Consider the following 83,031-nt stretch of genomic DNA (forward strand, 5'->3'; position numbering starts at 1 on the left):
GGCGCCGTCGGTCTCCTGGCAGCAGTCCACGGTCCGCAGCGGCGTGCAGACGTACGGCCTGGCGAGGTAGTCGCCGAGCGGCAGCGGCTCCCGGCGCAGGGCGCGGGGGTTGCCGGCGGCGTTCTCCCTGGACTGGGCGACGACGGCGTGCAGGTGCTCCTCGGTGAGCCCGGTGTCGTGCAGGTAGCGCTGGGCGGCGAGGGCGAACATCGGGATGGGGCCCGCCATGCCGTACGGGATGGTGAACCGCTCCTGCGGGCCGGTGGAGACGGTGTTCATCCGCGTCCCCGAACGCCCGTTGAGCGCCCGATAGACCAGGATATTTCGCGCTATACCGCTAGAAATCAGCATTGCGGCGTCACCCAGGATGGACGCCGCCTGGGTCCCGCCCCCGCTGGTGTCGTTGTGCCAGCCGATCCGCTCGATGCGCAGGGCGCGGGCGACCTGCACGACCGGCACGGAGTCGTTCATGTGGTAACTCAGCACCGCGTCGAGGTCCGAAGCGGCGACGCCCGCGTCGGCGAGCGCCGCGCGCGAGGCCTCCACCGCGAGTTCGAGCACGGTACGGCCGGACCGCCTGGTCAGGGCCGTCATCCCGACCCCCGCGACCGCCGCCCGACCCGCGAACCCCTGCATCGGCACCCCTCGCCGTGCCCTCTTCGTGCCTTCGCCCGTCACGCTAACGCCCCGACCTTGGCAAGGCAATCGCTTGCTCGGTTCTCCGCCAGATCCTGCTCCACCGGGCCCGCCCCCCCACACCCGTACACGGAGCGCCCGCGTGTGACCGACCCGCGACACGCAAGACGAAAAATCGTCACATGATCAAGATTGTGGTGATTTTCGTTTATATTCGGCCAGAGAGCGGTAGTCAGAGGGCGTCACGACTCCGGACGGCGAGGCGGGGGCACGGATGAGCGACCAGGAGCAGGCTCCACCCGGGATCGATCCCAGGACACCCAGCGTGGCCCGCATGTACGACTACTACCTCGGCGGCAAGCCAACTATTGCTCAAAATAGGCGTATAACGGGCGCTTCCCTTACCCAGCCATCGCCACCCCCACACACCCCCCGCCCCCCTGCCCACCACCCGTAAACGATCACTCACCCCGCAGCCCCCGCCTACGGCCCGCCCACCCACCCCAGGGTCCGTCGTGGCGCACGACCGCTCACTCCGCCCAGCAACCGGCACCCCGAAACGGTGCCTCCGGCACTGTCTTCCAAGGCGACCCTCACCCCGCCCACCACGCGCCAACGCGCAAGCAACCCACCGCCGGTTGCCGAAACAACCCGCAGAACCAGCCCACGCCCTCACGCCCCACGAGTCATGCGAGGCGTTGCCGAAAGAATCCGCCGCCCCACACGACACCCGCGCCCCCCAAGCTTTGCCGAAAGAATCGGCCGCCCCTCTCACGACCCCACCCCCCGAGGCGTTGCCGAAAGAGCGAATCGTGCTCTGACTCATCAGTTGCCGAACAACCGGCAGCCCTAGACGATCACACGCACACGCATGCATTGCCGAATTGTTCTTATAAGGGTCAAGGCGGCGCGCAAGCGCGCCGCGCGGCCTTGTGCCCTCCGGCCGGGCATGCGGCCTTCGGCCGGTCCCGGCCGGAGCACCGGCCGCCAACCTCACAGCACACCCAGACCCCCAAGATCACTCAGCGATCAACCGCGGAACTGTCCAAGATCGACCATCCCCCGCAGTGGCGCCGGCCGAACTCCCTCACGGTCGCCCTACGGGTGGCCTACGGCCATTCCGCCGGCCCCACCGCTCCCGTACCCATCACCAGAGCGCATCGTCCCGTCCACTGCCGAAACAACCCCCGCCCAAGTTCGTCTCTGCCAGACAAACCGCAAGTGCCCGACACTCCACCCAACGCCACCAAGCCGACATGGCCGGGAACACGGAAAGGCCCCCGACCGGAACGAATCCAGTGAGGGCCTTCCACGGGTGCCTTACTCCACTCAGTAGAACAGCGCGGTCCTGGTCAGATCTCCTGCTGAGCACCACCGAGAGACACAGATTCAGCCACCCAGTTCAAGCGATCGATGCCCGCCACCATCCCCGCGACAGCGAGATTTCTCCGGTGGGGGCGATCGATACCCGCGACCCGAGCACCGGCAGTTCACCGTTTCGCACCCAGTGATGCCGAATCTCATCAAGGATGTCCCACAGCCTTCGAGGTCCGCCCTGATGAACGGTCGGAAGCTCGTCCCACGCCGCACTCGCCCGCGACCACGATCCATCAGCATGGGCCATCCACGCAGTCTGACCGCCATCGTCTCCGGACTCTGTATAACGGTGCTCGATCCCCGGAGCGACCACTTCCAGCATCGAGCACAACTCCCAAGCGGCCGAGACATTCACCATCGGATAGCGGCCCTTGGTGACCTCCTCACCCTCCTGCTCGAAGGCGGCGTCCCACAACTCGACCGGTCCCGGTGGATAGTCCGCGCCGCTTCGGGTCTGCATGAACATCGCCCGATCCCGCTCCACCTGTCCGCTAGCGCCACCATCCACCGTCTTGTTCGCTGTGATGATCAGCGAGGTATCGCGGATCACGGTGACCAGCCGTCCGCCCGGTTTCAGCGCAGCGAGCCAGCTTGCGGGGATCGGCCTGACCGACACCATCGACACGATCCGGTCGTACTCCCCAGGAAGCGGCCCCGTCGCATCGCAGGTGACCACCTTGGGATGCAAGCCCATTCCATCCAGGCGTTCGGCCGCAACCTCGGTCAGATACGGATCAACATCGATGCTGGTGACTTGCCTCTCCCCGAGCAGACGGGACAGAAGCGCCGCGCTGTACCCGCTACCAGTCGCCACATCCAGAACAGACGCGTCCGGGAAAACCTCTAGATGCCGCAGCATCCGCACCACCAAGCCGGGCAGGGTTGAGGACGAGGTGGGCCATCCCGAGCACCGCTCACCGAGCCGGGCATGATCGGCGTGGCGTCCGCCAACCTGGGTGACCAACGTCCGATCGCTGTAGGCCGCCTCCATCCACGCCTTCGGGTCAGAGGGACCGTCGTACAGCGCCCCCCACCCGTCTCCCTCGCCGTCTGTCTCCCACCATCGAGGAACCAGCAGATGCCGGGCAGTGGCCGCTACCGGCCCGCACCACCGCGACCCCGGATGAGTCACAGCCGCAGCGAGACCTTCCGCATGCCGTTCCCAGCTCATCCCTGAACCCCTACTTTCTCTTGGTATCCGGATTGCAGAAGCGAGGGTTGCACGCGGGCTGTTCCGCAGGCGCACAATCCGACCCGTCTCTCTGAGACGGCTTACACGTCGGGTTGCACCCCGTCGTGTCCGGCTTGCATTTGTTCTCCGGATTGCACTTGTTATCCGGACTGCACTTCATCTCCGGTCCTCGCGCCGGGATCGTCGCGACGAGGTCACGCCACCGCTGGCCGGTCAAGATCTCTCCGAGACCCTGGACTCGCACGTTCCCAGAGGCAGGCAACCACCGCGACAGGACACACGGCCACACATCACCGCTGGGAGAGATTGCCGCTTGTTCACGCCCACACCCCCCGCATAACTGCGACACATCCGATTCCGTACGCGCGCCACGGCCGACACCACGAAGCCGATCGGTGCCGATGCGGGTCACTCCCAGCGCCTCCAGCTCCGTACGGGCCTGCTCAACGCGCTGTCCGTCAAGCACATCGATGATCCCCACCCGGACCGGGATCCCGCGCCTGACCGCCTCAGCGATATTCGCCCGTGTACGTGCATGGCTACCCCTGCGGCCCGTCACCGCCGCGTGCTCGGACGACCGATCGGAGTAATAGCTGGTGGCCAGCGATACCTTCGGGGAGACGAACAGCTCCCACCACTCGTCCCGCACATGCACCAGGTTACTGAACACCTCCACCGACAGCCCGCAGTCGATCGCGTGCCGGAGAAGGCGCACGAACTGCGGGTGCACGGTCGGCTCACCGCCGATCAACTGAACCTGCGACACCCCCAGCGACGCCGCGTCCGCGATGACCGTGCTCCAGTCATTTGCCGTCATGGTGCCATGGTCACCGGTCGGCCCCGATTCGGCGTAACAATGGACGCATTCGAGCTGGCAACGCCCGGTCAGCTCCAATTCCAGGTGCCAGCCGAGCAGGGCAGGGCCGTTGGTCGCGTGCGTGAGCACCGTCATCGTGACTTCCTTTCGAGTTGCTTACTAGCCCCCGAGATGGATGGGCGACGGCGCAGGCCGGAGAACACAAGTCACCGCGCCGCCACCTGGAATTCGACTACCTCAAGAACCGGCCTTGTGCTCTCCCAGCCACAATGCCCAGCCGAACGTGAGAGCGACGACCCCGGTTAGGGTGACATCGAGCGTGGTCAGGCCAGCGAACAGCGGGACCATGCCACCATAAGTGAGCAGAAAGGCCACAGCGCAGATCACGCCAGTAGCGAATGATGGAAAGATCTTCCGCACCGTCATTTCCTCCTTTCTTTTGATTGGCCCGGTTTTCGCCGGTGCCTTGTCCCCGAGATGGATGAGGCGACGGCGCGGGTTAGGGGAAGTCACCGCGCCGCCGTCCCCGACTGAGGGGCGGTATACGGTCCGCCAGCCGTGAGCCTTAACAGGCGGGGGGCGAATGACCCGATCGGTTCTGTTCATCAGAGCGTCACCTTGAACCAGACCACCCGGCCCCTGGCGTCGTCGGACCAACCCCACGCCGAGGACAGTTCACGGACCATCCACAGCCCACGGCCACTCTCGCTAAGCGGGTCCACCTGCCACGGGATCTGTGGAATGGTCCGCGCCGAGCCCGCATCCCTCACCGACACGCGCACGCTCTCGCCGTCGTCGGAAACCTCAAGACTCACGACTCCACCGCGCCTACGCCCAGAGTCCGAGTGCTTCACGGAATTCGCGACGACCTCACCGACCAACAGCTCAATGTCACCCACATCCACCAGGCCCACCGAGGCCAGCAACCTGCGCACGTAGGCCCGCGCCAGCGCGACGGAACCAGGCTGGGCCAGGAGATCGATGCGGCCGAGAAGCCCCGCCGTCCTCATTGCGCCGCCTCCCAGATCCGGTCTACCGAATCCGCCTTCGACGCCAGCGCCCGCTGACTCGCACCCCGGCCCCAGGTGAAGAACCATGTCCCCTTATGCGACAGCGCCATGACGCGCACAGGCTCAGTCGCCCGAGGAATGACCAACAGCGGCTCGTGCTTCGGCGGCAGCTCAAGCAACGTCCGGACACCCCGCTTGTCCAGGTCCCACGCCAGCCGAACCAGGTGAAGGAACTTCTCTTCCCTTACCGCCCGAGTAACCCGCCGACCGTTCGTGGGCGTGCCAGCCTTGAGACGAGATGAGGAACGTTCAACGTTTTGGCCTGTCATGCGCTCTGCCCTTCATGAGCACGGCAGTTGACCTTGCGGAAGCGTGTCCATCCGCTTACCGACACGCAGTCACTCGCGGTACACTTCCGGAAGCTACCGGAGAACTGCTTCCTCCGGAAGCTACCTTTGGAAGTTTCCACAGGGAGAGATCATGCCGCCAGAGACGAGTCCGACCGTGCGCCGCCGTCGCCTAGCTTCTGAGCTGCGAAGACTCAGAGTTGAGCGCGGGATGAGTATGCAAGAAGTAGCGGAACGGATAGAGATAACCGCCGCCTCACTCAGTCGCCTCGAAACGGGACGTCGAGGGATCCGACCTCGCGACCTGCGTTTCTTCCTCGATCTATACGAAGTCGGCGAACCCGAGCGAGAAGACCTGTTGACCCTCGCTCGGGAAGCACAGCAACGCGGCTGGTGGCAGAACTACAGCAACCTGCTGCCCAGCGAGTACGCCACACTGATCGGATTGGAAGCGGAAGCGGCCACCATCAGGAACTACACACAGACGTTGGTCCCTGGACTGTTGCAGACCGAGGCGTACGCGCGGGCGATCATCGAAGCGTTCCGCCCGAACGACTCGCCGGACGAGATCAGCCGTCTTGTAACCGTCAGGATGGAGCGACAGAAGCGGCTCACAGGTGATCGACCGCTTGAGCTGTCAGTGGTGCTCGGCGAGGGCGTCATTAGACAGCACGTCGGTACGCCAGAGATCACCGCCGAACAGTTGCGGCGACTGGCAGACCGACGGCCGAACGTCATGGTTCAAGTCCTGCCCTACCGTGCAGGAGCGCACCCAGCGCTGACGGGATCGTTCAGCATCGTAGGGTTCCCCGCGTCGAGTGACCTTGACGTGGTCTACCTTGAGAACATGTCGAGTGCGCTCTACCTCGAAGAAGCCGATGACGTGCGCAAGTACGGCATGGTGTCCGACTACCTCAGAGCAGCAGCGCTCAGCCCCAACGACTCAGCCGATATGCTGTTGGAAGCAGCAGATAGACTCACATAGGTGATCCATAGAGAGGAGGCGCGGGATGCCTGACATGGACTTGTCCCGCGTCAGATGGCGTAAGAGTTCCTACAGCGGCGGCAACGGGGACTGCGTTGAGATAGGGGATCTGCCTCACGGCAGCGTCGCCGTCCGCGACAGCAAGAACCCGACCGGTCCGGCGCTGATCTTCACTCCCGGCGAGTGGTCAGCCTTCCTGAGTGGAGTCAGGGGCGGCGAGTTCGACGCCTGACAACCCCGCCCCTCCCTCTTCGCGTTCCCTAGGAGCCCTCGTCACGACGGGGGCTCTCTTGCGTTCCGGACAAGACGCCTCCGGCGGGGGAATCCGGCCCCGGAGCGGCCCGCGTTGCCGAAAGACCGTAGCGGGTTGCTGCGGAAGCCCGTCCGCTCCTCCCGCCGTCATCCCAGGACAAGCCGAGCAGGGTAGGACCTGGGGCGCAAGATCGTTCGTCCGGTAGGGCGCTGCATCTTGCGCCCCAGCCCCTACCCCGCACCCCTCCGGATGGGATGACGGCGTACGGACCGGCCAGGCAGGCGGGTTGGTGCAGTGCAACCAGGCGAACCCGACCCCCGCTCTGACCTGCAACGATCATAACGGTTATAAGCACACTTTCAGGACTAGCTAGCAAGGACAATTTCGCCTCCGACCGCGAGGCCGCCGAGAAGATCATGAAGGTGCTGCCGGGCGTCAGGCAGGTCGCCCGCGAGAACCGGGCCTTCCTCGGCAGGGCCGTGCGCTTCCTGGCCGAGCGGGGAATCCACCAGTTCATCGACATCGGCACCGGCCTGCCCACGCGGGAGAACGTCCACCAGGTCGCCCTCGGCGCGACCCGCGACGCGCGGGTGGTCTACGTCGACAACGATCCGATCGTGCTCGTCCACGCCCGCGCCCTGCTCGCCGACAACCCACGGACGAGCGTCATCAACGGCGACCTGCGCGATCCCAAGTCGATCATCGAGCACCCCGAGACCCAGGCCCAGATCGACTTCGGCCGGCCCTTCGCCGTCATCCTCTGCGCGATCGTGCACTTCGTCGACGACGACACCGAGGCCGCGAGCATCGTCGCCCACCTGCGCGACACCCTCCCGGCCGGCGGCGCCCTGGTCCTCTCGCACGGCTTCAAGGGCGAGCTCAACGACGAGACGCTGGCCGAGGCGGAGGGGATCTACGCGCGGACCAAGGGAGCGCTCAAGGTGCGCGACCGGAGCACGATCCGCGACTACTTCTCCGGGCTCGAACTGGTGGAGCCAGGACTGGTCCACGCCGGGTCCTGGCGGCCGGACCACGACCTCGAAGAGGACCAGTCGGCCCCCGGCGTCCTCGGGGGCGTCGGGCTGGTTCCCGGGCGGGCCGGCCGGTAGTTCCACGCGTTGGATAGTAAAAATATCCAACCGGGAGATACGATCTCCCCATGCGGATTTCCCAGCTCAGCGCCGCGTCGGGAGTGCCCATCCCCACGATCAAGTACTACCTGCGCGAGGGTCTGCTCCCCCAGGGCGAGCAGACCTCCGCCACCCGGGCGGAGTACGGCGAGGCCCATCTGCGCAGGCTGAGGCTGATCCGCGCGCTCCTGGAGGTCGGCCGCCTACCCGTCGCCTCCATCGGCAAGATCGTGGCGGTGGTGGAGGACGAGGAGATGCCGGTCCACGAGATGCTGGGCACGGCCCACTACGCGCTCGCCTCACCGGGCGAGTCGCGACCGGACGACGAGGAGCACCACGCGGCGCGCGAGCGTGTGGACACGCTGATCGACGAGCTCGAATGGCACGTCCACCCCGAGGCGCCCACCCGCGAGGAACTGGCGCAGATCCTCGTCAGGATCGACCAGCTCGGCATGCCGGCGAGCGACGAGAGCATGCGCCACTACGCCGGCCTGATGATGCGCCTGGTCTCCGAGCACGAGATGGGCAAGATCCCCTTCGACGGTCCCCGCGAGACGGCCGTCGAGTCGCTGGTGATCGGCACGGTCCTGTACGGCAAGGCGTTCGACGTGCTCAGGAGGCTGGCCCAGGAGTCGGAGTCCGCCCGCATCCTCGGCCGCTGAGCCGGAGTCCCGCACGCCCCGCGCCAGGCCGCCTTCCGGACCCTCCCACCGCGCCCCACGCCCGCCGGCGTGGGGCGCGAGGCATTCCCGTGACCCTCGCGGCCTTCTTCCCGGCTGGTCGAATCTTGCGAAACCTCGCAACGACTCATGACAGTCGGCGCAAGAATTCAAGCGAGCATCGCAGCTATAGAGCAAGATTACGAAACTATTTCGCAGGACCCTTGTGGAGCGAGGCACGAGCGTCTTAATGTCACCTCACCCTCTGGCGTCCCCTCCCGAGCGTCTTCAGGTGTTCACCCCCCGAGAGAAACGGACATTCGATGTCACGCAGCATCACAGGAGCTGTATCGAGGTGGTCAGGCAGGACACCGCGAAAGGCCGCGGGGACGGTCGCGGCGGTGACCGCGGCCACCGTCGGTCTCAGCCTCGCGCTCGGCGGCACGGCCCTGGCCGGCAAGGGCGCGGCCGCCGCCGGGACCCCTGTCGTGACGCGCGCCGCCCTCGACTCCTCGCTCGTCGCGGGCAGGGGCGCCAGCGTGGACTTCGCCGAGCAGGAGGCGGAGAACGCCGCGACGAACGGCACGCTCATCGGCCCCGACCGCACGGCGTACACGCTGCCCGCCGAGGCGTCCGGCCGTAAGGCGGTCAAGCTGACGCCGGGACAGTACGTCGAGTTCACGCTGCCGAGCGCGGCGAACGCGATCAACGTGCGCTACAGCATCCCGGACGCGCCGGGCGGCGGCGGCATCACCGCGCCGCTCAACGTCACGGTGAACGGCGGGGCCAAGAAGTCCATGACGCTCACCTCGCAGTACGCGTGGCTGTACAACCAGTATCCGTTCTCGAACGACCCGGGCGCCGGCCTGCTGCACCCCGACTGGTGGATCACCGAGTGCGGCTGCGTGCCCAGCGCCACGACGCCCGCCCCGGTCATCACCAAGCCCTTCCGCCCGAACCACTTCTACGACGAGCAGCGCCTCCTGCTCGGCAAGACCTACCGCGCGGGTGACAAGGTGCGGCTCACGGTCCCGGCCGGGAGCAACGCCGCGTGGACGGTCATCGACCTGCTCGACTCGCAGGTCGTCGGCGCGCCGCAGGTCAGGCTCGTCGCGGCGAACGTGCTGGCGTTCGGCGCCGACCCGCTCGGCCGGCGCGACTCGGCCGACGCGATCGACAAGGCGATCGCGTTCGCGAAGCGCGGCCACCTGAAGGTCTACATCCCGCCGGGCGTCTACCAGGTGAACCGCCACATCATCGTCGACGACGTGACGATCGAGGGCGCGGGCAGCTGGTACACGATCATCAAGGGCCGCGAGGTCGCCCTCAGCACTCCGGCCCCCGACGGCTCGGTGCACACCGGCGTCGGCTTCTACGGCAAGGACGCGGCGGCCGGCGGCAGCAGGAACGTCCACCTGTCCGGCTTCACGATCGAGGGCGACGTCCGCGAGCGCATCGACACCGACCAGGTGAACGGCGTCGGCGGGGCGATGAGCGACTCGACCATCGACGGCCTCTACATCCGCCACACCAAGGTGGGCCTGTGGTTCGACGGCCCGATGACGAGGCTGCGGGTCACGAACAACGTCATCGTCGACCAGATCGCCGACGGTCTCAACTTCCACACCGGCGTCACGAACTCGGTCGTGTCCAACAACTTCGTCCGCAACTCGGGTGACGACGGTCTCGCCATGTGGTCGGAGAAGACCGCGGACGCCGGCAACACCTTCGACCACAACACCGTGCAGACGCCGGTCCTCGCCAACGGCATCGCCATCTACGGCGGAACCGACAACACGGTCTCCAACAACCTCGTCGCCGACCCGATCCGCGAGGGCAGCGCCATCCACGTCGGGTCCCGCTTCGGCGCCGAGGCGTTCGCCGGGCACCTGTGGATCACGGACAACACCACGGTACGGGCCGGCACGTACGAGCTGAACTGGAACATCGGCCTCGGGGCCATCTGGTTCTTCGCGCTGGAGAAGAACATCGACGCCGACATCCAGGTGGTCGGCGACAACTTCCTCGACAACACCTACAACGCGATGATGCTGGTCAGCGACTGGCCGGTGAAGGACCTGTACTCGATCACGAACGTCCACTTCAAGGACATCAAGGTCGACGGCACGGGCACCTCGGTCGTCAGCGCCCGCGTGAAGGGGTCCGCGTCCTTCCAGAACGTGGACGCCCGCAACGTCGGCGCGGTCGGCGTCAACAACTGCGGGTCGTTCAACTTCCCGCCCACGGGCTCGGAGTTCTCGCTGACCGACCTCGGCGGCAACGACGGGGGCGGCACCACCGGCCCCTGGCTCGCCCCGTGGGAGCTGCCGAACACCATCACCTGCGACGACCGCCCGCCGGTCGTCGCGCCCCCGGCGCCGTCCCAGTGGTGACACACGCAAAGGACGCGTTCTAGCACCCGCCGGCCCGGCCGGTCGGCCGCCCTGGACCCACGGGCGGGCGACCGGCCGGTCCGTCGTCCCAGGCCGTCAGGCGCGCTCCAGCAGCCAGCGGGCTGCACGCTGGAGCAACGTGCGGTGCGCGGGGCTCTCGTACGACCGCGCGTCGTGGCCGAGCGCGTCGTACACCAGCCGTCCCCGCCCCGCCGTGCGCGCCCACAGCAGCGGCTGCCCGAGCGAGGACGCCAGGGGCCGCACGCCGGCGCGCACGTCGAGGTCGCTGTAGACCTCGTCGACCAGCTCGAAGTCGTCCAGGCCGTCCACGATCGGATGGCCGCCGTGGACCTTGACCCGCGCCGGGCCGAGCGGTGGATGGTGGGAGACGCCCCAGGTCCACGACGCTCCCAGCATTCGCCGCCACGCGGGCCAGTCGTCGAAGCAGATCGCCGCCGCGTGCAACGCCAGAACCCCGCCTCCCCTGTCGAGGTGGCGGAGCAGCGCCGCCCGCGCCTCGGGCGGCAGCTCGAAGGACGACCCGCCCTCCTCCACCGACCATCCTCCGTCGCCGCAGCAGCGCAGCGCGTTGACGGTGATGAGCGAGAAGTCGCGGCCGCCGCCCAGCGCTCCCGCGATGTCCTCGGTGATCTCGGACTCGACGCCCACCTCGGAGAGCACGCCCGCGAGGGCCCCGGAGGTCACGGGGAAGTCGTGCGCCACGCCCCCGGAGAGGATCAGGTTCGTCGCCACGGGGACAGCTCATCACGAAGGCGCCACGCCCGCCAACCTGATACGCTCACCAAGCGAGCGCTTGGTTCACGCACGGGCACGACGACAGGGCATGTGGAGACGACCGCCAGGGGTACCGCCGATGAAGTTCTCGACCTTCCACCTCTTCCACCGGTTCGACGGCCAGAGCTTCAAGGACGTCTACGACTACCACCTGAGGCTGGTGGAGCTCGCCGAGGAGCTGGGCTTCCACGGGGTGCGACTGGCCGAGCACCACTTCCGCGACTACGGGGTGGTGCCGAACCTGTTCACGATGCTCGCGCACCTCGCCGCGCGCACCACCCGCCTGCGCCTCGGCACCGGCATCGTGGTGCTTCCCCTGCACAACCCCGTCCACGTCGCGGAGGAGGCGGCGCAGGTGGACGTCCTGTCCGGCGGCAGGCTCGACCTCGGCATCGGGCGCGGCTACCAGAGCTTCGAGTTCGAGGGGTTCGGGGTCGACCTGGCCGAGGCCCGCGACCGGTTCAACGAGTCGCTGGAGATGATCCTCGGCCTGTGGGGCAACGAGACCTACCAGCACGTGGGCAAGTTCTACAGGACCGGCGCCGAGGTGTCGCTGGTGCCGCGGCCGGCGCAGCTGCCGCACCCGCCCGTCCACGTGGCGGCCGTGTCGCCCGAGACGGTGACCATGTACGCCGAGCGCGGCCTTCCGATCCTCGCCGACCCCGCGGCGCCGTTCCACAAGATCGCCAAGGCGGCGGAGACGTGGCGGGCGACCGCGCGGGGGGCCGGGCACGACGTCGAGGCGGCCGAGCTGGTCGTGGCGCGCAGCGTGTACGTCGCGCCGACCGCCGAGCGGGCCCGCGAGGACCAGGCGAGGTTCGAGAAGATGTTCGACCGCGCCCGCATCTTCAACGAGAAGAGCGCGCCCATCGACGCCCGCACCGGCAAGGCGGCCCAGGGGTTCGAGTACTACCAGGACCGCTACCTCAAGGGCGGCTCGGTCAGCAACGAGTTCCGGTGGGAGCAGTTGGAGGTGATCGGCGACCCCGAGCGGGTGATCGGCCAGATCCGGATGCTTCAGGACTTCGGCTTCAGCGACCTCATGTGCGACTTCGGCAGCACGAGGCCGATTCCCATCGACGAGATGGAGAGCGTGATGCGGTTCTTCGCCGCCGAGGTCATGCCCGCGTTCCAGGATTGACCCCCGCCCAGGAGGCGCGATGAGCACCGTCCCCCACCCGGTCCCTCTCCCTGTCCCCCATCCCGTCCCTCTCCCCGGCCCCCGCCCCGTCCCCCACCCCGTCCCCGCGGACGTCCACCGGCTGACCCTGGCCGACGTCCTCGCCGAGCACGCCCGCAGCCGCCCTCACGTGACCGCGGTGGTCGACGGCGACGTGCGCCTTCGGTACCCGCGGCTCGCCGAGCGCGTGGAACGGCTGGCCGGCGCGCTCGCCGCCGAGGGTGTGGGCGCGGGAGACCGGGTGCTCTGGCTCGGCCGGAACTCCTGCCGCGTCCTCGAACTCCTGCTCGCGGCGGGCCGGCTCGGAGCGGTCTTCTGCCCGGCCAACTGGCGGCAGTCGCCCGACGAGCTGGCCTTCGTGCTCGCCGACCTCACCCCGAAGGTCGTCGTCTGGGAGCGGTCCGAGGCGATCGAGTCCGTACGATCCGGGGCGGCCGAGTCCGTACGGTCCGGGGCGGCGAGGTGGCTGCTCTCGGGGGAGGAGTACGAGCGCTTCCTGGCGGGCGGCGACCCCGGCGCCACGGGGGAAGGCCCGTCCGGCGACGCGGCCCCGGTCCTCGCGCTCTACACCGCCGCGTTCGACGGCCGGCCGAACGCGGCCCTGCTCAGCCATGCCGCGCTCGTCGCGCACGCGGCGTCCCTGCTGCACGTGCGCCAGATGGAGCCCGGCTTCACCTTCCTCAACAGCGGGCCGCTGTTCCACGTGGGCACGATGATGTTCTGCCTGGCCACCCTGCTGGCCGGCGGCACGAACGTCTTCACCCCCGCCTTCGACGCCGAGGAGGTGTGCCGGCTCGTCGACGCCGAGGCGTGTACGCAGGCGTTCCTGTTCGGCCAGATGATCGACGCCGTGGTGGCGGCCAACGCCGGGGGCAAGTACGACCTCCGGTCCCTCTCCTTCGTCTCGCACTCGCCGGAGTGGGACGCCATGATCACGGTGTCAGACACCCCGTGGTGCCGGTCCAAGATGGGCGGGTACGGCCAGACCGAGGTCGGCGGGATGCTGACGTTCCTCGGCCTCGCCCCGGGAGCGGCCGGGTTCGCCGGCCGTCCCTCACCGCTGGTCCAGGTGCGCCTGCTCGGCGAGTCCGGCGAGGAGGTGCCGCCCGGCGAGGTCGGGGAGATCTGCGCGCGCGGCAAGTCAATCTTCTCCGGGTACTTCAACCGGCCCGAGCTGAACGAGAGGAAGTTCAGGGGAGGCTGGCACCACACCGGCGACCTCGGCCGCAGGGAGCCCGACGGCACGCTGACCTTCGTCGGGCCGAAGCTCCGCATGATCAAGTCGGGCAACGAGAACATCTACCCCGCCGAGGTCGAGCGCGCCCTCAAGTCGCACCCCGCGGTCGCCGACGCCGCCGTCATCGGCGTCCCCGACGACCGGTGGAGGCAGGCGGTGAAGGCCGTCGTCGTGCTCAGGCCGGACGCCCGGGCGGACGCCGAGGCCCTCACCGAGCACGTTCGCGGCCTGCTCGCCTCGTACAAGAAGCCGAGCCGCGTCGAGTTCGCCGAGTCCATTCCGAAGAAGGGCTTCACCCCCGACTACGACGCCCTGGACGCGCGCTACGGCGGCGGCGCCTACCCCGGCGCCTGACCCGGCGACCGGCCCCGCGACCCGAGTGGACCCGCCTCAGAGGACCGCCAGCGGGTTGATCGGGCTCCCCGTACCTCCCTCGATCTTCAGCGGGGCCGCGATGAACACGAAGTGCCGCCTCGTAGCGGTGGACCCGGCATCCGCGAGGGCGTCCGCCAGGTCTTCGAGCCAGAGCATCTCGGCCAGGTGGATGCCGTGCCGCCACAGGAAGATCATGTGCAGGTCGTCGTCCAGCCCCTCGTCGGCGAGCTGGCGGGCGTTGAGGCCGCCGATCGCGGCGTTGTCCGAGGCCACCAGCGCGACGTCGCGGGACGCGAGCCACCGCCCGCCGTCCCCCGCCAGGCCCGGCTGCCCCGACCAGTACTCCTCGCGCGACCTCTCCCACACCAGCGGCCATCCGGTGCGCAGGACGGCGACGTCGCCGGGCCGTACATCGGGGGCCATCTCCTCCAGCAGGTCGCCCGTCACGCGGAAGCCGACGGGCAGGTGGTCGAGGCCAAGGTGGCGGGGCACGTCGAAGAGCACCCCGCGCGCGACCACGCCCCCCACGGTCTCGATGCCGCAGCGCGCGGCGCCGTACGACCTGACGCGCGCGGCGGGATGCCCGTTGTACAGCGCCTCCCCCGACCACATGTGGCACAGGGCGTCCATGTGCGTCGTGGTGCCGTGGTGGGTGACGATCAGCGCGTCGTCGGCCATCCGCAGCCCGGCGCCGATCGCCCTGGCCCCGGCCGCGTAGTCGCCGCCGTCGACCGACATGAAATGCTGTGGCAGCGGCCGTCCCCTGAGATGGGGCACGGTCGCCGGCGCGGGCGAGGAGGTGGCGCCCCTGATGGGCATCGACAGGCTGATCACCTGGCCGGTGGACGCGGTGGCGAGCGCTTCGAGCACGGCGGCGGGGGTCAGAAAGTTGAGGGTGCCCCGCTGATCGTCTGGGCCGAAACGCCCCCAGTTGTTAGGCTCGGTAGCCAAGCAAGCGCTTCCTTTCTGATGGAGGTCCGGAATGACCGCTCACGGCGACTGCGACCCCCGCTTCGCCCGGGTGCGCGAGGTCTTCGAAGGCCACTTCGCCAAGGGCGAGGAGCTGGGCGCGGCCTTCGCCGTCCACCTCGACGGCGAGCCCGTCGTGGACCTGTGGGACGGCGTGGCCGACCGGCACACGGGACGGCCGTGGGAGCGTGACACCCCCGCGCTGGCCTGGTCGTGTACCAAGGCGGTCACCGCCACCGCGCTCCACGTCCTCGCCGAGCGCGGGCTGGTCGACGTACGAGGACCGGTCGCCGAGGTGTGGCCCGAGTTCGCCGCGAACGGCAAGGAGAAGGTCACCGTCGAGCACCTTCTCACCCACCAGTCGGGACTCCCGGTGATCGAGCGGGAGGTCCCGGTCGAGGAGTTCGAGGACCAGCCCGCGATCGCCGACCGGCTCGCGGGCCAGGCCCCGATCTGGGAGCCGGGCACCGCGCATGGTTACCACGCCCTGACCTACGGATTCCTGGTCGGCGAGGTGATCCGCCGCGTCTCCGGCAAGAGCGTGGGCCGGTTCGTCGCCGACGAGATCGCCGGGCCGCGCGGGCTCGACCTCTGGGTGGGGGCCCCCGACGACGTCGCCGCCCGCGCCGCCCGCCTGTCCGGCACGCGAACCGGCGGCGAGGCGGCCGAGGGCGCGACGGGCACGCGCACCCCGGCCGAACTGCCAGGAACGGGCCCCGGCGACCCGCTGTACGAGATCGCGAAGGCCTCGCTCGACAAGGACAGCCTGATGAACCGGGCCATGGGCAACCCGAGCCCCGGCAAGCTGAAGGGCGGCGCCAACCACCCGGTGATCCTGCGGGCGGGCTGGCCGGCGATGGGCGTCGTCACGACGGCGCGCGGGCTCGCCGGGTTCTACCGCGACCTGGTGGCGGGCGACATCATCAAGCCCGAGACCCTCGACGACGCCGTACGGCAGAGGGTGGGCGGGCCCGACCGGGTGATGTTCGTCGACAGCGCCTTCGGCCTCGGCTACATGCGTCCCTCGCTGACCTTCCTCACCCCGCCCAAGGGCGCCGAGACGGCCTTCGGCCACAACGGGCTCGGCGGGTTCCTCGGGCTCGGGGACGTGCGTCACGGGCTCGCGATGGGCTACACCATGAACAAGATGGCGAACAGCGTCAGCGGCAACCTCCGCGCCTACCGCCTGGCCGAGGCCGTCTACGACGCCCTCCCCTGACAGGAAGTCCGGCGGCGGCGGGGCGGCGGCGTTCACTGCATCGTGATTCCGCCGCTGACCGACAGGGTCTGGCCGGTGATGTAGGCCGCCCGCTCGGTGCACAGATACGCGACCAGCCCGGCGACGTCGGCGGGGGCTCCTAGGCGCCGCAGCGGTATGCCCCTGGCGATCTTGTCGACCAGGCCCGGCCTCTCGGCGTCCACCCTGCGGAGCATCGGGGTGTCGGTGGGCCCCGGGCAGACGACGTTGCTCGTCACCGCGCCGCGCGCCGCCTCCCTGGCCAGGGTCTTCGCCAGCCCGAACAGCCCCGCCTTGGTGGCGGCGTAGGCCCCCTCGCCGCCCGACCCGGCCCGCGCCCCGTCGGAGGAGATGAAGATCAGCCTGCCCCACGAGCGGGAGAGCATCCCCGGGAGCAGCAGCCGCGTGAGCAGCATGGGCGCCCGCAGGTTGACCGCCCACATCAGCTCCCACCCGGCCGGATCGCTGATCACGAACGGCTCCACGATGGACACCCCGGCGTTGTGCACGACGATGTCCACCGGCCCGACGCCCTCGCAGAACTCGCCGATGTCCTCGGGGTCGGACAGGTCGACCCTCATGGCGACCGCGAGGGCCGGCAGTCCTCGGGCGACCTCACGGGCGGCGGCCTCGTCCAGGTCGGCCACCACCACCCGGGCTCCGAGCGAGGCCAGGTCGGCGCAGATGGCCGATCCGATGGCGCCCGCTCCCCCCGTCACCACGGCGGTACGCCCGTCCAGGCACATGCCCTCCATCACCCGGCGAATCCTATCTACCTAGCACTTGCTTGGCCAGCAGATGGCGGCCCGGCCCAGACCGATGCGAGATCGATCGGCACGATATTTCCCCTTTGACCGAGCATTTGCTTGGTTTGGCGAAATACAGGCTAATACCTTGACATATGCTGAATCGGCATACCTTCCGTAATCGAATCGTCACACTGATGATCTACCAATGCCGTGACAATCGGCGTATCGGGTGAGACCTTCGTCTGGGGATACGGGAGCATCATCACCTCCGAGGGGAAAACGATGAACGCCTGGTCCGTTCCGGGATACCGGGAAGAACGTGTGCTCGGCTCCGGAGGGAGCGGCCGGGTCGTCCTCGCGACCTACAGCGGCACCGGCGCCCACGTGGCGATCAAGTACCTCAGCGACGAGCTCAGGGCCGACCCCCACTTCCTCGCCGCGTTCCGCGAAGAGGCCCGCACGATGGTCGAGATCGGCGACCCGAACGTCGTTCGCTTCTACGAGTACGTCGAGAGCCCCCTCGGCGCGGCCATCGTCATGGAGCTCGTCGACGGGGTCTCGCTCCGCAAGATCCTCCACGAGAACGGCTCCACCAGCCCCGAGGCCGCGCTGGTCGTGCTGAAGGGCTCGCTCCTCGGCCTGTCGGCCGCGCACACGAATGGCATCGTCCACCGCGACTACAAGCCCGAGAACGTCCTGGTCCAGGCCGATGGGTTCAGCAAGCTCGCGGACTTCGGCATCGCGACCCCCGCCGGCCGGCCGGGCGTGCCCTCGGGCACGCCGCCCTACATGGCGCCCGAGCAGTGGAACGGCGCCCCCGCGAGCCCCGAGACCGACGTTTACGCCGCCACCTGCGTCTTCTTCGAGTGCCTGACCGGGCACAGGCCGTACCGCGCCGACCACGTGGCGGCCCTCAGGCACCAGCACCAGACCGCGCCGATCCCCGTGGAGGACGTGCCCGGCTCGGTGCGCTCCCTGGTGGCCCGCGGCCTCGCGAAGAACCCCGCCGACCGTCCCGCGACGGCGAGGGCCTTCATCGGCGAGCTGGAGATCGCGGCGATCGCGGCCTACGGGCCCGAGTGGGAGGAGCGAGGCCGTCGCCACCTGGCCGAGCTGGCGGCCCTGCTCGCGCTGTTCTTCCCCCTGGCGGAGCCGGCGCCGCAGGCGAGCACCAGCCTGGCTCAGACCGTGCTGCGCAGGCCGCTGCGCCAGACCTCCCGCGTGCTGATCGGGAGCGGCATCGTGGTGGCCGGCGTGGTGATCGCCGTGCTCGCCGCCAACCGCCACTCCACCGTGCGCGACGTCGCCCTGACGACCTCCCCCAAGCCGACGGTGCAGGCGGGACTCGGTGACCCCACCGGCGACCCGGCGAAGCCGCTGACGAAGAGGCCGGCGACGGCGAGCCCCGGTCCGTCGGTCTCCGTGACGCCGAAGTCGTCCCAGGTCGTCCCCGTGACGCCGGCGACCCCGCAGGGCAGCCCCCCGGCGAGCTCCGGGCCCGGCTCCGATCCCACGACCACGCCGACGCCCACGCCGACCCCCTCCCCCACGCCGACGCCCACTCCCACGCCCACCGCGCTCTCGGTGAGCGATCTGACGGTCGTCGCGTTCGACGGGAAGACGGCCACGGTGCGGGTACGGACCTCGGCCCCGCGCGACGTCACCCTCACCGCGCGGTTCGCCCAGGGGGCCTCCCCCTCCAAGCTCATCGCGGGCGCCCCGAAGACCCTGGTCCTCACGGGCTCCACCTCCTACACCCGGCCGATCGACGCGGGGTTCGCACCGCCCGCCTGCGGCCAGACCGTCTACCGGCAGGTCACCGTGTCGACCACGCCCGCGGCGGCGGACGGGTCCGGCGAGAGCAAGGTCGTCACGGTGAAGGGCGACCCGTGCCCGCCGCCCTCGGTCGGCGAGGTGTCCGTCGACTGGAACGGCCGCACCGCCGAGGTCGGCGTACGGGCCGGCGGGCCGGGGCCGGTGCGCGTGACCGCGGAGTTCACCCGCAGGGACGGCGAGGGCTCCGCCAAGGTGGTGGACCGCGCGAGCCGCACCCTCACGGGCGACACCTCCTACAAGCTCTCGCTGCGCGGCGCCCTCGGCGAGGTCCCGTGCGGCACGACCGCCTCCTTCGGGGCGAGGGTGACCACGGAGCCCGCCGCGGCCAACGGGACCCAGTTCAAGGAGGTCCGGGTCTCCGGGCCCAGGTGCGCGCCGCCGACGGTCTCGATCACCTCCTGGGACGGCGGCACGCTCACGGTCCGGGTCAAGAACGCGACGGCCGACCCGGTGAAGCTCTCGGCCTCCTTCGAGCAGGCCCTGACCGTGGGCGAGCGCACCGTGACCCGCACGGCCTCCCGGCAGGCCACGCTGTCGGGGGACACGGCCTACGACCGGGTCTACACGGTGCGGTTCGCGACTCCCGCGTGCGGTTACAGCGACGTCAGGCGGGTCACGGTGAACGTCGGTTCCGCGCTCGGCACGGCGAGCGACAGCGCGAGGTCGGCCCACAAGGGCGACCCCTGCGCCGAGCCGACCAGGGAGCCGACCAGGGAACCGACCAAGGAGCCCACCCAGGAGCCGACCAGGGAACCCACGAGGGAGCCCACCCAGGAGCCGTCGCCGGACCCGTCCGGCGACCAGGGCGACGGCCCCATCCTCACCTGACCGGCGGTCACGCGCCTCCCTGGCCTCGCCCGGCCGGGAGGCGCCCCGCCCCTGGACCACCACTGGACCACCGCCGGCGTCGGCCCCTTGTCAGTCAACCAAGCGTGCGCTAGCTTGGCTTGCGATGACCGGTGACGCCTCGCCCTACTGGGACGCCTGCCGCCGCCACGAGCTGGTGGTCCAGGCCTGCGCGGCCTGTGGCGGGCGCGTGCATCCGCCCGCCGCCGAGTGCCCTCACTGCGGGTCGGCCGGCCTCTCCTTCGCGCCCGTCTCCGGTGAGGCCGTCGTGCACACGTTCACGGTCGTGCACCGCAGCTTCGTCCCGGCGTTCCAGGGGCGCGAGCCGTACGTGCTGGCCTGGGTCGACCTCCCCGAGGGCGCGCGCGTGTTCGGGCGGATCGTGGACTGCGCACCCGAGCGGGTGCGCGTCGGCATGCCCGTCCGGCTTACTTTCGATCAAGACGATCTACCCCAGTGGAGGCCAGCGTGAGCACGCACGCCCAGAAGCTCGGCAACGTTCTGATCCCCGTAAGCGACCTGGACAAGGCCGTCACCTTCTACACAGAGGCCCTCGGCCTGACGCTGAAGTTCCGGGACGGCGACCGCTTCGCCGCACTGGACGCGGGAGGCGTCACGATCGCGCTCGCCGCCCCGGCCGAGCAGGTCGCGGGATCCGCCACCGCGCCGTCGTACAAGGTCGGCGACGTCGCCGAGGCCGTGCGCGACCTCACGGCGTCGGGGGCCGAGCTGGTCAGCGGCCCCGAGACCGGCCCACACGAGATCAGGGCCGTGCTGCGCGACCCCTCCGGCAACGTCCTGGTCCTCTATTCGTCTCTCTGACCCGTATTCATCTCTGGATCCGAGCCGCCCACCTCCGAGCACGAGCGTTATCACTTTGTGGAGGCCGTCCCATGGCGCGACCGCATGGCACCCCCTACGGCAACTACGGATACGCCCTGCTCACCGCGAACGCGCAGCGCACCCCGGACAGGGTCGCGCTGACCTACTGCGGTGAACAGAACTTTCACCTACGACCAGCTGAACCGGGTGGTCAACCAGCGCGCCCACGCGCTCCGCGCGTCCGGGATCGGGGCGGGCCTGCGGGTCGCCGTGCTGCTCAACGAGACGCTGAAGGTCGCCGAGGTGTATCTCGCGCAGGCCAAGCTGGGCGCGCTGACCTCGGCGCTCAACCCGTACTGGCCCGTGGAGACGCTGCGGGACGTGGTCGCGCACTCCGAGTGCACGGCGTTCGTGTACGACGCGACGGTGGAGCAGGTGGTCGCGCGGATCCGGCCGGAGCTACCGGGCGTGACCACCTGGATCAAGGTGGGCGGCCCCTCCGGCCATCCCGGCGTGGCCGACCTCGACGCGCTCACCGCAGGCGCCTCCGAGGACGAGCCCGAGCTGGGCGGGTTCTGGGACGACCCGCTCGCGCTCTACTACACCTCCGGGACGACCGGCCTGCCGAAGGCCGTCGTCCACACGCACGCCTCCTCGCTGGCCACGGCGCAGATCTGGCTGGACGTGCCGCGCGACCCCGGGTCGGTCTTCGGCACCGGCGCGATCATCTGGGGCATCGGCTTCCCCGCGATCGTCGGGCCCGCCCTCTACACCGGCATGCGCCTGGTGCTTGAGCAGGACTGGGGCCCGGCCAACTTCCTGCGGGTGGTCCCGAGGGAGCGGGTCACGCACGTCTCGCAGATCCCCTCCTTCTACGCCGCGCTGCTCGGCGCCGACGACCACGCGGGCGCCGACCTGTCGACGCTCCGGGTGATCATGCTGGGTGGCGAGCCGCTGACCCCCGCGCTGCTGGCCCGCATGAAGGAGCGGCTGCCGGACGCGAGCGTCTACAGCTACTACGGCCAGACCGAGGCGCCGTACACCTGCTTCGGCCGGGTGGACGACGGCGGCGCCCCGCTCGGCTCGTCCGGCCGCGCGAGGACGGGCTGCGCCGTACGGGTCACGGGACCGGACGGCGCGCGCGTCGTGGGCCGGGCCGGCGAGATCAACCTCGCGGGCCCGCACCGCATGACCGGCTACGACAAGCTCCCGGAGAGGACCGCCGAGGTGCTGCGCGACGGCTGGTACGTCGGCGGCGACCTCGGGATCATCTCCGAGGACGGCGTCCTGACCGTGCTCGGCCGCCGGGAGGACGCCATCCTCAAGGGCGGTCAGTGGAGCCAGCCCGCCACCGTGGAGGAGGCGGCCGTCGCCGTGGACGAGGTGGCCGAGGCGGGCGCGGTGGGCGTGCCCGCCCACGCCGAGGGCCGGGACGCGGCGCCGCAGAGGATCCTCCTGGCGGTGGTGGCCAGGGCCGGGCACTCCCTGGACGCGGAGAAGCTCGCCGCCACCCTGGCCGAGAGGCTTCCCGAGCACCAGCGGCCCGACCACATCGTGGTCGCGGGCGAGCTGCCGCACTTCCAGGACGCCTCGGGCGGGCCCGGCAAGCTGCTGCGCCGGGAGATCCGCGAACGCTACCAGCACCTCGTGGACCAGGCGTGATCCCTGAGCACGAGGTCAAGGCCCTGCTGCGCGGCGTCGGCGTGGCCGTCCCCCGTGGGGTGACGGCCACCGGTCCGCGGGAGATCGCCGAGGCCGCGCGGGGGCTCGCTCCCCCGCTGGTCCTGAAGGCCCACGGCCCCGGCCTGACGCACAAGTCGGACGCGGGAGCCGTGCGGCTGGGGCTGGGGTCGGCGGCGGAGGCGGCGGGCGCGGCCGGCGAGATGCGCGAGCACCTGGCCGCGCACGGGATCACGCCGGACGGGTTCCTCGTGGAGGAGCAGGCGGCCCCCGGCGTGGAACTGATCGTCGGGCTGGTCCGCGATCCCGGCTTCGGGCCCGTGGTACTCGCCGGGCTCGGCGGGGTGTGGACCGAGGTGCTGCGGGACACCGCCCTGCGGCTCTGCCCGATCGACGAGGCGGGCGCGCGCGAGATGCTGGCGTCGCTGCGGGGCCGTCCCCTGCTCTCCGGCCACCGGGGCGCCCCGGCCGTGGCCATGGACTCCCTTGCCGCACTCCTGGTACGGCTGGGCGGCGCCGGCGGGCTCTGGGAGGATCTCGACCTCGGCGAGTTCGAGCTGAACCCGGTGATCGCCTCCGCGGGCGGGGTGGTGGCCGTGGACGCGCGGTACATCCCTGACGGCCACGGCGGACCGGACGCGCGGCCGGAGGGTCCGGGCGCGCCCGCCGACTTCACCGCGCTCTTCGAGCCGGGGAAGGTCGCGGTGGTCGGCGCGTCCACCACGCGGCCGGGCTTCGGCAACATGTTCCTGGAGTTCTACAAGCTCACGGGCGTCCCCGTCGTCGCGGTTCACCCGCAGGCGGACGAGATCGCCGGCGTGCCCGCCGTGCGGACGGTGGCGGACACGGGCGCCGACTACGCCCTGGTCGCCGTGCCCGCCGCGCGCTGCGCCGAGGTCGTACGGCAGGCGAAGGGCATCCCCTTCGTCCAGGTGATGAGCAGCGGGTTCGGCGAGCTGGGCCGTCCTGACCTGGAGGAGGAGCTCACCGGCGCCGCCCGCGAGGCGGGGACGCGCCTGCTCGGCCCCAACTGCATGGGCGTGTACAGCCCGCGCGGCGGGCAGACGTTCGTCGGCGGGCCGCAGGGACCGCCGGGGAGCGTGGCCGTCATCTCCCAGAGCGGCGGCCTGGCCGGAGAGGTCATCAAGGTCGGCGAGCGTCGCGGGCTGGCGTTCAGCCGGGTCGTGACCGTGGGCAACTCCGCCGACGTCACCCCCGCCGAACTGCTGCGCTGGCTCGCGACCGACCCCGAGACCTCGGCCGCCGGGCTGTACCCGGAGGATCCGCGCGGCGGCCGGGCGCTGTTCGAGGCGCTGATGGCGGTGCGCGGGCGGATGCCGGTGGCGATGCTCGTCGGGGGCCGCAGCGCGCAGGGCCGGCGCGCCGCCGCCTCCCACACCGGGGGCCTCGCCGGGGACGGCCGCGTGTGGCGGGCCGTCGCCGACCAGACCGGGGCGACGCTGGTGAACTGCCAGGACGACCTGATCGGCACGCTGGCCTTCTTCCAGGCCCACGCGGCGCGCGCCGTGCCGGGCGACCCGGAGGTGCTGGTCATCGGGGCGAGCGGCGGGGCGAACGTGCTGGCGGCGGACGTCCTCGACGGGGCGGGGCTCGCGCTCGGCCCGCTCCCTGATCAGGCGCGGGAGGCTCTCACCGCTCTCGGCGCCGGGGTGGGAAGCTCCCTGGCGAACCCCCTGGAGATCCCCGTCGGGCCCCGGGCCCCGGCCGGGCTGGTCAAGGAGGCGATCGGCGCGATCGTGGCGCGGCGGCCGTACCCGGATGTGGTGGCGCACGTGAACGTGCAGAGCTTCTTCACCTACGGCGACGCCGCCGAGCCGCTCTACGCCTACGCGCGGCACCTCGCCGAGGCCCAGGCCCTGCTGCCCGGCACCCGGGTGACGCTCGTGGCCCGCAACGGGGAGTGCGCCCCGCCGGGCGTCGAGGACGAGGTACGGGCCATCGTCTCGGCCGCCGGCGTCCCCGTGTACCGCTCCGTGGAGGCGGCGGCCGTCGCCGTGGCGGCGGGCAAGCGGTTCGCGCGCGCCCGTACCGGCGGCCCGTCCCCGGCCGGCGGCGGGGCGGCCATCGAGACCTGAACCGCCTGCGTCCGGACCGCCGGCGCCGGGCTCCGCACTTCGAACTCCGGAGGAACTTCATGGGGATACTCGACGGGAAGGTCGCCCTCATCACGGGCGGGGCACGGGGCATGGGAACCTCCCACGTCCGCCTGTTCCTCGCGGAGGGGGCCCAGGTGGTCTTCGGCGACGTGCTCGAAGAGGAGGGCAAGGCGCTGGCCGAGGAGACGGGCGCCATCTACGTGCGGCACGACGTGACCCGGCCCGAGGAGTGGGCCCACGCCGTGTCGGTCGCCACCGGCGCCTACGGCAAGCTCGACGTGCTGGTGAACAACGCCGGGATCCTGCGGTTCCGGCGGATCGCCGACATGACCGTGGAGGAGTACGAGCGCGTCCTCGACGTGAATCTGAAGGGCACCTGGCTCGGCGTGAAGTCGGTGATCGAGCCCATGAAGGCCGCCGGGCGGGGGTCGATCGTCAACATCTCGTCGGTCGAGGGGTTCATCGGGGCCGAGGGGATGTCCGCCTACGCGGCCTCGAAGTTCGGTGTGCGCGGGGTGACCAAGTCGGCGGCCCGCGAGCTGGCCAAGTCGAAGATCCGCGTCAACTCCGTACACCCCGGGGCCATCGACACGCCGATGGTCGCGAGCCCGGAGCTGGCCGAGGTGGACGGCGAGGCCTTCGTCAAGGCCATGGTGATCAAACGCTTCGCCAAGCCGGTCGAGGTCTCGCACGTGGTGGCGTTCCTCGCCTCCGACCGGTCCAGCTACTGCACGGGCAGCGAGTTCACGGTCGACGGCGGCCTGCTCACCGGGGCGGGCTACTGACCCTATGGCGGCGGCCTGGCGTTGCCGGACAGTTCGGGCGGCGCTGACGGCGCTGACCGCTCAGACGGCACGGACGGCCCGGATGGCGCACAGGGCTCGAAAGGCTCGGCCGGCCGCAGGACGCACGTGAACCAGATGGTCTTGCCGCCTCCCGCGGGGACGTGCTGGACGCCCCATAAGTCGGTGAGGGCGGTGACGATCCGCAGGCCGCGCCCGTGCTCCAGCTCGGTCCCGGCGGCGCGGACGCGGGGCCATCCTTCGCCCCCGTCGGTGACGGCACCGGTCAGCATGCCCGGACCGGCGCGGAGAGCGAGGTGGATGGGGGGAGCGCCGTGGATGATGGCGTTCCCCAGTAACTCGGTGACGACGACCACCACATCGTCGACGAGGTCGTGAAGATTCCACTCGGTGAGCGCCTCCCGGACCATCGCGCGGCACTTCGCCGTGACGCTCGGGTCGGCGGGCAGCTCCCAGCGGGCCTCACAGGGGCAGGATGGGATGCCGGTCATCACGAATCTCCCTGGCCTTTCGCTCGGGGACGCATCGGCCTCGTGACGGCCCCCCGCAGTGGATCGGCGGGATCTGCGTAACGGGGCGGACCTTTACCTTCAGGCGGGCGGCGTCCGCCTCAACAGGCGCTCGGAAGGGGTGCGTCTGTAGGGCCGGGCGAGGGAGCGTGCGCCCGGACGCCCTGTGGGGACAGAAACCGGCGCTCTGGCCGCCGATTCCTGACAACCCTCCGTAGCCGATTGATTGTTCTGGCTACTCTCGGTGTCGGCAATACGCATCCACGGGGGTCGGAGGGTACGCGATGCCACGTAAGCCACGCAGCCTCAAAGAGGAGATGGACCGCCTTACCGCCGAGCTTCGCGAAAGGGGGTCGACCTGGGCCGAGATCGCCCGGGAGTACCAGCGGCGCTACCGCCTCAACTCGCGGCAGGCCTTCCGGGAGGCCCATCGCTTCACGCAGGACCGCGTCGTGGACGAGTGGAAGGCGCTGTGGCCGTCCGAGCCGTTCAGCGTCCGCAAGCTCGGCTCGTGGGAGGCGTGGCCCGGCCTCACCGGCAACGAGCCTCCGGTCGCCGGGCTCAACCGGCTGGCCCGCATCTACGGATGCCGGGCGTGCGACCTCGTCGACGGCGAGGACCACACAGAGAGCGACCAGAACGCGAATGTCCCCCGCAGGCGGGATGTCCCGCCCGCACCAACCACCGTTAGCCTCACATTTAGCGACATTAAGGGCATTTTGCCCACTCAGCCGCTCCGTGAGCCGATGTCTCCAGGAGAACTGCGTGATCGGGAGTTCCAACAACTCGTCCACGCCTTCACGGATTGGGCAACGCAGATGAATCGACGTGACGTTCTCGCACTGATCGGAGCGGCCGCCACCTCCGCCTACGCCTCGCCGGTCCTCGACCGGCTCGACAGTGACGAGTCGCAGCGCGTGACGATGGCGGCGGCCAGCCCGAACCGGGTCGACGACGCGACGATCGGGCATATCGACGCGGTGCTGCGGCACTGCATGCGCCAGGAGGACGCGCTCGGGCCCCAGGTGACCGTGGCGACCGTGCTCGCCCAGGAGCACCTCGTCGTCTCGCTGCTCTCCGCGGGGGCGCCGGAGCAGATGCGGTCGAAGTTACTCTCGCTGCTCGCCGACATCCGCCGCTGCAACGCGTGGATGCTGTTCAACCTCAACGACTTCAAGGGCGCCGACTACTACTACTCGCAGGCGAGGAACGCGGCGCACCAGGCCGACGACGACGCCATGTGCAGCATGGTCCTCGCCAACTGGAGCCAGCTCGCCACCTGGCGGGGCGATCCACGCCTCGGGGTCGAGCACGCGCTGGGCGCCCTGGCCTGGGGCCAGCGGGCGGGCAGCAAGCTCCTGACCGCCTACGCCTGCGACGTCGGCGCCCGCGCCTACGCCGCCGTGGTGAGGCGCTCGGCCAAGGGCGAGCGCCGCAAGGACCACACGCGCTGCTTCCGGTCGGTGGACCAGGCCCAGCGGGAGCTCCACGGAGCCGACGCCGGCGATCCGGGCGCCCGGCTCGTCCCCTTCTACGGGGAGGGCCAGTACCTCTCGACCAAGACCGGCTGCCTGCTCGACACGGGCGACCCGGCCCAGGCGCTCCAGGTGGCGGCTACCGCGGCGGCCGGCATCGACCCCGCCTTCGTGCGCAACGTCGCCTACATCCGCCTCAAGACGGCACAGGCCCACCTCCACCTGCGCGACATCGAGAAGGCGTGCGAGGAGCTCGGCGAGGCGGCACGCCTGGCCGGGCACAACACCTCCCCGCGCCTGGTCCGCTCGGTCGTGGAGACCCGCGAGAAGCTCGGCCCGTGGCACCGCACCCGCAGCGTGGCGGCCCTGGACGAGCGCCTGCACGCCGCCCGCCTCATCGCCTGAGCGTCCGCGAGCGGAAGGCGCCCGCCAGGCTCAGCACGATCACGCAGAGGATGATGAGGTCCGCGGCCAGCGGGGCGACCCACGGCCGGTAGGTCTCGGAGATCCACTGGGACATCGCGCTGGGCCGCAGGACGCCGGAGGCCCCGGGCAGGTAGATGAGGCCGGTCACCACCCCTCGGGCGACCAGCAGCCCGTCGAGTCGGCAGGCCGGCATGAGGGCCAGCAGGGGGAACAGCAGCGCGTCGTACCAGGGATGCTGCACGGGTGAGGTGAGCAGCCAGCAAAGGCACCACGCCAGCGCGGGGCGTACGGAGGGCAGGTCAGGCGGCCCGGGGGGAAGCCGCCAGCACAGCAGGAGCCCGATGAGGAAGGCGGCGCCGAGGGCGAGCCTTCCCTCCAGGGCCGACGGCTCCATCCCGAGGCCGAGCGCGTCGGTGATCACGCGCCACGGGTCCGCGAGCGAGTGAGAGCCGATCTTGCCGGCCACGTTGCCGAATGCCTCCGGGCCCTGCGTCGCGTACGCCCCGACCAGCGCCGCGAGCACGCCCATGCCCATGCCGGCGAACGTGGTCGCCGACCGGCGGGCCGCCCACGCCAGGCCCGCCCCGGCGAGGATGAACGGCGCCTTGACGGCGGCCGCCGCGCCGAGCAGGGCCCCGGCCACAAGGCCCGCGACCGCTCCGCCCCGCCGCAGCGCCAGGAAGGCCGCGAGCAGCGGGAACACTCCGAGGCCGTCGACGTGGCCGCCCAGCACGACGTGCCACAGCATCAGCGGGTTGAGACTCCACAGCAGGTGGACGCGGACGCGCCTCTCGCGGCCGGGCCCCGCCAGCCGGTCGAGGACGATGGCGGACAGCAGGAAGGCGAGGGCGGTCATCAGCTTGAGCGCCAGCACGGTGCCCGCCATCGAACCGCCGCCGAGCCGCGAGGCCGCCAACTGCGCCCATGTGGCCAGCGGCCCGTACACCGATGGGGCGTGGCGCCACGCGAGAGGGGCCAGCTCGCCGACCGGGTCCCCGATCTCGTGCAGCCACGCCGGGGTGGTCACGTACGGGTCCTGCCCGAGGGCGGCGATGCGACCGTAGACCGCGTAGTTGAGCACGTCCGTCGACCCGGCGGGGGGTACGAGCGCGAGGGCGACGACGGAGGTCACCGTGCCGGCGAGCAGGAGCCCGCGCGCGGGACGCCACCCGCGGCGCAGCCCGTACAGCGCGACGCCGACGCCGAGCCCGCCGGCGATGACGACCGTCCAGCAGAGCTGGATCACCAGCGCGTCCTCGGGGGCGGCCCGGAACGACCAGGGCGGATCGCCGCCGCCGAGCTCGGGCACCGCCGCGGACGGGCCGAGGAGGGCCACGGCCAGCATGACGGCGATCGCGAGGGCGATCAGGACGAGTCCCGCGTGCCCGGCGAGGCGCGCGCGCCGGGGCGGGAGGTGGACTTCCGGCCGCCTCGTCATCGGCGGCAGGGAGACGGGTCGAACCGACGTCGGCACCGGCCAATCCTCCAGGGGGGAGCTACCACGATGGTCACGCCGTCGCGGCGACAAGGCCGCGAGACGGCACACGCGCCGGGCCTGCCGCATGATCGGCTCCTACTGGGATCGCGACCGGATCGCCGACCTCACGGTAAAAGCAGCCGGGTCAACGGCAGCTTGGCGCAGCATTAACGTGTTGCTTACCTTAAGCGAAGATCGCCCGAGATGATGCCTCATTGAGTTGATAGTCCTAGCTCCTGGGAGAAGCGGTAGCATCGTGATCGGCACAGTTCAGTGGGGGGCGGGACGACGCCTTTCCCCGGCGTTTCGCGCGGGCGCGCATATCAGCGTCCGGTTAACTTAGATCAGCGCACGGTTAACGCGGAGGGCCGCCCTTTCCATCGGATAACCGGAATGCTCGTCACTATCATTCACGTCCGGCAGATGACGCCGATGCGCGTTCAGATCGTTATCGTCGCAGAAATGCGGCTTTATGATGCTCGATGCCTGACACACCGTGTTTCCCGTGCGTTTCACGTCGCATGCGAACTGTAACCACTCAGCAAGCCCGCTATAAACGAATTTTTCCCCGATTTTTACGGCGAAACCGGTAGCGGACCGCCGGATGGGGTGGGACCGGGCGGGAGCGACCCGGAGCGGTGCTTGCGCCCGAAGGGCAGCTTGGGCATGCCGACGGTGAGGAACGCCTCGGCCTGGAGCGCCGAGATGCCGATGCGCGGCAGGTCGCGGGCCGTGGGGTACACCAGGAACCTCGGCTCCCAGTAGGGCCGGAACTTGGCGTTGAACTTGTACAGCGACTCGATCTGGAACCAGCGCGACAGGAACACCAGCAGGCCCCGCCAGGCCCGCAGCACCGGGCCCGCGCCGAGCCGTTCGCCCCGTGCGAGCGCCGAGCGGAACATGGCGAAGTTGAGGGAGACCCTGGTCACGCCCATGGTGGGCGCGGCCTGCAGGGCCTTGACGATCAGCAGCTCGTTGAGCCCGGGGTCGGCGTCGCGGTCGCGGCGCATCAGGTCGAGGGAGATGCCGTTGGCGCCCCAGGGGACGAAGTGGAGGATCGCCCGGATGTCGCCTCCTGGCAGGCTCCTGCCGTCCTCGCTCGCCTTGTGCGCCGTGACGACCACGCAGTCGCCGTCGGCGGGGTCCCCGAAGCGGCCGAGGGCCATCGAGAACCCGCGCTCGGTCTCGGTGCCGCGCCAGGCGTCGGCGGCCGTGCGGATCTGCTCCTTCTCCTCCTCGCTGAGGTCGCGGACGCGCCTGACCAGGCACTTGTAGCCCGCCCGCTCGGTGCGGTTGACCATCTGGCGGACGTTGCGCATGGTGCGGCCTTCGAGGGTGAAGTCGGCGACCTCGACGATCGCCTCGTCGCCGATCTCCAGCGCGGACAGCCCCGCCTCGCGGGTCCAGACCTCGCCCCCGGCCTCGCTGCACCCGATGACCGCGGGGACCCAGGCGTGCCGCCCGACCTCCTCCATGAAGCGTTTGATCGCCCCCGGCCACGCCTCGATGTCGCCCACGGGGTCGCCGCTGGCGAGCATCACGCCCGCGACGACGCGGTAGGCGATCAGGGCCTTGCCCGAGGGGGAGAAGATCACGCTCTTGTCGCGCCGCAGCGCGAAATAGCCCAGCGAGTCGAGCTCTCCGTGGCGGGCGAGCAGGCCGCGCACCCGCTTCTCGTCGTCGGCGCTGAGCGCCGCCACGGGCCTCTCAGGACGGAGCGCGAGGTAGAGCGTGGTGATCGCGGTGAGCGCGCCGAGCCCAGCCAGCGAGTAATACACCAGGTCAGCGGTACGGTCGAGAGAGTATTGGACCGGCCCTTCCATGCCGAAGAGACCGAGGAGAACATGCTGGAACCGCTCGCCGTTGGTCGGCTCGCCCACGATGATCGCCGGGTGCACGCCGACGATGACCCAGCCGATGACGATGTCGAGCAGGCCGAGCGCGAGGAAGTTCCACAGGGCCCGCCAGCGTGACCGGGGATCCGACAGGGCATGGAACTCACGCCGATTGATCAGGAGAACGATGAAAAGCACCAGGCTGATGGCGGCGGTGGCGGAGTGCCGCCAGCGCAGGGCCTCCACCAGTGCTCCAAGGGGCAGGAGCACCACCACGGCCCGCCAGGCCCGCACCTTACGGCGGCGCAGGGCGTGGGCGAGCATGACGAGCAGCACTCCCACCAGGATCGAGGCCGCCGCGGCGAGCGTGGTGACCGTGCCCGGGAGGATGCCCGCGATGGCGCTGACGCGGCTCCGGCGGAAATGCGGAACCACACCTCTGACGATGTCGAGTATCCCGATGGCGAGCGCGGCGTATCCGGCTGCCGCCGGCACCCACGAGCGCGACGCCAGCATTCGCGAAAGGCGTGTCCGATCCCTCACGTCAAGACACACTAGAGGGTGAGGTCCGTGCGTTGTGCATCCGGGAAGTGATACATCCTTACCCTGGCCTTATATCGATTGAGTAACTTTTGCTGGGCACTACCCTAAAAGATGCTGGGTGTGGGACCAAGACCGGGGGAGAGTTAGATTGGGACTCACAGCAACAAAGCTGGAGCTTCTGGTGGGCCTGCTCTCAGTAGCAGCGCTCGTCGCGTCAGTCTGGTGGATTTGGCCGAGGCTGAGCGCACGCACCTGGCCGGCCGTTATCGGGCGTGTGGGAGTTCTTCTGGGAAACCAGGTTCTCACCCTTTTCGCGCTCGCGCTCGTCATGAACAACTATTTCGGCTTCTACAGTAGCTGGAGCGACCTTTTCGGCACCGACGGCGGTTCCGCCGCGCCCATCGTGACCGACGCCGAGACCGGGCACGGGGATCCCGGCACGTCGCCGTCCAAGGGCGTCCAGATCATCAGCAGCGCGCACGTACCGTTGATCACCACCAAGAAGGGCCACTCCGGGGGCAGGCTGGAGCAGGTCGTCATCTCGGGGGCCACCTCGAAGCTGAGCTCCCCCGCGTACGTGTACCTGCCCCCGCAGTACTTCGAGAAGAGGTTCGCCCACACGCGCTTCCCGGCGATCCTGGCGCTGACCGGCTACCCGGGCGACGCCCGCAACCTGGTCACCCGCATGAACATCCCGACCGTGGCCGCCAAGGCGATCGACCGCAACGAGATGGTGCCGACGATCATGGTGCTGATGCGCCCGACCGTGGCGCCGCCCCGCGACACCGAGTGCATGGACGTGCCCGGCGGCCCCCAGGTCGAGACGTACTTCACCAAGGACCTGCGGGACTCGATGGCCGGCGCCTTCCGCGTGGGGACCGACGCCGCCAACTGGGGCGTTCTCGGCGGGTCCACGGGCGGATACTGCGCGCTGAAGATGAGCATGCGCCATCCGGAGGCCTTCTCCAGCGCGGTGTCCCTCTCGGGCTACTTCAAGGCGCCCATCGACGCCACGACCGGTGACCTGTTCGGCGGCAGCCGGAGGCTCCAGGACGAGAACGACCTGATGTGGCGCCTGGCGAACCTCCCCCACCCGCCAATCTCCGTGCTGGTGACCAGCAGCAGGAAGGGCGAGTCGAACTACAAGACGACGCTGGCGTTCCTGGACGCGGTGAAGCCCCCGATGCAGGCGTCCTCGCTGATCCTGCCGAGCGGCGGGCACAACTTCAACACGTGGAACCGCGAGGTCCCGCAGGCCCTGCCGTGGCTGGCGCAGCAGCTCCACGTGCCCGTCGGCGAGGCGCCCGCCACACCCGGCGTCACGCCCTCTCCGGCGTCCTGATCGCGTGAGGGGCTCACCCGCCGCTCACGCGCGTCAGGCGTTGACGGCCCCTTCGACGGGCTCGTCGCCGTTCACCCACTGGGTGGGCGTGATGAACAGGCCCGTGGCCTCGACCAGGGTCGTCCCGTCCTGTGAGGCGATCGTGCCCTCGGCCCAGGTCTTGCGCCCCTCGGCGCGCGAGACGCCCGCGGAGGCCACCAGCGGCTCGCCGTAGGGGGCGGGCCGCCGGTACCTGATGCTCAGCGTGCCCGTCACCCCCGCCCTGCCGGACGTGGCGACCGCGTCTCCCAGCAGGTGGTCGAGGATCATGGCGGTCACGCCGCCGTGCACCGAGGCGGGCGGCCCCACGTGGGCCGGCCGGAAGACCACCTCGGCCCTGGATCCGCCTTCGGCGGGCCTGTCGATGACGAGCGGGAGCGCGTGGGGGTTGCACTCGCCGGTGACGGCGTTGCCCATGTGCCGGAAGCGGCCGTCCGGGCCGAACTCGTGCGGGAGCGGGGCCGCGCGCCGGGTGGCGTTCAGCCGCTCGGTCAGCGCCACGAGGCCGGCGGTCACCGACGTCAGCTCGTCCTCGGGCACGTCCGTCACCACGACCGCGTCGACGAGGTCCCGCACCTGCTGGGCGAGCACGGCGAGGGCCGCGAGACGGGCCTCGCCATCGGACTCCTGGGGCGTCACGAGATCGGGCATCATGACGCCGATTCTAGGGCGCGTCACCGAACGACATTCGAATCTGACCGCTTTAGTCATGTTTGGGTAAAAGAATCCCATTCGAGGAATGTCGCACCGACGGGCCGTATCGGGACGGAAACCCCTACGGGCACGGGCTTCCGGGCGAGCGGCCCCCGTGGGGACGCCAAGCGAGGGTCAAGTTGGCACCCTTTTGACCTGGGCTTTTCCTGACTAACGTCCTCCACCACAGCACGGAACACCCGACGTGCCCCAGCGTCGGTCGTACAAGCGGAAGGTCCCTCACTTCCTATGTCGCCTGAAGTCCAGAAGATCCTTGATTTGCTCAAGACCCAGCTCGGCTACAGCGAGCAGGGTGGCGGTTACACCAAGTTCGGAGACTGGTACGGCAACACGGTCGAGTTCGACTCCGACTACTCCGCCCAGCCCTGGTGTGACATGTTCCTGTCGTGGGCGGCCCACAAGCTCGGCTACGACAAGTGGTTCGGCCAGTTCGCCTACACCGTCGACCACGCGAAGTGGTTCATCGACCACGACGCCTGGGGCTCCACCCCCGAGCCGGGCGCCGTGGTGTTCTTCGACTGGGGAGGCTCGGACGTCGTCGACTACATCGACCACGTGGGCATGGTCCTCTCCGTCGACGGTGACACCATCCACACGATCGAGGGGAACGTCGACGGCCAGTTCGTCCGGGAGAAGGTCAGGGACCAGAGCTACGTCGTCGGCTACGGCTACCCCGGCAAGGTCCAGGCCAAGATGGCCGCCCAGCCCGTCCTGGCGAAGGCCTCCTTCACCGGCGCCTCGCTCGCGGGCCCCTCGCAGAAGGACGCCGCGTCCGCGATGAGGCTGACGGCGGCGGAGTTCCGGATGCCGTCGGTCCCCACCGGCCCCGCGCCCCGGCAGGCCGACCCCGGCATGGGCGCGCTGGTGGTCCCCCTGCTGATCGCCGCCCTCGTGCTGGTCGCCTACTTCAAGATCACGCGCGCCTCCGTACGGCTGGCGCTCGCCGCCGCCCGGCGAGGGCCGGGCGCTCAGTCCACGGCCCGGTCGCCGAGGCCGTACCGGGCGGCGAACTCCGCCAGCCTCGCCACCGCCTCGCGGCCCCGCGTCCAGGGCCGGACGATCATGCGGTCCACGCCGAGCGCCTCCCAGCCGCCGACTTCGCCTGGCCCCGACAGCGAGTAGGCGTGCACGGTGACGGAGAAGGGATCCGCCGAGCCGTGGGCGCGCCGCAGGGCGGTGAGCCGGTCGAGCCGGGGACGGATCGACTCCAGCGTGTGCGGCATGCTGATCCAGCCGTCGCACAGGGTGGCCGCCCGGCGCAGCGCCGCGACCGACTCGCCCCCCGCGAGGATGGGCAGCCGCTCCTGGACCGGCTTGGGCTCGAAGGCGACCTCCGGGAAGGCGAAGAACCTCCCGCTGTGCGCCACGACCCGCTCCGACCAGAGCCGCCTGGTCACCTCGATGGCCTCGTCCAGCCGTGGCCCGCGCGTCGCGAAGTCCACGCCCGCCGCCAGCCACTCCCCCGGATACCACCCGGCGCCCACCCCGCAGATCGCCCGGCCTCCCGAGACCACGTCCAGGGTGGCGAAGGCGCGGGCCGAGACGAACGGGTGCCGCAGGGCGTACAGGTGCACCGCCGTGCCGAGCCGCACCCGTGAGGTGAGGGCGGCCAGCCAGCACAGGTAGGCGGGCGCGTCGAAGAGCGGGGTCGCCGGTGAGATGCCCGGCCTTTCGGTTCCGGGATAGACGGCCTGCGACAGGTCCGTGGCGAAGACGAGATGCTCGGGCAGCCATACCGATTCGAACCCCAGCTCGTCGGCGGCCACGGCCGCGTCCTTCCAGGCCGCCGGGTGCAGCAGGCCGAGCGGGACGCCGAACCTCACGGTCCCGCCCCCGCGGTCACGGCCATCTCCGCAGCTCGGGGGTGCCGAGGATCGCCGACCTGAGGCGCGAGCGGTGCAGGCCCGTGTTCCCGTAGGCCGACGCGAGCGACCAGACGCGGGCGAGCCACAGCCGCAGGTCGAGCTCGTCGGTGTAGCCGATGGCCCCGTGGACCTGGAGCGCGACCCGGGCGGCGCGGTCGGCCGCCTCGCCCGCCGCCGCCTTGGCCGCGCTCACGTCCCGGTCGGCCGAGGGCAGGTCGCGGTCGGCGGCGAGCGCCGCCGCGTAGACGAGCGGCGCGGCGAAGTCGATCGCGATGGCGACGTCGGCGAGCTGGTGCTTCACCGCCTGGAACGTCCCGACGGCCGCGCCGAACTGCCTTCGCGTCCTCGCGTAGCCCACCGTCGTCTCCAGCAGGTGCCGGGCCAGCCCGATGAGCTGCGCCGCGACCGCGACCGTCACCCCCCGCAGGGCGCCGGGTCCCGCGTGCGCCAGGCGGGCTCCGGGCGAGGGGTCGAAGGCGACGCCGAACAGCCTGCGGACCGGATCCACGCCCGGCTGGGGAGTGAGCCGCGCGCCGCCCGCCGGCACGGCGTACAGCTCGCCGTCCTCCTCCAGGATCAACAGGTCCGCGAGGTCGGCGTCCGGGGCGTACACCTGGTCGCCGAGGCGCACGCTCACGATCGTCGTGCCGGCCGCCACCCCCGGCAGGACCGACGAGGCCGCGGCCGGGTCGGCGGCGAGGAGTACGGGCGCGGCGGCGACGGTCTCGGCGACGGGGCCGGGCAGGGCGGCCCTTCCTGTCTCCTCGAAGGCCAGCACCGCGTCGGTCATCCCGAGCCCCATGCCGTCGTGGTGTTCGGGGACGAGCATCCCGAACAGCCCGGCCTTCGCCAGGTGCGACCAGGCCGGCGTGCGGTCGCCGCCCAGCCCCGCCTCCCGTACGGCCCGCGCGGGGCAGTGGGCCCGGAGCACGTCCCTGACGGTGACCGCGAGGGCGAGTTGGTCGTCGCTGAACGCGAAGTTCATCGCGGCAGTCCGAGGACGCGCTCGGCGATGATGTTCCGCTGGATCTCGTTGGTGCCCGCGTAGATCGGGCCGGCGAGGGAGAACAGGAAGCCGTCGAGCCACCGCCCGCCGTCCGCGGAGTCGGGCGCGCCGCCGGAGAGCAGCCCGCGCTGGCCGAGGAGCTGGAGGGCGAGGGTGTGCATGCGCACGTCGAGCTCGGACCAGAAGACCTTCCCCATGCTGGACGCCGAGCCGATCTCCTCTCCCGCGGCGAGCCTGCGGGCGGTGCCGAAGGTGTGCAGCCGGTACGCCTCGGCGTCGAGCCAGGCCCGCGCCACCTGGTCGGCGAGCACGGGATCGGGGTTCAGCGTGCGCGCCAGCCGTACGAGGCGGTCGGCGGTGGCCAGGAAGCGGCCGGGGCTCCGCAGCGTGAGGCCGCGTTCGGAGGAGGTCGTGGCCATGGCGATGCGCCAGCCCTCCCCCGGCGAGCCGAGCACCTGGTCGTCGGGGACGAAGACGCCGTCGAAGAACAGCTCGGCGAACCCGTGCTCGCCGTCGAGCTGAGCGATCGGGCGGACCGTGACGTCGCGGAGCGGGAACATGAAGTAGGTGAGGCCGCGATGACGGGAGGACCCGGGATCCGAACGGAACAGGCCGAAGGCCCAGTCCGCGTAGCCGGCCCGGGAGCTCCAGGTCTTCTGCCCGTACAGGCGCCAGCCGCCGTCCACCCGCTCGGCGCGCGAGCGCAGCGAGGCGAGGTCGCTGCCGGCCTCGGGCTCCGACCAGGCCTGGGCCCAGACGTCGTCGGCCCGTGCCATCCTGCCGAGGAACCTGTCGCGCTGGGCGGGGGTCCCCGTGGTGAACAGGGTGGGCGCGAGCAGGAAGATGCCGTTCTGTCCGACCCTGCCGGGCGCGCCCGCCGCCCAGTACTCCTCCTCGAAGATCAGCCACTCGACCAGGGACGCGTCCCGCCCGCCGTACTCGCGTGGCCAGCTGACGACGGAGTAGCGTTCGGCGGCGAGCAGGCGCTCCCACTCCCGGTGCGCCTCGAAGCCCTCGGCGGTGTCCATGGAGGGGAGCGGAGGATCCGGCACGTGCGCCGCCAGCCAGCCGCGCACCTCGGCCCGGAAGTCCTGCTCCGCCCGTGTGAAGTCCAGATCCACATGTCCTCCGTAGATCGGCGGCCCAAACTAGCGCACGTTTGGTTGCACGCAGAGTAGGTTCGGGCTGTGAGCGTGTCAATGGACCCCGGGCGAGGCCGTCCCATGCCAAGCAATTGCTTGCTTTGATCACACCGCCTCGCTAGCGTTCGGACCAGAGCCATGAAGACGCGTGGACACAGGTGGGACGGAGCCCGGCGGATGTTGATGCGCGCAGCCGTACTGACCGAGTTCGGGTCCGAGATGGAGATCCGGGACATCGAGATCGCCGCCCCCGGCCCCGGCGAGGCGCGGGTCAAGATCGCGGCCTCTGGCGTGTGCGGATCCGACATCAAGGCCCTGGACGGCAAGAGCCCCGTCGTGCGCGAGCTTCCCTTCGTCCTCGGCCACGAGAGCGCGGGCGTGGTCGAGAGCGTCGGCGAGGGCGTGACCTCCCTCCGGCCGGGCGACCACGTCATCGTCGCGATGAACGGTCCCTGCGGGCGCTGCCGCAACTGCGGCGCGGGCCGCTTCCACCTGTGCGGGGATCCGGCGCGGATGGCCGCCATCATGGGCACGATGGGCGACGGCACCACCCGCCTGAGCGTCGACGGCACGCCCGCCAAGACGATGATCGGCATCGGCTCGTTCGCCGAGTACGTCGTCGTCGGCGAGCGCATGTGTGTCAAGATCGCCAAGGACGCGCCCATGGACCTGATGTGCCTGCTCGCCTGCGCGGTGGTCACCGGGGTAGGCGCGGTGCTCAACGTGGCCGAGGTACGGCCCGGGTCCAGCGTCCTTGTGGCCGGCTGCGGCGGCGTCGGGCTCAACGTCGTCCAGGGAGCCGTCCTGGCCGGGGCCACGACGATCATCGCGGCGGACGTCGCCGAGCCCAAGCTGGCGCTCGCGGGGAAGTTCGGCGCGACCCACACGATCCTGGTGGACGACCTGCCCGCGCAGGTGGGCGGCATCGTGCGGGGCGGCGTCGACTACGCCTTCGACGTCACGGGCGTGGCGGGCGTGCTCGCCACGGCGTTCGCGGCCACCCGGCCCGGGGGCACCACGGTCATGGTGGGCAGCCCGCCCGCCGGAACCTCCGTCGGCGTCGAGGCCTCCCTGCTGTTCGCCTCCCGCCGCCTGATGGGCACCCAGGGCGGCGACGCGGCCCCCATACGCGACCTGCCGATGCTGGCCGAGCAGTACCTGCGCGGCCGTCTCGACCTGGACGGCCTGGTCAGCGAGCGCGTCCCCCTCGACCAGATCAACCGGGCGGTCGAGCACGTGCGAGGGGGCGCCGTCGCCCGCAGCGTCATCGTGTTCGACTGAGTCATCATCTTCGGCCGGGGGCCCCGGCGCGGTACTGTCGGCATCGGTTCGGCGGGCGGCGGAGAGCAAGGGACATGGCGACGGAGTTCGAGCTCGGCGACTACATCCTGGTGCAGGACGGCAGGACCCTTGAGGTCTTCCACCGCACCCTGTCCGAGAGCAGGCGCTACCACGTGGCGTTCCTCGGGGTGGACGTGAAACCGCGCGGCGATGGGTTCCGGGTCAGCCTCGGCGCCAGGAACGGAGACGACGTCGTCAACGGGGTGAGGCTCCAGATGGACTCCGAGCAGTTCACCCGTTTCCGGGAGTTCATCGCCCTGGCCATCGCGGCCCGCGACCGCACGGACGTCCCGTAGCCCAGCGGACGTCCTTGTGCCCAGACGTGTGCCCGCCGGGCACGGGGTCAGGTCCGGCCGGTGGTCACGAGCTCCTTGCCGGGGCCCTGTGTCACAGGTCGCTCGTCGTCGTCCTCGGCGTGGTCGGCGATGGACAGGTTGGGCAGGATCCGGTCGAGCCAGGGCGGGCACCACCAGTTGAGCCGGCCCAGGAGCACCATCGTGGCCGGGACGAGCAGCCCGCGGATGATCGTCGCGTCCACGGCGATCGCGACGGCGAGCCCCACGCCGAACACCTTGACCAGCGGGTCCGGGTAGGCGATGAACGCGACGAACACCACCACCATGATCAGAGCCGCGGACGTGATGACCCGGCCCGTCGCCCCGAGCCCCTCGGCGACCGCCCGCCGGTTGTCCCCCGAGCGCAGGTACGCCTGGCGGACCGAGGTCAGCAGGAAGACCTCGTAGTCCATGGACAGCCCGAACAGCACGGCGAACAGCATGAGCGGCACGTACGAGTCGATGGGCACCGTGAAGAAGAGCGTCGTCAGGAACGACCCGTCCATCGACACTGGCGGGTCCATGCCGACCAGGCCGCTGCCGAGCCCGTACGAGAAGACGATGGCCAGCGCGCCGAACGCCGCGCCGAGCGAGATGAGGTTCATCAGCGCCGCCTTGGCCGCGACCAGAGGCGCGCGGAAGGCGAACAGCAGGAGCAGCGCGCTGAGCAGCACGACCACGCCGATCACGGCTGGGGTGCGCTCGGCGATGCGGTCGCTCGCGTCGGCCATGCCCGCGACCTCGCCGCCGACGTGCAGCCGCACACCGGGCACGTGCAGGCCGCGGACCGCGCGGACCACGTCCCCCGCGCGGGGGTCGCTCGGGGCGTACTCCGGCACCACCTGGAACAGCACGGACGTCCCCGAAGTGTTGATCTTCGCGGGCGCCACGTGCGCGACGCCGGGCACGTACGTCAGGCGGTTCTTCAGGTCATTCACCACCGGGGCCGGCGGGTCGCCCGCCGCGACCTTGGAATCCAGCTCGCCGACGACGATCAGCGGGCCGTTGCTCCCCGGGCCGAACCCGGCCTGCGTCAGCTCGTACGCCCGCCGCGCGGGCTGCCCGCGGTCGGCGTAGCCGTCGTCCACCGGGCCGAGCTTCAGCGCCAGGGCCGGGGCGGCGAGCGCGCCGAGCACGACCGCGGAGACCGCGAGCACCCGCCACGGGCGCCGTGCGACCCAGGCGCCGAGCCCGGCCCAGCCGTTCACCGGGGCGTGCGCGCTGCGGCGCCGGGGGCCGACGAACGGCAGGCGCAGCGCGTTGATGCGGTGGCCGAGGAGGCCGAGCAGCGCGGGCACCAGGGTGAGCGAGGTGAGCACCGCGCACACCACCGATATACCGGTGATCCAGCCGAGCGTGCGCAGCATCGGGAAGCCCGCGAGCATCAGCGCGGTGAGCGCGATCACGACGGTGCCCCCGGCGAACAGCACCGCGCCGCCCGCGCCCGCTGTCGTACGGCGGACGGACTCCTGCACGGGCACGCCGTCGGCGAGCAGCTTCCGGTGCCGTGACAGCAGGAACAGGGCGTAGTCGATGCCCACGCCGAGCCCGATCATGGATGCCATGACCGACGCCTGCTTGGGCACGTCCACGATGTGACCGAGCACGCCGATGACGCCGAGACCGACGCCGAGGCTGATGATCGCGGTGAAGACGGGCACCAGCGCGGCGACGAGCGTGCCGAACGCGAGGAGCAACACCAGCAGGGCGCAGGCCACGCCGATGATCTCGCTGGACCCGGTCTTGATCTCCTTGTCGGCTGGGGTCCCGCTGTCGGCCGGGACCGCCTCGATGCCGATCTCCCGCACGGGCTGCGCCGCCTCGGAGATCTGCTTCGAGGTCTCCGCGAGCTTGCTCGAATCGTTGCCGGACAGCCGGACGGTGATGAGCCCGATCACCAGGTTGGAGGAGATCCCGCCCGTGCGGTACGGCCCGTCCACCTGGACCACGTGGGGGACCTCGCGGACCTCGGCCATGGCCTTCTCGACCGCGCGCTTGCGCTCCGCGGTCAGCAGCGAGCCGTCCTTGGAGTACAGGACGAGCTGAACGGTGCCGCCGGGGTCGTACCCGGGGCCGAAGCCGTCGCGCATGAGATCGTGGGCGCGCTGGGCGTCCGTCCCCGGGATGGAGACGTTGCTGTTGACGGGACGGCCGAACACCACGGTGCTCAGCGTGAGCGTCCCCGCGAGGATGATCCACGCCGCGAGCACGATGCGGCCGTGGCGCGCGCACCAACCACCCAATCGACCAAGCAAGCTAGCCATCGGTGACCGTCCCAGACACTATTGATTAATTCCGAAACACACGTGAAACGTCCGGTTCTGTACGGCCGTGCAGGACGTCCGTTTAAGAGCTTAGGCGCGATTATCCTGAAATGCTCCACCGCGCTGAGAAGTGAGACCATGACCACATTCGACCGTGGCGGCGACACCCGTAGCCGGATCCTCGCCGCCGCGCGCCAGCTGTTCGCCGAGCGTGGCTACGCCGCCACCTCTCTCGCCGACATCGCCGCCCGCGTCGGGCTGACCAAGACGGCCGTGGCCTACCACTTCCACCCCAAGGACACGCTGGCCGCGGAACTGATCGCACCGGCGGCCGACGACCTGCTCGCGCTGCTCGGAGGTGATTTCGGCGCCGACCCGCGCCATTTCATCGAGCCGCTGACGGATTTCGTCGTGCGCCATAGGGCCGTGATAAGGCTGCTCATGGAGGATATCGGCGGAGCCGACGACGCTCCTCCCGGGTCCCCGGGAGAGACCATCCGGGCCTTCCGCGACGAGATCTACGCCCGGCTCGCCGGGCCGTCACCCGGCAGCGCCGCCCGGATCCGGGCCTGGGCGGTCATGGGCTCCCTTCAGTCCGCCGTGGTGAAGACCACCGACCTTCCGCAGGAGACGGTACGAGGACCGCTGCTCGCCGCCGCCCTCGCCGTCCACGACGCGGCCCTGGCCGGCGACCAGGGCCGGTGACGCGTGGACGAACCCCCCACCTCCGCGTACGCCCCCACCCCCACCCCCGCACCTGACCCTGCCGATCGGCCGGCCATCCTGCGCCGGTTCGAGGCCGCGCTGCTCCATCCGCCCGTGACGCTGCTGATCCACGGCGAGGCGGGCATCGGGAAGACCCACCTGCTGGCCGAGACCGAGGCGCTCGCCAGGTCCATGGGCTACCGCGTGCTCCACGGCCAGGCGCGCGACTTCGGAAGCGGCCTCGCCTACGCCTCGCTCGCCGACGCCCTCGGCCCCCTCCACGCCGACCCGGCCGCGCGCGAGCCGCTCAAGGAGTTGCTGGACGCCATCGACCAGGCGGCGCTCGGCATCACCGGCGCCGCCCCCGTCGTGCGCACCGCCAACCTGCTGGAGGGGCTGCCGGGCCGTACGTTCCTCGCCGTCGACGACCTGCACCTGGCCGACGCCGACACCCTCGGCGTGCTCTCCTACCTCCCCCGCCGGGTACGGGGCCTGGCCGTCGCCGGTACGGCGAGACGCCTGCCCGCGATGGACGCCGACCTGGCCGTCCGGCTCAGCCCGCTGTCACTCGACGAGGTCACCGCGCTGGTGACCAGCCTGCTCGGCCGTACCCCTAGCGAGTCGATCCTGCGCCACGTCCACGACGAGAGCCGGGGCAACCCGTGGTTCGTCCGCGAGGCGGTGCTGACGCTCGTACACGGCGGCGCGGTCCAGTCGGCCTACCCGGGACCGCGCAGGGGCGCGATACTCGGCCGCCTGTTCCAGCGCGACCAGGGCGGCCGGAACCTCGCCAAGGTGCTCGCCGCTCTGCGCCGCACCCGTCCGGCCGGCATGGCCGACCTGGACGCGCTGGCCGAGGTCGCCGGCCTCGACGCCGCCGAGGCGGAGCGCGCGTTCGACGGGCTGGTGAGGGACGGCCTGGTCGTGGGTGCCGGCGAGGGCACGTACGAGTTCGCCCACCCGCTGGTCGCCGAGGCCCTCTACGCCGACCTCGGCCCGGCCGAACGGCGCCGGGTCCACACCCGCATCGCCGAGCTGCTCCACCGGCAGGGTCTCAGCGGGACGCGCCGGGTCCTGGAGTGGGCCACCCACCTCGCCGAGGGCGGCACGAGCGCCCAGGCGCTGCCCGCCATGCTCCGCGCCGCCGAGCTGACCCGCTGGACCGCTCCGCTCTCCGCCGGCCACTGGTACGGCAGGGCCGCCGAGCTGGCGCCGCCCGGCGAGCGCGGCGTTCTGCTGGCCAGGCAGGCGCTGTCGTACTGGAAGGGCTCCCGCCCCGTGGACGCGCTGCGCGCCGGGCGGGCGGCCCTCGCGGTTCTGCCCCCAGGACGCCGTCACACGCGCATGGCGCAGACGACGTTCAACGCCGCCCGTGCCATGGGCCAGTACGACGTGGCCCTGTCGATCGCCGCCGAGCGGCTCCCCTTCGCCGACAACCCGGCCGCCCTGCTCGCCCAGCAGGCCGTGGTGAGCACCCAGCTCGGCCTGGACTCGGCCGGCCTCGTGGAACGGGCATGGGAGGCCGTGCCGCGGTGTCCTCCGGAGGACCTGGTGATCACCCTCAGCGCCCTCGCCGGCGACGCGATCATCAAGGGCCGGTGGGAGGAGACCGAACGCGCGCTGGACACCCTCCTGTCGGCCTCGGCCGCGCTTCCGCCCGCGGGCCGGCTGGCCGCCCTGGAGTCGGCGGCCCACATCCTCGCCAGCGGCGGCGCGCGCACCCGTACGCTGGACCTGCTCGCCCAGGCCGGGCAGATCTACAGAGGGCTCGGCTGGCACGACATCGCGGGCCAGCACGCCCGCACGATGGCCGTGGTAAGGCGGCTCGGCGGCGAGTGGGAGCACGCCCTGCGTGACATCCGGTCCGACGCGGTCACCCTCACCGACGCCGGACTCTGGGAGAACGTGGCGCTGCTGCGCAACATCGAGCTCGACATCCTGCTCGACCAAGGCAGGTACGACGAGGCCGAGCCGCTCCTCGCCGACCCCCCGCCGAAATGCCCGCAGCACCTGTCGCTGCGGGCCGTGTTCAAGGCCAGGCGGGTGCTGGGCCTCGGAGACCGTACGACGGCCGCCCGGCTCCTCAATGAGGCGGTCGCGAGCGGACCGCCGGACGTCCTGCACCGCGCGCTCGGCGTCCGCGTGCTCATGCACAGCACGGCGCGAGAGCTGGACGCGGCCCGCGAGGCGGCCATCGCCCTGGCGGACGTCGTCAGGACCGGCACGCCCCGGGCGCGTATGATCTCCGAGCTGGCGTCGGCGGCGGTCTTCAAGGATGTCGAGATGGCCGAGGCCGTTCTGGAGGCGGCCAGGGCGGACGGCCTGAGGTTCGAGGAGGCCCGCGCACGCCTCGTCCTCGGAGCCCTCGGCGACGGCGCCCAGCTCGTACGGGCGCACGGGATCTTCACCGACCTCGGCGCGGCGCCGTGGCGTGAGCGGACGGCCCGCCGCCTCAGGGACGCCGGTCTCGCCCCGGCCCCCGCCGCCGCGCTCACCCCGGTCGAACGACGCGTCATCGAACTGGTCGCGACCGGCCTCTCCAACCCCCAGATCGCCGACGAACTCCACTACAGCCGCAAGACGGTGGAGGTCTACCTGTCCCGCGTGTACGCGAAGACCGGCCTGCGCTCCCGCGTCGAGCTGGCCCTGGCATACGAACGCGGCGAGGTCTGACTGCTCTTATTCGGGGGCTCCTGTATTCGGGTGCTCCTGTACTCGGGGGCTCCGGGCTATCGCAGGAGGTGGAGGTCCTCTCCCCAGGCGTCCAGCTCCGAGCCGTGACCTGCCGCACGCGCGAGCGGTTCCAGGTCGAGGAAGAGCCGGCGGGCGGCCTGCGGGCTGGCGTGCGACAGGACCGCTTCGAGAAGTGGCAGCAGCTCGTCGTGGCTCCACGGAAGGGGGCCGAGAGGATGGTGCCGCAGTTCCCAGCCCAGGTACTTGTTATAGGGGCGGACCCGGCGATGGAGGGCGAACACACAGGTGAGCAAATAAGGAATGCTCTCCGCGGCGTCCAGGCGGGCCTCGGTCGCGCGTCCGTCCCGGTGGTTCTTCAGCCAGCGGTAGGCGGCGTTGACGAAGGCGCCGAGGGAGGCGGCGGCCGTCTGGTGGGCCTCCTCGGGTGACAGGCTTCCCTTGACGGACACCAGTTCCCCGATGAGACCGTCCGCCCGGTCTTTGAGTACGCGGGCATGGGTGAAGGAGTACCTGTTCCACTCCCATCCGGAGCCTGGCATGGCATGCGTGCGAAACTCCTCCAGGGACATGACCACGACGTCCAACCGGGAATCACGGCGCTCTTGGGTGGCCGCGCCGCCATCAGCGGTGATCAGATAGACGTCATAGTCGGACCGATGCGTGGCCATGCCCTGCCGCGCCTGCGACCCACTGAGTACGGCCCCGGCGACGGCGGGATCGGCACTGACCCGGGCGAGCAGGGCGGCGAATTCTTCTCCCGCCGAGGGGTTGGTCACTGTGGGATTCCAGCACCTCCCCCCTCCGCGCGACAAGCCGGTTCTCAGTCTTCCGCCCCTTGAGGAATCGCACGTTCCGCAAAAGACTCATCCACCGCAGCGCCGCCTGGAGGTCCCCGGCTCACGAGACCGTCGATGAACGGTAAAGATCCAAGGTGTAGGGAGCTCCCTACTGCTGCCGGCGGGGTGTCCGCGACAGGCTTGGACCATGACAACACCGATCCTCGACCATGCGGACAGTGTTTGGGGCGGGTCGGTGACGCCGCAGGAGGTGCCGCTGCGGGACCTGCGCTCGAGGGGGGTGCAGGAGGTGGCCGATCGCGTGGTCATGTGGCCCGCGTTCGGCAACGTCTACGGCATCCGGGGCGATGGCGGCCTGGCTCTGTTCGACACCGGCAACAACGTGGACGCGCGGAACATGCACGCGGCCATGAGGGCCTGGTCGGATGAGCCAGTCCGCTACGCCGTCTTCTCCCACGGGCACTTCGACCACGTCGCGGGCATGGATCCCTTCGACGCGGAGGACGGTCCCCGCCCGAGCGTCATCGCGCACGAGAACGTCGCCGCCCGGTTCACCCGGTACGCCAGGACGGCCGGCCACAACACGGTGATCAACCAGCGGCAGTTCGGCTTCACCCAGATGACCTGGCCGACGGCCTACCGGCAGCCCGACCTGACCTACCGCGACGAGATACGGGTCTCGCTCGGCGACGTCACGTTCGAGATGCACCACGCGCGCGGGGAGACCGACGACGCCACCTGGGCGTTCCTGCCGGAGCGCGGGGTGCTGCTGACCGGCGACCTGTTCATCTGGGTCACCCCGAACGCGGGCAACCCGCAGAAGGTGCAGCGGTACCCCGACGAGTGGGCGGTCGCGCTGCGGAAGATGGCCGCCCTGGACGCGGAGGTGCTGCTGCCCGGCCACGGCCTGCCCATCGCCGGGGCGGGCAGGGTACGGCAGGCGCTGACCGACACGGCGGACTACCTGGACAGTCTGGTCGAGCAGACGCTGGAGATGATGAACGCCGGCGCCCGCCTCGACGAGATCATCCACACCGTGAAACCGCCCGAGGCGCTGGCGGACCGTCCCTACCTTCAGCCGCACTACGACGAGCCGGAGTTCGTCGTGCGCAACATCTGGCGGCTGTACGGCGGCTGGCACGACGGGAACCCCGCGCACCTCAAGCCGGCGCCCGACGAGGTGCTGGCCTCGGCCCTAGCCGAGCTCGCCGGGGGCGCCCCGGTGCTCGCCGCGCGCGCCGCCACCGCGGCGGCGGACGGGGACCTGCGGCTGGCGTGCCAGCTGGCCGAGCTGGCGATGCAGGCCGACCCGGGCGACCACAAGGTGCACGAGGTCCGGGCCCGCGTCTACGCGCTGCGCGTGCGGCAGGAGACCTCGACCATGTCGCGCGGGGTGTACACCTGGGCCGCCGCCGAGTCGCGGAGCGTGACCACCCAGAAGGACCTGCTCGACGTGTACCACGAGATCGCGAGCGGTCAGATGTGGTGGGTGCCCCGGGCTCAGAGCAAGGAGGAGTAGCCGTCGAGCATCGGCAGCACGGTGTCGGCGGAGGCGGCCGGGAGGCTGCACACGACCTCCTCGATGCCGAGCCCGGCGTAGTAGTCGAGCTTCCCCTGGCTCGGCACGGTCCCGAACGGGATCACCCTGACCGTCGCAGGGTCCCTTCCGGCCTTCTCGTACGCCTCGCGAAGGGCCGGGAGCGCGTCCTTCACGCCCTTGCCGCCTATCGGTATCCAGCCGTCGGCGTACTCCGCGACGTGCGCGAACATCTTCGGGCCCGCCGCGCCCCCGATGTAGACCGGTGGCCCGCCGACCGGCTTCGGCCACGACCAGGACGGCTCGAAGCGCACGTGCCGTCCCTCGAAGCCGGCGACCTCCCGGCTCCACAGCTCCTTCATGGCCAGTACGTGCTCACGGGCGACGTCACGGCGCGAGCCGTACGACACGCCGTGGTCCTCCATCTCCTCGACGTTCCAGCCGAAACCGACACCGAGGACGAAGCGCCCACCCGACAGGTGGTCGAGGGTGGCGACGGCCTTTGCCGTGACGAGGGGATCGCGCTGCGCCGCGAGCATGATGCCCGTGCCGACGGTGAGGCGCTCGGTCACGGCCGCCGCGTACGCGAGGGCCACCAGCGGGTCGAGGGTCCGCTTGTACTCCTCGGGCAGCACGTCCTGCCCGGAGGCGGGCGGGGTCCTGCGGGAGATGGGGATGTGGGTGTGCTCGGGCACGTACAGCGAGGAGAAACCCCGCTCCTCGGCCGCTCGTGCCAACTCGGCGACGGGCATGGCCTGATCGGTGGTGAACATCGTGACGCCCAGCCGCATGACGCCGTCCTCTCCCTCAAGAACCCTGTGACGAACCCCGCGTGGTTAAACAAGCGATTGCTCGGTTAGCATTCCTAGGGTAGCTTGCCTGGCGGGAAGTCCTCATAGGAAGGGCGCTCAAATGGCATTCGCCGATGTCGACGGCGTGCGGCTGTTCTATACGGATGATACGGATGATACGGATGACACGAGCGACCCGGGTGACACCGATCGCGCGAGTCACGGCTCGGTGCTGCTGCTCGTCCACGGATGGGGGTCGGACTCCCATGAATGGTCACATCACATCCCGAAGCTCCGTGAGCGGCACCGCGTCATCGCCGTCGACCTCCGAGGCCATGGATACTCCTCCTCCCGCGACACCGGCAACACCCCGCGCCGGATGGCCGCCGACCTCGCCGAGTTGCTCACCGGGCTCGGCACGGGCCCGGTCGTGGCCGTCGGCCACTCCATGGGCGGCCAGGTGGTCTCCCATCTGGCCGTCGAGCATCCCGAGGCGGTGCGCGCGCTGGTGACGGTCGATCCCGGGTACGGCTTCGCCGAACCGCTCGCCTCGGGCTTCCCCGCCATGGTGGCGGCCCTGCGCGACGGGGACACCGGCGCCGTGGCCGTCGAGATCGACCGGTGGTCGTACACGCCCGCCACTCCCCCGCTCATCAGGGAGTGGCACCGCAGGCGCACGCTCGCCACTCCGCCCCACGTGCTCGTGGAGGCGTTCGAGGCGATGTTCGCGGTGCCCGGCGCGATCGGGGTGCGGCCCGGCTCCGACGGCTACCTGGCACGCAGGGACCGCCCGGTGCTGAGCTTCTGGTTCGACCCCCGTCAGGCCGCCTGGGAGTCGGGCCTGTTCAAGGACCCCCGCTCGCGGACCGTGGTCTGGGAGGGCAGCGGCCACCGGCTGCACGAGGAACGCCCGGCGGAGTTCCTCCTCGTCGTCAACAACTGGCTGAAGGCGCTCGCCGGCGCTCGCGCATGAGGAGACGTTTGCCGTGAAATTTTCCATAATGCTCAACCCGCAGATCCCCGGCTCCGGGTACAGCCAGGAGGAGAACGCCCGGGCCAGGCGCCCGATCGGCCGGGACACCGAGTCGTACCAGAAGCTGCTGCACGAGGTCCGCGAGATCGCCGTCCACGCCGACCAGATCGGCTTCGACGCCCTCATGATGACCGAGCACCACTTCCATTCGGAGGGCTTCGAGTTCTCGGTCAACCCGCTGATGGTCCTCACCGACCTCGCGGCGCGCACCGAGCGCATCCTGCTGGCGCCCCTCGGCCTCGTGCTGCCCGCCTGGGACCCCATCCGGGCCGCGGAGGACGTCGCGCTGCTCGACCAGTTCTGCAAGGGACGCCTCCGGCTCGGCGTGGCGCGCGGTTACCAGAACCGGTGGATGAACGTCCTCGGCCAGCGCTGGCACGCCTCGGCGGCCCGGTCGGACGGCTCGGCGTCGGACAACCGCAACTTCGACGTGTTCGGCGAGATCCTGCACATCATGAAGCTGGCGTGGACGCAGGAGACCCTGCGCTACAAGAGCGAGACGCTCGACTACGAGGTGCCCTCGCCCTACGACGGCATCGAGGGCTGGCCCGCGCTGGAGTGGACCAAGACCTTCGGCGCCCCCGGCGAGGTGTCCGAGGACGGCAAGCTCCAGGCGGTCTCGGTGAGCCCCCGGCCGTACCAGGACCCCTATCCCGAGCTGTGGCAGCCGTTCACGATCAGCGACCGGTCGGTGATCAGGGCCGCGCAGGAGAACATCCTGCCGTGGATGTTCACCCCGAACCCCGACGAGCACGCCGCCAAGGCCAAGCTCTACCAGGAGGAATCGGCCAAGTGCGGGCGCGACTACAAGCTGGGCGAGCACACCGGCATCCTGAAGGTCGTCGGCATGGCCGACACCCGTGCGGAGGCCATCGCCACGTACGGCCCGATGCAGAAGGACTTCGCCGCCTTCTTCGGGCCCTTCGGCTACCTGGAGGTCCTGCGCAAGCAGGAGGACGACCGGCACAAGCCCATCTCCCCGGAGAAGGGCGACTACAAGCGCATGAACGAGGTCGAACTGGCCCTGCTCGGCACACCCGACGACGTCAAGCGCGGCATCCAGCGCATGCTCGACCGCATGCCCGACCTGGAGTGGTTCGGCCTGTTCATGCAGGGCCAGCAGGGGGTGCTCCCGCTCGACACGGTCAAGCGCAACCTGGAGATGTTCGCGACCAAGGTCATCCCCGAGTTCACCGGCTGAGAACGGGACCGCATGCGCTTCTGGCTGGGTGCGTCGTTCACCGACACCGACCAGTTCATCGAGCTGGCCAAGGCGTCCGAACGGTGCGGCATCGACACCCTCACCCTTTCCGACCACATCTTCTTCGCCGACTACCGCTCGCCCTACCCCTACTCGCGAAGCGGCGCGCCGCGCTGGAACGCCGCGACGCACTGGCCCGACGTCTGGGTCACCATCGGGGCGATGGCCGCCGTCACCGAGCGCCTGCGCTTCGCCCCCAACGTCTACATCGCGCCCGCCCGCGACCTGTTCACCGTCGCCAAGCAGGTCTCCACCGCCGCCGTGCTCTCCCGCGACCGGGTCTCGTTCGGCGTGGGGGTCGGCTGGTGCGAGGACGAGTTCCTGCAGACCGGGCAGGACTTCCACACCCGTGGCAGGCGGCTGGACGAGATGATCCCGGTCCTGCGCGAGCTCTGGACCGGCGGCACCGTGGAGCACCACGGCGCGCACTACGACTTCGGCCCGCTGTCGATCGCGCCGGTGCCCTCGCGCCCGGTGCCGTTCCTGGTCGGCGGTGACAGCGAGGCCGCGCTGCGCCGGGCGGCCCGCGCCGGGGACGGCTGGATCGGCAACCGCGTGTACTCCGAGGCCGAGCTGGACGTCGTGCTCGCCCATCTCCGCACGTATCTGAAGGAGTACGGCAGGCCGGAGGACGACCTGGAGATCATCGCGGCGCTCGGCGTCATGCCCGACCCGGAGACCTACCGCAGGATCGCCGGGAAGGGCGTCACCGGCACCCTGGCCGCCCCGTGGTGGCTCGCCACCCCCGAGGAGAAGGCCGAGCACGGCGAGGGCACCCTCGACCTCAAGATCGCGACCATGGAGCGATTCGCGGAGGAGATCATCGCGCGGATGTGACCCTGCGGACGAGCCGGTCGAGCAGGGCCTCCAGCTCGGCGGCCGGATCGGCGGTCAGTCCCGCGTGGACGGGCCCCGTCTGGACGATCGTGCTGCGAGGCGCGGTGAGCCAGCGGAACCGGCTGCCGAGCGGCTCCCCGCGCAGCGGTCCCGCGTCCTCCGAGCACGCCCGCTCGTACGCGGCCAGCGCCCGCCGCAGCCCCCCGAGGTCCACGCTGTCGTCCAGGGCGCGCAGCCGGGCCTCGTCCAAATCCGTACGGGCGCACAGGTAGCCGCACGGCTGGGAGTAGACGATCACACCGGCGTTGATCAGCTCGCCTCTGACCACGCACGGCACGACGCGGATCACCGCGTACTCGTAGACGTACAGCTCGCTCATCGCGCCACCGCCGGGAGCCAGGCACGCGGGCCGTGGGCGCGGGCCAGCAGATGGTCGACGTACGCCCGGCGCACGGCCGCCGCGTCCTCGAAGCCCGGCTCGCCGTCGAGCCACTCGCCGGGGACGAGGTCCACGACCGTACGGAGCAGGTCCTCGGTGATCCGGCCGGGAAGCTCGGCGTCGGCCTCCTCGATGCGCGTCGCGAACGGCGCCAGCACGTGATCGCGGGCGTCGAAGGGGCGCTGCGGGTCGGCCGTGCGCCAGTTGTGGTGGAACCACAGGGCGGCGCCGTGGTCGATCAGCCAGGTGTCGCCGTGCCAGACCAGCAGGTTCGGGTTGCGCCAGCTGCGGTCCACGTTGTGGATGAGCGCGTCGAACCAGAGCACCCGCGAGGCGAAGGCGGCGTCGGGGGTCCAGGCGAGCGGGTCGAAGCCGAGCGCGCCGGGGAGGAAGTCGACCCCGAGGTTGTGCCCCTCGCTGGCGTTGAGGAGGTCCTGGATCTCCTGATCGGGCTCCCTTGCCCCGATCTGCGGGTCCAGATCGACGATCCTCAGGTCGGGGGTGCGCAGGTCGAGCCCGCGCGCCAGCTCGGCACAGATGATCTCGGCGACGAGCACCCGCCGCCCCTGCCCCGCACCACGAAATTTCACGACATAGGTACCAAGGTCATCTGCTTCGACGACGCCCGGCAGCGACCCGCCCTCCCGGAGCGGGGTCACATAGCGCGTCGCGGTCACCTGTTCGAGCACTCGCCCAGGGTACCGACGCCCAGGAGCGCGAGATCAGCACAGGATCAGAACAGCACGGACATGAACGTGTCGACCTCTTTGAAGCCCACCCTGCGGTACGCCGCCCGCGCCGGGACGTTGAAGTCGTTGACGTACAGCGTCACCGTCGGCGCGAAATGCCGCAGGGTCTGGTCGACGACCGCGGCCATGCCCGCCACGGCGTGGCCACGCCCGCGCCGGTCCGGATGCACCCACACGCCCTGGATCTGGCAGACCTGGGGGGTCACCGCCCCGACCTCCGCCTTGAAGACGACCTGGCCGTCCTCGATGCGGGCGAACGAGCGGCCGATGCGGATCAACTCGGCGACCCGCGACCGGTAGAGCGCGCCGCCGTCCCCGAGATCCGGGGAGACGCCGACCTCCTCGGTGAACATCGCCACGCATGCGGGGAGCAGCGTGGCGAATTCATCCGGGCGTACCTGACGTACGAGTGGATCGGGGGGGACGGGCGACCGCGAGGAGGTGGACATGACCGGCTGGGCCCAGCGGATGGCCCGTGCCGGTCCCCAGTAGGGCTCCAGCCGCTCCCAGATCTTCTCGACGGCGTCGGCCGGGCCGACGATCGACGAGCAGCGGCGGCCCTGCCTGCGGGCACGGTCCGCGAAGGCCTGCACGGCCTCGGGCCCGGCGTTGACCGGGACCAGGTTGGCCCCGGCGTAGCACAGTGAGGTCAGCCCGCCGCGCGGGCCGAATCCCCACATCTGTCCGCCGAGCCGGGCCGGGCTCAGCCCGACGGACCGGACCCGGGAGGCGACGAAGACGTTGGCGACGGGGTCCGCGTCGAGTATCGAGAGCACCTCTTCGCGGTCCTGATCGTCGAGCACGCGCGACGCCGATGTTCGCAGCATCACGGGCTTAGCCTACGCGACCGCCCCGATTTTGGAACGAACCGACCCTACTGGCCGAGAATCACCTTCGTCAGCCTAAGGTGGCCGGGCCCCGCCGACATCGGGACGATCGGCCGGGGCTCGGGCCCGGTCGGGCAGGTGGCGTCGGGCTGGTGCCCGGGAGCCTGCGCCGCACCGCCGGGAACGCTTCCGTCCCGCAGGTACGCGGCGAGGTAGCGATCGACGCAGGTGTTGCCCCCCAGGGACACCCCGTGGTTGCCCCCGGCCTCGACGACCAGCCGCGAGCTCGGGAACCGGCCGCGCACGCGCAGCGCTCCGGGGTACGGCGTGGCCGCGTCCTGCCTCGACTGGATGAGCAGGACCGAGGGCAGGTGGGCGACGCCGCCCACGCGGACCGGCGTCCCGCCCTTCTCCGGCCAGAAGGCGCAGGGAGCGTTGTACCAGGCGTTCGACCAGGCCATGAACGGCGCCTTGGCGTTCACCTTGAGCGTGTCGGACCACCAGCGCGACCAGTCGCGCGGCCACTCGGCGTCGCGGCACTGGACCGCGAGGTAGACCGCGTAGTTGTTCTCCGCGGCCGCGTCGTGGTCGACGTGCTGGTTGTACGCGGCCACCAGGCCCTCGGGCTTCCCCTTCTTGACGTAGCCGGCGAACGCGCCGGCGAACTGCGGCCAGACGGCGTTGGTGTACCCGCCCACGGTGAAGATGTCGTCCAGCTCGCTCGGCCCGACGAGCCCGCCCGCCGGTCGCGCGCCGAGGTGCGCGCGCATGGCGTACCACGCCGCCGAGACCTCGGTCGCGGTGCGGCCGAGGTGGTAGACGTCGTTGTGCCGGGACACCCAGTCGAGGAAGTCACGGTGCCGCCGGTCGAAGGCGTAGTCCTGGGCGATGTTGGAGTCGTACCAGACACCCTCGGGGTCCACCACGCTGTCCAGCACCAGCCGCCTCACCCGGTTCGGGAACAGCGTCGCGTAGACGGCGCCGAGGTAGGTCCCGTACGAGTAGCCGAGGTAGCTGAGCTTCTGCTGCCCGAGCGCCTGCCTGATCATGTCCATGTCGCGGGCGGAGTTCTCGGTGGTGAGGTGCGGGAGCAGCCACGACCAGCGGCTGCCGCACGCCTCGGCGTACTGCTTGGCCCGCGAGAGCAGCGCGGACTCCGCCGCGTCGTTGCTCGGCACCTGGTCGACGCGGGGAGCCGCGAAGTGCTCCTTGGGGTCGGCGCAGGTCAGCGCCGGCTCACTGCTCCCCACGCCCCGCGGGTCGAACCCGATCACGTCGTAGCGAGCCGAGACGTCCTTGGGCAGCGCGGCGGCGACGTACCGCGACAGGCCCACGCCCGACGCCCCAGGCCCGCCGGGGTTCACCAGGAGCACGTGCCCATGAGAGGCCGACCCCTTGATGCGGTTGAGCGCCAGCCCGATGGTCGGCCCACCCGGCTTCGCGTAGTCGAGGGGCACCCTCACGGACGCGCACTCGACCTCCACCACCGATCTCGGCCCCTGGCAGGGCCCCCAGGCCACGCCGGCACGTGGAGCCGCCGACGCCCCACTGGTCCCTCCTGTCAGCCCGGTGACCAGCACCGTCATAATCGCCGCTACGCCGAAGACCCGCTTCACACGTCACTCCCTCTGCTCTTGTGGCAGAGGGTGATGCTTCCGGATCAGAGCGTACGGCCACCGGTGACCCGGCCCAATGTTTACCGATCCGTAGTCGGCCGATTGCGGAACGTGGGACCGGGAGATCCGTCGCAGGGATCATGATGATCAGCGCTTCAGGACGGGTTCACCCGGGCTCTCGTTCGGGCAGGCGCTGGATCGCGACCATGGCGGCGTCGTCGCCGAGCCGCCCGCCGACGTAGGCGAGAAGGTCGTCGCGCACGTGCTCGACCAGCGTCTCCGGGCCGTCCCCCGGCCACGCCGTCACCCGCTCGGCCAGCGGGTAGAAGACGCCGGCGTCGCCGCGGGCCTCGATGACGCCGTCGGTGTACAGCAGCAGGGTGTCACCGGCCCTGAAGTCGAACGTCTGGACGTGGTAACCGGGTTGGGAGAGCTCCCCGAGGCCCAGCGGGGGCGCGGGCTGGGCGACCTGAAGGGTCATGACCTGACGGTCGCGCAGCAGCAGAGGCGGGGGGTGCCCGCAGTCGATCACCTCGACCACCTGCCGGTCGTCCGGGATGTCCAGCACCGCCGCCGTGATGAAGTTCTCGCAGGCGTCCGCGAACTCCTCCGCGTGCTCCTCGAGATCCGCCCGCACGCTCTCGTCCAGGTGGAGCACGACGTCGGGCAGGGTCGCGTGGCGGCGGGCGGCCTCCCGGAACGCGCCGAGGAGCAGGGCGGCGTCCGACACCGAGGGAAGGCCCTTGCCCCTCACGTCCCCGATGACGACGCGGGCCCCCGTCGGTGTACGGGCGGCGGCGTACAGGTCGCCGCCGATCTGCGCCTCCTCCTCGGCCGCCAGGTACACCGAGGCGAGCCGGAGCGGCCCGAGACCCGCGGGCAGGGGCCGCAGCAGGGCCCGCTGCGCGGCCTCCGAGACCGAGCGCACCCGGATCAGCTCCTCCTGGTGCCGGTCGCGCACGAAGGAGAAGATCACAAGGAACGCCGAGACCACGACCAGGGCCGCCAACTGCGTCTGCATGGGCCGCGTGGCCAGCATCTCATTGCGCAGGCCGAGCAGCACCTCGTCCGCGATGGTGACGACGCTCACCAGGCCGGTGAGCCAGGGACCCGCGAACGAGGCCGTGATCGCGGGAGCCGTGACCAGAAGAGGACTCAGCGTGATCTCTCGCGGGGTGATGACGTCGGCGAGGGTGATCGCCGCGATCAGCGCGAGAGGTATCGCCACCAGCGCGTTACCGGGCCACCGCGACCGGTGAAGATCCGACAGGCTCTGCCGAAATGGCACTCTTCCTGCATACACCCACACGTCCCCGCCCAGGAAGAGCACTCCCTCCCCTGCCGGGCGAGACGCTCCTCGCAGCATCCGGCCCGGGGACCGGCGGAGTCAGCGGACGAAGACCTCCGGGCCGGGAGCGTCCTCGTCGTCGTCGAGGTCGACGTCCACGCCCATCTCCTCGGCCAGGCGCAGGGCCTCCTCGATGAGGGTCTCCACGATCCGGGACTCAGGGACGGTCTTGACGACCTCGCCCTTGACGAAGATCTGGCCCTTGCCGTTGCCGGAGGCGACGCCCAGGTCGGCCTCGCGGGCCTCACCGGGGCCGTTCACGACGCAGCCCATCACGGCGACCCGCAGGGGCACCTTGAGGCCGTCGAGCCCCGCGTGCACCTGCTCGGCCAGGGTGTACACGTCGACCTGGGCCCGCCCGCACGACGGGCAGGACACGATCTCCAGCCCGCGCTTGCGGAGGTTGAGGGACTCCAGGATGCCGATGCCGACCTTGACCTCCTCGACCGGAGGCGCGGACAGCGAGACGCGGATCGTGTCTCCGATGCCCTCGGCCAGCAGGGCCCCGAACGCCACCGCCGACTTGATCGTGCCCTGGAACGCCGGGCCGGCCTCGGTGACGCCGAGGTGAAGAGGGTAGTCGCACTGCGCGGCGAGCTGGCGGTACGCCTGGATCATGACGACCGGGTCGTGGTGCTTCACCGAGATCTTGATGTCGCGGAAGCCGTGCTCCTCGAACAGCGAGCACTCCCACAGCGCCGACTCGACCAGCGCCTCGGGCGTCGCCTTGCCGTACTTGGCCAGAAGGCGGGGGTCCAGGGAGCCGGCGTTCACACCGATGCGGATGGGGGTGCCGGTGTCGGCCGCGGCCCTGGCGATCTCGCCGACCTTGTCGTCGAACTTCTTGATGTTGCCGGGGTTCACGCGGACGGCCGCGCAGCCGGCCTCGATCGCCGCGAAGACGTACTTCGGCTGGAAGTGGATGTCGGCGATCACCGGGATCTGCGACTTGCGGGCGATGGCCGGCAGCGCGTCGGCGTCGTCCTGCGAGGGCACCGCCACCCGGACGATCTGGCAGCCCGACGCCGTCAGCTCCGCGATCTGCTGGAGCGTCGCGTTCACGTCGGAGGTGAGCGTCGTGGTCATCGACTGGACCGAGACGGGCGCGTCCCCGCCCACCGGGACCGAACCGACCATGATCTGCCGCGACATCCGCCGCTCGGCGATCGGCTTGCTCCGTACCGAGGGAATCCCCAGATCAACAGATGTCATATTTTCCAGCACCTTGGTGGTCGGCGACGCGCTAAGACCTACCCAGTTTAGGTACCCCGGCCGACCAGCGAGTTACGGATGTCGAGAAAGCCGCTTACCGGAGCATTGGAAGCTGGTGCCCAACTTGCCCAGCTCACCCGGCCGCCGCCCCTCCGCCCGGCCGTCCCTCCGTCCGCCCGGCCGTCGTACCCGGCCAGGCTACCCGGCCGTCAGCTCCCGGGCCCTGGCACGGGCCCAGGCGTCCGCGTCGAGCACCTCGGCCACCGAACCGGCCGGCGACACGGCGTGCTCCCCGACGACCGCCGCGATCGTGTCCACGATGCCGAGGAACGGCAGCTTCCCCGCCAGGAAGGCCTCCACGCAGACCTCGTTGGCCGCGTTGTAGACGGCCGGAGCCGTGCCGCCCTGGGAGCCGACGTGCCGCGCCAGCGCCACCGCCGGGAACGCCTCCTCGTCGAGGGGCTCGAAGGTCCAGGTGTGGGCGGTGGTCCAGTCGACGGCCTTGGCCGCGCCGGGGACCCGGGACGGCCACCCCAGAGTGAGCGAGATCGGCAGCCGCATGTCGGGCGGGCTGGCCTGCGCGATGGTCGAGCCGTCCACGAACTCCACCATCGAGTGGATGACGGACTGCGGGTGGACGACCACCGTGATCCGCTCGAAGGGGATGTCGAACAGCAGGCTCGCCTCGATGACCTCCAGACCCTTGTTGACCAGCGTCGCCGAGTTGAGCGTGATCACCGTGCCCATGTCCCAGGTGGGATGCTTCAGCGCCTGCTCGGGGGTGACCTCCGTCAGCTCGGCCCGCCTGCGGCCGCGGAAGGGCCCGCCGCTCGCCGTGACGACGAGCCGCCGCACCACCTCCGGGTCGTACCCGGACGGCCCGGCGGCCCACAGGCACTGCGCGAGCGCCGAGTGCTCGGAGTCGACCGGCAGGATCTGGCCCGGACCCGCCAGCCGCTTCACCAGCGGGCCGCCGATGATGAGCGACTCCTTGTTGGCCAGCGCCAGCACCCGCCCGGCCTCCAGCGCGGCGAGGGTCGAGGTGAGGCCGACCGCTCCGGTGATGCCGTTGAGGACGATGTCGCAGGGCCAGGCGGCGGCCTCGGCCACTCCCTCGGGACCCGCGAGGATGCGCGCCGGCCCGATCGCCTCGCGCAGCGCGGGAACGGCGCGCTCGTCGGCGACGGCCACCACCTCGGGGCGGAACCGCTCGACCTGACGGGCGAGCAGGTCGACCTGCCCGCCGCCCGCCACCAGCCCGGCGACGCGGAAGTGCCCAGGGTCGCGCTCGATGACGTCGAGCGCCTGCGTGCCCACCGATCCGGTGGAGCCGAGCACGACGATCGATCGCGGCTCGTCCGGGCCGGGGAGTGACACCGGGCCCACGAGATCGGCGGGACCGGCGGCGCCCGCCAGATCGGCCGGGTCTGCGAGAGGGGTCTGCATGTCCCCATTATCGCGGCGGCACGCTCCCCTCGCCGAGCCTCCGCCAACGTGCCCGCACGCGCCGGCGGTCCGATTTCCGTCACCACAGCGACGGGTGAGAAAGCAGCAGCTGAATGCCCGATTCCCGCCATACCGGTCTCGGTGAATCGCGAGAAATGCGGCATTCGGCCCTACTACCTTCCCGCGTCAGGACATGGCACCCGATCACAGCGGGAGCCGGGCACGAGCAAGCACCCAGCGCGCCGCCCCCACGGGCACGACCCCGGCGCGTGCCCGGCGAGCGCGACAAAGCACGGAGGACCGCATGCATCGCAAGGCACGACGTCTCATCCCGATCCTGGCCATATCACCCCTGGCGGCGGCGGGGATCCTGCTGAACGCCCCCATCGCCGAGGCCGCGAAGCCGTCCGCCCCGCGGCCCGTCGTCCACGACGCCGCCGACAGCAAGACCGAGCAAGGCGTCGTGAAGCGGTTCTGGACCCCCGCGAAGATGGCCGCCGCCAGGCCGCTCGACCTCGTCAGGTCGCGTGGCGGGCGCACGACCACCGCGCCGAGCGGCGGGGCCGGCTCCGTGGCCCCCGGCTCCCACAGCGTGAAGCGCGCCGACACCCCGGCCGCGCCCGTCACGCCCACCACGCCGCCCCCGCCCGTGACCTCGGCCTCGCCCAGCGCCTCGCCCTCCCCGGCCGCGACCCCGTCCGCCTCGCCCACCCCCGTGTCCGTGATGGCCGCACGCTCGACGGGAGCCCCCTGGGCGGGGGGCGGCGCCATCGTGAAGACGGAGGGACGCGTCTTCTTCACCTACCAGGGACGCGGCGCCTCCTGCTCGGGCACCGCCGTCAGCAGCGCCAACAAGAGCGTCGTCCTCACCGCCGGGCACTGCGTGAAGCTCGGCGGCACCTTCCACACCAACTGGGTGTTCGTCCCCGGCTACAGAGACGGGGCCCGCCCGTACGGCACCTGGGTGGCCACCAACCTGCTCACCACGACCCAGTGGAACACCAGCGAGGACATGAACTACGACGTGGCCGCGGCCGTCGTCGCCCCGCTGAACGGCGAGCGCCTCGTCGACGTCGTGGGCGGCCAGGGCATCGCCTTCAACCAGGCGCGCGGCCAGCAGATGTACGCCTTCGGGTACCCGGCCGCGAGCCCGTACGACGGGTCGAAGCTGATCTACTGCGGCGGCAGGGTGTTCGACGACTACCTGATCTCCACCGACCAGGGGCTCAGCTGCGACATGACCGGCGGCTCCAGCGGGGGCGGCTGGTTCACGAGCTTCAACCGGAGCACCGGCCTCGGGACGCTGAACTCGGTGAACAGCTTCAAGTACAACTTCGCGCCGTACTGGATGTTCGGGCCGTACTTCGGTCCGGAGGCCCAGGCCGTCTACACCTCCGCCCAGAACCAGGACGCCACCTGATTTACCGAAAGTATCCGCAAGGGCACGTTCGGTAGTCCAAACTCGGGAGCCATGACCCCGATCCTCCCCCTGATCGCCGCCGTGACGCTGCTCGCCGGGCCGGCGGGCGTCCTGCCCGCCGGCCCGGCGGCACCCAGCGGAGCCGGCCACGCCGTCACGAGGAACGCGACTCCGTCTCCCCTGTCACTCACCTCGCTCGCGTCGTCTCTCGCGTCGACCGGCGTCGTCCAGCACGTGGCCGCCCGCAGCGGGGCCGAGCAGCGCCGGGTGCTCGGCTACTGGACCGCCCGGCGCATGGCGCGGGCGCTGCCCGCCGGGGTGCCGAGCGCCGTCGCGAAGATCGGCGAGCTGGCGTCCGGCGTCCGGCGGCCCTCGGCGGTCCCGGCCTCCTCCGCCTCGGGCGCGAGCGCCCCCGGCGTGAACATCAGCGGCGCGCGATGGGCCGCCGGAGGCGCGGTGAGACGCACCACCGGCCGGGTGTTCCTCACGCTGCGCGGCCTCGACTACGTCTGCTCGGCGAGCTCTGTCAGGAGCCGCAACCTGGACGTCGTCGTCACCGCCGGGCACTGCGCTAAGGACGGCTCGGGCCCCTGGGCCGAGAACTGGACCTTCGTGCCGGCCTACGAGCCGGGGCGGCAGCCGTACGGGGTGTTCACGGCCCGGCGGATGCTCGTCCCCGAGCCCTGGTCAGAGAGCGGCGACGACAGCTACGACGTGGGCATGATCGCGGTCAACCCCTCAGGCGGGCTCCACCTGAACGAGGCGGTCGGCGGCCAGGAGATCGGGTTCGGTGTGCCGCGTGGCGGGCGCGCCTTCGGGTTCGGCTTCCCCGCGGACCCGCCCTACGACGGGAGGCACCTGATCTACTGCGCGGGCGACCTCCACCACGACCCGCACGGCCAGACCCGCGACCAGGGCATGAGGTGCGACCTCACGGCCGGGTCGAGCGGCGGCCCGTGGCTGAGCTCCTTCGACCCCGAGACCGGCCAGGGGGTCGTGACGTCGGTCAGCAGCTTCAAGTACAGCGACGACGACGGCACGATGTACGGCCCCTACTTCGGCGACCAGGCCAGGCGGCTGTTCGACCTCGCCCAGCGCGCGTGACCCGGCCCGGCCGGCCAAGACCACGGCCGGCCGGGACCACGGCCTCCTAAAGGGTCAGGCCGGTGAGGACCATGACCTTCTCGTAGGTGAAGTCCTCCATGGCCGAGCGCAGGCCCTCGCGGCCGATGCCCGACTCCTTGACGCCGCCGTAGGGCATCTGGTCGGCGCGGTACGACGGCACGTCGCCGATGATGACCCCGCCGACCTCCAGTTCCTTGCCGGCGCGGAAGGCGATGCCGAGGTCGCGCGTGAACACGCCGGCCTGCAGTCCGTACTTGGAGTCGTTGACGGCGGCGAACGCCTCGTCCACCGAGGAGACCGGCTGGATGACCAGCACCGGGCCGAACACCTCCTCGCGGATGACCTTGGCGTCGCCGGGCACCTCCGCGAGCACGGTGGGCGCGACGGTGGCGCCGTCCCTGCCGCCTCCGGCGAGCAACCGGGCCCCGCCGGCCACGGCCTCGGCCACCCACCGCTCCACGCGCTCGGCGGCGTCGACCGACACCAGCGGCCCGACCTGCGTCTTGTCGTCGGCCGGGTCGCCGACGACAAGGCTCTCGACGGCGGCGACGAGCTTGGAGGTGAACGCCTCGACGACGGACTCCTCGACGATCACCCGCTGGACGGCGATGCAGCTCTGACCGGCCTGGTAGTTGGAGAACAGCGCGATGCGCGTGGCCGCCCAGTCGAGGTCGGCGTCGGCGAGCACGACCGCGGCGGCGTTGCCGCCGAGCTCCAGGGTGACGTGCTTGCGTGGCACCTGGTCCTTGATGGCGTACCCGACGGGCCCGGAGCCGGTGAACGACACGACCGGCAGACGCGGGTCCTCGACCAGCGCGCCCGCGCGGTCGTTCGGCACCGGCAGCACTGAGAACATGCCCGCGGGGAGGGCCGTCTCGGCGAGGATCTCGCCGAGCAGCAGCGACGAGAGCGGGGTCGCGGGGGCGGGCTTGACGATCACCGGCGCGCCGACCGCGATGGCCGGGGCGACCTTGTGTGCCACCAGGTTGAGCGGGAAGTTGAAGGGCGTGACGGCCAGCACCGGCCCGTAAGGCTGGCGCGACAGGTAGGCGAGGCGACCCTCGGCGGGGGCCTCGGTGTCGAGCCGCTGGACGTCGCCGCTGAAGCGCCTGGTCTCCTCGGCGGCGAAGCGGAAGGTCGCGACCGCGCGGCCGACCTCGCCGCGCGCCCAGAAGATCGGCTTGCCGTTCTCCGCGCTGATCAGCCGGGCGATCTCCTCGGCGCGCTCGGACAGTCGCCGCGAGACGTGGGCCAGCGCCTCCGCGCGCACGTGGATCGGCAGGGCGGCGGCCTCCTTGCGCACCGCGTGCGCGGCCGCCACGGCCTGCTCCACCTGATCGGGGGACGGCACGGAGGCGATGCCGACGACCCGGCCGTCATGGGGGTTGGTCACCGTGAGCTCGGCGTCGCCCGTGGCGGGCGAACCGGAGAGCCAGAAGGGGCGTACGTCCATGTCCCCGACCGTATGCCACCAGGTCGCCGGGGGCGCTACTCCAGTACGGACAAGCGGCGGCCCCGACCGCTACATTCCGCATAAGGAACGTATTTTCCCCTTTCCATAACGGACATGCCGCAATTTCAGGATCTTTTCTGTCGCATGACGGTTTGAAGGACTCCGCACGTGGTTAAGTCACCATGCGGGTCCGCGTGGGATCCTTTGGGGAGAAGGGGCTAGGTAGCTCATGGGTTCGCCGGCGCCGCTTGGCCTCCAAGGGGCGTACGCGTTGGGGAGCCAGACCTCCCAGGACGAACTGCGCGCCCGTCTCATCAACGTGGCGGGAGACCTGCTCCTCACCGACGGTCCCGACAGCCTCACCGTGCGGCGCATCGCCGCCGAGGCGGGCTGCTCGACCACGGTCGTGTACACCACGTTCGGCAACAAGGAAGGTCTGGCCGAGGCGCTGTACCTGGAGGGCTTCGAGCGCTTCCGGCGCAGGCTCGCGGCGGTTCCCCGCCACCCCGACCCCCTGGAGTACCTCACCTCCCTCGGCCCGGCGTACCGCGAGGCCTGCCTGGCCGAGCCCGGCTACTACAGCGTGATGTTCGAGAAGGCGATCCCGGGCTTCGAGCCGAGCGAGCGGGCACGCACGCTGGCGAGGGCCGCGGTCAACGTCCTCGACCGGGCCATCGCCGACTGCATCTCCGCCGGCTACCTGGTGCCCACCCAGCCCCGCAAGATCGCCGACTGCCTGTGGGCGGCGGCCCAGGGCGCCGTCAGCCTCGAACGCGCCGGCCATCTCAGGGACGACGGCGTCTACTTGTCCGTCACCCTGGCCGCCATCAGCCGTTACCTGGTGAGCAAGGACTCCATCCCGGTGAACTTCTAGCGGCCCTGCGGGCCGGTGGCGCCGCTCACCGACAGGGCCATCCACAGCTCGGCACGTGAGGCCGGGTCGTCCAGGTCGCGTCCGAGCAGTTCGCCTACCCGCCGCATGCGGTAGCGAAGGGTGTGCCGGTGGATGCCGAGCCGCTGCGCGGCGGCGTCCCAGTGGCCGTTGCACGCGAGGTACGCCCGCAGTGACTCCACCAGATCGGCGCGCGAGCCGTACTCCCTGAGCGGGGCGAGCAGCGAGGTGGAGAAGGCCGACAGCGCGGCCGGATCGACCAGCGACAGCAGCCCCTGACCGGCGAGGTCGGCGAACCGCATGACCGGAGCGGCCGAGGCGAGGGCACGCTCGGCCTGGTCGAGGCCGGTGGCCAGCTCCGACAGCTCGACCGGCCCGCTCACCCCCGCCCGCCCTGCCCCGGCGGCCATCTCGGCGAGGCGATCGGCCTCCTCCAACGCGGCCAGGACGACCACGCGCGTTCCCCAGGGAGCCGTGAAGCCCGGCAGCGTGTCCTGGAGCGCCTCGGCGTCGCGTGGCTCGCAGGCCAGCACCACGACGGGCCCGGCGGGCAGCTCGCCGCCGACCGCGTCAAGGATCCCCTCGGCGGCCTGCCGGTCCCCGGCCAGCAGCAGGCGCAGCACCGCGGAACGCACCCGCCGCACGGCGGCGAGCTGGTCCCTGCCCTGTTCGAGGGAGAGGGTGAGCAGCGAGTTCGCGGTGTTGACGACCGTGTGCCCGACGGGCGAGAACGGCCGGTCCGACCCGACGGCGAAGAAGCCCCTGATGCGCCGCTGGTCCCCCAGCGGCTGCACGATGACGTGCTCGTACGGCCCGGAAAGCGCGAGGCTGGCGGGCGAGCCTGTGGCCCGGAGCCGGCCGAGCTCCCGCCCGGCCAGGTGGGTGCCCTCGACGGCCCCGGCGCCCGCCGCGTGGATCAGCGTTCCCGTCTCGTCCAGCAGCACGGCCCAGCCGTGGATCTCCCTGGCCAGCCGCTCGACCACCGCTCCCATGCCATCGGCCTGGAGCGCGGCGCGCGTCAGCCGGCCCTGCGCGGCGAAGGCGTTGCTGAGCTCGTCGTACCGCTCGGCGGCGAGCAGTTCGCTGACGGCCTTGCCGATCGCGATGAACGGCGTCTCCCTGGGCACCTCGACCAAGGGAAGCCCGGCGCCGGCCGCGGCCTCGGTGAACTCGGGCGGCACGCTGTCGTGCCCGAGCCCGACGCCGAACCCGAGCCCGGCCACCCCCCGGGCGACGAGCCGGGAGATGTACGGCCGGGCGTCCCGCGCTCCGAGCCGCATCCCGGTGGTCAGCACCAGCTCGTCGCCCTCCAAGAAGGGCGTGGGATCCTCAAGCTCACTGACGGCCACCCAGCGCACCGGCCGGTCCATCGCGCCCTCCCCGGCGCGCACCCGCAGGCGCAGCGGCGCCAGGGCCACCACACGCCGTAAGGTCGGAGCCATTCCAGCCCCCAGAACAGTCGTTACTTGTACATCCTGGACAAGCAGGATGGCCATATTGTGCCATGTCGCCAGGTCGGCACCCGGGCGCGGTGGCCGTAGCGTCGCAGACATGAGCATCGACCGTGACGTACACGAGCAGCCGGGCGCAGCCGGGCACCAGCCCATCACGCGAGGCGGTCCCTCGCTTCCGCAGGAGCGCCGCCTGGTCACCGAGATCCCCGGCCCGAAGTCGCGGGAGATGTTCGCGCGCAAGCGGTCGGCCGTCCCGCCGGGCATCGGCACCACGCTGCCGGTCTTCGTGACCCACGCGGGCGGCGGCGTGGTCGTGGACGCGGACGGCAACTCTCTCATCGACTTCGGCTCCGGCATCGCGGTGACCACCGTGGGCAACGCCGCGCCGCGCGTGGTCGAGCGGGTCCAGCGGCAGGTCGCCGACTTCACCCACACCTGTTTCATGGTCACGCCGTACGAGTCGTACGTCGAGGTCTGCGAGAAGCTCAACCGGCTCACCCCCGGTGGCCACGAGAAGCGCTCGTTTTTGGTCAACTCGGGCGCGGAGGCCGTGGAGAACGCCGTCAAGGTGGCCAGGCACGCGACCGGCCGCCAGGCCGTCGTGGTGTTCGACCACGGCTACCACGGCCGCACGCTGCTGACCATGACCCTGACGGCGAAGAACATGCCGTACAAGCACCGCTTCGGGCCGTACGCCCCCGAGGTGTACCGGATGCCCATGGCGTACCCCTTCCGGTGGCCGACCGGGCCCGAGAACTGCGCCGAGGAGGCCGCGGCGCAGGCCATCGACATGATCAACAAGCAGATCGGCGCGGAGAACGTCGCGGCCATCGTGATCGAGCCGATCCAGGGCGAGGGCGGCTTCATCGAGCCTGCCCGCGGCTTCCTGCCCGCCATGGTGGAGTACGCGAGGGCCAACGGCATCGTCTTCATCGCGGACGAGGTGCAGACCGGTTTCGCCCGTACGGGCCGGCTTTTCGCCTGCGAGGACGAGGGCATCGTGCCCGACATCATCTGCACGGCCAAGGGCATCGCGGGCGGCCTGCCCCTCGCGGCCGTGACCGGCAGGGCCGAACTGCTCGACGCCGTCCACGTCGGCGGCCTCGGCGGCACCTACGGCGGCAACCCGCTGGCCTGCGAGGCCGCGCTGGCCGTGCTCGACACCATCGAGGCCGACAACCTCGTCGAGCGGGCCAGGGAGATCGGGGACCTCATGCTGCCCCGGCTCCGGGCGCTGGCCGAGCGCTTCGACGTCATCGGCGACGTCCGGGGACGCGGCGCGATGATCGCGATCGAGCTGGTCGTGCCCGGCTCCAAGGAGCCGGACGCGGCGCTCACCGGAGAGATCGTCAAGCGGTGCCACGCGGAGGGGCTGGTCGTGCTGACGGCGGGCACCTACGGCAACGTGCTGCGCTTCCTTCCGCCGCTCTCCATCCCCGACAACCTGCTGGAAGAGGGCCTGTCCATCCTGGAGAAGGCCATCTCGTCCGTTTAGGAGCATCACAAAAGGGGCACCCGGCTTGCTGCTGGGTGCCCCTTTTGTTGTTATACGGCGCGCCCGATGCCGGCGATTTAACCCGTCCTTGACATCGGCCTAGTCGATCACAGGCGGTAATGGGGCTATAACGGTTCGGGTACGAGACACTCGATCATCAACAGGAGCGTGATGAGCTGGGATCCGACCGGAGCGGCACGGCTCAACCTGACGTTCGACCCTGAAGATCTCACCGGCCCGCAGCGCGACGGGGACGCCTGCGTGGTCTGTCACAAGAAATGGCCTCGACCTCGGGTCCGTGTCGGCAGACTTCCCGACGACGCCCCCGTCATGGCCTGCGAGGAGTGCGCCGAGGCGCTGCTCCCCGCGACCCCCGCGCCCAGGCACAAACCCTCGGCCAGGAGAGCCACGCTCCCCTGAGCAGGGCACCGGCAGGCGACCCACCTCATCCAGGCGGGTCGCCGCCGTGCCGGTCGACCGGGGTCACTGCTCGCGCATGCCCCAGGGCGAGCCGTACTCGTTCAGCAGGTCGAGGAACGGCACGGGGTCGAAGGCCTCGGGGCCGAGCACGCCCTCGCCCTTCCAGGCCCCGCGCGCGAGCAGTTCCAGGGCGACGACGGGATGGACCGCCGTCTGCCACACGACGGCCTGCGAGTCGTACTCGCGCATCGACCACTCGTTGTCGACCACGTGGTACAGGTAGACCTCGCGCGGCCGGCCGTCCTTGCCGGTGCCCTTGATCCACGTGCCGGCGCAGGTCTTGCCGCGCATGCGCCCGCCGAGCGTCGCCGGGTCGGGGAGGGAGGCGGCCACGACGTCGCGCGGCGAGACCTCCATGCCCTTGACCTTCACGGGGTCGGTGGAGTCGAGGCCGAGCTTGTGGAGCGTCCTGAGGACGTCGATGAACTCCTCTCCGAGGCCGTACTTGAACGTCACCCGCCGGGCGTTCACCCAGCGCGGGACCAGCAGCACCTCCTCGTGCTCGACGTTGACGCACTCCACCGGGCCGATGCCCTCGGGGAAGTCGAAGACCTCCGGCTCGCTGAACGGCTCGGTGGTGTGCCAGTCGCCGTCCTCCCAGACGACGGGCGGGTTGAGGCACTCCTCGATGGTGGTCCAGATCGAGAACGTGGGCGCGAAGGACTCCTCCCCGTCCGGGCCCTCGACCACCAGGTTCGCCCCGTCGCGGATGCCGACCTCGTCGATGGTCTCGAAGAGGTGGTCGGCCGCGTACCTGGCGAAGACGTCGGCGAGGCCGGGCTCGACCCCCATGCCGACCAGGGCGACCCGCCCCTTGGCCCGCCACTCGGGCGACATCGCGAACTGCTCGTCGCCGAGCTTGACGCCCGTCAGCTCGTACGGCCGGGAGGGGTGCGGCGTGGACAGGGACATCGCCATGTCGAGGTAGTGCGCGCCCGCGTTCAGCGCGGCGCGGAACAGGGGCATGTCGAACCGGGGGTCCACGGCGTTGAAGAGGACGTCGCAGTCGTGCTCGCGGAGTGCCGCCTCCACCGCGCCCTGGTCGGAGGCGTCGAGGCCGATGGCGCTGAACCGCACGTCACCCTGCCCGGACGCGGCCTGGAGCGTGACCTGTTTGGAGACCACGGCCTCGGCACGTGAGCGGTCATAGTCGGCGACGACGATGTGTTCGAAGAAGTCTCGGCGGGCGGCGATCGGGACCACGGCGGAACCGACGCCACCGGCGCCTACAAGCAGGATACGCATGCAGCGACCGTACCAATTGACTGGTCGACCATTCAATATGGGAGCGCCGGAAAACCGGTCTTCCTCCACGGAATCCGTTGCGAGGCCCACCTTCGCCTGGCGAGAACGATGGCCGACGACCGCCGAGGCTTCGGATCGGCGACGGGCCCTTGGCAGGCCGGTGAGGCAGAAGGGGACGCTCCTGAGCTGGGGGGGCAGCAACTGGCAGGCACCACCCAGCGGGGGACGGGTGCTCCCAGGGCATCTCACGCCCGGTTGAAGATCACCCGGCTAGCGCACGAGCTGCTGCCACCTCGTGGCCCACTCGGCGTAGTCGGTGCATTCCCCGTCCCGGCCTCCGCAGTCCCTCACCGGACGGACGGCGAAGCTGATCTTCTCGGTCCACGCCCGGTCCTTCACCCGGTAGGCGTCGCACACCCTCCTGGCCCGTTCGGCGTGGACGTACTTCTGGGAGACGTCGCCCCGGTAGCCGCACGCCGAGGGGTTGGCGGGGGCGAGGCCGGTCCACACGGCCGCCTGCTGCTGCGCCTCGGGCGAGCTGATCCAGTCGAGCCACCTGTAGGCGCAGTTCGGCGCGGCCGCCTGCGTGGAGAGCATCCAGGAGTCCACCCAGCCGGTCGTGGGTTCGCCGCCCACCGCCTTCACCGGCCGTCCGGCCCGGCGCAGGACGTCGAGCTGGTACGGCAGCGCGCGCCCGAGCCGCACGGACGCCCCGGCGAAGCCCTGCAGCGCGTCGATCGGATCCTTCCAGTACGAACGCTCGTGGCCGTGCCGCTCGCCGATGAGGGCGACCGCCGCGTCGAGCTGGGCCGGGGTGAGCTCGAACGGATCCTTGACGCCCAGGGCGGGCCGCCGCTTCTTCAGCGCGAGGGCCGCGTCGGCGATCGAGAGCGGGCTGTCCCTGAGCATGACGGGGCCACGGTTCGCGTAGAGCGCGTCCCCCCTGGCCGGGCGCGCCCTCGCGCTGTCGTAGAGGGTGACGTACGACCCCCACACGTACGGGACGCCGTACACGTGGTCGCCGCCCACGACGGAGCGCTGGGACCGCAGCCACTCGGGGAGGTCGTCGTAGTGAGGCACGAGCGAGGTGGTGAGGGGGGCGACCTTCCCTTCGGCGATCAGCCGTCCCCCCACCTCCGGAGGCGCGGACACGACGTCGTAGGAGGTCTGGGCGAGCAGCTTGTCGATCTGGTCGCTGGTCTGGGGGAAGCGGAGGTTCACCCGGCAGCCCGTCTTCTCCTCGAACGGCCCCACCCAGTCGAACGTGGGATCGCTGCCGCCGTACTCGGCGTACCCGCGCAAGGTCAGCACCGTGACCGCGCCCTCGCCCGGCCCGAGGACCCTGCCCGAGGGGGTCGGCGAGGGGGTGGGGGTCGGCGATGGAGAGGCGGCGGGCGCCTGCGACGTGGCGGCCGTGCGGGGAGCCGTCGGCACGACGGCGACCTCGGCGGGCGGGGACCCGCGCCCCGGCGTGGCACACGCGGCGAGCGCCACGAACGTCGAGACCAACGCCCCCGCGAGACCGGCCCGAGATCGCCCCAACTTCATCACGCCAGCCCCTCGCCTTCACCGTCTCCTCCGCGAGCCTATCGGCCCACGCCGGCCGGGAACCTGCCATGAGCCCATACGGCTGAAGGGGTGCGTGCCGCACGCGGCACGCACCCCTTCTGTCTATTTCACCCTTCGGACGTCAGAGGCGATCAGCCACCGCAGACGGAGTAGACGACCGGGTAGCCGTAGCTCGAACCTCCGCCGCAGGGCGATGCCGGGACCGCGGTGAGCGGAACCACGACACCGGCCGGGAGACCCACGATCGGCACAAGGCCGCCGGTCGGGGGCGCCTGGGGAGCAGGGGAACCGGTGCTCGGTCCCCCGGTCGCCTGGCCGGTCGTGGTGGGGGCGGGCGGTCCAGGAGGACCAGCGGGACCTTGCGGTCCAGCCGGACCTGCCGGGCCCTGCGGACCTGCCGGGCCTGCCGGACCTGCCGGGCCCTGCGGACCTGCCGGACCGGGAGCGCCGTCGACCCCAGGCAGACCCTGCGGACCTGCCGGACCGGGAACGCTACCGGCCCCAGGGGGACCCTGCGGACCTGCGGGACCCACCGGACCCACCGGACCAGCCGGACCCGGAGCACCATCGATCCCAGGGAGACCCTGCGGACCTGCCGGTCCTACGGGACCCGGAGCACCATCGACCCCAGGCAGACCTGCCGGGCCGGGAGCGCCGTCGACCCCAGGCAGACCCTGCGGACCTGCCGGACCCACCGGACCCGGAGCACCATCGATGCCGTCGATACCTGGAGCACCGTCGATCCCCGGTGCGCCATCGACTCCGGGCGGACCCTGCGGGCCTGCCGGGCCTGCCGGGCCCACGAAACCTATGGGACCCACGGGACCAGCCGGACCCGGAGCACCATCGACCCCGGGGGGACCCACAGGACCAGCCGGGCCGGGAGCGCCGTCAACTCCAGGCGGACCCACCGGACCCATCGGACCCACGGGACCGGGAGCACCGTCGACACCGGGAGCACCGGGAGCGCCGTCGAAGCCCGGAAGACCCTGAGGACCTGCGGGACCAACCGGACCCACCGGACCCACCGGACCGGGAGCACCGTCGACACCCGGAGCACCGGGAGCGCCGTCGAAGCCCGGAAGACCCTGAGGACCTGCGGGACCAACCGGACCAACCGGACCCACCGGACCCACCGGACCGGGAGCGCCGTCGACGCCAGGAAGACCCTGAGGACCTGCGGGACCAGAGGGACCAGCCGGGCCCGCCGGACCAGGAGCGCCGTCGACGCCAGGAAGACCCTGAGGACCTGCGGGACCAGAGGGACCAGCCGGGCCCGCCGGACCAGGAGCGCCGTTGATCCCGGGAGGACCTGCCGGTCCTACCGGTCCCACCGGGCCGGGTGGCCCCGCAGGTGCCGGCGGGACCTTACAGAGGGATTGCGGCAGGCCAAAGAATCTGCACAGCGGGATGGTGTTGGGCGCGACCGGGACGGATTGGGGCCAGGCAACCGACTGAATGGTCGTGCCCGACGGAGTCAGCGGAATCGGCGGAATCGGGCACAAGATAGGCGTACAGTAATCGAGCGCCTTGGATCGCCTTGGGGTGAATTTGCGTACATGTGCCGATGTTCTAGAAGTCGCGCCGTCCCGCGCATTTCCGGTAACTGCCTGGTTGCCTGGCCAGGCAGTTCTTGCCTCAGCACCTGCAGGAGCAGGAGAGTAAACGAGAACGGCTCCGGCGAGCACGCTGCCCGCCAGAGTCCGTTTCATAAAAGTAGCCACTCTTCATTCTCTCCCCCGGCCTCTCATGAAGTCACGCCCGGGAGAAACTCTTTGACAGGCCCGGGAGGTCTGGGCAGACCTTTTTCCCATTTGATCAACATACCTGCCCGGCGTCGTGGAGTTCTTTGCCAGGCCCCCCCGGAATGGCCGACGAAAATGCCGTATCAATACAAGTGAAGGCATGCATCGGAATTAATCGGATAAACGGCTTGTCCAGAGCCCGACACGCCGTCCGGAGGGACGAACGTAGGCGGTCAGGACGTTCCGGCGCGGAGGGCGGCCGCCGGACCATGATGGCCCCGCCCGAGAAGAGAACTCGGACGGGGCCGTCGGCGGATCGAGGCGAGCGGGCTACTTGTTGGTGGGGAATCCGAGGTTCACGCCGCCGTGGCTCGGGTCGAGCCAGCGCGAGGTGACCACCTTGCCGCGCGTGTAGAAGTGGACGCCCTCGGTGCCGTGGACGTGCGTGTCACCGAAGAGCGAGGACTTCCACCCGCCGAAGCTGTAGAACGCCATGGGCACGGGGATCGGCACGTTGATGCCCACCATGCCGACCTCCACCTCGTTCTGGAAGCGCCGGGCGGCGCCCCCGTCGTTGGTGAAGATGGCGGTGCCGTTGCCGTACTCGACGTCGTTGATGATCTGAAGGCCCTCCTCGTACGAGGAGACCCTGACCACCGACAGCACCGGGCCGAAGATCTCGTCGCGATGGACGGCCGACCCCGGCGCGACCTTGTCGATGACCGTGGGCCCGAGCCAGAAGCCCGGGGTCTCGGCGGCGGTCGCGCCGCCCTTGATCGGGGTCTCGCGCCCGTCCACGACCAGTTTGGCGCCCTCCGCGAGCGCGGTGTCGAGGTAGGAGGCCACCTTGTCGCGATGCGCCCCCGTGACCAGCGGGCCCATCTGGGAGTCGGGGTCGTCGCCCGGGCCGACTGTCAGCGTGCTCACGCGCTGGACGATCTTGTCGACCAGCTCGTCGCCGACCGGGTCGACCGCGAGCACGACCGAGATCGCCATGCACCGCTCCCCCGCCGAGCCGAAGCCCGCGTTCACCGCGGCGTCGGCGACCAGGTCGAGATCGGCGTCGGGCAGCACGAGCATGTGGTTCTTGGCCCCGCCGAGCGCCTGCACCCGCTTGCCGTGCCGGGTCCCCGTCTCGTAGACGTACCGGGCGATCGGCGTGGAGCCGACGAAGGAGACCGCGCGGACGCCGGGGTGCTCCAGCAGCCGGTCGACGGCGACCTTGTCGCCCTGGACGACGTTGAACACGCCGTCGGGCAGACCGGCCTGCTTCCACAGCGACGCCATCAGCAGCGACGCGGACGGGTCGCGCTCTGAGGGCTTCAGCACGAAGGTGTCGCCGCAGGCGATCGCGAGGGGATACATCCACATCGGCACCATGGCCGGGAAGTTGAACGGCGTGATCCCCGCGACCACCCCCAGCGGCTGCCTGATCGAGAACGAGTCGACGCTCGTCGAGACGTTCTCGGAGAAGCCGCCCTTGAGAAGGTGGGGGATGCCGCAGGCGAACTCCACGACCTCCAGCCCCCGCGCCACCTCGCCCAGCGCGTCGGAGTGCACCTTGCCGTGCTCGGCGCTGATCAGCGCGGCCAGCTCGTCGCGGTGGCCGTACATCAGCTCGCGAAACCGGAACAGCACCTGCGCCCGCTTCACCAGCGAGGCGTCCCGCCACGCCGGGAACGCGGCCGCGGCGGCGGCCACCGCCGCGTCGACGTCCTCGGGGCCGGCCAGGTCCACGTGCCCCGCGACCTCGCCGGTGGCCGGGTTGAAGATCTCGGCCCGCCGGCCCGAGCTCCCCTCCGCCTCCTCGCCGCCGATCCAGTGCGTGACCCGCTTCACTTGACCTTCTCCTCGTTGATCGTCTGAAGTGCCGTGAGGATGATGCCCAGACCCTCGCGCGCCTCGTCCTCGGTGAGCGTCAGCGGCGGGGCCATGCGGAGCACGTTGCCGTAGAGCCCGCCCTTGCCGGCCAGCAGCCCGAGCTTCTTGGTCTCCTCCATGAACCGGCCGGCCAGCTCCGGCGCGGGCGCGCCGGTCGCGGGGTCGACCAGTTCCAGGGCGAACATGAGGCCCTTGCCCCGGACGTCCCCCAGGATCGGCAGGCGGCCCCGCGCCTCGCGCAGGCCGTCGAGGAGGATCGCGCCCGTGACGGCGGCACGCGCCTGGAGGTCGTGGTCGAGCACGTAGTCGAGGGTCGCGTTGGCTGCGGCCATGGAGATCGGGTTGCCGCCGAAGGTGGCGAGGCCGATGGCGTGCGGGGCGTCCATGAGGTCACCCCGGGCCACCACGCCTCCGACCGCGAACCCGTTGCCGAGGCCCTTGGCGAAGGTCATCATGTCGGGCGTCATCCCGTGGTCCTGGATGCCGAAGAACGCCGAGCCCGTGCGGCCCCAGCCGGTCTGCACCTCGTCGGAGATGAACAGGATGCCCTCCTCGTCGAGGACCTCCTTGTAGGCGCCGAACAGCCCGTCGGGGGCCATGGTGAAGCCGCCGACCCCCTGGATGGGCTCGGCGATCAGCGCGGCCACGTCGCCTCCCACCGCGGTGGCGAGCACGTGGCGCAGGTCCTCGACGCAGGCCTTGATGTAGTCGGCGTCGGACAGGCCGCGGAACTGCGGGAGGTGCCGGTCTGCGCCGTGCAGGAAGTGCACGTTGAGCGGGGAGAGCGAATTGTTCTTCCAGCTCCGGTTGCTCGTGACCGACAGCGCGCCGAAGCTCCTGCCGTGGTAGCTCTGGCGCATGGCCAGCACCTGGTCGGACCTGCGGGCGTACGTCGCGAGCAGCAGGGCCGTCTCGTTGGCCTCTGTGCCGGAGTTGGTGAAGAAGACCTTCGCGTCCTGGATGCCCGACAGCCGCGCGATCTTCTCGGCCAGCTCCACCTGCGCGCGCAGCAGGTAGACGGTGCTGGTGTGAACGACCCCGGTGGCGAGCTGGCGCTCGACCGCCTCACGGACCTCGGGCACGTCGTACCCGATCATGTTGGTGAGGATGCCGGCGAAGAAGTCGAGGTAGGTGCGGCCCTCTGCGTCGACGACGCGGTTGCCCTTCCCCCGTACGATCTCGATCGGCTCGTCGTAATAGAGGGACAACCAGTTGGGCATGACCGCACGGTGGCGCGGAAGAAGGTCCGACATAGTCCGATTATGTCGATTTATCGGCATCGCCCCCACCTCCAAGGTGTCGGCGTACGGCGAATTCACCTTACATGCTGCCACCCCCAACCTTCTATCGTCCTGAAGCCATGTGGACATGATGTCCGGACATTTCCTAAGCGCCTGCGGGCGGCGTACGTCCACCGCCCGCAGGCGCCTGAGCTCAGACTTTCCTGCCAGGCCACGCTCCCGGTCAGGACACGGGTTCGGGCCGGCGCTCGGCCACCGGAGCCGTACGGGGGCGCAGGACCGCGAAGGCGAGCGCGGCGGAAGCGACGGCGAACGCGACGCCGACCCACGAGCCGAACGACATCGCCGACACGAACGCCTCACGGGCCGTCTTCGCGAGCCCCGGGTCCCCGAGCCGCAGCGCGGCGCCGATCGAGTCCCTCGCCACGGCCGGGGCGCTCTCAGGCATCCGCGCGGTGTAGACCCCGGCGAGCACGCTGCCGAGGATGGCCACGCTCAGCGCCATGCCGACCTGCTGGACGGTGTCGTTGAGCGCCGAGCCGACGCCCGCGTGGTCCGGCGGGACCGCCCCCATCAGCGTCGCGTAGGCCGCGGGCCCCGCGAGACCACCGCCCATGCCCATGATCAGCAGGCCGGTGATGAGCCGGCCGTACCCGTCGGACGGGCCGATGAGCGCCAGCACCATGAACCCTCCGGCCATCACGAGCATGCCCACCGCGATCAGCACCCGGTTGCTGACCCGCTGACCGAGCCCGGCGCCGACCCCGTTGAACAGCGCGGCGGCGACCGCGTACGGCAGGAGCGCGAGGCCCGCCTTCATCGGCCCGTACGCCAGCACGAACTGCAGGTACTGGGTGAGCATCAGCAGCAGCGCCCCGGTGCCGAACGACATCAGCACGATGGAGAACGACGAGCCGCTGAAGTCACGGTCGCGGAACAGCGAGAGTGGCAGCATCGGATGGTCGGTCCGCCGTTCCCAGATCACGAAGCCCCCGAGCGCCACGACGGCGACGGCGATCGCCACCAGCGCGCGGGCCGAGGTCCAGCCCTCGCGGGGCGCGTCGATGACCATGTAGACCAGCGCGGTCATGCCGACCGTGGACAGCAGGGCGCCGAGGGGGTCGGTTGGACGGGCGGGCGCGCGGGACTCGGGCATCAGCAGGACGGCGGCGAGGATGGCGACGGCGGCGATCGGCACGTTCAGCAGGAACACCGAGCCCCACCAGTAGTGCTCCAGCAGGAACCCGCCCAGGGTCGGCCCGGCGATGACCCCGACCATGGCGACCGCGCTCCAGGCGGCGAAGGCCTTGCGGCGTTCGGAGTCGTCGAAGACCGTGATCAGGATCGACAGGGTGCTCGGCATCAGGAACGACCCGCCCACCCCCATGAGCGCGCGTGCGCCGATCAGCTGCCACGGCTCCTGGGCGAGCATCGCGACCACCGAGGCTCCGCCGAACACCACAAGCCCGATGATCAGGAAGCGGCGCCGGCCGTAGCGATCGGACAGGCTCCCCGCGGTCAGCAGCAGGCCCGCGAAGACCAGGATGTAGGCGTCGATGATCCACTGGATGTCCGCCGGGCTCGCGCCCAGGTCGCGGATGAGCGAGGGGATCGCGAGGTTCAGCACCGTGTTGTCCACGACGAGCACCAGCAGGCTCAGGCACAGCACGGCGAGGATCCACCAGCGCCGGGGATTCTTCCCGGGCGCGTCTCCGTGCTCTTCTCGTACAGCGTTCGAGTTCACTCGCACAGCGTACGATGACAGTCGGACAGCGTGCGAGTGGATTAGCCTTGGGGCGAACGAAGGAGAGTCATCCTTGCCGAGCAAGACGGGGTTCACCTCGGTCTGGTCCCGCGAAGCGCCCGCCAAGCGCACACGGGAGCAACCCTCGCTGAGCCGCGAGCAGATCGTCCGGGCCGCGATGGAGCTCCTCGACACCGAAGGCATGGACGCCCTCAGCATGCGCAAGCTCGGGGCGAGGCTCGGCTCAGGAGCGACCAGCATCTACTGGCACGTGGCCAACAAGGAAGAGCTGCTGGAGCTCGTGCTCGACGAGGTCTACGGCCAGGCGCGCATCCCCGACCCCGCCGTCACCGGCTGGCGTGACGCGGCCGCGGCGTTCGCCTACGGCCTGCGCAGCGCGATCCTCGAACACCCCTGGTCAGTCACGCTCATCGGAGCCATGCCGAGCCTCGGGCCGAACGCCCTGGCCGTCGGGACGACGCTGATGAACGCCTTCGAGCTGGCCGGTTTCACCGGCATGACCCTCGAATACGCCTCGGCCTCCCTCCTCTCCTACACTCTGGGCGCCACGATGCCCGAGGTCAGCTGGCTGAACACCGTCGGCCGGTCGAGCGCGGACGCCGAGGAGTGGATGAAGGCGATCCGCCCCCAGCTGCGGGTCGCCGCCGCCGACTACCCCAAGCTGCTGGCCCGCTATGAGGACTACGAGAGAATCGACTTCAGCAGGGCCCGGCACCTGGCCTTCGACTTCGGCCTGATCTCCATCCTCGACGGCCTGGAGGCCCGCCTCCGCCAGACGTGAGCGCTCGCCTTCACGGGGGCGCGCTCGCCTCGACGTGGGCGCTCGCCCCCACCAGACGTGAGCGCTCCACTCCGCCAGGCAGAGCGCTCTTCCGCCCCGGCCGGCGAGCGGTCGGCGGTGCCGTCCAATAGCCGACAGTCTGTCAGGGAGTGTGTGGTCGGTCTTACATGGTGATCGGCTAGGCTCGGACATATGCTACCGACCCTGGCCGACGTCCTCGCACTGGACGCCGTCCGCCGAGGCAATCCGCGCGTCGTCGCGGGCGCCGACCGGCTGGACACGCGCGTGCGCTGGGTGCACGTCGGCGAGGTCAGCGACATCGCGCACCTGCTCCGCGGGGGCGAGCTCATCCTCACCACCGGCGTCGCGCTCCCCGACGAGCCGGACAAACTGGCCGACTACATCGCCGACCTGGCGGCCGTGGGCGCGTCCGGCCTGATCGTCGAACTGGGCCGCAGGTTCATCCGCGAACTGCCGCGTGCCGTCGTCGAGTCGGCGGAGACCCATGGCCTCCCCCTCGTCACACTGGCCCGCGAGACACCCTTCGTACAGATCACCGAGTCGGTGCACGCCCGCATCATCGACATCCAGCTTGAGGAGCTCCGCGCTTCCGAGCATCTCCACGAGGTGTTCACCGAGCTGTCGGTCGAGGGTGCGTCACCGGCCGAGGTGCTGACACAGGTCTCCCGCCTGTCGGCCCGCCCCGCGATCCTGGAGAACCTCGCCCACCAGGTGCTCGCCTGCGAGTCCACCGGGCGCGACACCGGCATCCTGCTCGCCAACTGGGAGGCCCGGTCACGGGCGGTCGCCCCCCGCGAGCGCACCGCCTACGACACCTCGTCCGGCTGGCTGGTCACCATGGTCGGCGCGCGCGGCCACGACTGGGGACGGCTGATCCTCATCTGCGAGTCCGCACCCGGCCCGCGCGACATAGTCCTCGCCGAGCGCGCCGCCACGACGCTCGCCCTGGGCCGGCTGCTGGAACGCCACCAGGAGAGCCTGGAACGCCAGGCCCACGGCACGATCATCACCGGCATCCTGACCCACGCGTACGCCGATCCCGAGGAGGCGGCGGCACGCGCGCGGGCGGTCGGGGTCCCGCTCACCGGCCGCAAGCTCATCAGCGTCGTGCTCCGGCTCACCGACCCGACCGAGACGGCACTGAACCTCCAGGCCCAGCTTGGCGAGCTGGCCGAGGCGACCGCCGCGGCCTGCCGTGACTCCAAGCTGCCCGCCCTCGTCGGCGCCCTCGACCAGAACCGCGTCGGGGTCCTGCTTCCCCTGCCTCCCCGCGCGCTCGCCGAGGGCGCGCTCACGACCCTGGCCGAGCGGCTGCGCACGGCCTTCGCCGCGCCGTTCGTCATCGCGGCCGGCTCCGTCGTCGAGTCCATCAGGGACGTACGCCGGAGCTTCCTCGAAGCCGAGCAGGTCGCCGAGGCCGCCGCCCGCCAGCCTGACCGGCGCCCGTTCTATCGGCTGCCCGACCTTCGGCTCCGCGGCCTGCTCCACCTCCTGCGGGACGACGCCAGGCTGCAGACCTTCGCCGAGCGCGAGCTCGGACCGCTACTCGCCCACGACGCCCATCGCGGCGGCGACCTCACCGGCATCCTGCGTACGTACCTGGAAGCGGGACGCAACAAGGCCGTGGCGGCCCAGCGCGCCCATCTGTCGCGGCCGGCCTTCTACGACCGGCTCCGCCGCCTGGAGCGCATCCTCGACACCGACCTCGACGACGTCGAGTCCTGCCTGTCCCTCCACGTCGCCCTGCTGGCGCTGGAGTCGTTCCGAAGGGAGATCCGTTGAGCCTCGGCGACGTCACGCCCCTGCGCGCACGTGACCACGGCATCGTGATAGGCACCGGCGCCCCCGGGCCGTACAACGCCATCACCGATGTCGCGGGGGTCACGGTCGGCCACACCACCCTCGTACGCGGCGAGGGCGCCCGCGTCGTGGGCGAGGGCCCGGTGCGCACCGGCGTCACGGTGGTGCTCCCGCACGGCGGGTCGGCCTTCGACGAGCCGGTGTACGCGGGCCTCCACTGGCTGAACGGCAATGGCGAGATCACCGGCATGGCCTTCCTCGACGAGTTCGGCATGCTCGCCTCGCCGATAGGGCTCACGAACACCGCCTCGGTGGGAGTGGTGCGGGACACGATCGTGGAGATCGAGGTGGCCTCCCTCGGAAGGGGCCGTCAGGCCTGGTCCCTCCCCGTGGTCGGCGAGACCTGGGACGGCACGCTGAACGACATCGACGGCCAGCACGTCAAAGCGGAGCACGTCAAGGCCGCCTACCGCGCGGCGTCCACCGGGCCGGTGGCCGAGGGCGGCGTCGGTGGCGGCACCGGCATGATCTGCCACGGCTTCAAGGGCGGCATCGGCACCGCCTCCCGCGTTCTCGGCGAGGATGAGGGTGGCTACTCCGTGGGCGTGCTCGTCCAGGCGAACCACGGGTCGCGCGAGCGCCTGACCGTCAACGGCGTTCCCGTCGGCCGCCATCTCGACGACGTGCCGAGGCCCACACCGCCGAAGTTCGAGGGCGCCGGGTCGATCATCGGCATCATCGCCACCGACGCGCCGCTGCTCCCCCACCAGTGCCGCAGGCTCGCCCAGCGCGCCGGGCTGGGCATCGCGCGTACGGGCGGCGCGGGGGAGAACTCCAGCGGGGACGGCTTCCTGTGCTTCTCCACCGCCAACCGCAACCTCCCGGCCAACACGCTCGACGCCGATCCGCCGCGCACCTTCGACGTGACCGTGCTCGCGGACGACTACATCAATCCGCTCTTCTACGCCGTGATCGAGGCGACCGAGGAGGCGATCGTCAACGCCCTGGTCGCCGGGGACACCATGACCGGCGCCGACGGCGTCACCGTCCACGGCCTCGACGGCAAACGCCTGGCCGGGCTCCTCCGTGACGGGGTCGTGCCGCTCGCTCGGTGATCGCGGCTAGCGAACCGTAACGCGGCGTTGCGCGCGACCGCAGGAGCCGGGCGGATTCGCGCCGGGCCCGCTCATTTCCGGATCCGGAAAAACGGCCGGTTACATTCTCGTAGACGTGGGCGTGTTTGCGGGCGCCTGGCGTGTCATTGCCAAGACCATGGTGCGTCAAGGAGTAGATCACCCACGGGAGCCCTTGATGCCACGTCGCCTCATCGCCGGTCTTGCCGCGCTTTCCTTCCTCGCGGCCACCGTCCCCGCGCCGGCGATCGCCGAATCGACTCAATCGGGACTGCCGTCGGAGAACTTCCCGCTCGGGCAGCCGGGTGCCGTCACCCAGGAACAGAGAGCGGTCGCGTCCGGCATCGACCTGTTCAGCGTGCTCTATGGAACGCCGACCGATGGATACACGGTGTCGGTGCTCATGAAGGGCAAGGACTACGGCTCCCAGGCCGCCGCGGAGGCGGCGGCGGAATCGGCCCTGAACGCGGGATTCGAGGCGAGTATCCAGCAGTTCACCCGCCCCGGCGTCGCCGACTATCCCGAGGGGACCAGCTACACGGTACGCATCGGGCTTTGGACCCTTGAAGAGCGCAATGAGGCCGAAAAGGTAGTTAAGAAGCTCAAAGAGGCTGATATCTCCGCGAAGGTGGACTTCCTCGGGGACGACGGGCTGCAGACCACCGGTCCCTGGGACATGCGGGTGCTCACCGTCGATCCTCGGGCGTTCACCGGTTCCTACCACTCCAGCATCGGAGCCAGCGTCGCCAAGCGCGAGACCCCCTCGTCCATGGCCAAGAAAGAAGGCGCCATAGCCGCGGTCAACGGCGGCTTCTTCAACATCCACACGGACAAGAACCTCCGGGGCGAACCCGTGGGCGTCTCGGTGGTCGACGGCCGCCTGCTCAGCGAGGCGGTCGAAGGCCGCAGCGCCCTGATTCTCAAGGGGCGCACCGCTCGTATCACCGAGGTGAAGACGACGGTTACGGCAACCTCGGCCGACGGGGAGAGGACGACCATCAACGGCGTCAACCGCGCGGCCCAGCCGGACGAGCTGGTGCTCTACACCGAGGAGTTCGGAGAGAAGACCCCCTCCGACGAGGGAGCCGAGGCCGTCCTCGACGACCAGGGTGAGGTACTGACCCTTCGCCCCGCAGGCGGCAAGGTGGCGCGCGGGACCCGCGTACTGCACGGCACCGGCATCATGTCCGACTGGATCTGGGCGCACGCCTGGGAGAAGTGGAACCTGAAGGTCACCACCAAGGTGACGGACATGCGCACCGGCAAGGGCGTCCCCCTCACCCCGGAGACCAGCATCATCGGCGGCGGGGTAGGCCTGGTCCGCGACGGCCGCGAACACATCACCGCCAAGGCCGACGGGCACGCGAACATCAACATGATCCTCCGGCGGCACCCTCGCACCATGGCCGGAGTCACCAAGTCGGGCAAGCTCATCCTCGCCACCGTCGACGGCCGCAAGCCTGGCGTCACCGTCGGAGCTTCGATGGTGGAGGCCGCACAGCTGATGCTCTGGCTGGGCGCTCGTGAGGCCATCAACCTTGACGGCGGCGGGTCGAGCGCCATGGTCGTCAAGGGCAAGGTAGTGAACCACCCCTCCGACGGCACCGAACGCGGCGTAGGCGACGCCCTCCTGATCCTCCCCTGACCCCGACACCGACCAGCCAAGCCAACTCCCCGTCCTGTTACTCGGCTCGCTCGGCACCCCATACCAACCTCACTGCCGATCCGGTGCCAGGTCGCTCGACACCCACACCAACCCGACTTCCCAGCCGCTGTGGCGTCCTGACTTTGGGCGCCGACGCGGTCGGACGCGGGGCGGCGATGCCGGCACCGGTCTACGGCGAGGAACCCGTCGAGAGTGCGACGGATGGGACAGGAATGCCCGATGGAGGACATCGACCTCGATCTAAGCCCGACGGCCCGCGGCCAGCTCATCGATGACCCCGGGAGGGAACACGCCGGGGAAGGAAGCGGGGTACCGGACAGAGCGAGGTACTAGAGGTACTAGAGGACGAGGGAAAATATCCCCTATAACGCAGGGAAGCCACCCACAATGTGGATGGCTTCCCTACCAATCAAATATTTGTCCGGCGGTGTCCTACTCTCCCACACCGTCCCCGGTGCAGTACCATCGGCGCTGGAAAGCTTAACTTCCGGGTTCGGAATGTAACCGGGTGTTTCCCTTCCGCTATGACCGCCGTAACCCCTTGAAACACACAACCAGGGTCACCCCAGCTTGTTGTTTCTGAGTTACATAGTGGACGCGAGCAAGATGCCCCCTGCCGGGGAAGAGTCATGTGACGGTAGCGCATGCACCCGGGACCCGGCGAAGAGAACCGGGGCCGCAGCACACCATCACACACCCTGACCATGCAGGGGAACATTAGCTTTGTGGTCAAGTCCTCGGCCTATTAGTACCGGTCAGCTCCACACCTCACGATGCTTCCACCTCCGGCCTATCAACCCAGTCGTCTCCTGGGA

65 protein-coding genes, 2 rRNA genes and 3 pseudogenes (1 of these 70 cut by a window edge) are annotated in these 83,031 nt (G+C 70.7%); 35 read left to right on the forward strand and 35 right to left on the reverse strand.

Going from position 1 to position 83,031, the window contains the following annotated elements; translation table 11 throughout:
• The 5 genes from ACGFIV_RS03260 to ACGFIV_RS03280 all read right to left on the reverse strand — a co-directional run.
• A protein-coding gene (locus tag ACGFIV_RS03260) for an acetyl-CoA acetyltransferase (RefSeq protein ID WP_392831478.1) crosses the window boundary here: on the reverse strand, positions 1 to 636 show its 5' portion. Its footprint begins 459 nt before the window's first position; the window shows 636 of its 1,095 coding nt (coding positions 1-636); it begins with the start codon at positions 634 to 636; its stop codon lies beyond the left edge, outside the window.
• A 1,402-nt stretch (positions 637 to 2,038) separates the two neighbouring features.
• Positions 2,039 to 3,004, reverse strand: coding sequence for a methyltransferase domain-containing protein (locus tag ACGFIV_RS03265; protein WP_392831481.1), 966 nt, complete (start codon positions 3,002 to 3,004; stop codon positions 2,039 to 2,041).
• 190 nt (positions 3,005 to 3,194) lie between these two features.
• Positions 3,195 to 4,157, reverse strand: coding sequence for a radical SAM protein (locus ACGFIV_RS03270; RefSeq protein ID WP_392831484.1), 963 nt, complete (start codon positions 4,155 to 4,157; stop codon positions 3,195 to 3,197).
• 102 nt (positions 4,158 to 4,259) lie between these two features.
• Positions 4,260 to 4,448, reverse strand: a complete 189-nt coding sequence (locus ACGFIV_RS03275) for a hypothetical protein (protein WP_392831487.1) — start codon at positions 4,446 to 4,448, stop codon at positions 4,260 to 4,262.
• A 179-nt stretch (positions 4,449 to 4,627) separates the two neighbouring features.
• Positions 4,628 to 5,032 carry an ATP-binding protein gene (locus ACGFIV_RS03280; RefSeq protein ID WP_392831490.1) on the reverse strand — a complete coding sequence of 135 codons (405 nt, stop codon included), beginning with the start codon at positions 5,030 to 5,032 and terminating at the stop codon, positions 4,628 to 4,630.
• Positions 5,033 to 5,512: 480 nt separating this feature from the next.
• Between ACGFIV_RS03280 and ACGFIV_RS03285 the strand changes: the two genes are divergently transcribed.
• From ACGFIV_RS03285 to ACGFIV_RS03305, 5 genes are all read left to right on the forward strand, one after another.
• Positions 5,513 to 6,364, forward strand: coding sequence for a helix-turn-helix domain-containing protein (locus tag ACGFIV_RS03285; RefSeq protein ID WP_392831492.1), 852 nt, complete (start codon positions 5,513 to 5,515; stop codon positions 6,362 to 6,364).
• 25 nt (positions 6,365 to 6,389) lie between these two features.
• Positions 6,390 to 6,596, forward strand: coding sequence for a DUF397 domain-containing protein (locus ACGFIV_RS03290; RefSeq protein ID WP_392831495.1), 207 nt, complete (start codon positions 6,390 to 6,392; stop codon positions 6,594 to 6,596).
• A gap of 368 nt (positions 6,597 to 6,964) precedes the next feature.
• Positions 6,965 to 7,726, forward strand: coding sequence for an SAM-dependent methyltransferase (locus tag ACGFIV_RS03295; protein WP_392831608.1), 762 nt, complete (start codon positions 6,965 to 6,967; stop codon positions 7,724 to 7,726).
• A 50-nt stretch (positions 7,727 to 7,776) separates the two neighbouring features.
• The gene (locus ACGFIV_RS03300) at positions 7,777 to 8,409 is read left to right on the forward strand and encodes a MerR family transcriptional regulator (RefSeq protein ID WP_358561368.1); all 633 of its coding nucleotides are present in this window, start codon (positions 7,777 to 7,779) and stop codon (positions 8,407 to 8,409) included.
• Between the two features lie 398 nt (positions 8,410 to 8,807).
• Positions 8,808 to 10,799 carry a glycosyl hydrolase family 28-related protein gene (locus ACGFIV_RS03305; RefSeq protein ID WP_392831499.1) on the forward strand — a complete coding sequence of 664 codons (1,992 nt, stop codon included), beginning with the start codon at positions 8,808 to 8,810 and terminating at the stop codon, positions 10,797 to 10,799.
• A 96-nt stretch (positions 10,800 to 10,895) separates the two neighbouring features.
• Here ACGFIV_RS03305 and ACGFIV_RS03310 read toward each other — a convergent pair whose 3' ends face one another.
• Positions 10,896 to 11,552: a ThuA domain-containing protein gene (locus ACGFIV_RS03310; protein ID WP_358549318.1), complete on the reverse strand. Its 657-nt coding sequence runs from the start codon at positions 11,550 to 11,552 to the stop codon at positions 10,896 to 10,898.
• 121 nt (positions 11,553 to 11,673) lie between these two features.
• On the opposite strand from ACGFIV_RS03310, the gene ACGFIV_RS03315 reads away from it, so the two are divergent.
• Entirely contained in the window at positions 11,674 to 12,735 is a 1,062-nt protein-coding gene (locus ACGFIV_RS03315; RefSeq protein WP_358549316.1) for an LLM class flavin-dependent oxidoreductase, read from the forward strand.
• Positions 12,736 to 12,754: 19 nt separating this feature from the next.
• On the forward strand, positions 12,755 to 14,365 hold the full coding sequence (locus tag ACGFIV_RS03320; RefSeq protein WP_358549313.1) for an AMP-binding protein: 1,611 nt from the start codon (positions 12,755 to 12,757) through the stop codon (positions 14,363 to 14,365).
• Positions 14,366 to 14,401: 36 nt separating this feature from the next.
• Here the strand turns inward: ACGFIV_RS03320 and ACGFIV_RS03325 are convergent, their stop codons facing one another.
• Positions 14,402 to 15,337: a cyclase family protein gene (locus ACGFIV_RS03325; RefSeq protein ID WP_358549310.1), complete on the reverse strand. Its 936-nt coding sequence runs from the start codon at positions 15,335 to 15,337 to the stop codon at positions 14,402 to 14,404.
• Positions 15,338 to 15,368: 31 nt separating this feature from the next.
• Between ACGFIV_RS03325 and ACGFIV_RS03330 the strand changes: the two genes are divergently transcribed.
• Complete coding sequence (locus ACGFIV_RS03330; RefSeq protein ID WP_358549308.1) at positions 15,369 to 16,574, forward strand: serine hydrolase domain-containing protein; 1,206 nt, start codon at positions 15,369 to 15,371, stop codon at positions 16,572 to 16,574.
• 32 nt (positions 16,575 to 16,606) lie between these two features.
• Here the strand turns inward: ACGFIV_RS03330 and ACGFIV_RS03335 are convergent, their stop codons facing one another.
• The gene (locus ACGFIV_RS03335) at positions 16,607 to 17,347 is read right to left on the reverse strand and encodes an SDR family NAD(P)-dependent oxidoreductase (protein WP_358549338.1); all 741 of its coding nucleotides are present in this window, start codon (positions 17,345 to 17,347) and stop codon (positions 16,607 to 16,609) included.
• Positions 17,348 to 17,623: 276 nt separating this feature from the next.
• On the opposite strand from ACGFIV_RS03335, the pseudogene ACGFIV_RS03340 reads away from it, so the two are divergent.
• Positions 17,624 to 18,355, forward strand: a pseudogene (locus tag ACGFIV_RS03340) (serine/threonine-protein kinase); the annotation flags it as partial.
• A 1,415-nt stretch (positions 18,356 to 19,770) separates the two neighbouring features.
• Here ACGFIV_RS03340 and ACGFIV_RS03345 read toward each other — a convergent pair.
• A complete protein-coding gene (locus tag ACGFIV_RS03345; RefSeq protein ID WP_392831611.1) occupies positions 19,771 to 19,935 on the reverse strand; it encodes a hypothetical protein in 165 nt (54 codons plus the stop codon).
• Between ACGFIV_RS03345 and ACGFIV_RS03350 the strand changes: the two are divergent.
• The 6 genes and pseudogenes from ACGFIV_RS03350 to ACGFIV_RS03375 form a co-directional block, all read left to right on the forward strand.
• Positions 19,871 to 20,005: pseudogene (locus ACGFIV_RS03350) on the forward strand (PT domain-containing protein); the annotation flags it as partial. The gene ACGFIV_RS03345 and the pseudogene ACGFIV_RS03350 sit on opposite strands and share 65 nt — an antisense overlap.
• 124 nt (positions 20,006 to 20,129) lie before the next feature.
• Complete coding sequence (locus tag ACGFIV_RS03355) at positions 20,130 to 20,495, forward strand: Zn-ribbon domain-containing OB-fold protein (protein ID WP_358549305.1); 366 nt, start codon at positions 20,130 to 20,132, stop codon at positions 20,493 to 20,495.
• Positions 20,492 to 20,845 carry a VOC family protein gene (locus ACGFIV_RS03360; protein ID WP_392831506.1) on the forward strand — a complete coding sequence of 118 codons (354 nt, stop codon included), beginning with the start codon at positions 20,492 to 20,494 and terminating at the stop codon, positions 20,843 to 20,845. The genes ACGFIV_RS03355 and ACGFIV_RS03360 overlap by 4 nt, the downstream gene beginning before the upstream one ends.
• Before the next feature lie 171 nt (positions 20,846 to 21,016).
• Positions 21,017 to 22,507 (forward strand): class I adenylate-forming enzyme family protein, encoded by a 1,491-nt coding sequence (locus ACGFIV_RS03365; RefSeq protein WP_392831509.1) that lies wholly within the window; start codon positions 21,017 to 21,019, stop codon positions 22,505 to 22,507.
• Positions 22,504 to 24,621, forward strand: a complete 2,118-nt coding sequence (locus tag ACGFIV_RS03370) for an acetate--CoA ligase family protein (protein WP_392831513.1) — start codon at positions 22,504 to 22,506, stop codon at positions 24,619 to 24,621. The genes ACGFIV_RS03365 and ACGFIV_RS03370 overlap by 4 nt, the downstream gene beginning before the upstream one ends.
• A gap of 59 nt (positions 24,622 to 24,680) precedes the next feature.
• Entirely contained in the window at positions 24,681 to 25,427 is a 747-nt protein-coding gene (locus ACGFIV_RS03375; protein ID WP_358549294.1) for a glucose 1-dehydrogenase, read from the forward strand.
• A 2-nt stretch (positions 25,428 to 25,429) separates the two neighbouring features.
• Here the strand turns inward: ACGFIV_RS03375 and ACGFIV_RS03380 are convergent, their stop codons facing one another.
• Entirely contained in the window at positions 25,430 to 25,936 is a 507-nt protein-coding gene (locus tag ACGFIV_RS03380) for an ATP-binding protein (protein ID WP_392831517.1), read from the reverse strand.
• A gap of 335 nt (positions 25,937 to 26,271) precedes the next feature.
• Here ACGFIV_RS03380 and ACGFIV_RS03385 point away from each other — a divergent pair, with 335 nt between their 5' ends.
• Positions 26,272 to 27,834, forward strand: coding sequence for a hypothetical protein (locus ACGFIV_RS03385; protein WP_358549288.1), 1,563 nt, complete (start codon positions 26,272 to 26,274; stop codon positions 27,832 to 27,834).
• Here ACGFIV_RS03385 and mptB read toward each other — a convergent pair.
• Both mptB and ACGFIV_RS03395 read right to left on the reverse strand, forming a co-directional pair.
• Entirely contained in the window at positions 27,824 to 29,293 is a 1,470-nt protein-coding gene (gene mptB, locus ACGFIV_RS03390; RefSeq protein ID WP_358549285.1) for a polyprenol phosphomannose-dependent alpha 1,6 mannosyltransferase MptB, read from the reverse strand. The two genes, ACGFIV_RS03385 and mptB, sit on opposite strands and share 11 nt — an antisense overlap.
• A gap of 614 nt (positions 29,294 to 29,907) precedes the next feature.
• Positions 29,908 to 31,710 (reverse strand): phosphatidylglycerol lysyltransferase domain-containing protein, encoded by a 1,803-nt coding sequence (locus ACGFIV_RS03395; protein ID WP_392831522.1) that lies wholly within the window; start codon positions 31,708 to 31,710, stop codon positions 29,908 to 29,910.
• A gap of 274 nt (positions 31,711 to 31,984) precedes the next feature.
• On the opposite strand from ACGFIV_RS03395, the gene ACGFIV_RS03400 reads away from it, so the two are divergent.
• Positions 31,985 to 33,052 (forward strand): alpha/beta hydrolase-fold protein, encoded by a 1,068-nt coding sequence (locus ACGFIV_RS03400; RefSeq protein ID WP_358549280.1) that lies wholly within the window; start codon positions 31,985 to 31,987, stop codon positions 33,050 to 33,052.
• Between the two features lie 33 nt (positions 33,053 to 33,085).
• Here the strand turns inward: ACGFIV_RS03400 and ACGFIV_RS03405 are convergent, their stop codons facing one another.
• Positions 33,086 to 33,745 carry a PaaI family thioesterase gene (locus ACGFIV_RS03405; RefSeq protein ID WP_392831526.1) on the reverse strand — a complete coding sequence of 220 codons (660 nt, stop codon included), beginning with the start codon at positions 33,743 to 33,745 and terminating at the stop codon, positions 33,086 to 33,088.
• Between the two features lie 288 nt (positions 33,746 to 34,033).
• On the opposite strand from ACGFIV_RS03405, the pseudogene ACGFIV_RS03410 reads away from it, so the two are divergent.
• Positions 34,034 to 34,402 (forward strand): annotated as a pseudogene (locus ACGFIV_RS03410) (CHAP domain-containing protein); the annotation flags it as partial.
• Positions 34,403 to 34,773: 371 nt separating this feature from the next.
• On the opposite strand, the gene ACGFIV_RS03415 reads toward ACGFIV_RS03410, so the two are convergent.
• The 3 genes from ACGFIV_RS03415 to ACGFIV_RS03425 are packed head-to-tail and all read right to left on the reverse strand — an operon-like array spanning position 34,774 to position 37,797.
• Positions 34,774 to 35,628, reverse strand: coding sequence for a TIGR03619 family F420-dependent LLM class oxidoreductase (locus ACGFIV_RS03415; RefSeq protein ID WP_358549274.1), 855 nt, complete (start codon positions 35,626 to 35,628; stop codon positions 34,774 to 34,776).
• 16 nt (positions 35,629 to 35,644) lie between these two features.
• Positions 35,645 to 36,655, reverse strand: a complete 1,011-nt coding sequence (locus ACGFIV_RS03420) for an acyl-CoA dehydrogenase family protein (RefSeq protein WP_392831530.1) — start codon at positions 36,653 to 36,655, stop codon at positions 35,645 to 35,647.
• A complete protein-coding gene (locus ACGFIV_RS03425; RefSeq protein ID WP_358549268.1) occupies positions 36,652 to 37,797 on the reverse strand; it encodes an acyl-CoA dehydrogenase family protein in 1,146 nt (381 codons plus the stop codon). The genes ACGFIV_RS03420 and ACGFIV_RS03425 overlap by 4 nt, the downstream gene beginning before the upstream one ends.
• A gap of 198 nt (positions 37,798 to 37,995) precedes the next feature.
• Here ACGFIV_RS03425 and ACGFIV_RS03430 point away from each other — a divergent pair, with 198 nt between their 5' ends.
• Both ACGFIV_RS03430 and ACGFIV_RS03435 read left to right on the forward strand, forming a co-directional pair.
• The gene (locus ACGFIV_RS03430) at positions 37,996 to 39,099 is read left to right on the forward strand and encodes an alcohol dehydrogenase catalytic domain-containing protein (protein ID WP_392831534.1); all 1,104 of its coding nucleotides are present in this window, start codon (positions 37,996 to 37,998) and stop codon (positions 39,097 to 39,099) included.
• A gap of 74 nt (positions 39,100 to 39,173) precedes the next feature.
• Positions 39,174 to 39,455 (forward strand): hypothetical protein, encoded by a 282-nt coding sequence (locus ACGFIV_RS03435; RefSeq protein WP_358549262.1) that lies wholly within the window; start codon positions 39,174 to 39,176, stop codon positions 39,453 to 39,455.
• 47 nt (positions 39,456 to 39,502) lie between these two features.
• Here the strand turns inward: ACGFIV_RS03435 and ACGFIV_RS03440 are convergent, their stop codons facing one another.
• A complete protein-coding gene (locus ACGFIV_RS03440; protein WP_358549259.1) occupies positions 39,503 to 41,758 on the reverse strand; it encodes an MMPL family transporter in 2,256 nt (751 codons plus the stop codon).
• 138 nt (positions 41,759 to 41,896) lie between these two features.
• Between ACGFIV_RS03440 and ACGFIV_RS03445 the strand changes: the two genes are divergently transcribed.
• Both ACGFIV_RS03445 and ACGFIV_RS03450 read left to right on the forward strand, forming a co-directional pair.
• Positions 41,897 to 42,463 (forward strand): TetR/AcrR family transcriptional regulator, encoded by a 567-nt coding sequence (locus ACGFIV_RS03445; RefSeq protein WP_392831538.1) that lies wholly within the window; start codon positions 41,897 to 41,899, stop codon positions 42,461 to 42,463.
• A gap of 3 nt (positions 42,464 to 42,466) precedes the next feature.
• Positions 42,467 to 45,136, forward strand: a complete 2,670-nt coding sequence (locus ACGFIV_RS03450; protein WP_392831541.1) for a LuxR C-terminal-related transcriptional regulator — start codon at positions 42,467 to 42,469, stop codon at positions 45,134 to 45,136.
• 56 nt (positions 45,137 to 45,192) lie between these two features.
• Here ACGFIV_RS03450 and ACGFIV_RS03455 read toward each other — a convergent pair whose 3' ends face one another.
• The gene (locus ACGFIV_RS03455) at positions 45,193 to 45,933 is read right to left on the reverse strand and encodes a hypothetical protein (protein WP_392831543.1); all 741 of its coding nucleotides are present in this window, start codon (positions 45,931 to 45,933) and stop codon (positions 45,193 to 45,195) included.
• A gap of 208 nt (positions 45,934 to 46,141) precedes the next feature.
• Here ACGFIV_RS03455 and ACGFIV_RS03460 point away from each other — a divergent pair, with 208 nt between their 5' ends.
• Complete coding sequence (locus ACGFIV_RS03460) at positions 46,142 to 47,473, forward strand: alkyl sulfatase dimerization domain-containing protein (protein WP_392831546.1); 1,332 nt, start codon at positions 46,142 to 46,144, stop codon at positions 47,471 to 47,473.
• Here ACGFIV_RS03460 and ACGFIV_RS03465 read toward each other — a convergent pair.
• Positions 47,455 to 48,282: an LLM class F420-dependent oxidoreductase gene (locus ACGFIV_RS03465; protein WP_358549246.1), complete on the reverse strand. Its 828-nt coding sequence runs from the start codon at positions 48,280 to 48,282 to the stop codon at positions 47,455 to 47,457. The two genes, ACGFIV_RS03460 and ACGFIV_RS03465, sit on opposite strands and share 19 nt — an antisense overlap.
• A gap of 121 nt (positions 48,283 to 48,403) precedes the next feature.
• Here ACGFIV_RS03465 and ACGFIV_RS03470 point away from each other — a divergent pair, with 121 nt between their 5' ends.
• The 3 genes from ACGFIV_RS03470 to ACGFIV_RS03480 are packed head-to-tail and all read left to right on the forward strand — an operon-like array spanning position 48,404 to position 51,413.
• The gene (locus ACGFIV_RS03470) at positions 48,404 to 49,255 is read left to right on the forward strand and encodes an alpha/beta fold hydrolase (protein WP_392831550.1); all 852 of its coding nucleotides are present in this window, start codon (positions 48,404 to 48,406) and stop codon (positions 49,253 to 49,255) included.
• Positions 49,256 to 49,268: 13 nt separating this feature from the next.
• Positions 49,269 to 50,516, forward strand: a complete 1,248-nt coding sequence (locus tag ACGFIV_RS03475; RefSeq protein ID WP_358549241.1) for an LLM class flavin-dependent oxidoreductase — start codon at positions 49,269 to 49,271, stop codon at positions 50,514 to 50,516.
• Positions 50,517 to 50,528: 12 nt separating this feature from the next.
• Positions 50,529 to 51,413, forward strand: coding sequence for a TIGR03619 family F420-dependent LLM class oxidoreductase (locus ACGFIV_RS03480; protein ID WP_358549238.1), 885 nt, complete (start codon positions 50,529 to 50,531; stop codon positions 51,411 to 51,413).
• On the opposite strand, the gene ACGFIV_RS03485 is transcribed toward ACGFIV_RS03480, so the two are convergent.
• From ACGFIV_RS03485 to dxr, 7 genes are all read right to left on the reverse strand, one after another.
• Positions 51,397 to 51,792, reverse strand: a complete 396-nt coding sequence (locus ACGFIV_RS03485; protein WP_358549235.1) for a DUF3037 domain-containing protein — start codon at positions 51,790 to 51,792, stop codon at positions 51,397 to 51,399. The two genes, ACGFIV_RS03480 and ACGFIV_RS03485, sit on opposite strands and share 17 nt — an antisense overlap.
• Positions 51,789 to 52,541, reverse strand: a complete 753-nt coding sequence (locus ACGFIV_RS03490; protein ID WP_358549232.1) for a HipA family kinase — start codon at positions 52,539 to 52,541, stop codon at positions 51,789 to 51,791. Before ACGFIV_RS03490 ends, ACGFIV_RS03485 begins: the two co-directional genes overlap by 4 nt.
• 44 nt (positions 52,542 to 52,585) lie before the next feature.
• Entirely contained in the window at positions 52,586 to 53,428 is an 843-nt protein-coding gene (locus ACGFIV_RS03495) for a GNAT family N-acetyltransferase (protein ID WP_392831614.1), read from the reverse strand.
• Positions 53,429 to 53,475: 47 nt separating this feature from the next.
• Positions 53,476 to 55,044 carry an alpha/beta hydrolase gene (locus ACGFIV_RS03500; RefSeq protein WP_358549230.1) on the reverse strand — a complete coding sequence of 523 codons (1,569 nt, stop codon included), beginning with the start codon at positions 55,042 to 55,044 and terminating at the stop codon, positions 53,476 to 53,478.
• 166 nt (positions 55,045 to 55,210) lie between these two features.
• On the reverse strand, positions 55,211 to 56,272 hold the full coding sequence (locus tag ACGFIV_RS03505; protein ID WP_392831560.1) for a PP2C family protein-serine/threonine phosphatase: 1,062 nt from the start codon (positions 56,270 to 56,272) through the stop codon (positions 55,211 to 55,213).
• 159 nt (positions 56,273 to 56,431) lie between these two features.
• Positions 56,432 to 57,604, reverse strand: a complete 1,173-nt coding sequence (gene ispG, locus ACGFIV_RS03510) for a flavodoxin-dependent (E)-4-hydroxy-3-methylbut-2-enyl-diphosphate synthase (RefSeq protein WP_358549224.1) — start codon at positions 57,602 to 57,604, stop codon at positions 56,432 to 56,434.
• A gap of 198 nt (positions 57,605 to 57,802) precedes the next feature.
• Positions 57,803 to 59,050: a 1-deoxy-D-xylulose-5-phosphate reductoisomerase gene (dxr, locus tag ACGFIV_RS03515; RefSeq protein ID WP_358549222.1), complete on the reverse strand. Its 1,248-nt coding sequence runs from the start codon at positions 59,048 to 59,050 to the stop codon at positions 57,803 to 57,805.
• Positions 59,051 to 59,354: 304 nt separating this feature from the next.
• Here dxr and ACGFIV_RS03520 point away from each other — a divergent pair, with 304 nt between their 5' ends.
• Positions 59,355 to 60,470: a trypsin-like peptidase domain-containing protein gene (locus tag ACGFIV_RS03520; RefSeq protein ID WP_358549219.1), complete on the forward strand. Its 1,116-nt coding sequence runs from the start codon at positions 59,355 to 59,357 to the stop codon at positions 60,468 to 60,470.
• 51 nt (positions 60,471 to 60,521) lie between these two features.
• The gene (locus tag ACGFIV_RS03525) at positions 60,522 to 61,574 is read left to right on the forward strand and encodes a trypsin-like serine peptidase (RefSeq protein WP_392831565.1); all 1,053 of its coding nucleotides are present in this window, start codon (positions 60,522 to 60,524) and stop codon (positions 61,572 to 61,574) included.
• Positions 61,575 to 61,620: 46 nt separating this feature from the next.
• Here the strand turns inward: ACGFIV_RS03525 and ACGFIV_RS03530 are convergent, their stop codons facing one another.
• Entirely contained in the window at positions 61,621 to 63,048 is a 1,428-nt protein-coding gene (locus tag ACGFIV_RS03530) for an aldehyde dehydrogenase family protein (protein ID WP_358560190.1), read from the reverse strand.
• Between the two features lie 271 nt (positions 63,049 to 63,319).
• Between ACGFIV_RS03530 and ACGFIV_RS03535 the strand changes: the two genes are divergently transcribed.
• Positions 63,320 to 63,922: a TetR/AcrR family transcriptional regulator gene (locus ACGFIV_RS03535; RefSeq protein WP_358560192.1), complete on the forward strand. Its 603-nt coding sequence runs from the start codon at positions 63,320 to 63,322 to the stop codon at positions 63,920 to 63,922.
• On the opposite strand, the gene ACGFIV_RS03540 is transcribed toward ACGFIV_RS03535, so the two are convergent.
• The gene (locus ACGFIV_RS03540) at positions 63,919 to 65,361 is read right to left on the reverse strand and encodes a PucR family transcriptional regulator (protein WP_392831569.1); all 1,443 of its coding nucleotides are present in this window, start codon (positions 65,359 to 65,361) and stop codon (positions 63,919 to 63,921) included. The genes ACGFIV_RS03535 and ACGFIV_RS03540 overlap by 4 nt on opposite strands.
• A gap of 130 nt (positions 65,362 to 65,491) precedes the next feature.
• On the opposite strand from ACGFIV_RS03540, the gene gabT reads away from it, so the two are divergent.
• Both gabT and ACGFIV_RS03550 read left to right on the forward strand, forming a co-directional pair.
• On the forward strand, positions 65,492 to 66,889 hold the full coding sequence (gene gabT, locus ACGFIV_RS03545) for a 4-aminobutyrate--2-oxoglutarate transaminase (RefSeq protein ID WP_392831571.1): 1,398 nt from the start codon (positions 65,492 to 65,494) through the stop codon (positions 66,887 to 66,889).
• 171 nt (positions 66,890 to 67,060) lie between these two features.
• Complete coding sequence (locus tag ACGFIV_RS03550) at positions 67,061 to 67,309, forward strand: hypothetical protein (RefSeq protein ID WP_358560198.1); 249 nt, start codon at positions 67,061 to 67,063, stop codon at positions 67,307 to 67,309.
• A gap of 63 nt (positions 67,310 to 67,372) precedes the next feature.
• On the opposite strand, the gene ACGFIV_RS03555 is transcribed toward ACGFIV_RS03550, so the two are convergent.
• From ACGFIV_RS03555 to ACGFIV_RS03575, 5 genes are all read right to left on the reverse strand, one after another.
• The gene (locus tag ACGFIV_RS03555) at positions 67,373 to 68,614 is read right to left on the reverse strand and encodes a saccharopine dehydrogenase family protein (RefSeq protein WP_392831576.1); all 1,242 of its coding nucleotides are present in this window, start codon (positions 68,612 to 68,614) and stop codon (positions 67,373 to 67,375) included.
• Positions 68,615 to 68,884: 270 nt separating this feature from the next.
• The gene (locus tag ACGFIV_RS03560; RefSeq protein WP_358560202.1) at positions 68,885 to 70,162 is read right to left on the reverse strand and encodes an extracellular solute-binding protein; all 1,278 of its coding nucleotides are present in this window, start codon (positions 70,160 to 70,162) and stop codon (positions 68,885 to 68,887) included.
• Between the two features lie 2,096 nt (positions 70,163 to 72,258).
• Positions 72,259 to 73,767 (reverse strand): CoA-acylating methylmalonate-semialdehyde dehydrogenase, encoded by a 1,509-nt coding sequence (locus ACGFIV_RS03565; protein WP_358559652.1) that lies wholly within the window; start codon positions 73,765 to 73,767, stop codon positions 72,259 to 72,261.
• Positions 73,764 to 75,062 (reverse strand): aspartate aminotransferase family protein, encoded by a 1,299-nt coding sequence (locus tag ACGFIV_RS03570; protein ID WP_358559650.1) that lies wholly within the window; start codon positions 75,060 to 75,062, stop codon positions 73,764 to 73,766. Before ACGFIV_RS03570 ends, ACGFIV_RS03565 begins: the two co-directional genes overlap by 4 nt.
• 211 nt (positions 75,063 to 75,273) lie before the next feature.
• On the reverse strand, positions 75,274 to 76,794 hold the full coding sequence (locus ACGFIV_RS03575) for an MFS transporter (protein WP_358559648.1): 1,521 nt from the start codon (positions 76,792 to 76,794) through the stop codon (positions 75,274 to 75,276).
• 73 nt (positions 76,795 to 76,867) lie between these two features.
• Between ACGFIV_RS03575 and ACGFIV_RS03580 the strand changes: the two genes are divergently transcribed.
• The 4 genes from ACGFIV_RS03580 to ACGFIV_RS03595 all read left to right on the forward strand — a co-directional run bounded on the left by ACGFIV_RS03580 (position 76,868) and on the right by ACGFIV_RS03595 (position 82,195).
• Entirely contained in the window at positions 76,868 to 77,596 is a 729-nt protein-coding gene (locus tag ACGFIV_RS03580) for a TetR/AcrR family transcriptional regulator (RefSeq protein WP_392831583.1), read from the forward strand.
• Between the two features lie 192 nt (positions 77,597 to 77,788).
• Entirely contained in the window at positions 77,789 to 79,399 is a 1,611-nt protein-coding gene (locus ACGFIV_RS03585; protein ID WP_358559644.1) for a PucR family transcriptional regulator ligand-binding domain-containing protein, read from the forward strand.
• Positions 79,396 to 80,532: a P1 family peptidase gene (locus ACGFIV_RS03590; RefSeq protein WP_358559642.1), complete on the forward strand. Its 1,137-nt coding sequence runs from the start codon at positions 79,396 to 79,398 to the stop codon at positions 80,530 to 80,532. The genes ACGFIV_RS03585 and ACGFIV_RS03590 overlap by 4 nt, the downstream gene beginning before the upstream one ends.
• Positions 80,533 to 80,728: 196 nt before the next feature.
• Positions 80,729 to 82,195, forward strand: a complete 1,467-nt coding sequence (locus ACGFIV_RS03595) for a phosphodiester glycosidase family protein (protein ID WP_392831587.1) — start codon at positions 80,729 to 80,731, stop codon at positions 82,193 to 82,195.
• Positions 82,196 to 82,635: 440 nt separating this feature from the next.
• Here the strand turns inward: ACGFIV_RS03595 and rrf are convergent.
• Both rrf and ACGFIV_RS03605 read right to left on the reverse strand, forming a co-directional pair.
• Positions 82,636 to 82,752: ribosomal RNA gene (rrf, locus tag ACGFIV_RS03600) — 5S ribosomal RNA — on the reverse strand.
• Positions 82,753 to 82,941: 189 nt separating this feature from the next.
• A 23S ribosomal RNA gene (locus ACGFIV_RS03605) occupies positions 82,942 to 83,031 on the reverse strand; the annotation flags it as partial.

It is taken from the genome of Sphaerisporangium sp. NPDC049003 (genome assembly GCF_043197795.1).
Taxonomy (GTDB): domain Bacteria; phylum Actinomycetota; class Actinomycetes; order Streptosporangiales; family Streptosporangiaceae; genus Sphaerisporangium.

What these genes read in the sequence shown, in the direction of transcription:
- ACGFIV_RS03355 (WP_358549305.1), top strand. Translation starts at nt 20,130, where the DNA reads ATGACCGGTGACGCCTCGCCCTACTGGGACGCCTGCCGCCGCCACGAG.
- ACGFIV_RS03320 (WP_358549313.1), top strand. Translation starts at nt 12,755, where the DNA reads ATGAGCACCGTCCCCCACCCGGTCCCTCTCCCTGTCCCCCATCCCGTC.
- ACGFIV_RS03290 (WP_392831495.1), top strand. Translation starts at nt 6,390, where the DNA reads ATGCCTGACATGGACTTGTCCCGCGTCAGATGGCGTAAGAGTTCCTAC.
- ACGFIV_RS03375 (WP_358549294.1), top strand. Translation starts at nt 24,681, where the DNA reads ATGGGGATACTCGACGGGAAGGTCGCCCTCATCACGGGCGGGGCACGG.
- ACGFIV_RS03495 (WP_392831614.1), bottom strand. Translation starts at nt 53,428, where the DNA reads ATGCTGCGAACATCGGCGTCGCGCGTGCTCGACGATCAGGACCGCGAA.
- ACGFIV_RS03300 (WP_358561368.1), top strand. Translation starts at nt 7,777, where the DNA reads ATGCGGATTTCCCAGCTCAGCGCCGCGTCGGGAGTGCCCATCCCCACG.
- ACGFIV_RS03435 (WP_358549262.1), top strand. Translation starts at nt 39,174, where the DNA reads ATGGCGACGGAGTTCGAGCTCGGCGACTACATCCTGGTGCAGGACGGC.
- ACGFIV_RS03285 (WP_392831492.1), top strand. Translation starts at nt 5,513, where the DNA reads ATGCCGCCAGAGACGAGTCCGACCGTGCGCCGCCGTCGCCTAGCTTCT.
- ACGFIV_RS03480 (WP_358549238.1), top strand. Translation starts at nt 50,529, where the DNA reads ATGCGCTTCTGGCTGGGTGCGTCGTTCACCGACACCGACCAGTTCATC.
- ACGFIV_RS03420 (WP_392831530.1), bottom strand. Translation starts at nt 36,655, where the DNA reads ATGAACTTCGCGTTCAGCGACGACCAACTCGCCCTCGCGGTCACCGTC.
- ACGFIV_RS03525 (WP_392831565.1), top strand. Translation starts at nt 60,522, where the DNA reads ATGACCCCGATCCTCCCCCTGATCGCCGCCGTGACGCTGCTCGCCGGG.
- ACGFIV_RS03465 (WP_358549246.1), bottom strand. Translation starts at nt 48,282, where the DNA reads ATGCGGCTGGGCGTCACGATGTTCACCACCGATCAGGCCATGCCCGTC.
- ACGFIV_RS03460 (WP_392831546.1), top strand. Translation starts at nt 46,142, where the DNA reads ATGACAACACCGATCCTCGACCATGCGGACAGTGTTTGGGGCGGGTCG.
- ACGFIV_RS03485 (WP_358549235.1), bottom strand. Translation starts at nt 51,792, where the DNA reads ATGAGCGAGCTGTACGTCTACGAGTACGCGGTGATCCGCGTCGTGCCG.
- ACGFIV_RS03315 (WP_358549316.1), top strand. Translation starts at nt 11,674, where the DNA reads ATGAAGTTCTCGACCTTCCACCTCTTCCACCGGTTCGACGGCCAGAGC.
- ACGFIV_RS03445 (WP_392831538.1), top strand. Translation starts at nt 41,897, where the DNA reads ATGACCACATTCGACCGTGGCGGCGACACCCGTAGCCGGATCCTCGCC.
- gabT (WP_392831571.1), top strand. Translation starts at nt 65,492, where the DNA reads ATGAGCATCGACCGTGACGTACACGAGCAGCCGGGCGCAGCCGGGCAC.
- ACGFIV_RS03555 (WP_392831576.1), bottom strand. Translation starts at nt 68,614, where the DNA reads ATGCGTATCCTGCTTGTAGGCGCCGGTGGCGTCGGTTCCGCCGTGGTC.
- ACGFIV_RS03430 (WP_392831534.1), top strand. Translation starts at nt 37,996, where the DNA reads ATGTTGATGCGCGCAGCCGTACTGACCGAGTTCGGGTCCGAGATGGAG.
- ACGFIV_RS03585 (WP_358559644.1), top strand. Translation starts at nt 77,789, where the DNA reads ATGCTACCGACCCTGGCCGACGTCCTCGCACTGGACGCCGTCCGCCGA.
- ACGFIV_RS03405 (WP_392831526.1), bottom strand. Translation starts at nt 33,745, where the DNA reads ATGATGCCCGATCTCGTGACGCCCCAGGAGTCCGATGGCGAGGCCCGT.
- ACGFIV_RS03265 (WP_392831481.1), bottom strand. Translation starts at nt 3,004, where the DNA reads ATGGAGGCGGCCTACAGCGATCGGACGTTGGTCACCCAGGTTGGCGGA.
- ACGFIV_RS03550 (WP_358560198.1), top strand. Translation starts at nt 67,061, where the DNA reads ATGAGCTGGGATCCGACCGGAGCGGCACGGCTCAACCTGACGTTCGAC.
- ACGFIV_RS03595 (WP_392831587.1), top strand. Translation starts at nt 80,729, where the DNA reads ATGCCACGTCGCCTCATCGCCGGTCTTGCCGCGCTTTCCTTCCTCGCG.
- ACGFIV_RS03335 (WP_358549338.1), bottom strand. Translation starts at nt 17,347, where the DNA reads ATGGAGGGCATGTGCCTGGACGGGCGTACCGCCGTGGTGACGGGGGGA.
- ACGFIV_RS03275 (WP_392831487.1), bottom strand. Translation starts at nt 4,448, where the DNA reads ATGACGGTGCGGAAGATCTTTCCATCATTCGCTACTGGCGTGATCTGC.
- ACGFIV_RS03520 (WP_358549219.1), top strand. Translation starts at nt 59,355, where the DNA reads ATGCATCGCAAGGCACGACGTCTCATCCCGATCCTGGCCATATCACCC.
- ACGFIV_RS03560 (WP_358560202.1), bottom strand. Translation starts at nt 70,162, where the DNA reads ATGAAGTTGGGGCGATCTCGGGCCGGTCTCGCGGGGGCGTTGGTCTCG.
- ACGFIV_RS03380 (WP_392831517.1), bottom strand. Translation starts at nt 25,936, where the DNA reads ATGACCGGCATCCCATCCTGCCCCTGTGAGGCCCGCTGGGAGCTGCCC.
- ACGFIV_RS03330 (WP_358549308.1), top strand. Translation starts at nt 15,369, where the DNA reads ATGACCGCTCACGGCGACTGCGACCCCCGCTTCGCCCGGGTGCGCGAG.
- ACGFIV_RS03440 (WP_358549259.1), bottom strand. Translation starts at nt 41,758, where the DNA reads ATGGCTAGCTTGCTTGGTCGATTGGGTGGTTGGTGCGCGCGCCACGGC.
- ACGFIV_RS03470 (WP_392831550.1), top strand. Translation starts at nt 48,404, where the DNA reads ATGGCATTCGCCGATGTCGACGGCGTGCGGCTGTTCTATACGGATGAT.
- dxr (WP_358549222.1), bottom strand. Translation starts at nt 59,050, where the DNA reads ATGCAGACCCCTCTCGCAGACCCGGCCGATCTGGCGGGCGCCGCCGGT.
- ACGFIV_RS03570 (WP_358559650.1), bottom strand. Translation starts at nt 75,062, where the DNA reads ATGTCGGACCTTCTTCCGCGCCACCGTGCGGTCATGCCCAACTGGTTG.
- ACGFIV_RS03270 (WP_392831484.1), bottom strand. Translation starts at nt 4,157, where the DNA reads ATGACGGTGCTCACGCACGCGACCAACGGCCCTGCCCTGCTCGGCTGG.
- ispG (WP_358549224.1), bottom strand. Translation starts at nt 57,604, where the DNA reads ATGACATCTGTTGATCTGGGGATTCCCTCGGTACGGAGCAAGCCGATC.
- ACGFIV_RS03385 (WP_358549288.1), top strand. Translation starts at nt 26,272, where the DNA reads ATGGACCGCCTTACCGCCGAGCTTCGCGAAAGGGGGTCGACCTGGGCC.
- ACGFIV_RS03530 (WP_358560190.1), bottom strand. Translation starts at nt 63,048, where the DNA reads ATGGACGTACGCCCCTTCTGGCTCTCCGGTTCGCCCGCCACGGGCGAC.
- ACGFIV_RS03280 (WP_392831490.1), bottom strand. Translation starts at nt 5,032, where the DNA reads ATGAGGACGGCGGGGCTTCTCGGCCGCATCGATCTCCTGGCCCAGCCT.
- mptB (WP_358549285.1), bottom strand. Translation starts at nt 29,293, where the DNA reads ATGACGAGGCGGCCGGAAGTCCACCTCCCGCCCCGGCGCGCGCGCCTC.